At 72.4% G+C, this 112,179-nt stretch carries 102 protein-coding genes (2 of these 102 only partly in view); 48 read left to right on the top strand and 54 right to left on the bottom strand.

All coding sequences use genetic code 11. The features are described 5' to 3' along the window. The 3 genes from dhbC to ACFYXU_RS22985 form a co-directional block, all read left to right on the top strand. A protein-coding gene (gene dhbC, locus ACFYXU_RS22995; protein WP_389407052.1) for an isochorismate synthase DhbC crosses the window boundary here: on the top strand, window positions 1-325 show its end. 821 nt of this gene lie to the left of the window's left edge; the window shows 325 of its 1,146 coding nt (coding positions 822-1,146); its start codon lies beyond the left edge, outside the window; it ends in the stop codon at window positions 323-325. 269 nt (window positions 326-594) lie between these two features. Beyond that, window positions 595-2,277, top strand: coding sequence for a (2,3-dihydroxybenzoyl)adenylate synthase (locus tag ACFYXU_RS22990; protein WP_389407051.1), 1,683 nt, complete (start codon window positions 595-597; stop codon window positions 2,275-2,277). Window positions 2,278-2,336: 59 nt separating this feature from the next. Continuing rightward, the gene (locus tag ACFYXU_RS22985) at window positions 2,337-2,960 is read left to right on the top strand and encodes an isochorismatase family protein (protein ID WP_389407007.1); all 624 of its coding nucleotides are present in this window, start codon (window positions 2,337-2,339) and stop codon (window positions 2,958-2,960) included. Between the two features lie 58 nt (window positions 2,961-3,018). On the opposite strand, the gene ACFYXU_RS22980 is transcribed toward ACFYXU_RS22985, so the two are convergent. Continuing rightward, window positions 3,019-3,546: a ferredoxin gene (locus ACFYXU_RS22980; protein WP_389407006.1), complete on the bottom strand. Its 528-nt coding sequence runs from the start codon at window positions 3,544-3,546 to the stop codon at window positions 3,019-3,021. Window positions 3,547-3,632: 86 nt separating this feature from the next. Here ACFYXU_RS22980 and ACFYXU_RS22975 point away from each other — a divergent pair, with 86 nt between their 5' ends. The 5 genes from ACFYXU_RS22975 (at window position 3,633) to ACFYXU_RS22955 (ending at window position 8,339) form a co-directional block, all read left to right on the top strand. Further along, entirely contained in the window at window positions 3,633-4,961 is a 1,329-nt protein-coding gene (locus ACFYXU_RS22975; RefSeq protein WP_389459585.1) for a phosphatidylserine/phosphatidylglycerophosphate/cardiolipin synthase family protein, read from the top strand. A 79-nt stretch (window positions 4,962-5,040) separates the two neighbouring features. Next, window positions 5,041-5,433, top strand: coding sequence for a DUF4440 domain-containing protein (locus ACFYXU_RS22970; RefSeq protein WP_389407004.1), 393 nt, complete (start codon window positions 5,041-5,043; stop codon window positions 5,431-5,433). Window positions 5,434-5,556: 123 nt separating this feature from the next. After that, window positions 5,557-6,942 carry a TerD family protein gene (locus ACFYXU_RS22965; RefSeq protein WP_389459686.1) on the top strand — a complete coding sequence of 462 codons (1,386 nt, stop codon included), beginning with the start codon at window positions 5,557-5,559 and terminating at the stop codon, window positions 6,940-6,942. Window positions 6,943-7,095: 153 nt separating this feature from the next. Then, window positions 7,096-7,389: a hypothetical protein gene (locus ACFYXU_RS22960; RefSeq protein WP_389407003.1), complete on the top strand. Its 294-nt coding sequence runs from the start codon at window positions 7,096-7,098 to the stop codon at window positions 7,387-7,389. Then, a complete protein-coding gene (locus ACFYXU_RS22955) occupies window positions 7,386-8,339 on the top strand; it encodes a zeta toxin family protein (protein ID WP_389407002.1) in 954 nt (317 codons plus the stop codon). Before ACFYXU_RS22960 ends, ACFYXU_RS22955 begins: the two co-directional genes overlap by 4 nt. On the opposite strand, the gene ACFYXU_RS22950 is transcribed toward ACFYXU_RS22955, so the two are convergent. From ACFYXU_RS22950 to ACFYXU_RS22930, 5 genes are all read right to left on the bottom strand, one after another. Then, window positions 8,336-9,031: a hypothetical protein gene (locus ACFYXU_RS22950; RefSeq protein WP_389407001.1), complete on the bottom strand. Its 696-nt coding sequence runs from the start codon at window positions 9,029-9,031 to the stop codon at window positions 8,336-8,338. The two genes, ACFYXU_RS22955 and ACFYXU_RS22950, sit on opposite strands and share 4 nt — an antisense overlap. 185 nt (window positions 9,032-9,216) lie before the next feature. Then, window positions 9,217-9,720 carry an N-acetyltransferase gene (locus ACFYXU_RS22945; RefSeq protein WP_376510131.1) on the bottom strand — a complete coding sequence of 168 codons (504 nt, stop codon included), beginning with the start codon at window positions 9,718-9,720 and terminating at the stop codon, window positions 9,217-9,219. 197 nt (window positions 9,721-9,917) lie between these two features. Continuing rightward, window positions 9,918-10,568, bottom strand: a complete 651-nt coding sequence (locus ACFYXU_RS22940) for a hypothetical protein (RefSeq protein ID WP_389407000.1) — start codon at window positions 10,566-10,568, stop codon at window positions 9,918-9,920. A gap of 281 nt (window positions 10,569-10,849) precedes the next feature. Beyond that, on the bottom strand, window positions 10,850-11,227 hold the full coding sequence (locus tag ACFYXU_RS22935; protein ID WP_329858663.1) for a fic family toxin-antitoxin system, toxin component: 378 nt from the start codon (window positions 11,225-11,227) through the stop codon (window positions 10,850-10,852). Next, complete coding sequence (locus ACFYXU_RS22930) at window positions 11,227-11,466, bottom strand: hypothetical protein (protein ID WP_329857973.1); 240 nt, start codon at window positions 11,464-11,466, stop codon at window positions 11,227-11,229. Before ACFYXU_RS22930 ends, ACFYXU_RS22935 begins: the two co-directional genes overlap by 1 nt. A gap of 127 nt (window positions 11,467-11,593) precedes the next feature. On the opposite strand from ACFYXU_RS22930, the gene ACFYXU_RS22925 reads away from it, so the two are divergent. Then, on the top strand, window positions 11,594-12,172 hold the full coding sequence (locus ACFYXU_RS22925) for a hypothetical protein (RefSeq protein WP_389406999.1): 579 nt from the start codon (window positions 11,594-11,596) through the stop codon (window positions 12,170-12,172). A 205-nt stretch (window positions 12,173-12,377) separates the two neighbouring features. Here the strand turns inward: ACFYXU_RS22925 and ACFYXU_RS22920 are convergent, their stop codons facing one another. Next, entirely contained in the window at window positions 12,378-15,728 is a 3,351-nt protein-coding gene (locus ACFYXU_RS22920) for a LamG-like jellyroll fold domain-containing protein (RefSeq protein WP_389406998.1), read from the bottom strand. Between the two features lie 629 nt (window positions 15,729-16,357). Here ACFYXU_RS22920 and ACFYXU_RS22915 point away from each other — a divergent pair. The 8 genes from ACFYXU_RS22915 (at window position 16,358) to ACFYXU_RS22880 (ending at window position 25,691) form a co-directional block, all read left to right on the top strand. After that, window positions 16,358-17,443 (top strand): ABC transporter substrate-binding protein, encoded by a 1,086-nt coding sequence (locus ACFYXU_RS22915; RefSeq protein WP_389406997.1) that lies wholly within the window; start codon window positions 16,358-16,360, stop codon window positions 17,441-17,443. 645 nt (window positions 17,444-18,088) lie between these two features. Further along, window positions 18,089-19,831 carry a sugar ABC transporter ATP-binding protein gene (locus tag ACFYXU_RS22910; RefSeq protein ID WP_389406996.1) on the top strand — a complete coding sequence of 581 codons (1,743 nt, stop codon included), beginning with the start codon at window positions 18,089-18,091 and terminating at the stop codon, window positions 19,829-19,831. After that, window positions 19,828-20,802, top strand: a complete 975-nt coding sequence (locus tag ACFYXU_RS22905) for an ABC transporter permease (protein ID WP_389406995.1) — start codon at window positions 19,828-19,830, stop codon at window positions 20,800-20,802. The genes ACFYXU_RS22910 and ACFYXU_RS22905 overlap by 4 nt, the downstream gene beginning before the upstream one ends. Then, window positions 20,799-21,851 (top strand): ABC transporter permease, encoded by a 1,053-nt coding sequence (locus tag ACFYXU_RS22900; protein WP_389406994.1) that lies wholly within the window; start codon window positions 20,799-20,801, stop codon window positions 21,849-21,851. Before ACFYXU_RS22905 ends, ACFYXU_RS22900 begins: the two co-directional genes overlap by 4 nt. A gap of 127 nt (window positions 21,852-21,978) precedes the next feature. Then, window positions 21,979-23,034 (top strand): LacI family DNA-binding transcriptional regulator, encoded by a 1,056-nt coding sequence (locus tag ACFYXU_RS22895; RefSeq protein ID WP_389406993.1) that lies wholly within the window; start codon window positions 21,979-21,981, stop codon window positions 23,032-23,034. Window positions 23,035-23,131: 97 nt separating this feature from the next. Then, entirely contained in the window at window positions 23,132-24,223 is a 1,092-nt protein-coding gene (locus ACFYXU_RS22890; protein ID WP_389406992.1) for an aldose epimerase family protein, read from the top strand. A gap of 153 nt (window positions 24,224-24,376) precedes the next feature. Continuing rightward, window positions 24,377-25,141, top strand: a complete 765-nt coding sequence (locus ACFYXU_RS22885) for a maleylpyruvate isomerase family mycothiol-dependent enzyme (RefSeq protein ID WP_389406991.1) — start codon at window positions 24,377-24,379, stop codon at window positions 25,139-25,141. A 154-nt stretch (window positions 25,142-25,295) separates the two neighbouring features. Further along, window positions 25,296-25,691, top strand: a complete 396-nt coding sequence (locus ACFYXU_RS22880) for a hypothetical protein (protein ID WP_389406990.1) — start codon at window positions 25,296-25,298, stop codon at window positions 25,689-25,691. 164 nt (window positions 25,692-25,855) lie between these two features. Here ACFYXU_RS22880 and ACFYXU_RS22875 read toward each other — a convergent pair whose 3' ends face one another. Then, on the bottom strand, window positions 25,856-26,047 hold the full coding sequence (locus ACFYXU_RS22875) for a hypothetical protein (RefSeq protein ID WP_361399217.1): 192 nt from the start codon (window positions 26,045-26,047) through the stop codon (window positions 25,856-25,858). Window positions 26,048-26,121: 74 nt separating this feature from the next. Then, window positions 26,122-26,355 carry a hypothetical protein gene (locus tag ACFYXU_RS22870; protein ID WP_389406989.1) on the bottom strand — a complete coding sequence of 78 codons (234 nt, stop codon included), beginning with the start codon at window positions 26,353-26,355 and terminating at the stop codon, window positions 26,122-26,124. 634 nt (window positions 26,356-26,989) lie between these two features. Between ACFYXU_RS22870 and ACFYXU_RS22865 the strand changes: the two genes are divergently transcribed. Continuing rightward, window positions 26,990-27,874: a MurR/RpiR family transcriptional regulator gene (locus ACFYXU_RS22865; protein ID WP_389406988.1), complete on the top strand. Its 885-nt coding sequence runs from the start codon at window positions 26,990-26,992 to the stop codon at window positions 27,872-27,874. A gap of 14 nt (window positions 27,875-27,888) precedes the next feature. On the opposite strand, the gene ACFYXU_RS22860 is transcribed toward ACFYXU_RS22865, so the two are convergent. The 6 genes from ACFYXU_RS22860 to ACFYXU_RS22835 form a co-directional block, all read right to left on the bottom strand. After that, window positions 27,889-28,842, bottom strand: coding sequence for an ABC transporter substrate-binding protein (locus tag ACFYXU_RS22860; RefSeq protein ID WP_389406987.1), 954 nt, complete (start codon window positions 28,840-28,842; stop codon window positions 27,889-27,891). A 188-nt stretch (window positions 28,843-29,030) separates the two neighbouring features. Continuing rightward, window positions 29,031-30,323, bottom strand: coding sequence for a cyanophycinase (locus tag ACFYXU_RS22855; protein ID WP_389406986.1), 1,293 nt, complete (start codon window positions 30,321-30,323; stop codon window positions 29,031-29,033). Window positions 30,324-30,576: 253 nt separating this feature from the next. Next, window positions 30,577-31,782: a M20 family metallopeptidase gene (locus ACFYXU_RS22850; protein WP_389406985.1), complete on the bottom strand. Its 1,206-nt coding sequence runs from the start codon at window positions 31,780-31,782 to the stop codon at window positions 30,577-30,579. Then, window positions 31,779-32,531, bottom strand: coding sequence for an amino acid ABC transporter ATP-binding protein (locus ACFYXU_RS22845; RefSeq protein ID WP_376510177.1), 753 nt, complete (start codon window positions 32,529-32,531; stop codon window positions 31,779-31,781). The genes ACFYXU_RS22850 and ACFYXU_RS22845 overlap by 4 nt, the downstream gene beginning before the upstream one ends. Window positions 32,532-32,539: 8 nt before the next feature. Beyond that, complete coding sequence (locus tag ACFYXU_RS22840; protein WP_389406984.1) at window positions 32,540-33,502, bottom strand: amino acid ABC transporter permease; 963 nt, start codon at window positions 33,500-33,502, stop codon at window positions 32,540-32,542. A 2-nt stretch (window positions 33,503-33,504) separates the two neighbouring features. After that, on the bottom strand, window positions 33,505-34,452 hold the full coding sequence (locus tag ACFYXU_RS22835) for an ABC transporter substrate-binding protein (RefSeq protein WP_389406983.1): 948 nt from the start codon (window positions 34,450-34,452) through the stop codon (window positions 33,505-33,507). Between the two features lie 319 nt (window positions 34,453-34,771). Between ACFYXU_RS22835 and ACFYXU_RS22830 the strand changes: the two genes are divergently transcribed. Continuing rightward, window positions 34,772-36,199: a pre-peptidase C-terminal domain-containing protein gene (locus ACFYXU_RS22830; RefSeq protein WP_389459583.1), complete on the top strand. Its 1,428-nt coding sequence runs from the start codon at window positions 34,772-34,774 to the stop codon at window positions 36,197-36,199. 69 nt (window positions 36,200-36,268) lie between these two features. On the opposite strand, the gene ACFYXU_RS22825 is transcribed toward ACFYXU_RS22830, so the two are convergent. Beyond that, window positions 36,269-36,775 carry a TspO/MBR family protein gene (locus ACFYXU_RS22825; RefSeq protein WP_389406981.1) on the bottom strand — a complete coding sequence of 169 codons (507 nt, stop codon included), beginning with the start codon at window positions 36,773-36,775 and terminating at the stop codon, window positions 36,269-36,271. Window positions 36,776-36,895: 120 nt separating this feature from the next. After that, the gene (locus tag ACFYXU_RS22820) at window positions 36,896-37,612 is read right to left on the bottom strand and encodes a nitroreductase family protein (protein ID WP_376510086.1); all 717 of its coding nucleotides are present in this window, start codon (window positions 37,610-37,612) and stop codon (window positions 36,896-36,898) included. 123 nt (window positions 37,613-37,735) lie between these two features. Here ACFYXU_RS22820 and ACFYXU_RS22815 point away from each other — a divergent pair, with 123 nt between their 5' ends. Continuing rightward, window positions 37,736-39,202 carry an MFS transporter gene (locus ACFYXU_RS22815; RefSeq protein WP_389459580.1) on the top strand — a complete coding sequence of 489 codons (1,467 nt, stop codon included), beginning with the start codon at window positions 37,736-37,738 and terminating at the stop codon, window positions 39,200-39,202. Window positions 39,203-39,285: 83 nt separating this feature from the next. Here ACFYXU_RS22815 and sbnA read toward each other — a convergent pair whose 3' ends face one another. From sbnA to ACFYXU_RS22790, 5 genes are read right to left on the bottom strand one after another with little or no spacing between them, the layout of a single operon-like run. Beyond that, window positions 39,286-40,293 (bottom strand): 2,3-diaminopropionate biosynthesis protein SbnA, encoded by a 1,008-nt coding sequence (gene sbnA / locus ACFYXU_RS22810; protein WP_389406980.1) that lies wholly within the window; start codon window positions 40,291-40,293, stop codon window positions 39,286-39,288. Window positions 40,294-40,344: 51 nt separating this feature from the next. Beyond that, the gene (gene sbnB / locus ACFYXU_RS22805) at window positions 40,345-41,415 is read right to left on the bottom strand and encodes a 2,3-diaminopropionate biosynthesis protein SbnB (protein ID WP_389459578.1); all 1,071 of its coding nucleotides are present in this window, start codon (window positions 41,413-41,415) and stop codon (window positions 40,345-40,347) included. Then, window positions 41,412-42,413, bottom strand: coding sequence for a TauD/TfdA family dioxygenase (locus tag ACFYXU_RS22800; RefSeq protein ID WP_389406979.1), 1,002 nt, complete (start codon window positions 42,411-42,413; stop codon window positions 41,412-41,414). Before ACFYXU_RS22800 ends, sbnB begins: the two co-directional genes overlap by 4 nt. Then, window positions 42,410-44,938: an amino acid adenylation domain-containing protein gene (locus ACFYXU_RS22795; RefSeq protein ID WP_389459576.1), complete on the bottom strand. Its 2,529-nt coding sequence runs from the start codon at window positions 44,936-44,938 to the stop codon at window positions 42,410-42,412. The genes ACFYXU_RS22800 and ACFYXU_RS22795 overlap by 4 nt, the downstream gene beginning before the upstream one ends. Next, window positions 44,935-47,493: a Pls/PosA family non-ribosomal peptide synthetase gene (locus ACFYXU_RS22790; RefSeq protein WP_389459574.1), complete on the bottom strand. Its 2,559-nt coding sequence runs from the start codon at window positions 47,491-47,493 to the stop codon at window positions 44,935-44,937. The genes ACFYXU_RS22795 and ACFYXU_RS22790 overlap by 4 nt, the downstream gene beginning before the upstream one ends. 308 nt (window positions 47,494-47,801) lie before the next feature. Between ACFYXU_RS22790 and ACFYXU_RS22785 the strand changes: the two genes are divergently transcribed. Then, window positions 47,802-49,310, top strand: coding sequence for a glutamate synthase subunit beta (locus ACFYXU_RS22785; RefSeq protein WP_389459572.1), 1,509 nt, complete (start codon window positions 47,802-47,804; stop codon window positions 49,308-49,310). 119 nt (window positions 49,311-49,429) lie between these two features. Here the strand turns inward: ACFYXU_RS22785 and ACFYXU_RS22780 are convergent, their stop codons facing one another. Next, the gene (locus tag ACFYXU_RS22780; protein ID WP_376510070.1) at window positions 49,430-49,816 is read right to left on the bottom strand and encodes a hypothetical protein; all 387 of its coding nucleotides are present in this window, start codon (window positions 49,814-49,816) and stop codon (window positions 49,430-49,432) included. Between the two features lie 287 nt (window positions 49,817-50,103). Between ACFYXU_RS22780 and ACFYXU_RS22775 the strand changes: the two genes are divergently transcribed. From ACFYXU_RS22775 to ACFYXU_RS22765, 3 genes are all read left to right on the top strand, one after another. Continuing rightward, a complete protein-coding gene (locus tag ACFYXU_RS22775) occupies window positions 50,104-50,637 on the top strand; it encodes an ATP-binding protein (protein WP_389459569.1) in 534 nt (177 codons plus the stop codon). Window positions 50,638-50,726: 89 nt separating this feature from the next. Continuing rightward, window positions 50,727-51,293 (top strand): ECF RNA polymerase sigma factor SigK, encoded by a 567-nt coding sequence (sigK, locus tag ACFYXU_RS22770; protein ID WP_384561382.1) that lies wholly within the window; start codon window positions 50,727-50,729, stop codon window positions 51,291-51,293. Further along, window positions 51,290-52,036, top strand: coding sequence for an anti-sigma factor domain-containing protein (locus ACFYXU_RS22765; protein ID WP_389459565.1), 747 nt, complete (start codon window positions 51,290-51,292; stop codon window positions 52,034-52,036). The genes sigK (ACFYXU_RS22770) and ACFYXU_RS22765 overlap by 4 nt, the downstream gene beginning before the upstream one ends. Before the next feature lie 199 nt (window positions 52,037-52,235). On the opposite strand, the gene ACFYXU_RS22760 is transcribed toward ACFYXU_RS22765, so the two are convergent. Further along, the gene (locus tag ACFYXU_RS22760; protein ID WP_389459563.1) at window positions 52,236-52,883 is read right to left on the bottom strand and encodes a fasciclin domain-containing protein; all 648 of its coding nucleotides are present in this window, start codon (window positions 52,881-52,883) and stop codon (window positions 52,236-52,238) included. Window positions 52,884-52,969: 86 nt separating this feature from the next. Further along, a complete protein-coding gene (locus ACFYXU_RS22755; protein WP_389459560.1) occupies window positions 52,970-54,544 on the bottom strand; it encodes a molybdopterin-dependent oxidoreductase in 1,575 nt (524 codons plus the stop codon). 257 nt (window positions 54,545-54,801) lie between these two features. Here ACFYXU_RS22755 and ACFYXU_RS22750 point away from each other — a divergent pair, with 257 nt between their 5' ends. Beyond that, window positions 54,802-55,212, top strand: coding sequence for an ATP-binding protein (locus ACFYXU_RS22750; RefSeq protein ID WP_376510059.1), 411 nt, complete (start codon window positions 54,802-54,804; stop codon window positions 55,210-55,212). 173 nt (window positions 55,213-55,385) lie between these two features. Here the strand turns inward: ACFYXU_RS22750 and ACFYXU_RS22745 are convergent, their stop codons facing one another. Continuing rightward, a complete protein-coding gene (locus tag ACFYXU_RS22745; protein ID WP_376516792.1) occupies window positions 55,386-55,625 on the bottom strand; it encodes a chaplin in 240 nt (79 codons plus the stop codon). 370 nt (window positions 55,626-55,995) lie between these two features. On the opposite strand from ACFYXU_RS22745, the gene sigK (ACFYXU_RS22740) reads away from it, so the two are divergent. From sigK (ACFYXU_RS22740) to ACFYXU_RS22715, 6 genes are all read left to right on the top strand, one after another. Continuing rightward, on the top strand, window positions 55,996-56,586 hold the full coding sequence (gene sigK, locus ACFYXU_RS22740) for an ECF RNA polymerase sigma factor SigK (RefSeq protein ID WP_376516796.1): 591 nt from the start codon (window positions 55,996-55,998) through the stop codon (window positions 56,584-56,586). Then, the gene (locus tag ACFYXU_RS22735) at window positions 56,583-57,332 is read left to right on the top strand and encodes an anti-sigma factor domain-containing protein (protein ID WP_389406975.1); all 750 of its coding nucleotides are present in this window, start codon (window positions 56,583-56,585) and stop codon (window positions 57,330-57,332) included. Before sigK (ACFYXU_RS22740) ends, ACFYXU_RS22735 begins: the two co-directional genes overlap by 4 nt. A gap of 122 nt (window positions 57,333-57,454) precedes the next feature. Then, a complete protein-coding gene (locus tag ACFYXU_RS22730) occupies window positions 57,455-58,717 on the top strand; it encodes an NAD(P)/FAD-dependent oxidoreductase (protein ID WP_376516788.1) in 1,263 nt (420 codons plus the stop codon). Between the two features lie 47 nt (window positions 58,718-58,764). Then, window positions 58,765-59,496 carry a DUF1365 domain-containing protein gene (locus ACFYXU_RS22725; protein ID WP_389459556.1) on the top strand — a complete coding sequence of 244 codons (732 nt, stop codon included), beginning with the start codon at window positions 58,765-58,767 and terminating at the stop codon, window positions 59,494-59,496. Continuing rightward, a complete protein-coding gene (locus tag ACFYXU_RS22720; protein ID WP_389459553.1) occupies window positions 59,493-60,821 on the top strand; it encodes a class I SAM-dependent methyltransferase in 1,329 nt (442 codons plus the stop codon). The genes ACFYXU_RS22725 and ACFYXU_RS22720 overlap by 4 nt, the downstream gene beginning before the upstream one ends. Continuing rightward, complete coding sequence (locus tag ACFYXU_RS22715) at window positions 60,818-62,104, top strand: class I SAM-dependent methyltransferase (protein ID WP_389459550.1); 1,287 nt, start codon at window positions 60,818-60,820, stop codon at window positions 62,102-62,104. Before ACFYXU_RS22720 ends, ACFYXU_RS22715 begins: the two co-directional genes overlap by 4 nt. A gap of 66 nt (window positions 62,105-62,170) precedes the next feature. On the opposite strand, the gene ACFYXU_RS22710 is transcribed toward ACFYXU_RS22715, so the two are convergent. The 5 genes from ACFYXU_RS22710 to ACFYXU_RS22690 form a co-directional block, all read right to left on the bottom strand. After that, on the bottom strand, window positions 62,171-63,058 hold the full coding sequence (locus tag ACFYXU_RS22710) for a DUF4394 domain-containing protein (protein WP_389459547.1): 888 nt from the start codon (window positions 63,056-63,058) through the stop codon (window positions 62,171-62,173). Window positions 63,059-63,577: 519 nt separating this feature from the next. Next, window positions 63,578-65,362: a cytochrome c biogenesis protein DipZ gene (locus ACFYXU_RS22705; protein ID WP_376516778.1), complete on the bottom strand. Its 1,785-nt coding sequence runs from the start codon at window positions 65,360-65,362 to the stop codon at window positions 63,578-63,580. Between the two features lie 175 nt (window positions 65,363-65,537). Next, window positions 65,538-66,068, bottom strand: a complete 531-nt coding sequence (locus ACFYXU_RS22700; protein WP_389459543.1) for a hypothetical protein — start codon at window positions 66,066-66,068, stop codon at window positions 65,538-65,540. After that, complete coding sequence (locus ACFYXU_RS22695; RefSeq protein ID WP_389459682.1) at window positions 66,065-67,324, bottom strand: molybdopterin-dependent oxidoreductase; 1,260 nt, start codon at window positions 67,322-67,324, stop codon at window positions 66,065-66,067. Before ACFYXU_RS22695 ends, ACFYXU_RS22700 begins: the two co-directional genes overlap by 4 nt. A 62-nt stretch (window positions 67,325-67,386) precedes the next feature. Continuing rightward, window positions 67,387-67,686: a putative quinol monooxygenase gene (locus tag ACFYXU_RS22690; RefSeq protein WP_376516774.1), complete on the bottom strand. Its 300-nt coding sequence runs from the start codon at window positions 67,684-67,686 to the stop codon at window positions 67,387-67,389. Between the two features lie 426 nt (window positions 67,687-68,112). Between ACFYXU_RS22690 and ACFYXU_RS22685 the strand changes: the two genes are divergently transcribed. After that, window positions 68,113-69,177, top strand: a complete 1,065-nt coding sequence (locus ACFYXU_RS22685; protein ID WP_389459538.1) for an NAD-dependent epimerase/dehydratase family protein — start codon at window positions 68,113-68,115, stop codon at window positions 69,175-69,177. Between the two features lie 96 nt (window positions 69,178-69,273). On the opposite strand, the gene ACFYXU_RS22680 is transcribed toward ACFYXU_RS22685, so the two are convergent. Both ACFYXU_RS22680 and ACFYXU_RS22675 read right to left on the bottom strand, forming a co-directional pair. After that, the gene (locus ACFYXU_RS22680; protein WP_389459534.1) at window positions 69,274-70,383 is read right to left on the bottom strand and encodes a sensor histidine kinase; all 1,110 of its coding nucleotides are present in this window, start codon (window positions 70,381-70,383) and stop codon (window positions 69,274-69,276) included. After that, a complete protein-coding gene (locus tag ACFYXU_RS22675; RefSeq protein ID WP_389459532.1) occupies window positions 70,376-71,242 on the bottom strand; it encodes a response regulator transcription factor in 867 nt (288 codons plus the stop codon). Before ACFYXU_RS22675 ends, ACFYXU_RS22680 begins: the two co-directional genes overlap by 8 nt. 114 nt (window positions 71,243-71,356) lie before the next feature. Here ACFYXU_RS22675 and ACFYXU_RS22670 point away from each other — a divergent pair, with 114 nt between their 5' ends. Genes ACFYXU_RS22670 through ACFYXU_RS22660 form a run of 3 tightly spaced genes read left to right on the top strand, consistent with a single transcriptional unit; the run spans window position 71,357 to window position 73,352 of the window. Further along, window positions 71,357-72,079 carry a glycosyltransferase family 2 protein gene (locus ACFYXU_RS22670; protein WP_389459530.1) on the top strand — a complete coding sequence of 241 codons (723 nt, stop codon included), beginning with the start codon at window positions 71,357-71,359 and terminating at the stop codon, window positions 72,077-72,079. Beyond that, complete coding sequence (locus ACFYXU_RS22665) at window positions 72,076-72,696, top strand: DUF2064 domain-containing protein (protein ID WP_389459528.1); 621 nt, start codon at window positions 72,076-72,078, stop codon at window positions 72,694-72,696. Before ACFYXU_RS22670 ends, ACFYXU_RS22665 begins: the two co-directional genes overlap by 4 nt. After that, on the top strand, window positions 72,678-73,352 hold the full coding sequence (locus tag ACFYXU_RS22660) for a methyltransferase domain-containing protein (RefSeq protein ID WP_389459526.1): 675 nt from the start codon (window positions 72,678-72,680) through the stop codon (window positions 73,350-73,352). Before ACFYXU_RS22665 ends, ACFYXU_RS22660 begins: the two co-directional genes overlap by 19 nt. A gap of 145 nt (window positions 73,353-73,497) precedes the next feature. On the opposite strand, the gene ACFYXU_RS22655 is transcribed toward ACFYXU_RS22660, so the two are convergent. Both ACFYXU_RS22655 and ACFYXU_RS22650 read right to left on the bottom strand, forming a co-directional pair. Further along, entirely contained in the window at window positions 73,498-73,956 is a 459-nt protein-coding gene (locus ACFYXU_RS22655; protein ID WP_389459524.1) for a hypothetical protein, read from the bottom strand. Continuing rightward, window positions 73,953-75,095, bottom strand: coding sequence for a molybdopterin-dependent oxidoreductase (locus tag ACFYXU_RS22650; protein WP_389459522.1), 1,143 nt, complete (start codon window positions 75,093-75,095; stop codon window positions 73,953-73,955). The genes ACFYXU_RS22655 and ACFYXU_RS22650 overlap by 4 nt, the downstream gene beginning before the upstream one ends. Window positions 75,096-75,185: 90 nt before the next feature. On the opposite strand from ACFYXU_RS22650, the gene ACFYXU_RS22645 reads away from it, so the two are divergent. Together ACFYXU_RS22645 and ACFYXU_RS22640 are read left to right on the top strand one after the other, a co-directional pair. Next, window positions 75,186-76,667: a glycosyltransferase 87 family protein gene (locus ACFYXU_RS22645; protein WP_389459520.1), complete on the top strand. Its 1,482-nt coding sequence runs from the start codon at window positions 75,186-75,188 to the stop codon at window positions 76,665-76,667. A 44-nt stretch (window positions 76,668-76,711) separates the two neighbouring features. Further along, complete coding sequence (locus ACFYXU_RS22640; protein WP_389459518.1) at window positions 76,712-77,221, top strand: DUF427 domain-containing protein; 510 nt, start codon at window positions 76,712-76,714, stop codon at window positions 77,219-77,221. 77 nt (window positions 77,222-77,298) lie between these two features. On the opposite strand, the gene ACFYXU_RS22635 is transcribed toward ACFYXU_RS22640, so the two are convergent. The 4 genes from ACFYXU_RS22635 to ACFYXU_RS22620 form a co-directional block, all read right to left on the bottom strand. Further along, a complete protein-coding gene (locus ACFYXU_RS22635) occupies window positions 77,299-78,210 on the bottom strand; it encodes an SDR family oxidoreductase (RefSeq protein ID WP_376517335.1) in 912 nt (303 codons plus the stop codon). A 157-nt stretch (window positions 78,211-78,367) separates the two neighbouring features. Beyond that, window positions 78,368-79,999: a hypothetical protein gene (locus ACFYXU_RS22630; protein WP_389459515.1), complete on the bottom strand. Its 1,632-nt coding sequence runs from the start codon at window positions 79,997-79,999 to the stop codon at window positions 78,368-78,370. A gap of 110 nt (window positions 80,000-80,109) precedes the next feature. Further along, a complete protein-coding gene (locus ACFYXU_RS22625; protein WP_376517330.1) occupies window positions 80,110-80,703 on the bottom strand; it encodes a DUF4383 domain-containing protein in 594 nt (197 codons plus the stop codon). Between the two features lie 56 nt (window positions 80,704-80,759). Further along, window positions 80,760-82,868, bottom strand: coding sequence for a glycosyltransferase (locus ACFYXU_RS22620; protein WP_389459512.1), 2,109 nt, complete (start codon window positions 82,866-82,868; stop codon window positions 80,760-80,762). Between the two features lie 251 nt (window positions 82,869-83,119). On the opposite strand from ACFYXU_RS22620, the gene ACFYXU_RS22615 reads away from it, so the two are divergent. From ACFYXU_RS22615 to ACFYXU_RS22605, 3 genes are all read left to right on the top strand, one after another. After that, window positions 83,120-84,457, top strand: a complete 1,338-nt coding sequence (locus ACFYXU_RS22615; protein ID WP_389459510.1) for a glycosyltransferase — start codon at window positions 83,120-83,122, stop codon at window positions 84,455-84,457. A gap of 238 nt (window positions 84,458-84,695) precedes the next feature. Further along, entirely contained in the window at window positions 84,696-84,881 is a 186-nt protein-coding gene (locus ACFYXU_RS22610) for a DUF6480 family protein (RefSeq protein WP_329858041.1), read from the top strand. A gap of 195 nt (window positions 84,882-85,076) precedes the next feature. Continuing rightward, window positions 85,077-85,460 carry a DUF6479 family protein gene (locus ACFYXU_RS22605; protein WP_376517324.1) on the top strand — a complete coding sequence of 128 codons (384 nt, stop codon included), beginning with the start codon at window positions 85,077-85,079 and terminating at the stop codon, window positions 85,458-85,460. Between the two features lie 131 nt (window positions 85,461-85,591). Here the strand turns inward: ACFYXU_RS22605 and ACFYXU_RS22600 are convergent, their stop codons facing one another. Beyond that, window positions 85,592-86,098, bottom strand: a complete 507-nt coding sequence (locus ACFYXU_RS22600) for a hemerythrin domain-containing protein (protein ID WP_376511842.1) — start codon at window positions 86,096-86,098, stop codon at window positions 85,592-85,594. 44 nt (window positions 86,099-86,142) lie between these two features. Beyond that, a complete protein-coding gene (locus tag ACFYXU_RS22595) occupies window positions 86,143-86,379 on the bottom strand; it encodes a DUF6479 family protein (RefSeq protein ID WP_376511843.1) in 237 nt (78 codons plus the stop codon). A gap of 183 nt (window positions 86,380-86,562) precedes the next feature. Between ACFYXU_RS22595 and ACFYXU_RS22590 the strand changes: the two genes are divergently transcribed. Further along, window positions 86,563-88,002, top strand: coding sequence for a carotenoid oxygenase family protein (locus ACFYXU_RS22590; protein WP_389459507.1), 1,440 nt, complete (start codon window positions 86,563-86,565; stop codon window positions 88,000-88,002). A gap of 46 nt (window positions 88,003-88,048) precedes the next feature. Here ACFYXU_RS22590 and ACFYXU_RS22585 read toward each other — a convergent pair whose 3' ends face one another. The 3 genes from ACFYXU_RS22585 to ACFYXU_RS22575 all read right to left on the bottom strand — a co-directional run bounded on the left by ACFYXU_RS22585 (window position 88,049) and on the right by ACFYXU_RS22575 (window position 92,058). Then, window positions 88,049-89,545 carry an APC family permease gene (locus ACFYXU_RS22585; protein WP_389459505.1) on the bottom strand — a complete coding sequence of 499 codons (1,497 nt, stop codon included), beginning with the start codon at window positions 89,543-89,545 and terminating at the stop codon, window positions 88,049-88,051. A gap of 272 nt (window positions 89,546-89,817) precedes the next feature. Beyond that, on the bottom strand, window positions 89,818-91,224 hold the full coding sequence (locus ACFYXU_RS22580) for a mycothione reductase (protein ID WP_389459503.1): 1,407 nt from the start codon (window positions 91,222-91,224) through the stop codon (window positions 89,818-89,820). 186 nt (window positions 91,225-91,410) lie between these two features. Continuing rightward, window positions 91,411-92,058, bottom strand: a complete 648-nt coding sequence (locus ACFYXU_RS22575) for a TetR/AcrR family transcriptional regulator (RefSeq protein WP_376511957.1) — start codon at window positions 92,056-92,058, stop codon at window positions 91,411-91,413. Between the two features lie 156 nt (window positions 92,059-92,214). On the opposite strand from ACFYXU_RS22575, the gene ACFYXU_RS22570 reads away from it, so the two are divergent. Continuing rightward, on the top strand, window positions 92,215-93,684 hold the full coding sequence (locus ACFYXU_RS22570; RefSeq protein ID WP_389459501.1) for an MFS transporter: 1,470 nt from the start codon (window positions 92,215-92,217) through the stop codon (window positions 93,682-93,684). A gap of 142 nt (window positions 93,685-93,826) precedes the next feature. Beyond that, window positions 93,827-94,255: an NAD(+)--rifampin ADP-ribosyltransferase gene (gene arr / locus ACFYXU_RS22565; RefSeq protein WP_361399379.1), complete on the top strand. Its 429-nt coding sequence runs from the start codon at window positions 93,827-93,829 to the stop codon at window positions 94,253-94,255. Window positions 94,256-94,282: 27 nt separating this feature from the next. Here arr and ACFYXU_RS22560 read toward each other — a convergent pair whose 3' ends face one another. The 3 genes from ACFYXU_RS22560 to ACFYXU_RS22550 are packed head-to-tail and all read right to left on the bottom strand — an operon-like array spanning window position 94,283 to window position 97,953. After that, complete coding sequence (locus tag ACFYXU_RS22560; protein WP_389406950.1) at window positions 94,283-95,089, bottom strand: phosphatase PAP2 family protein; 807 nt, start codon at window positions 95,087-95,089, stop codon at window positions 94,283-94,285. Between the two features lie 49 nt (window positions 95,090-95,138). Beyond that, window positions 95,139-96,116: a YihY/virulence factor BrkB family protein gene (locus ACFYXU_RS22555; protein ID WP_384567851.1), complete on the bottom strand. Its 978-nt coding sequence runs from the start codon at window positions 96,114-96,116 to the stop codon at window positions 95,139-95,141. Continuing rightward, a complete protein-coding gene (locus tag ACFYXU_RS22550; protein WP_389459499.1) occupies window positions 96,082-97,953 on the bottom strand; it encodes a diacylglycerol kinase family protein in 1,872 nt (623 codons plus the stop codon). Before ACFYXU_RS22550 ends, ACFYXU_RS22555 begins: the two co-directional genes overlap by 35 nt. A gap of 156 nt (window positions 97,954-98,109) precedes the next feature. Between ACFYXU_RS22550 and ACFYXU_RS22545 the strand changes: the two genes are divergently transcribed. Continuing rightward, on the top strand, window positions 98,110-99,030 hold the full coding sequence (locus ACFYXU_RS22545) for a YihY/virulence factor BrkB family protein (RefSeq protein WP_389406948.1): 921 nt from the start codon (window positions 98,110-98,112) through the stop codon (window positions 99,028-99,030). Here the strand turns inward: ACFYXU_RS22545 and ACFYXU_RS22540 are convergent. Next, window positions 99,021-100,238, bottom strand: a complete 1,218-nt coding sequence (locus tag ACFYXU_RS22540) for a phosphatidylserine/phosphatidylglycerophosphate/cardiolipin synthase family protein (RefSeq protein ID WP_389459497.1) — start codon at window positions 100,236-100,238, stop codon at window positions 99,021-99,023. The genes ACFYXU_RS22545 and ACFYXU_RS22540 overlap by 10 nt on opposite strands. Before the next feature lie 195 nt (window positions 100,239-100,433). Beyond that, a complete protein-coding gene (locus ACFYXU_RS22535) occupies window positions 100,434-100,850 on the bottom strand; it encodes a hypothetical protein (protein ID WP_389406947.1) in 417 nt (138 codons plus the stop codon). 337 nt (window positions 100,851-101,187) lie between these two features. Between ACFYXU_RS22535 and ACFYXU_RS22530 the strand changes: the two genes are divergently transcribed. Beyond that, the gene (locus ACFYXU_RS22530; RefSeq protein WP_389459680.1) at window positions 101,188-101,502 is read left to right on the top strand and encodes a TraR/DksA family transcriptional regulator; all 315 of its coding nucleotides are present in this window, start codon (window positions 101,188-101,190) and stop codon (window positions 101,500-101,502) included. Between the two features lie 57 nt (window positions 101,503-101,559). On the opposite strand, the gene ACFYXU_RS22525 is transcribed toward ACFYXU_RS22530, so the two are convergent. After that, complete coding sequence (locus tag ACFYXU_RS22525) at window positions 101,560-102,177, bottom strand: TetR/AcrR family transcriptional regulator (RefSeq protein ID WP_376511868.1); 618 nt, start codon at window positions 102,175-102,177, stop codon at window positions 101,560-101,562. A 101-nt stretch (window positions 102,178-102,278) separates the two neighbouring features. Here ACFYXU_RS22525 and ACFYXU_RS22520 point away from each other — a divergent pair, with 101 nt between their 5' ends. Both ACFYXU_RS22520 and ACFYXU_RS22515 read left to right on the top strand, forming a co-directional pair. Next, the gene (locus ACFYXU_RS22520; protein WP_376511870.1) at window positions 102,279-103,838 is read left to right on the top strand and encodes an MFS transporter; all 1,560 of its coding nucleotides are present in this window, start codon (window positions 102,279-102,281) and stop codon (window positions 103,836-103,838) included. A gap of 252 nt (window positions 103,839-104,090) precedes the next feature. Beyond that, a complete protein-coding gene (locus tag ACFYXU_RS22515; protein WP_389459678.1) occupies window positions 104,091-106,373 on the top strand; it encodes an ATP-binding protein in 2,283 nt (760 codons plus the stop codon). A gap of 185 nt (window positions 106,374-106,558) precedes the next feature. Here the strand turns inward: ACFYXU_RS22515 and ACFYXU_RS22510 are convergent, their stop codons facing one another. The 4 genes from ACFYXU_RS22510 to ACFYXU_RS22495 form a co-directional block, all read right to left on the bottom strand. Next, a complete protein-coding gene (locus ACFYXU_RS22510; protein WP_389407046.1) occupies window positions 106,559-107,002 on the bottom strand; it encodes a response regulator in 444 nt (147 codons plus the stop codon). A gap of 65 nt (window positions 107,003-107,067) precedes the next feature. Next, window positions 107,068-108,858 (bottom strand): PP2C family protein-serine/threonine phosphatase, encoded by a 1,791-nt coding sequence (locus ACFYXU_RS22505; RefSeq protein ID WP_376511872.1) that lies wholly within the window; start codon window positions 108,856-108,858, stop codon window positions 107,068-107,070. Between the two features lie 254 nt (window positions 108,859-109,112). Next, window positions 109,113-110,363, bottom strand: a complete 1,251-nt coding sequence (locus ACFYXU_RS22500; protein WP_389459494.1) for a hypothetical protein — start codon at window positions 110,361-110,363, stop codon at window positions 109,113-109,115. Window positions 110,364-110,927: 564 nt separating this feature from the next. After that, on the bottom strand, window positions 110,928-111,485 hold the full coding sequence (locus ACFYXU_RS22495; protein WP_389459492.1) for a TetR/AcrR family transcriptional regulator: 558 nt from the start codon (window positions 111,483-111,485) through the stop codon (window positions 110,928-110,930). Window positions 111,486-111,556: 71 nt separating this feature from the next. Between ACFYXU_RS22495 and ACFYXU_RS22490 the strand changes: the two genes are divergently transcribed. Continuing rightward, window positions 111,557-112,179, top strand: partial view of an FAD-dependent monooxygenase gene (locus tag ACFYXU_RS22490; protein WP_389459490.1) — the 5' portion only. Its footprint extends 535 nt past the window's final position; the window shows 623 of its 1,158 coding nt (coding positions 1-623); it begins with the start codon at window positions 111,557-111,559; the stop codon falls past the right edge of the window.

Raw genomic sequence — 112,179 nt, 5'->3', positions numbered from 1 at the left:
CCACCCCGAGGTGTCGGCCCTGGAGGTCGCCTCCTCCCTGCATCCGACCCCGGCGGTCTGCGGCACGCCGACCGCGCTGGCCCGCGAGGTCATCCGGGAGACCGAGCCCTTCGACCGCGGCTTCTTCACCGGCATGGTCGGCTGGGGGGACGCGGACGGCAACGGCGAATGGGTCGTCACCATCCGCTGCGCCGAAGCCGACTCCCGCACCCTGCGCCTCTACGCGGGAGCGGGCGTCGTCGCCGCGTCCGTACCGGCGGACGAGACCGCCGAGACCGGCGCCAAGTTCCGCACCTTCCTCCACGCGGTGGGAGCCGACCTGTGAGCGCGCTGTCGCGTCCGGCGACGTCCCGTCCCGCGCCGGAGCCGGTGGCGGTGGTCGGTTCCGCGCCGGAGCCGGTGGCGGTGGTCGGGTCCGCGCCGGAGCCGGTGGCGGTGGTCGGTTCCGCGCCGGAGCCGGTGGCGGTGGTCGGGTCCGCGCCGGAGCCGGTGGCGGTGGTCGGGTCCGCGCCGGAGCCGGTGGCGGTGGTCGGGTCCGCTGCGGAACCGGTGGTCTCGCCCTCGCCCGAGCGGGAGGCCCTGCCCGGATTCCCCCTGTCGCCACGGCCCGCTGAGGCGTCGGGTACCGCTCCCGCCTGGCCGGCCGACTTCGCCGAGCGGTACCGGAACGCCGGCTGGTGGGAGGGCATCACCTTCGGCACCCTGCTCCGCACACGGGCCGCGGCACACCCCGACCGCGTCGCCGTCGTCGATCACGCCGGCCCCGGCGGCACGCGGCGGGCCTGGACCTACGCCGACCTCGACGTGCGCGCCGACCGTCTCGCGGCGGGTCTCTCCGCCCGAGGGATCGGCGCCGGCGACAAGGTCGTCGTCCAGCTGCCCAACGTCGCGGAGTTCCTCGAAGTGATCTTCGCGCTCTTCCGCCTCGGCGCGCTCCCCGTCTTCGCCCTTCCCGCGCACCGCGAGTCGGAGATCGCGTACTTCTGCGACTTCACCGGTGCCGCCGCCTATGTCGTGCCCGACCGTCACGACGGCTTCGACCACCGCGCGCTGGCGGCCACGGTCCTCGCCCGCTCCCCCGAGCTGCGGCACGTGTTCGTCGTGGGTGAGGACGCCGGCCCCTTCGAGGCGCTCGCCGACCTCCCCGCAGAGCCCGTCGATCTGCCGGACCCCGATCCGTCGTCCACTGCCTTCCTCCAGCTCTCCGGCGGCAGCACCGGCGTGCCCAAGCTCATCCCCCGCACGCACGACGACTACATCTACTCGCTGCGCGGCTCGGCGGAGATCTGCGCGCTCGACGAGGACAGCGTGTACCTGTGCGTGCTGCCCGCAGCGCACAACTTCCCGCTCTCCTCGCCCGGTTCGCTGGGAACGCTGTACGCGGGCGGACGGGTCGTCATGTGCCCGCGCCCCGCGCCCGACACGGCCTTCCCGCTGATCCAGGACGAGCGGGTGACGATCACCGGCCTCGTGCCGCCGCTCGCCCTCGTCTGGACCGACGCCGCCACCGTCACCGCGTACGACCTCTCCAGCCTGGACGTGCTCCTGGTGGGCGGCGCGAAGCTCGCCGAGGAGGCGGCGCGCCGGGTGCGACCCGCTCTGGGCTGCACCCTGCAACAGGTCTTCGGGATGGCCGAGGGGCTGGTCTGCTACACGCGGCTCGACGACGACCCGGAGACGGTCGCCACCACCCAGGGCCGGCCGATCTCCCCGGACGACGAGATCAGGGTCGTGGACGACGAGGACGAGGACCTGCCGGTCGGCACGACGGGCCACCTGCTCACGCGGGGCCCGTACACGATCCGTGGCTACTGGAACGCCCCGGACCACAACGCCCGCGCGTTCACCGAGGACGGCTTCTACCGCACCGGCGACCTGGTGCGTCTGACCCCGAGCGGTCATCTGGTCGTCGAGGGCCGCGCCAAGGACCAGATCAACCGGGGCGGCGAGAAGATCGCGGCCGAGGAGGTCGAGAACCATCTCCTGGCGCACCCGTCGGTGCACGACGCCAACGTGGTGGCCGAGCCCGATCCGTACCTCGGGGAGCGGAGCTGCGCGTACGTGATCCGGCGGGGCGGGACGGAGGCGGTCACGGCGGCGGCCCTGCGGCGGTTCGTCCGGGAGCGCGGGCTGGCCGGCTACAAGGTGCCCGACCGGATCGCGTTCGTCGACGCCTTCCCGACGACGGGCGTGGGGAAGATCTCCAAGAAGGACCTCAGGATCCTCGGGCCGGAGAAATCGGAGAGCCCCGAGAGCCCCGAGAGCCCCGAAGTCTGACGCTCACACGGACCACGCCCCGCCCACCCACTCACCCTCACCCCTCGGATCGGAACGCCATGAGCCTGCCCGCAGTACCGCCCTACCCCATGCCCCGCCCCGACGACCTGCCGGCCAACCGGGTGGACTGGACCGTCGACCCGGACCGTGCCGTCCTCCTCGTCCACGACCTCCAGAACTACTTCCTGGCGCCGTTCGACAGCGGGGCGGAGCCGCTGACCGCGCTGTTCGCCAACCTGGACCGGCTCCGCAAGGAGGCCGCCCGGCTGGGCGTGCCCGTCGTCTACACCGCCCAGCCCGGCGGTCAGACGCCCGAACAGCGCGGTCTCCAGCAGGACTTCTGGGGTCCCGGCATCCCGGACGACCCGCACGCCGCGGCCATCGCGGACGCGGCGGCACCCGAGCCGGGCGATGTCCTCCTCACCAAATGGAAGTACAGCGCCTTCGTCCGCACCGACCTCCTGGAGCGCCTGCGCGAGCAGGGACGCGACCAGATCGTGATCACGGGGGTGTACGCGCACATCGGAGTGCTGATGACGGCGTGCGACGCCTGGATGAGCGACATCCAGGCCTTCGTCGTCGCGGACGCCACCGCCGACTTCTCGGAGCGGGAGCACCGGACGGCCCTGGAATGGGCGGCGGGCCGATGCGCGGTCGTCACGACGGCCGACCGCGTCTTCTGACGGGCCGGAGGAGCCGGGGCCACGGCCCCGGCGCAGGACGTGCGCTCCGGCACCACCGTCAGAGCCGCGGCAGTCGGTCCTCGCCCGCTGGAGGACGGCGCTCCTCGAGCCAGAACAGATAGGCGCGCAGGTGGGCGGCCAACTCCCCGTCGATGTAGCCGGCGTACGCCACGGCCGCGGCCGCCACTCCTTGCCCGGCCTTCGCGTCGTCGGCCTCCCAGTCGGCCAGCCGGTTCGCCAGGTACTCCTGGACGCGCCCTCGGTCACGCCACCATTCCCGCACCGTTTCCGAGGTCCAGTGCGTGTCACCGTCACAGCCGTAGCCGGAGAACGCCTCGGCTTCCGCCGCGTCGACCAGATGCCGCAGTTCCTCGCGGGTCCGGGGCTGCCGGTACACGTACTCGGTGAAGTGGTCGGCCTCGTAGAGGACGAGCCCGGGGGCATGGATGCGGCCGGTGCCGCAGTTGTCGGTATCGGCCCCGTAGAACGGCCCCGGGACGTTGAGCCACTTCCGATCCGACCACCGTCCCTGAAACGCGCCGTGCGCGTCACGGAGCAGAGGCACAGGATCGAAGTAGAGGTCCACGGCTCAAGGTTAGCGATGCTTCGCGCACCGCAGGCGCATGAGGGCGCACGGGATTCTCCGGCTCCGCGTGGGTGACAATACGTCCCGTGAAGATCATCAAGAGCAAGTTCGGAACAACCCTGGCGGCGCTGTCCGTTGGCGCGGCCCTGACCGTCGCCCCGGCGGCGTCGGCCGCTCCGGTGGGGGTGCCGACCGTCATCACCGGCGCGATATTCAACAACCCGACGGGAGTCGCCGCCGGAACTCCTCAGGACACCCCCAACGACCCCGTACGGCTCGCCGAGACCCGCATCAAGCGGCATCTGCTGGACCTCGTCAACGGTGCGGCGGAGGGTTCCTCCATCCAGATCTCCGTCTACCTCGACTGGGACGGGGACGTGACCAAGGCGTTGGTCGCGGCCCACAAGAGGGGCGTCAACGTCCAGGTGATCGCCGGCGACGACCGCTACTCCGCGGTGGCCGGCCTCAAGACCGAACTCGTGAAGCCCGGTGCCCCGAACTCCTGGTTCCGTGCCTGCCGGACGACCGTTCAGCCCGACGCCACCGTCGTCCACGACGCCTGCCTCGCGAAGGACGCCACCGCTCCGCGCGACAACGTCAACCACCAGAAGTTCTTCCTGTTCTCCCGTACCAAGGGGAACGGGGACGAGTACGTCGACAACGTGGTGGTGCAGTCGTCCGGCAACCTCACCGAGGCCGACTACACGAGGTGGTGGAACGACGCCCTGACGGTCGTCGGCAACAGCGCCCTGTTCGGCGCGTACCAGACGTACTTCGAGGCCCAGGCGGCGGCCGCGGCGGGCGGACCGCAGACCAGCAACTACGCCACCGACACCGCGGCGGGCAAGGCCAAGGTCTACTTCTTCCCGAAGTCGGGTGACGACACGATCGTCAACGTCCTCAAGACGGTGATCCCCGCCGGCACGCAGACCCCGTGCGCGGGCAACACATCCGTGGGCACCAAGGACGGCCGGACGAAGATCCGCATCGCGCAGGGACACACCACCCGACCCGAGGTGGCCAAGCAGCTGTGGGAGCTCGCCCAGGCCGGCTGCCACATCGAGGTCGTGTACCGCTCGCTGGAGAACTGGGACACGGCGGGGAACCCGTACTCGCAGGTGTCCCCCTGGCTCACCAGGCCGACCACGGGGAAGGGCCGCATCATCCTCCACGACCTCGGGAACGACGAGCGTGACGGCACCGACACCCACACCAAGTACCTGCTGATCGAGGGCACGTACTACAACGGACCCGACAAGAAGATCGTCTTCACCGGCAGCCACACGTACACGGAGAACGCCCTCCGGTACAACGACGAAGCGCTCCTCAAGTACGAGGACCCGGCCGTCTTCGCCGCGTACCTCCAGAACTTCGAGGACCAGCGCGCGGCCTCCCTCGCGGAGCGCGAACTGTAGGGACTCCGCTCGCGTGGGCTGGAGCGCTCCCCGGCGCCGGACTTGACAGTGCGCCCTCCGGGAACGGGAGGATGCGTCCATGATCGACACGACTGCGCACCCCGACGAGCAGGAGGCCGTCGCCGCGGCGACGGACGGTGAACTGCGCCTCCACGACCCCGCCGTGCGGGACTCGGCGGACGGCGTCCGGCTGCTCGACCCCGAGTTCGTCGAGGTCGGTGCTTCCGGGCGACGCTGGACGTACGCGGACATGGTCGCGGCCCTGCCCACCCTGCACGGAGGCGCCGACGGCCCGCGCATCGAGGTCTCCGGCCTGCGCGGAGTGCTCCTCGCCCCCGACCTGGTACACCTGACGTACGAGAGCGTCATCGCCGGCCGCCGGGCGCGCCGCAGCTCCCTGTGGCGGCGCGGCGAGGGGAAGACCGGATGGCGGCTGTACTACCACCAGGGCACGCCCGTCCCCGAGGGCTGAGTTCCTCGCGCCGCGGGACGGGGCTCGTCCCCGCGATGGACCTTCCTTGACCTTGCGTAGGCCTTCCGTACCCTTCCGTGGACCTTTCCCGGAGGAACGTGCCAGCATGACGTGGTGACACGGATGGTCAAGGGGGAGAACCTGCCGGTCCCCGGGCAGGCGTGGCGGGTCGAAGTCGCCCGGAGGACGGTCGGTCCCGGCCTGCCCGAGGAGGCGGTGACGGCCCGCGCCGTGTTCCTCGACGCCTCCGGTGAGGTGGTCGGGCAGGTGCCCTTCGCACCCGGCGGAGTCGCGGACGGGTGTGCCACGGACTGCCTGGAGCTCGATCCCGGACACGTCCCGGCGCACGTCGGACGCGTCGTGATCGTCGCCGTGGCCCAGGGCCGGACGTTCGGTCAGGTCCAAGGCCTCACCCTGCGCACGCTGAGCGTGACGACCGGGGAGCCACTGGCTCAGTACGAGATCGCCGACGCCGACGGCGAGACGGTCTTGGTCCTCGGTGAGTACGAGCGGTGGGACGGCGGTTGGAGGTTCCTTGCGGGGGGCGCGGCGTTCGAAGCGGGGCTCGACGCGCTGGCGAAGGACTTCGGGATCTCGGTGTCGGGACCCACAGCGTCGGGTCCTGTGGAACTTCCGCACCCGGCGGTGGGCAAGTCGGCGGCCCCTGTCGGGACGGCGCCACTGGAGCTTCCCCGGGACGCCGTCGGCAAGACCTCCGGGTCGGGCGCCCACGCTCCCGCCCGGGACCCGCACGGCGCGGGCGGGGAGCACGACGCCTCGCCCGTGGCTCCGTTCCCGGGGCCTGGGGTGATCCCGGTGGTCGCCTCCGCACCTCCGTCTCCCGAGGTGCTCGCCGCCGCAGGGATGCTCGGCGGGGAGTTCGACGACATCGTGTACAGCGGAAGGGGCCGCGCCCGGTTCGCCATGGCCGCGACCCCGCCGCCCGGCTACGTCCTGGTCGACTTCGCCCGGACCGGCACCGGCTCCTTCGACCTGGACTCCATCGACTGGGACGGCAGAGAAGCCGTCGACCTGGGCGACTCGTACACCTCCCGCCGGTTCGAGCGGCGGGCGATGTGGTGCGACAACCTCTATCCGCTGCGGTTCCGCGTCGACTGCGACTCCCATGACGCGTGGACGATCGTGATCCGCCCCGTCAGTGCGGCGCGCCCGCTCGGCGAGGGGGCCAGCGGCCGTGGCTCCGACGTCCTGCTGCACGCCGGTCCCGTCGGCGAGCTGGTCTCCCACCTCCGTCCGGCGCAGTCGACCACGTCGTTGCGCGTCGAAGGGCACAAGCCTCGGCGCCCCAACAGCCCGGCCCCATACCCGGACGTGCTGGCGAGCGAGTACGGCCGGAACCTGAAGGACGCGCGTGTCCTGCCGGAGGGGCCACTGCTGGTCGCGGTCGTCCGGGGGGAGGGTGACTGGTCGCTGGAGGTGCACCCCGCCAGGACTGCCCCGTCCCGGGAGAAGCGCTCCGGCTTCTGGCAGCGCCTCCGCAGGGGCTAGGGCGGCTTTCCCGCACGTACATCCGTATCAGGTGACGAAGAGGCGATCATGAAGGACGAGACGGTCGAGACCCTCCAGGTGGGCGCCGTCTCGCGTGCCGCCAGGTGGGCGATCGCCACGGTCCGCGGGTGACGACTGGGACAGGGGAGCACCATGACGGAGCAGAACGCCCTACTGGCCGGGATGGGGGCGGCCTCCTGGTCGGCCGAGGAGGGCACCGCGTACGAGGTGGCCCTCGAAGGGATCAGCCACGTGGTGGGGGCCTACTCCCGGCTGATCGCCCGCGCCGAGAAGGCGGGGGACTCCGCGCGGGCCGGTGAGCTGGTCGCCGAGCAGGGCGCGTGGGCCGCGCGGCGCAAGAGCCTCACGCCGCCGGACCAGGACGCGGTGGCCGCGGTCACCGCCGAGTCCGCCTGCACGCTGGCGCGGCTGAGGAGCGAGCGGTGACGGAGGTCGACCGGAGCCGCTACGTCCTGTCCGAGGCGGAGAACGAGCGGATCTTCCGCGAGCGGATCGTGCCGCAGCAGCTGGCCGGGACCCCGCAGGAGCAGCCGATCGCCGTGATCGTGTCCGGGCAGACCGGGGCGGGCAAGACCGCGATCGCCGCGCTGGTGACCACCGCCCTGGCGGTGCGCGGCGAGTCGGTCACGCTCAACCTCGACACCTGCAAGCCGCACCACCCGATGTTCGACGAGCTGATGGCGGCCGACGACACGACCGCCGGCGCGTACACGAGCATCGACGGCCACAAGTGGCTGGAGAAGTCCGAGGCGTACGCCCTCGAGCAGGGCTTCGACCTCGTCATGGAGTCGGCGATGCGCGACCCGCGCGACTTCGAGGAGCCCGCCGCGCGGCTGCGGGCGGCGGGCTACCGGATCGAGATCCCGGTGGTCGCCGTCCACGCGTCCGAGAGCCGACTCGGCGCCTTGGACCGCTACCTCCGGCAGGTCGAGGCCTTCGGTCAGGGGCGGAAGATCGACCTGGCCATCCACGACGCCTGCTACGACGGCGTGCTGCGCGCGACCGGCCATCTGGACACCGGCCCCCTGGCGCACGCCGTCTTCGTCGTCCGCCGCGACGCGAGCGTCGTCCACCGCACGCACCTGGACTCCTCCGACCGCCGGCTCGACGCACCCGACACCCCGGGCGCAGTGGAGCGGGAACGCAACGCCCCCTGGCCCGAGCGGAGGTCCCGGGTGTTCGCCGACGCCACGGGCCGCGCGCTTCGGCGGATCGAGGCGCTGCCACCGGAGATGCGCGCCCCGGCCCGCCAGGAGCTCGCCGAAGTCGTCGAACTCGCGCGGCCGCTGGCGCACCCCGACGCGTACGCCGCGATGCGGAGCATGCTCGCCACACCGCAGGGACGACCAAGCGGACGTTCCCGGTCGCAGCGCTAGCCGGCCCAGGGCAGGCGGACGGCTTCGATCTCAGGGTCCGCGAGCAGCGCCTCGACGAGCGGGCGGGGGCCGCTGACCTTGGTGCCCCAGAGGTCGAAGTCGGTGTACACGACCCAGGAGCGATCCTCGGCCCACAGGTTGGAGGGGGTGTACAGGATGTCCGGGTTGTCGAAGAGGGCCTGGGCGTCCCCCAGCCGGCCGGAGCGGACATGCGAGAGCTCGAAGTTCCGCACGGTGATCGGGTTGTAGTACGCGAAGCAGGGTGTGTCCGCTCCCTGGGGGCTGTGCTCGGTGAGGAAGCGGATCAGCTGGTCCCATGTCGGCCTGTCGAGACTGCCCTCGGCGGGCCACTCGATGGAGCCGGACCGGACGACTGGCTCTCTCGCGGAGGGCAAGCAGCCGGGTCCGGGGTACTTGCCCTCCGGTACGACCGGATCACCGATCCGCGCGGCCAGGTCGGCCCAGCGCAGCCGCTGCCAACCGGGGCCAGGGTGCTCGTCGCGGCTCTGGCCGTCGTTGACGGAATCCTCTGCGGTTGCTCCGCGCTCGTACAGGCCACCGAGCACCCAGGCAGCATCAGGTCGCCCGGGCACCTCGTAGCCGGTGAGGCCGTCGTCCTGGGAGAGCTCGGCGAGCCAGTCCGTCTCGGAGCCGGGGGCGAGGGGCCACAGGGCAAGGATGTCGTCAGGCATCCGGCCAGGCTACGGGCCTGGTCATGAGCAGCTGCGGCCGCCCCGGGGGAACTTCCCGGTCACGGGCAGCTCCGGCCGCCCCAGGGAGACTTCCCGGTCACAGGCCCACCGCCCACCCTGGCCTCGTGCTCTTCACTCGGCCGGGACGAGCGACAGCGTTCGCGATCAGCACGAGCGACGGGCAGTCACGCGCCGGGGTGCTCCGGCAGGGCGAGCCAGTCCGGCCAGGAGATCTCCCGGCCGAGGAAGCGCGGCTGCTCGAACGGCCAGTCGGCGGCGATCCACTGCGGCACCAGGGCGTCGAAGGCCTGCTCGACCTCGCTTCCCACCAGTTCGTCGACCACCCACCAGGCGATCTCACCGTCCGCGCCGGCCTTCTCAGGAGGGTCGACGTACACACAGCCGAGCAGAGCCGTCTCCGCCGCGTCGAACAGCCCGTAGTTGAAGGACTGGTGTGCGGCGATCTCCTTCTCGTGCCGCAGCAGATCGGCCTGGTCGGCCTCGTAGGTCATGGTGGCCGCGGGCCAGCCCCAGGCCGGACCGAAGATCGTCCACAGCCGCTCCCGCGAACCCATCACGGCCGGATGGTCGAGCGGGGCGTCCGCCTCCCGGATCGGCCGCAGGTGATGCCCACCCCCAGGCAGCGGTACGACAAGGGGATGAACGAAATCATCGGGAAGCCAGCTCATAGCGCCTGACCGTAGCAGCACATGATCATCCACCCGCCCATGGTTCTTTCCTCTACCGAGCCAGGCGCGTCGGGGCGTCGTTCACGTGGGAGAGCCCTCCCGGCCCGCGCAGGGAGCAGACCGACGGGTCTCACGGAGAAGACGGTGGCCCAGGCCGGGCGAGGGGGTGGGGGACGGACGTCCCACCGTTGCTCCCTCTACGTCACGGCTGTGGACTCACCGGACCAAGTGAAGCGGACCCAGCGGCAGCTCCAGTCGTCGTCCGCGTAGGTCCGCGCAGGCCCGTTGATCTCTTCCTCGGACATGTACCGGCCCCGCGTTCCGTCGTGCCATCCGCAGGTGACGCGATACGTGCCGGGCTTGACCCACAGCACCGTGCCGAGGCTCCGCTGGTCGTCGAGGTTGAGCTGGACCGGTGGATGGAGCCGAGCCAGGGCCTGGATCGAGGCTTCCCTTTCCTGCGGTGTCGCGTACGAGCCGGTCCCGTCCGCGTTCACCGCCGTCCCGACGACGACGGCCCGGCCGCTGCGAAGCGTCAGCCGCCCCGCGTCCTGCTCCTCGCCCACCGCCCGAGCGGCGTACCGACGCGGCGCGTCCGTCCTGTTCGTGGGGATCCACGAACGCACGATCAGAAAGCTGTCGTCGTCACCAGCAGGGGCCTGCGAGCTCCGGCCGAACGCGATCTCCGCGGTGCCGTCGCCGTCCGTGTCCCAGACGAGACCGGCATGCTCCTGATCGCTGCCGAAGCGCACCGACGCAGCTTCGAGGTCATCGTCGTCCGGGTGCAGTGCCGACCAGGCGCGGGCATGGTCACAGGCGGGATCCAGCTCGAAGTCGCGGTCGTACACGGCACCGCCCCACTCGGAGAAGGCCCCGATGTCGCAGACGAGCAGCCCTCCGCCGAGGGAACCGACCCTCACGGACTCCCATCTGTACGGGGACTGCGACCTGGAATTCTCGGTGCTCACGGAAGCTGCTGCCGATCGTTGACGGGTACGGGACACGGACGGCTACCAGTGTGGGTCACCACAGCGACCACTTGCGTCAGTGGAATCACGTCATCGCCTACGCAGGACGGCGGCCGGGACCCGTCGGCATACGGAACGTGCGAGCGGCGCAGCTGTGCTTCTCAGGTGGCGGTGGGCCAGGTGCGCAGGAGGGCGGCGATTCGTCCGCAGGTGCAGGTGGGATCGAGGAGCAGGTCCTTGAGCGCGATGGCGTCCGCCCGTGTGGGCTTGACGGAGATGCCGGCGGCGTCGAGGTACATCACGCCCGTTGCGGCAGCCACGGCCAGGTTGGAGCGCTCCAGCCACCGGCACCGGCCCAGCGTGTGCACCAGAGCCGCGGCCTTCGCATAGGCACCGTCGTAGACGGGCTGCTCGAAGAGTTCGGCACGGTGACGGGCGACGGCGGACACCGGGACGCCGTAGTCGTCAGGGGCCGGGTCATCCGCTCCCGCCGCCTCGGCGACCTGCAGAATCCAGGGCACGTCGATGTGCAGCTCCATCATGCGGCGCGCGTCCCCCGAAGCGTCTGCTGGTCCCGCTCGGCCTCGTCGAAGACGCCCTGGTGCTCGGCCAGGAACCGGGCTGCCGCGTCCACCGCCCGGGCACGGAGGCCACTGGCGTCGTCCTGCACCAGCCGGGCGAGGTAGTCCCCCACGCTCAGCCCGAGATCGGCAGCACGCTTCCTCGCGAGCTCCGCGACGTCCTCATCCACCCGGGCACCCAGCTGTGTCTTCGCCATACGATGCATGGTAACAGTCGTTACCAGACTTGCCGAGTCCTGGCCACCGCCGGCCACCGCGCATGGTTTGGGGACTGTTTCGAGGGACCGTGGCCCGTTGTCAGTGGTGGCCGGTACGTTGGCGATCATGGGTCTCTATCTGGTGAGTGTCGCCGCGCAGGACTGGTCGCGGCCCGGCGAGGACGGCTACGGAGATGTCGCGACGGCGCTGAGCGTCGAGCTGGAGAGGCGCGGGCTGCCCCCGTATGCGCTGCCCAAGGCCGCCCAGAAGGCACAGGGGTGGTTCGAGGAGAAGGTCAGCCCGTCCATGGACGGCTTCGAGCAGTTGTGCCGTTCGCTCCTGACCGATACCGAGCTGTCCGTCCTTCTCGATTGGAGCGTGCTGGTGCCGTTCGCTCTGGAGGAGCAGATCCTGCTCCCCGTCGGTACCGCGTACTCCGGCGACGAGACGACGGTCTCCGGGGCTCCCCAGGTGCTTGCCCTGGCCGAGCGGCTGGCCGAGGCTGTCGGGCTGCCCACGGACTCGATACCGGTGGGCGAGAACCTCACGCTCAGCCTGTGGTTCCTGGAGGGCGCGGCCGAGCAGACCGCCCGCGTGCGGCCGGGGCCGTGGGTCAAGGACCGCGACGCGGCCTTCTACGTGGCGCTCTACCTGCGCGCCGCGCAGTACTCCCTGCGGCACGGCTGCCCGATGACCTATTCCTGAGAGGCCTCGGCGGTCGGTCGGCCGGAGTGTCCTGACTCGGGTCCGTCGCTCGAGGCCGGTCGGTCGAGCCGCCCTGATCCGAGCCCGGCCGACCCCGTGCGGACCCGTCGGGCGCCCGGGCTCGTCGTGAGTCCTGGACCGCGCGACTGGCTTCGGGATCCCGGGGGCCGCGCGGTCCTCCTGCGCGGCCCCCGGGGCGTCGCCCCTACGGCTTCTCGGCTGTGTGCAGTGCGGTCACCTCCTCGGAGGAGAGTGCCTTGTCGAAGGCGTGGACCCCGTCGACCGAGCCCTTCCAGAAGTCGACGTTCCCGCCGCCCCACTTGGCGCGGCCCACCGTGAACGGACCCGTGCTCACATCGGCCGGACCCGCGGCCGCCGTGGCGGCGAGGACCCCGTCCACGTACAGTCGGATCTCGTTCTTCGTGGCATCCCGGACGCCCACCAGGTGGTACCAGCGGCCGAGCTCGGGGGTCGTCACGTAGCGGGCCCGGTTGCCGCCCGGTGCGCTGAAGGCGAACGCGCCCTGGCCGTACTGGAGGTAGAAGGGGTTCTCCTGACGGCGGCCGTCCTGGCTGACGACGGTCGCGTAGTTCCCGGGCAGGGAGTCCAGCGTCGCCCACGCCGACACGGAGTAGCTCGTCGTGGTGTCGATGACGGGGCCGTCCGTCTGGGCGAAGTGGCCCTGGCCGTCGAACGTCAGCGCGCTTCCGCCGACTCCGGTGCCCCAGCCCGTGCCCGCGTTGAGCGTGAGCGTCCGTCCGCCGGGGCCGGAGTCACGGGCCGTCGTGCCGGTCCCCTCGTCCAGATTCCAGGAGGCGCCGCCCTTCAGCGGGCCGTGCTGCCCGGCGGCCGCGCCGGCCGCGATGACCTTCAGGTTGATCGCGCGGACCCGGGCCGGGTCGACCTTGATCTCCCGACGGTCGTACGTGTACAGGCCGTTCAGCTCGTTCTCCAGGTCGGAGATCTGGGTGTAGACGGACCCGGACAGTTCGGCGCCCGCCGCCTCCAGGTAGAACTTCTCGGTGTTCTCGACGTACTTGCGGGTCAGGGCCTCCTTGTCGGCCACGCCGCTGTAGATCACCGTCGGGGCTCCCGGCCACATGTGGCCCGGGGCGCGCAGGGTGAAGCCGCCGTGCTCGCCGTCCAGCGCCGCCCGGTGGTCGGGATAGGCCGGATCGGTGTTGTTGTAGTCGTGGTGGTCGACGATGTCGCCCTTGCCGGAGTCACCCTTCGAGTTGCAGCAGTTGACCCCGCTGTGGGCGTTGACGATGCGGGACGGGTCGGCCGCCTTGACCGCCTCGGCGATCCGGCCGGTCTCCTCCCGGTCCCACTCGCCCCAGCCCTCGTTGAAGACCGTCCAGCCGATGACCGACGGGGAGTCGTGGTGGCGGCGCATCATCTCGCGGCCCTGGTCGACGAACGCCTGGCGTCCGGCGTCGTCCTTGAGGTCGCCCGACACGAAGTCCTGCCAGACGAGCAGCCCCAGCCGGTCCGCGTGGTAGAACCAGCGGTCCGACTCCACCTTGATGTGCTTGCGCACGGCGTTGAAGCCGAGCTTCTTGTGCGCCTCGAGGTCGAAGGCGAGCGCCTTGTCGCTCGGCTGGGTGTAGAGGCCGTCCGGCCAGAAGCCCTGGTCCAGCGTGGCCAGCGAGAAGATCGGCTTCCCGTTGAGGACCAGCTTCTGGAAGCCGCCCACCTTCTGGATCGCGATCTTCCGCATGCCGAAGTAGCCGTCGACGCGATCGGCGGAGCGGCCGTCGGTCAGGCGTACCTCCAGGTCGTAGAGGTACGGGTCGTCCGGGCTCCACAGGTGCTGCCGCGCGACCGGGAGGCGCAGGGTCCCGGACGCCGGGCCGGAGACCCGGCCGACGACCTTGCCCCGGGCGTCACGGGCGACGGCCTCCACGCGCGCGCCGGCCGAGGCGCGGGCGGACTCGACCTTCACGGCCAGAGTGCCCGTGTCGATGTCGGGGGTCGTGACGAGGTCGTCGACGGCCACCGGGGCCACGGGCTCCATCCACACCGTCTGCCAGATGCCCGACGACTGGGTGTAGAAGATGCCGCCCGGGTGGGTGGACTGCTTGCCCGTCGGCTGGTTCGGGCCTCCGGTGTCGGTGACCGCGACCACCACCTCCTGGGGGCCCTTCGCCTTGAGGGCGTCGGTGACGTCGGCGCTGAAGGCGTTGTAGCCGCCGGTGTGCTCGGCCACCCGCTTGCCGTTCACCCAGACGGTCGCCTGGTAGTCGACGGCGCCGAAGTTGAGCATCAGCCGGTTGTCCTTGCCGGCCTTGCCGACCTTCCAGTCCTTGGGCACGTCCACCAGGCGGCGGTAGAACATGTGGTCCTCGTGCCGCTCGATCCCGGACAGCTGGGACTCGACGGGGAAGGGCACGACGATCTTCTCGCCGAGGTCCTTGCCGAAGACCGGCTGCTCGCCGGCGTCCGCGGCCGCGAACTGCCAGGGACCGTTGAGGTTTTTCCACCGGGAGCGCACCTGCTGCGGGCGCGGGTACTCCGGCAGCGGGTTCGTGCGGTCCAGGGTGTCGCCCCACGCGGTGGTCAGCCGGTGCGTGGAGGAGTTGGCCGCCGAGCGGAGGATGCGGGGGACGGTCTCGTTCCCGTTCTTCAGGCCGCCGGCGCCGTCGTAGTCGACGCGTACCTGCTGGCCCTTCTGGATGGGCTCGGCCAGCTCGACGACCGCTGTCCTCGGGTCGTCCTTGGCCGCGGACACCGAGCGGATCGGCAGGGGCGTGGTGTCCGCCTCCACCGTGAGGTGCTCGGCCACCGACGCCAGGCCGCCGACCGGGTGGTCGAAGCGCAGACGCAGCTGCCGTCCGCTCGCCGTGACGGTCGGCTCCACCGGGTAGACCTGGAAGTCGGTGGGCGGGGTGAAGGCCGACTCGGGGACGAGCTGCTTGGCCAGGGTCGGAGTCGACCAGCGCAGGAACATGTTGGCGCCGCCGACGTCCTGGAACATCTCCAGCCGGAAGTCGTGCTTCTCGCCCGCCGTCAGCCGGACCGGGGCGCTGGTCTGCTCCCGGTCCCAGTCGGGCACCCAGTGGTCGATCACCGGCTTGCCGTCGACGTACAGACGGAAGCCGTTGTCGCCGATGCCGTAGAAGGTGTAGTCGCCGGTGACCGGAGCCTCGATCCGCCCGGTCCAGCGGGCGGTGGTGTGCTCGGTCCGGCCGGTCAGCGACTGGAAGGTGCCGGTGAGGCCCGAGAAGTTGATCTGCGGGTCGAGAGCGGTGCCGCCCAGCTTGTCGAAGTCCCGTGCGCCGGGCGCCGACATGCTGAAGTACTCGCCCTTGAGGCCGTGCACTTCGATGGCCGCGTCCCGTGCGGAGACCGCAGGAGTGGCTGGGGCAGCTGCGGCGAGTGACGTGGATGAGGTGGCCGAGGCGATGGTGCCGCCCGGCTGGACTGCCGGGGAGGCGATGCCGTCCGGCTGGGCGGCCGAGGCGGTCGGGGTCAGGGAGCCGACGGGCAGTACCAGGGCGGCGGCGGTGAGCAGCGCCCGTATTCCGTTTCGGGAGCGGGTGGTTCGTCGTGTCATCGAGTCTTCCTCTTGGAGAGGGGATCGGAGCGGCCGGACCGGACCCGGGGAACGCATGTCGGCGGAAGTGTCCTCGCGAGAGGCCGTGTTCCCCTCGCGAGCGCGGGTGCCTCTCGGGGGCGCGGACTCCCCTTGGGACCCGGGGCCCGGCGGTTGTCGCACCGTCACGCCGGCAGGCGAGGGCCGGCGTCGGACGGGCCGCCCGGACATCACCACGGCGGTGCCGTGGTGGGCGGGGGCGGATATTCCAACGTTGGAAAACTGTGTGCAGCGGAATGACAGCACGCGCCACGAGGGCTGTCCAGACCCCGCGCAGCTTCCTTCCGACCGGTCGTCAACTCCCCTGCCGTTACCGGGGAACCGATCGGCGGAAGCATTCCGGAAACGTCGCCCCGGGCTCTTGCAGAGGCCACCGAGGCGCGGTTATAACGTTGTAAAGCCGGAGTCGCCGACCCCTCGGAAGGCTGCTCCGAGCCCGTGTCCGCCCAGCTCATGGGCGTGACCCGGGCTGCACGAGGCTGCGCACCACGGTCCCGCCGTTCCCGCACGGCGAACCGGCTCCGCTTTCCTGCTCTGAGCGACCGCACGCCACTCGGCGGTGCTGTCCCCCGCCAAGGAGTGTCCTCACGATGACCCTTCCGCAGAGATACCGCACGCTCTCCGTCGCGTGCGTCGTCGCCGCCACCGCCACGCTCGCCCTCTCCGGCTGCGCCAAGTCGGAGACCACGGACCAGGCGGGCGGCGACAGCGGCCAGGCGGCCCAGACCGTGCAGACGCCCACCGCGTCCGCCGGCCCGGGCTGCACCCTCACCACCTACGGCGCACCCAAGCTCGACCTCAAGAACGCGATCGTCGGCTTCTCGCAGTCGGAGAAGGAGGCCAACCCGTTCCGGATCGCCGAGACGCAGTCCATCAAGGACGAGGCCGCCAAGATCGGCGTCAAGAAGCTCCTCACCACCAACGCCCAGTCGCAACTGCCCAAGCAGATCAGCGACATCCAGGACATGCTCGCCCAGGGCGCGCAGTTCCTCATCATCGCCCCGCTCAACTCCGACGGCCTCGAACCCGCCTTCCAGGCCGCCGCGGCGAAGAAGGTCCCCGTCCTCACCATCGACCGCAAGGTCAACGCCACCGCCTGCAAGGACTACCTGGCCTTCCTCGGCTCCGACTTCGTCGAGCAGGGAAAGCGGGCGGCCGACGCGATGATCAAGGCCACCGGAGGCAAGGGCAAGGTCGCCATCCTGCTCGGCTCCTCCGGCAACAGCGTCACCACGGACCGGACCAAGGGCTTCGTCGACCAGGTCAAGGCGGCCGCCCCCGGCCTGGAGATCGTCGCCCAGCAGACCGGCGAGTTCGCCCGCGACAAGGGCCAGCAGGTCATGGAGCAGCTGATCCAGTCCAAGCCGGACATCACCGCGGTCTACGCCGAGAACGACGAGATGGCGCTCGGCGCCGTCACCGCGCTCAAGGCGGCCGGCAAGGCCCCCGGCAAGGACGTCAAGATCGTGTCGATCGACGGCACGCGCAACGCCGTTCAGGCGCTGTCCAACGGCGAGTTGAACGCCGTCATCGAGTCCAACCCGCGTTTCGGGCCGCTCGCCTTCGCCACCGCGCAGAAGTTCTACGGCGGCGAGGGCATCCCCGAGGACGTCATCATCTCGGACCGCTCCTACGACCCCTCCAACGCCAAGTCCTCGCTGGGCGGGGCGTACTGACCCACGACCGACCCCGTCCGGCTCGGTCCGGCTCCGTCGGGAGCCACGGGATCGGCGGGTTCGACCGCCCGGGCCTGAAGGGTCGGCGCGGAAGTGGTCACGACAGACCCGGAGCACGACAGACCGGGCACGACGGTTCGGGCACCACAGACCGGCCGGGGCAGGACCGGTCACCCAGCAGGACCGGTTCCCGTACGGCCGGGATCGGTACGAGGCGCACGGCGCACCCGTACGGCTCCGATCGGTACGGGGGCGGCGCACGGCAGGCTCGTACGGCTCCGATCCGTACGAGCCGGTCCGCCAGGCCCGTACGGCCGCGACCGTTACGAGTCGGCCGGCCCGGCCCGTACGGCTCCATCGGTCGTCCGGGCCCGCTCCCGGCGCGGACGACCCCGGCCGGTGGTCCGGCCCGGTCCCGATCGGTACGGAACCGGGCGCGCGGCACGCTCCTCGCGCCCGAGTGCCGTCCGGGTTCCGCACCGGCCGCGGGTGGCTCCGTACGGCGTCCGGCCGGGTGTCGCCCCGGCCCCAAGCCCGGCCGATGCGGGGCCGCCCCGCCGGGAGCCCCGGCAGGGCGCGGACTACGGGGCGTCCACCCCTCCCCACTCGCCTCTCTCCACGTTCCTCCTCCGGAAGGCCACGTTCATGGCTCCCCCCGAAGCAGCGCCGCCCGAAGCCGCGCCGACCGCGACGAGCGGTACCGCGCCCTCGGCCGTACCGACGGTGCTCGAGGCACGCGGCGTCGGGAAACGCTTTCCCGGCGTGGTCGCGCTCGACGACGTCTCGTTCACCCTGCGCGCCGGCGAGACCCACGCGCTCGTCGGTGAGAACGGCGCGGGCAAGTCCACCCTCATCAAGGTCCTCACCGGCGTGCACCGCCCGGACAGCGGCGAACTGCTGCTGTCGGGCCGGCCGGTGCGGTTCGCCCGTCCCTCCGAGGCGCAGACCGCCGGAATCTCCACGATCTATCAGGAGGTGAATCTGGTCCCGTTGATGAGCGTGGCCCGGAACATCTTCCTCGGCCGCGAGCCCCGGAACCGCTTCGGGCTCATCGACTTCCCCCGGATGCACGCCGAGGCCGCGGCCCTCCTCGGCGGCTTCGGGGTGACCGTCGACCCCCGCCGGGCCCTGGGCACCCTCGGCATCGGCAGCCAGCAGATGGTCGCCCTCGCGCGGGCCGTCTCCGTCGAGGCCCATGTCGTCGTGATGGACGAGCCCACCTCGTCCCTCGAACCGCGCGAGGTGGAGACGCTGTTCCGGGTCATCGAGGACCTCCGCCGACGGAACATCGCGGTCGTCTACGTGAGCCACCGCATGGACGAGCTCTACCGGATCTGCGACCGGGTCACCGTGCTCCGCGACGGCGGGCACATCCACACCGGCCCGCTCGCCGGACTCGACCGCATGAGCCTCGTGTCCATGATGCTGGGCCGCGAGATCTCCGAGGTCCGCCGGCACGGCCTGACCAGCTTCGGCTCCGCCGGGCACGACGTCGCCCGCGAACCCGTCCTGACCGCCACCGGTCTGGTCCGGCGCCACCAGCTGGACGACGTCTCGCTGGAGCTGTACCCCGGTGAGGTGCTCGGCCTCGGCGGCCTGCTCGGCTCAGGCCGCAGCGAGACCGCCAAGGCGCTCGCCGGCGCCCTCTCCCTGGACTCGGGGGAGGTCACCGTCGGCGGCGCCCCGCTGGGGCGCTCGTCCTCGGCCGCCGCCATCCGCGCCGGCATCAGCCTGCTTCCCGAGGACCGCAAGGCCGAGGGGATCGTCCCGGGCCTCTCGGTCCGCGAGAACATCGTCCTGGCCGCCCTTCCCCGGCTCTCCCGCGCGGGCATCGTGTCCCGCGCACGGCAGGACCGCGTCGTCGACGTCTTCATGAAGCGACTGCGCATCAAGGCGTCGAGTCCGGAACAGAAGGTCGGCGAACTCTCCGGCGGCAACCAGCAGAAGGTCCTCCTCGCCCGCTGGCTCTGCCTCGAACCCAAGGTCCTCCTGCTCGACGAACCGACCCGTGGCATCGACGTCGGGGCCAAGGCCGAGGTCCAGGCACTCATCGACGAGCTCGCCCAGGAGGGCCTGGCGGTCCTGCTCATCTCCTCCGACATCGAGGAGCTCGTCGAGGGCGCCGATCGGATCGTCGTCCTCAGGAGCGGCGCCACCGCGGGCGAACTCGTCGGCGAGAACGTCTCCGAGGACGCCCTCCTCGCGGCCCTGGCCGACCACACCGGGGCCCCCGGCACCCCGGCAACCCCCGCCGTCTCCGCGTCCGGCGCCCCCGGATCCGTACCCCTGACCAAGTCCGCCGGGCCCGGCTCCCCACCGGACGCGGCGCACACGAAGCACAAGGCGCACCGGGCTCCGGGCCCTGCCGCCGAGGAGGACCCCCGATGACCACCCAGGCCGCCGCGGCGCCCGTCCGTGGCTCCGTGAACCGGCGGAACACGACCGCGTGGTTGCAGGAGTACGGCGTCTACGCCGCCGTGGCCGCGCTGCTGCTCTTCAACGCCTTCTTCACCGAACACTTCCTCACCGTCGACAACCTCCGGACCCAGCTGATCCAGGTCGCCCCGATCGTCATTGTGGCCCTCGGCATGGCCTTGGTGATCGGGACCGAGGGCGTCGACCTGTCCGTGGGCTCCGCCATGGCACTCGCCACGGCCCTGCTGCCGCTCTACCTGGGCTACGGCCTCGTGCCCGCCCTGCTCGTCGCCCTCCTCGCCGGAGCCGTCGTCGGCCTCGTCAACGGCTCCCTGGTCTCGGTGGTGGGGCTGCAACCCATCGTCGCGACCCTGGCCCTGTTCGTCGGCGGCCGCGGCATCGCGCTCGTCCTGGCCGACGGGCAGCTCAAGCAGATCGTCAACCCCGACCTGCTGGCCCTGGGCACCGGAAGCTTCCTGGGCGTTCCCCTCGTCGTGCTGATCGCCGGGATCCTGGCGCTCGCCGTCGCCTTCCTCGTCCACCGCACCACCTTCGGGCGGCAGGTCGTCGCCATCGGCGGCAACCGCAAGGCCGCTGCCCTCGCCGGGCTGCCGGTGAAGCGGGTGCTCATCGGCGTGTACGTCCTCTGCGGCGTGCTCGCCGCCCTCGCCGGCGTCCTCGCCACCGCGCGCCTCACCGCCAGCGACCCCTCCTCCCTCGGCACCCTGATGGAGCTCTCCGCCATCACCGCCGTCGTGGTGGGCGGCACTCCGCTGAGCGGCGGTTCGTTCCGCGTGCTCGGCACCCTGGCCGGCGCCCTCCTCATGCAGCTGCTGCGCGCCACGCTGGTCAAGCACGACCTGCCCGACTCCACCGCCCAGATCGCCCAGGCGGCCATCATCATCGCCGCCGTCTACGTCGCACGGGAGCGCCGATCCCGATGAACCCCCTCTCCTCCCTCACGGCCCCGGGGTCCGGCGTCCGGGGCTCCGGACCCGTCGGCAAGACGGACGCGGACCGCCCCGCGAGCGGCCTCACCAGGGCCGAACGCCTCCTCTCCCTGGTCCAGCGCCAAGGCGTGCTGGCGGTCCTGCTGCTCGTCGTGGTCATCGCCTCCTTCGCGTACCCGACCTTCGCGACCCTCGACAACTCCCGCGGTGTCCTCGTCCAGGCGTCGTTCCTCGCCGTCGTCGCCCTCGGGATGACCCTGGTGATCATCACCGGCGGAATCGACCTGTCCGTCGGCTCCGTCTTCGCCCTCGGGGGCGTCCTCGCCGCCTGGGCCTCGCAGTGGGGCCTGCTCCCCGCGCTGCTGGTGCCGCTGCTCGTCTGCGGGGCGATCGGGACGCTGAACGGTCTGCTGATCGCCCGGGCCGGCATGGCACCCTTCATCGTCACCCTGGCCTCGCTGCTCGGGGCGCGCGGGCTGCTGCTCGCCTTCACCGACGAGGGCGCGACGACCTACCTCGTACCGAAGGGCTCGGCCTTCGGCGAGCTCGGCCAGGGCACCGTCGGAGGCTTCGGCCACCCGATCCTCGTGGCCCTCGCCCTCTTCGGCCTCGGCGGTCTGGTCCTACAGCGCACCTCCTTCGGCCAGACGCTCTTCGCCGTCGGCGGCAGCGCCGACGCCGCCACCCTCATGGGACTGCCAGTGGCCCGCGCCAAGGTGACGGTCTACGTCCTCAGCGGCCTCCTGGCCGGCTTCGCGGGAGCGCTCAACGCCGCACGGCTCTCCTCCGGCGTCACCATCATCGGCACCGGCATGGAGCTCGACGCCATCGCCGCCGTCGTCATCGGCGGGACCCTGCTGGTCGGCGGCGCCGGCTCGGTCAGCGGCACCCTCTGGGGCGTCCTGCTGCTCGCGGTCATCCAGAACCTGATCAATCAGATCGGCTCGCTGAACTCCTCGTACCAATCGGTGGTCAGCGGTGGATTCCTGATCCTCGTCGTGGTGGCGCAGAGGTACGTTTCACGCAGCAGAAGGACGCTCTGACGCCGGAACCATCCCCACCGGCCCCCGTCACCCGGGGCCAGGAGCGCGCCCGCACCCCACCGGGGGCGGGTCGCACCGGCCCCGGACCCGGCGGGCCGACCGTGCAGAGCCGAACCAGAGGAGTTCCGTGGGCGTCAGCCTCAAGGACGTCGCGCAGCGGGCCGGCGTCTCGATCAAGACCGTGTCCAACGTGGTCAACAACTACCAGCACGTCACCCCGCAGATGCGGGCCAAGGTGCAGCAGGCCATCGACGAGCTCGGCTACCGCCCGAACCTCACCGCCCGGCACCTCCGCAAGGGACGCACCGGGATCATCGCCTTCGCCGTGCCCGAACTCGGCAACCCCTACTTCGCGGAACTCGCCGGCGCCGTCATCGACGCCGCCGCCCAGCACGACTACACCGTGCTCGTCGATCACACGGCGGGGCTCCGGGAGCGCGAGCTGCTCGTGTGCCAGGAGTTCCGCTCGCACGTCATCGACGGGCTGATCCTCAGTCCGATCCACCTGGAGAACGACGACCTCCTCGCCCGGCAGGAGACCTCGCCGCTCGTCCTGCTCGGGGAGCGCGAGTACGAGGCGCCGTACGACCAGATCGCCATCGACAACGTGGCGGCCGCCCGCACGGCGGTCCGTCACCTCCTCGACCTCGGGCGCCGGCGCATCGCCTTCCTCGGATCCCGCACCGGGCGCGAACGCCAGCCCGCCCACCTCCGACTGCGCGGCTGGCGAGAAGAACTCACCGCGGCGGGCGTCACGCCCGACGAGTCCCTGGTCGTCGCCACCGACGGCTACGGCAGGGGCGACGGCGCCGCCGCCATGACCGCCCTCCTCGACCGGGGCATCGTCCCCGACGCCGTCTTCGCCTACAACGACCTGATCGCCCTGGGCGCCCTCCGCACCCTCACCGAACGCGGCCTCCGGGTGCCCGAGGACATCGCCGTCGTGGGCTTCGACGACATCGAGGAGAGCCGGTACGGCGCCATCACGCTGACCACGGTCGCCCCGGACAAGCCGGCCATCGCCCGGCACGCCGTCGACCGCCTCGTCGCACGCCTCGCGGGCGGGCAGGTCGCCGAACCCCGACGCATCAGACCCGGCTACCGGCTGGTCGTACGCGAGTCGACGGGTGCGGCGGCGCCTGGGCTTCGGGAGGGGCAGCCTGCGTCGGAGGCCGAGGGCTGACGGAGGGCTGGACAGCATTTCGCGCCGAGTCCCCTCCCGTCGGCCGCACCTCTCGCCCTCCCCCTCCCTCCTCCCCCACTCGTGACGAGGACGCCCCATGCCCCGAGCCACCATCCACGCCAGGCCGTTCGGCACCACCCCGACCGGGGAGGAGGTCGCGCTCTGGCGACTCGCATCGCCCTCCGGCGCCTACGCGGAGATCCTCACGTACGGGGGGATCCTCCACGCCCTCGGTGTACCCGACGCCGGCGGCCGCACCGAGAACGTCGTCCTGTCCCTGTCGTCGCTCGACCAGTACGCGGAGAAGAGCCCGTACCTCGGCGCCCTGATCGGCCGTTACGCCAATCGCATCGCGTACGGGCGCTTCACCCTCGACGGCACCACCCACGCCGTACCGGCCAACGACCGAGGCCACGCGCTTCACGGCGGCCCCGCCGGCTTCGACTCCCGTGTGTGGGAGGCGACCCCGCACGCCGAGGGCGGCACCGCCGAGCTCCGGCTCCATCTCCACAGCCCCCACGGCGACATGGGATTCCCCGGGGCGCTCGATGTCACGGCCATCTACTCGCTCGACGCCGACGGCACCCTCGCCCTCGACTGCACCGCCACGACCGACCGCGCCACCGTCGTCAGCCTCAGCAACCATGCCTACTTCAACCTGGTGGCGGACGGCGGGGACGTCCTCGATCACACCCTCGAGGTCGACGGCGACGCCTACCTCCCCGTCGACGCGACCGGCATCCCGCTGGGCCCGATCATCCCCGTGACCGGCACCCCCTTCGACCTCACCGGCGCTCGCACTCTGCGCACTGGCGTCCTCTCCGACGACGGCCAGACCCGTGACGCCCAGGGCTACGACCACTGCTGGGTCCTGGCCACCCGCGAATCCGAGGCACCGCGCCGGGCCGCCCGTCTGTCGACCCCGGACGGCGCCCGGACCATGGAGGTCTGGACGACCGCCCCGGGCCTCCAGGTCTACACGGCCAACCATCTCGACGGGACGCTCACGGACCCAAGCGGTCGCCCGCTGCGCCGACACGGCGCCGTCTGCCTGGAGACCCAGCACCTTCCCGACGCCCCGAACCGCCCCGCCTACCCGAGTCCCGTCCTCCGCCCCGGGACGACCGGCCACCGCCGCACGGAGTTCCGCTTCCCCCGTGCCGCGTCCCCGTCGCCGACGGCCGGCTGAATCGGGCTCTTGACTTCCGTGTCGGGGTGCGAGTGCCGAGGCAAGGATCATTTCTGCGCGCGGGGGCCTGTAAGAGCGCGCGGGAGTAGGTGTGTTGGGGTTGATCGTGTTAATCGAATGCGAGAGCGCGGGTCCCGGTGGTACAAGATCTGCGTGCCTGAACAACTCTCCTTCCCCACGCTGCTGCGGATGATCGACGAGCGATCCGCCGCGTTCCGCGCCACCATCGCCGCGGCCCCGAGCCTCGACGCCGATGTCCCGTCCTGCCCGGGCTGGACGCTGTACGACCTGGCCAACCACCTCAGTGAGGGGGACCGCTTCTGGGCCCACATCGTGCTGAACACCGCGCCGGGCGACGAGCGGCCGAGCAAGGACGGGCTGGCGGCGCCCAGGGAGCGCAACGCCCTCATATCCTGGCTCGCCGACTCGACGGAGCAGCTGCTTACGGCGCTGCGCGAAGCCGGCCCGGACCGGGGCTGCTGGGCCTGGTGGCAGCCGCTGGCCTCGCCGCACACGGTGGCCGCCGTGGCCCGCCGTCGTGTCCCGGAGTCGCTGATCCACACCTACGACGCCCAGTTGGCGTCCGGTGCTCCGCAGGATCTCCCGACGACCGAGGCGAGCGACGCCATCGAGGAGTTCCTCGCCACCGTCTGCACCGGTACGGTCCCGTGGCCGGGCGAGCCCGCCACCATGGACTACCACGCGGCCGAGGCCGGCTCCTGGCGCCAGACGGTGGACGGCGACGGTTCCCGCTTCACCCGCCTGACCGCGGAGGAGGCCGCCGAGACGAAGCCCACCGCCGCCGTCTACGGCACGGCGAGCGAGATGGCCCTGCTCATGTACATGCGCATCCCGGTCGGCTCGCTGCGGAGGGAGGGCGACGCCGACCTGCTGCGGCAGTTGCAGGACTGGGGCTGAGAGGTCGTCCCGCTTGGCTCGACGCGCTGGGCTCGCACGGTCGGGCGGCTGCGGCCGCACGCACCGCCGCTCAGAATCCAAGGCCAAGCGTTTCCTGACCGTCACCCCCATCGCCGTCTGACGAGCAACATCCACAGGTAGGACGATCCACCACGTGATCGGATGGATGCACCACGCGCCGCGCTGGGCAGTCGCATCGGCCTGCGGCATCGCGGCCGTCCTGCTTTTCGTCGGCGCTCTCTCGCACGTCAGCGACCTCCTCAGCCACGGGCTGCACCCCTACGACTGGGCCCCGGGCTGGCTCAACCTCTACTGGTCGTCCCTTGCTCTGTTCGACACGCTCGCCGCCGTGCTCCTGCTCGGGGGCAAACGCCGGGGAATCGACATCGCCTGCGCCATCATGACGACCGACCTCGCCGCCAACTGGTACGCCGTCCACGGCATCCAGCACAGCACCCTCGCCGCTCAGCCCGGCCTTCAACGCCTCGGCATCTTCGCCGCACTGGTCCTGGGAACGGCACCCTTCATCCGACGGCACCTCACCGATTGAGTTCACCTTTGAGACCGACGGGCAAAGAAGTCACTTGAGGCGCCGGGTGGCGGGAGGCCGTCGCAGCGGTAGCTCGGGGTCGCGCGGGGACGAGAGTTACGGATGAGTCGTTCCGACTCGACGGCGGTGATCTCGGCTGCTGCCAGCCGGGCCCGCTCGCCTCGTCACTCATCGGGGCCCTGAAGCGCTCCACTCTTCACCGTCTTGACCGCGAGCACCGGGTTGAGAGTCTCCACGAGCTCCAAGGTGGCAACGGCCAGTAGCCGCGCGGGCGCGTCACCGACCAACAGCGCGCCCACGTATTCAAGGGCCTCCGCAGGCGAGAGCATCGGCAGCCTTTGGCGCAGCGTCCGCACGGGTCGGCGACTTCCCTCAATGTGTCGTGAAGGTCGTCTACGGCAGTGGCCGCACGTTCGACTGAACGTGCAAGTTATGCGTCAGGCTGCGCCGTCTCGTCTCGTTCGTAGTTGGCGAGGGCGAGGCCCAAGGCGAAGAAGGTCGGTGCCCATTCTCCGACGAATATGCCCCATCGGTCAGCGCGCTCCAGGCTTTCGCGCTGGCTGGAAGCCAGCCACGAGGACAAGGACAGACCGATGGATCCCACCGCTGCAAGGTAGGCATGCTCGCTGCGGAGCCCCGCTTCGTGGAGCTTCTTGATGATCATGATGGATCCTTCCCCAAGGGAGGCAGGGGGTTGGCGAGTGCGTGGGGACCTCCGTATCGGGTCCTCTCACGCGAGGCATGCCGTGACGGCATCTATGGTGTGACGCCGTGGACGCTTGCCCTGATTCTCGACTCTTTGCCCCTTCTTCGCTCAGTCGCGGAGAGATGGATGCATCAGCTCACATCAATCAGCGCAGCCGCCGTAGCCTTGCGGCGCCGACGGAACAGGGCGCGAGCAGTCCGGTGCGGTACAGCCCCAGTGCAGGCACCCTGGGCGTTCCGAGTGGAGCCGTTCCTGGGACGGAGTCGCCGTCCCAGGACGACGCGCGGGTCACATCCCCGCTGCCCCTCCGAGCACAGCCACGCCCCACGCCTGATCGTCGTGGTCGGTCGCCCACTCGCTGGACGCCGCAACGGCTGCGAGGCATGGGGCGCCGAGGGCTCATCGGGCTTCACCAGCGCACGTAACGTACGGTACATTTGGAGGCAAGAAGAGCCTCTTCTGTACCGATGGGTGGCCGGGCCAGCCAGGGGTCGGTAGCGCAAGCGTCCTGTCGGGACGGTGGGTGGGCCGGGTGGTCGCTCACCACGGAAGCCTCGCCGGAGTCCGGCGTAGCGTGTGGGAAGGACCGTATATGGGCGGCACTCTGGCCGACGAGATCCGCAGTCGACTCGGAGAGCTCAGTCCTGCCGAGCGGAAGGTCGCGCGGGTTCTGCTCGCCGGATATCCCGCCGCGATCTTCGAGACGGTCGCCACGATCGCCGAGCGCGCTTCGGTGTCCGCCCCCACGGTGCTGCGCTGTGCCTCTCGGCTCGGCTACCGCGGCTTTCCCGACCTGCAAGCGGCTCTGCGTGCCGAGCTGGAGGCTCGTCACGCCTCGCCGATCACCCTCTACGAGAGCACCGGGTCGGCGCGGAGCCAGGAACCGTCCGACGGTCGGGAGGACGCGGACGCCCATCCGGTCGCCGGGCGACCCCTGGCCCTCGTGCAGCAGGCTTTGTCCCAGACCTTCACCGAGGTCTCTCCCCACGAGTTCGACCATGCGGTCAAGCTGCTGAGCGACGCCCGTCGTCGCGTCCATCTCATCGGCGGGCGCTTCACCCACCTGCTCGCGGAGTATCTGGGGCTCCACCTGATGCAGTTCCGCGATCAGGTCGCCTTCGTCCCGGACCGGGACGTCGAGCGGGCGGCGTTCCTGACCCAGCTGACGCGTCGCGACGTGACGGTCATCTTCGACTACCGGCGGTACGAGGACGACAAGGCGGTCATCGCCGAGCTCGCACGGGAGCGCGGGGGCAAGGTCATCGTCTTCACCGATCCGTGGCTGTCCCCGAGCGCGAGCCACGCCGACGTCGTCCTCACCAGTCAGGTGCACTCCGACTCCCCCTACGACAGCCTCACGCCCACCTTCGCTCTCATCGAGGCCGTCGTCGCCTCGACACTGGGCGAGCTCGGCGCCGACGCGCACCAGCGGATGAAGGACGCCGAGGCCGTCGCCAGACGCGCCGGCCTGCTGTGAGGCGTCACCGGAACTCAGTCGAGTGCTCCGTTGACGGTCGCCTTCGGGATCGCGATGTTCGGGACCTCGTACTTGTTCAGGATCTTCGCGTAGGAGCCGTCGTCCATCAGCGACTGAAGGGCGGCCCGCACGGCTTCCTTCAGGCCGACGTGGTCCTTCGCCAGGCCGATCCCCATGGGTGAGGCGCTGTACTCGCCGACCGCGGCACGGCCCGTGACCGTGGAGAACGCCTTGCCTCCGTCGGCCGTCGAGGCGACGTAGGCGGCCGTCACCTCGTCCAGGTAGTCGGCGACGACCTTTCCGCTGCGCAGGGCGAGTTGCGCCTCGGAGTCCTTCGAGAAGGTGAGGATCTCGATCGGCGGGAGGCCCTTGGCCTTACAGAGCTGCTGGCGCTGCCGCAGAAGCTTCTGGTGGTTCGTTCCGGTCTGCACGCCGACCGGCTTCCCGCACGCGTCGGTGACCACGGTGATCCCGGCCGGGTTCCCCTTGGCGACGAGCCAGCCGGGTCCCGCGTTCAGGTAGTCGACGAAGTCGACGGACTCCTGCCGTGCCTTCTTGTCCGTCATCGCGGACATGACGGCGTCGAACTTGCCCGCCTGGACGGCGGGGAGGATGCCGTCGAACTTCTGGGCCTTGAAGTCGAACCGCACCCCGAGCCGGGCGCCGACGGCCTGCCCGAGGTCGAAGTCGATGCCGGTGATCTGTCGGCTGGCCTCGTCCTCGTACATCTCGAAGGGCGGGTACGGGATGTCCGTCGCCACGCGTACGGTCCTCGTGGCCCGGATGGCCTCGGGCAGCATGGCGTGGAGCTTCGGGTCGGGCTCGACCGTGAGGTCGGGGAGGACCGCGACGGGACCGGCCGTCGGTGGTGCGCTGGCCGCCGTCGTACCGGTCTCGGTGGTGCAGCCGGACACGAGCAGGGCAGCGACGGCGATGAGGACCGCTGTCGGGGTGAGGTGCGCGCGCATGAGGGACCTTCCTCGGGTGACTGGCCGGGTGGAGGCCTGGCGGGGCTCCACCCGACTCGGGCTGAAGCGGAGCGGATCTCTGCGGCGCGTTGTCTCCTCGCTCTGCGCGCCGCGAACGCAGACGCGCACGGTGTACGCGGCGGGGGCCCGGAGCGGTCCGTCCGGGTCGCCGGGGCCCCTCCTCGGTGTCACCTGGGGGCTATGCCGATCCGCATGCCGATCAGGGTCTGCGGGTTCACTCCGTCGTTCGTCCAGGCGGAGAAGCCGCCGGTCTTGCTGAAGGTGACGTCGAAGCGCGGCCCGGACTCGAACGTGCCGGCGGTCGCCGTGTTCTGTGCGCGCGTGGCGGCGAGGGTGCGGGCCGTGGTGCGGAAGGAGTAGGGGGTGCCGTCCGGGTTGGCCGGTGAATAGAAGACGTCTGGGTTGGCCGGCACCGGGGCCGTGCTCGTGGGCCTCATCGGCCGCTTGTCCGCCGCGGGCCGGACGGCCCAGGTCCGCGCGTCGTACTGGTCCCGGTCGGTGAGGTAGGTGTAGCGGGCGCCGTCCAGGGACCAGCCGGCGGTGGTCGTGCGGGTACGGGCGTCACGCAGGTCGAGCACGGCCACTCCGTTGGGTCCCAGCACGGTGATGTGCTCCCTGTTCGTGCCGGGACGGTCGACGACCAGGGCCGTGTTCTCCTCCAGGGCGTAGACACGGTCGTGTCGGGTGTCCGCGGCGAGGCGGAGGGCGCGGCCCTCCCGGCCGTATGTGCCGGTGTGGGTGTCGATGAGTCCGGACCGCAGGAATCCGAAGCCGCCTTCGGGGATGTAGGCCAGGCGGGTCGGGTCTTCGAAGTAGCCGGGGGCGCTGCCGTCGCGGAGGCCTTCGTAGGATTCTCCGCCGCTGACCATGTCCCGGCCGGATGCGATCTGGGCGCCGGCGGAGGATCCGGCGACGACGGCTCCGTGGGCGAGCTTGGCGCGGATGGCGGCGAGGACCTTGGAGTCCGTGTGCCGGGAGCCGTGCAGGAGGGTGGTGAGGTAGCGGTACTGGTCTCCGCCGCCGAAGAAGAAGCCGCTCATGGAGTTGATCTGGGCGACGACGGCATCCGAGTCTGCGTTGGCGACGTGGTCGATGTCGAGCGGGATCCACTGCGCGTCGCCGGCACCGTGCCGTTTGAACAGTCCGGCGTAGTAGGCCCCGTTGCAGGCGGAGTTGCTGCACCGGTCGGGGTCGTTCGCGTCGGGGTCCTGGCTCTCGGGCACGGAGGCCGCCGTGATCACGCCGATGCGTGCGGTGGGACCGCCGGCGCGCTTGATGATCTCGCCGTAGACCTGGGTGTTGTCGTCCTTCAGCCCGCCCCCGACGAGGACGAGCGATCCGCCGGGGACGTGCTGGCCGGACGGAATCGCCTGGGCGGCGGGGGCCGCGCCGGTCAGCAGGACGAGGGCGATGCCGACGGCGAGAAGGGTACGGCGGGTGGAGCCGGGGTGGGTGCGCATGGTGCCTCCGACGTCTTCTGGATGGGTGGGGACGGGGCCGCCGCCCGCCGCTCGCGTCGCGCGCGGCGGCGGCATCGGCCTGGTTCGACGGCGGGGCCGGGAAGTCCGCCGACTGGGCCTGGTTGTCGGGCGGAGAGGCCGGAACGTCTCCCGACGGGGCCTGGCCTGAGTGTCTGCCGGAGAGTGGGGGACGTCTGCCGGAGAGGCCCGGATGTCTGCCGGCGAGCGGCGGCGATGACCGTGGCGGTGTGTATTACGCCTGGCCGAGTGAGGCGATGAGGGCGGCCAGGACCGCGATGCGCTGCGGCACGCTCGTGACGTCCAGCCACTCCTGCGGGGTGTGGTCGGCGCCTCCGATGGGTCCCAGGCCGTCGAGGGTGGGCACTCCCATGCCGGCGATGAGGTTCGCGTCGCCGACTCCCCCGGTGGCCGCGGCGCCCAGTTCGATGCCGAGGGCTCCTGCCGCTGCCCGGGCCGCGGCGAACATGCGCCGGGACGCCGGGGTGTCCTCCATGGGCGGGCACAGGTCGAGCTGCTCGACCGTGACGGTGGTCCCGGCCACCGCGGGGTGGTCCGCCGCGTCCTGGAGGGCTTCGCGGACGCGCCGCACATCCGCGGTGGTCGCCGCGCGGACCTCGACGCGCAGTTCGGCCTCCGGGCAGACGATGTTGGGGCGGGTCCCGGCGCGTATGACGCCCACGTTGACGGTGACGTCGTCCCAGTGCCCGTTGAGCGCCTGGAGCCGCACGATCAGGTGCGCGGCGGCCAGTGCCGCGTTGGCGCCGCGTTCCGGCTCGATGCCGGCGTGGGCGGCGCGTCCGGTGACGGTCAGGCGGAAGTCGGCCACGCCCTTGCGGGCGATGACGAGGTCGCCGTTCTCCCGGGCGCATTCGAGGCCGAGGCCGTAGTGCACGTCGGCGGCGGTGTGCTCGATGACGCCGCGGCCGGCCGGGGAGCCGATCTCCTCGTCCGGGGTGGCGAGGAAGACCAGTTCGGCGTACGCGTCGATGCCGTGTTCGTCGAGGATCTCCAGGGCGGTGAGGCCGGCGAGCAGGCCTCCCTTGTCGTCGCTGACGCCGGGGCCGACGGCGATGGAGCCGTGCAGGCCGAAGGGGCGCTCGGCCGCCGTACCGTCGTCGAAGACGGTGTCCATGTGTCCGGCGAGCAGGACCTTGCGGCCTCCGTCGGCCTCGGCCAGGCGGCCCTTCTTGCGGGCGACGAGGGCATCGCCCGCCCGGTGGCCGTCCTGCGGGGGGAACGGGACGCGCTCGACGGAGAAGCCCAGGCGGGCCAGCCGGTTCTGGACCCAGTCGGCGACGCGGTTGACGCCGTCGGGCGAGTAGGAGCCGGAGTCGATGGAGACGAGCGTTTCGAGGTCCTCGAGGTACTGGGCATGTCGGGTGCGGGCCAGGTCGAGCAGTTCCGCGGCCAGCTGCTGCTGGCGGACCGGCGCGCTCACAGGACCTTCGACAGGAACGCGCGGGTGCGCTCGTGCTCCGGGTCGACGAGGACCCTGCGGGGGTCGCCGGCCTCGACGACGATTCCCTCGTCCATGAAGACGGCGGTGTCGCCCACCTCGCGCGCGAAGCCGATCTCATGGGTGACGACGACCATGGTCATGCCGTCGGCGGCGAGCCGGCGCATGACGTCCAGGACGTCACCGACGAGCTCGGGGTCGAGGGCTGAGGTCGGCTCGTCGAAGAGCATCAGCTTGGGCTTCATGGCCAGGGCGCGGGCGATGGCGACGCGCTGCTGCTGTCCGCCGGACAACTGGGCCGGATAGTGACCGGCCCGGTCGCCGAGACCGACCTGCCGCAGCAGCAGGTGCGCCTGCTCGCGGGCGTCCGCCTTGGACACGGCGCCGACCTTCACCGGTGCCTCGGTGATGTTCTCCAATGCCGTCATGTGCGGGAAGAGGTTGAACCGCTGGAAGACCATGCCGATGTCCCGGCGGCGCGCGGCGACTTCTCGCTCGCGCAGTTCGTGGAGCTTGTCGCCGCGCCGGCTGTAGCCGACGAGCTGTCCGTCGACGGCGAGCCTGCCGCCGTCGACCTTCTCCAGGTGGTTGATGCACCGTAGGAAGGTGGACTTGCCGGAACCGGAGGGACCGAGGAGGCAGCAGACCTGCCCGCGGTCGACCGTGAGGTCGATGCCCTTGAGGACCTCGAGTCTCCCGAAGTGCTTGCGGACGCCTTCAGCCCGCACCATGGAAGCGCTCATCGCCCTTCCTCCTTGTTGTTCCTGCCGACCAGGCCGGCCGCGCCGCCGAGCATGCGGCGCAGGGGGGAGGCGTGACCGGGTCGGGCGGTGCCGCGGCCGTAGCGTCGTTCGAGCCAGGCCTGGGGGACGCTGAGCAGCGTGACCAGGGCGAGGTACCAGAGGCTGGCGACCACGAGCATGGGGATGACCTGGTAGTTCTGGGCGTACACGTCCTGGATGTTCGACATCAGGTCGTGAGCCGAGATGACGGAGACCAAGGCGGTCATCTTCAGCATGTTGATGGTCTCGTTGCCCATCGGCGGGATGATCACCCGCATGGCCTGGGGCAGGACGATCCGGCGCATGGTGAGCGCGGGGCGCATCCCGAGCGAGTGGGCCGCCTCGGCCTGTCCGGGGTCGACGGACTGGATGCCGGCGCGGACGATCTCGGAGGCGTAGGCGGCCTCGTTCAGTCCGAGCGCGAGGAGTGCGGCGATCGCGGGGGTGAGCAGGGTGTTGGTCTCGGCCTGGAAGAAGGTGATGTCGGTGAAGGGGATCCCGATCTTCACGTAGTGGTACAGCGCGGCGGCGTATCCCCAGAAGATGATCTGTACGAGCAGCGGGGTGCCTCGGAAGACCCAGACGAAGCCGGTGGCCAGGCCGTGGAGGACCGGGCTGGTGGAGAGGCGCATCACCGCGATGAGCGTGCCCAGGCCCAGGCCGAGTGCCATGGCGGCGGCGGTCAGCCAGAGCGTGGTGCCCAGTCCGTCGAAGATGAGGTCCGCGAAGAGGTACTTCCCGACGACGTCCCAGTGCAGGTTGTCGTTCTTCGCGAGGGAGCCTACGAGGCCGACCAGCGCCAGCAGCGAGGCTGCCGCCGCGATCCACCGGCCGTAGTTGCGGACCGGGACGATGTCCAGGTCACCGGTGCTGTCGCCGACCGTGGCGGGGGGCACGGCGGGTGCCTTGATGTCGGTCATCTCTAGTCCACCGCCGCGTTCTTGGTCGCTTCCTCGACCGCGATGGAGGGGACGCCGTACTTGTCGTAGATCCGCAGGAGGGTGCCGTCGTCGATCAGGGATTGCAGCGCCTTCTGGATGGCGTGCGTCAGCTCGGGCTGCTTCTTGCTGACGGCGATGCCGTTGGGCGAGGCGTTGTAGCCGCCGGGCGCGGCGGGGTCCTCGGCGAGGTCAAAGGCCTTGCCGCCGTCCGCGGTCTTGGCGACCCATCCGGCCGCGGGCTTGGTGAGGACCTGGGCGACGACCTTGCCGGACCGGAGGGCGAGCTGCGCGTCGGAGTCCTTGGGGAAGGTCTGGATGTCGATCTGTCCCTTCCCGGCCTTGGCGCAGACCGTCTGGTGCTTCTTGAGCAGGTCGAGCTGGTTGGTCGCGGCCTGGACCGCGGCCTTCTTCCCGCACAGGTCGTCCAGCGTGGTGATGTCGCCGGGGTTGCCGTCGGCGACGAGGATTCCGGAGCCGGACCGGGAGTAGTCGACGAAGTCGACGACCTGCTGGCGCTCCTTGTTGTCGGTCATGGCCGACATGGCGGCGTCGAACCTGCCCGCCTGGATGGCCGGGACGATCCCGTCGAACTTCTGCGGCGTGAAGGCGAAGGTGACGCCGAGCTTGCCTCCGAGCGCCTGGCCCAGGTCGTGGTCCAGGCCGGTGAGGGTGCTCGCGCCCTCCTTCACGAACATCTCGAAGGGCGGGTAGGGCACGTCGGTGGCCACGCGGACCTTTCCGGCCTTCTTGATCTGCTCCGGAAGCATGTCGTGGAGGCTCTGGTCCTTCTTGATCTCCACACCGGCGACCGAGACGTCTGCGCCGGTGGCGACGGCGGGCGGATCGCTGACGCCGCAGGCGGCGAGCGTCGCAAGAGCACAGACAGCCGTCACGGACGTCAGCGCGCGGCGGGCGGGACGAGTGTTCATCGCGGTGGAACCTCTCGAGGGGACTCTGCCGACGCTTTCGAGCCGTCGGCGCACACCAGGGAAGTTACAGATCAATCGAAAGATTGACTAGCTGTACTTCACGTTACGTTCGCGTAACGCGGCGAGTTCTGGCATAAGGAGTGACCCTGAGCTGCATCTTTCGGTGCCGGACAGCTCCGGCGCGTACGAAATTCGGCTTACATCTTCCCGAACAGGGTGGTGTCTTGTAAGTTCCGCTACCAACCTCGCCGGCTCATACGCAGCGTCGCTTTCAGCCGACCGCTGAGGCCTCCCCCACTCCCTCCACCGAGGAGTCCAGATGGCGTCACGACTCTCCCTCAGCTCCGCCGCCGCGGCCGTCGCGCTGATATCGGTCGCTCTCACGCTCACCTCCCAGCCCGAAGCACACGCCAACGCGAGCAGGATCCGCCTGGGCAGCGCCTCGGACGTCAGCCGGGCGTCCTGGAACGGGCCGGCCTTCACCATGAACGGCTCCGGCGCGGTCGTTCCCGCGTCCATGAGCCGGGCCATCACCGACATCAGTGGCGGCACCGGATCCATCGACGTGGTCGTCCTCGCCGGTTCGGCTCCGACATCGGGCAGCGCGACGCCCGAATGCGACGCCGTCATGAGCCTGACCGGCGTCAACTCCTGCACCACCTGGACGCTCACCGTCGCCGCCGACGGCAACAACAGCCAGGTCAACGCCGACGTGCGCAACGCGGAGTTCGTCTACTTCGCGGGGGGCGACCAGTGCCGGTACGCCGGGTGGAAGGGCACCGCCCTGGAGGCGTCCGTCGAGTCCGTCGTCGCCAAGGGCGGAGGTTCCGGTGGCGGCAGCGCGGGCCACCACATCAACAGCCCCATCGTCTACGACGCCTGCAACGGCAGCGTCACCAGCGCCGAGGCCCTCGCCAACCCGTACGACCGCTACGTCACCTTCACCACGGGCATGTTCCAGTGGCCCCACTACGCCGGCGTCATCAACGACTCCCACTTCGTCACCCGGGACCGCATGGGCCGCACCATGGCCTTCCTCGCCCGCGCCGTGAAGGACGGTCTGGCGCCCGGCGGGGCCGCCTGGGGTGTCGGCGTCGAGGAGGGCGGCTCGCTCTACCTCGACCGCGACGGCACGGCGACCCAGTACGGCAAGGACGCGTACGCCGTCCTCGCCGACCACCAGCCCGAGCAGGCCGTGGACCGCAAGCCACTGACGTACTCCGGGTTCAAGATCTGGCGCCTGACCCCCGGCTCGACCTTCGACTTCAAGAACCGTCCGAGCTGCGGCTACTACCTGCGCAGCGTCGACAACGGCGTCGCCGACTCCAGCCTCTACAGCGGCGCCCCGCAGACGAACTGCGGGAGTCAGACCGGCGGCGGCACGCTGGCGGAGAGCGAGCCGAACGACACCCGTGACACCGCCGACGACGCCACCCCCCTGGCCGCGCAGGCCACGGTCACCGGCAGCATGAAGTCCACGACCGACCGCGACTACTTCAGGGTCGGCCTGAACGCAGGCCAGAGCATCCAGGTCGACTGCGCCGTCCCGAACGCCTACGACGCCGACCTGTACTGGCTGGACTCGACCGGGAGCACGCTGGCGCGCTCCGTCAACAACGGTACCGGGGCCGACGAGTCGCTCGGATTCACCCGGACCGCATCCGGCACGGGCACCTACTACCTCGAGCTGGAGGCCTACAGCGGCTCGGGCTCCTCGGCCTACACCTGCACCACGACCAAGAGCTGACCCGCCCGGGCCCCCTGGACGGCAGGCTGCCGTCCAGCGGGCCGCACCAGCCTCGGAGCGCGGCCCCCGTCAGGTGTTCCGGCGCACGATCGCGGCGTTCAGTCCGGTGGCGAAGGCGCTCCAGGCCGCGTACGGCAGCAGCGTGTACGCGGTCGTGGCGTCGACGCGTGCGGTCCGGCGGATCAGTTCGGCGTTGCTGAGGTCGAGCAACGCGCAGCCGACGAGGCCGGCACGAGGGCTGCGCAGCCGGAAGAAGAGCCAGTTCCATCCGGCGTTGAGGGCGAGGTTGCACGCGACACTCGCGAGGAGCCGACGCCGCCGCGCTCCCTCCGTGATGCCCAGCGCATGTCCGGAGGCGTACGCGAGGGTCGCGTAGAGCGGTGTCCACACGGCTCCGAAGGCCCACGGGGGCGGCTGCCACGACGGCTTGCGCAGCGAGCGGTACCAGGAGCTGCGGGGATCCACCGCCATCCCGCCCGCCACCGCGGTGGCCGCCACGCCCGCCGCGGCAAGCCCGTACCAGAGCGCGCGCTCGTCGCGCGCGGGGGTCTTCGCGTTTCTGCTCTCGGTGTCCACGAGGCACGGGTTCCCCGCGCGAGGTGTTTTCTCACGCGGGCGCACCGTCGACATGCCGTGCCTGGTCGCGTCGCGCGGCTCGGACGCGGCGTGCTTCCTCCAGGTCACGGCTCGTGAGAGCTACCAGCCGTTGAGGTGTACGACTTCCGACACCGGGCGGCGGCGGACGGGGCCGAAGTTGCCCATCGGCCGGCCGACGGGTATCGCGGCGAAGGTGCGCATGTCCTCCGGGATGCCGAGGGCCTGCTTCCACTCCTCTTCCAGCATCAGGTGCCAGATCGTGATGTTCGCGGCGAGACCGAGGCCCCGGGCGGCGAGCAGCAGATTCTGGACACCCGGATAGACGCAGGATCCTTCCGCCAGAGCCATGAAACGTTCCTGCGTCTCCATCATGCGCTGGGTCGCCACGGGACCCAGGGCCTGCGCGGAGGCGACGTACCCCTCCTCCGTCACCCTCGGCGCGGGGAACTGATAGCAGGGGATGACCAGCGCGGGGGTGTCGGCGAAGTGGTCCCGCTGGTACTCGATCGCGGCGACCATCCGGCCGTACGCGGCCTCGTCCATCCCCTCGGGAGCCAGCGCGCCCGTCGTGGCGAGGTAGGCGTCGACGCAGCGCTCCCACAGGGGGGCGAGCCGGGCCATGACGTCCCGGTCGGTGACGACGACGTACTCGAAGCGCTGCATGTTGCCACCGCTGGGGCCCCAGACCGCGGCCTGGACGAGTCGCTCGACGAGGGCCTCGGAGAGCGGTTCGGGCTTCAGGCGGCGCATGGCGCGCATGGTGGACATGGTGTCGAAGAGCCGCGGGTCGGCGCCCGCGTCGATGAAGTCGTTCATGATCGCGGAGTGTAGACCTCACACGTCCCCGGGCAGAGGGGGCCGGGGAAGTCCGCGTCCTGTGTGCGCTCCGCGGGGTCCGGGCGCATTCTGAGAAAGGGAGACACGGACGGGAGAGCCCCGATGGGAGCGAGCACGGACGGATCGCCGGTCGGGCGGGTGTTCTCCCGGCGGGACAAGGCGGTCATCGCGGCGGCGTCGCTCTCGATGCTGCTCGTGCAGATGGACTGGTTCGCGCTCAATCTGATGCTGCCGGTGATCGCGCGTGACTTCGGCGAACCCTCGACCGACCTTCAGTGGCTGGTCAGCGGATACATGCTCGCCCTGGGCGCCCTGATGATCATCGGAGGGCGCGTGGCCGACGTCCACGGCCGACGCACGGTTCTCGTGGTGGGTCTGAGCGGGTTCGCCGCGGTGTCCGTCCTGTGCAGCGCCGCTCAGAACGCGGGCTGGCTCGTCGCCGGCCGGGTGGCACAGGGAGCGAGTGCCGCGTTGATCTTCCCGGTGGCCGTCGCGGTCGTCACCGCCTACTTCCGTGACGGGCGACAGGCACGGGCGGTCGGCACCGTGCTGGCGTTCAGTGCCGTGGGCACGGCCCTCGGCCCCTTCGTGGGAGGTGTGTTCGCCGAGCACGTCAGCTGGCGGGCGGTCTTCCTGCTCAACGTGCCCCTGTGCGCCGTCGCCGTGTTCCTGATGCTGCGCCACGTCGACGACACGCGTGACCCCCATGCGAGTCGGCGACTGGACGTCCCGGGGGCCCTGACCATCGCGGGCGGGCTCACCGCGCTCATGCTCGCCGTCGACCAGGGTGCCCGGTGGGGGTGGGGCTCGCCGGCCACCGTCACCGTGTTCCTCGTGGGGATCGCCCTCCTCGTCGGCTTCCTCGTCATCGAACGACGGGCGTCGGAACCGCTCCTTGATCTGTCCCTGCTGCGCAACCGCCCCTTCGTGACGGTCATGCTCGCCGGCTCCGTGTCGAACATCGTGTACTGCCTGGTCGCGGTCCTGTCCGCGCTCTACCTCCAGCAGGCTCGCGGCCTCTCGCCCCTGGACGCGGGGCTCATCTTCCTGGCGCTGTCCGTCGGCGCCGGCGGCGCGAGCTACTGGTCCGGGCACCTCGCCGAACGGTGGCGTCCTGAAGCCCTCATGGCCGCCGGAATGGTGCTCAGCGGAGGGAGCCTGCTGGTCCTCACCTGGTCGGACCCCCTCGTCCTCTACACGGCGGTCTTCGTCGTGGTGGGCATCGGGCTGGGGCTCGGGTGGGCGCTGACCAACACCGCGACCCAGTCGTACGTGCCCGCCGGACGGCTCGCGGCCGCCTCGGGTCTCGTCCTGACCTCCCTGGTCCTGCTCGGCGGGGTCGCGGTGGCCGTCGCCGCGACCGTTCTCGAGGCGATCAGCGGATCGGCGCAGTCGGCCGCGTCGGACGGGCCCGCCCTCCGGACGGTGCTGCGGGCGGCGGCGGTTCTGGCCCTGCTGGGTGCCGTCCCCCTGGTGCCCCTGGCCCGCGGCGGAGTCCGCGGGGAGCCCACCCAGGACCGACGCCCCCGGACGAACTCGGGCCGCGTCCGCCCCCGTACGTCCGACTGACGTCGGGCACGACGAGGGCCGGGAGGCCCCGGTGCGGTGATCCGCTCGGCCGCGGCCGACGGACCAGCCGTCCGTCGTGGGTCTCAGGCAGCCGGCCCGCCGCTCGTGCTCCGGGCGGGTGCGGGCCGTAGCACGGGATCGGTGTCCAGGGCGTCGGCGCCGTAGAGGGCTTGTACCCAGTTCGACTGGTAGACGGTGTCGAGATAGCGCTCGCCGAGGTCCGGGGAGATCGCCACGCAGGTGAGGTCCTCCTCGTGGTGGGCGTCGAGCCAGTCCGTCGCGCCGCTGACGACCGTTCCGGTGGATCCTCCGAAGAGGAATCCGCGACTGGCCATGGCCCGGCACGTACGGATCGTGTCGGACTCCTCGACCCGGACCACTTCGTCCACGTAGCCCTGGTCGAGCAGAGGTGGTCTCATGCTCATGCCGAGCCCCGGAATCATCCGGCGCCCCGGGCGGTCGCCGAAGATGGCGGATCCGACGGTGTCCACGGCGACGATGCGCACCGGCCGGTTCCAGGTCCGGAAGTACCGCGCGCAGCCCATCAGGGTGCCCGCGGTGCCGACACCGACGAACAGGACGTCGATCCGGGGGAAGGCCCGCGCGATCGCGGGTGCCGTCCTACGGTAGTGGGCCTTCCAGTTGTCCGGATTCGCGTACTGACTCAGCCACGTGTAGCGGGGGTCAGCGGCGCAGAGGCCGCGGACGGTGTTCAGCCGGGCGGCCAACAGGCTGCTGTCGCCCGCCTCCGACATGACGATCACGTGGGCGCCGAGTGCCTCCATCATCAGGCGCGTCGTGAGGTTGCACCGTGTGTCGGTGACACAGACGAACGCGTAGCCCTTGCTCGCGGCGACGACGCTGAGTGCCACGCCCAGGTTGCCGGAGGAGGACTCGACCAGGATGGAGTCCGCGTCGAGCACGCCCCTCCGCTCGGCCGATTCGACCATCTCGACGGCGGCCTTGATCTTGATGGAGCCCGCGAAGTTGAAGCCTTCGCACTTCAGGAAGAGCGGCCGGCCGAGCGCCGGCATCAGGTCGACGTAGAGATCGTCCTCGTTGAAGTCGTGAGGTGCGGTGATGACGGGCACGGTGCTCTCCTCTGGGGTTCGAAGGCCGGTCGGCGGGGTCGCGGCGCTTGTTCATCCGTACCGGCTCAGCTCGTCGAAGAAGTCGTCGACGACGGCGAGTTCGCCGGAGCCTGCCAGCCGGTCGTAGACGTACTTGCCCACGGCGAGGTCGAGGACGCCGAGACCGAACGGCGAGAAGATCGCGGTCCTGTCCGACGGCACGGAGACCCGGCCGGACATCACGTCGGCGAGCGTCCCGTGGACGAAGTCCCTGTTGCCGGTCAGTCTCTCGGTGAGATGGGGGGACGTCTGGGCGCGCAGGCAGTGGTCCGGGTCGTCGACGATGTTCGTGCCGGACAGCAGGATCTCGGGGGCGAGATCGCGCAGGGATATGTGCAGGACCACCGGATGGTGCGCGAACCACGACGGCTCGGTGATGTGCGGGGTGGCCGCCACGGTGGCGAAGACCACCAGGTCGCTGGCCCGGACGAGTTGCCGGGGGTCGCTGTGCACGGTGATCCGCCCGTCGGCGCCGGACTGCTCCAGGTAGGTCCGGAAGCCCGCTGCGCTCTCGGCGGAGCGGTCGTGGACGCCGATGTCGGTGAAGGACCAGCCGGTGCCCCGGAGGTACGTGTGGATGTAGCGGGCGATGAGGCCCGTGCCGATGAAGCCCACGCGCGTGGCCCGCGGCCTCCCCCGGCTGAGCCAGTCGGCGGCGGACGCGGCGGAGGCCGCCGTCCGCACGGCGCTGATGACGGAGCTCTCCATGCAGGCGAAGGGGTATCCGGTCACCGGGTCGTTGAGGATGAGGACGGCGGACGCCCGCGGGATCCCCGACCGGACGTTCGCCGGGAAGCTGGAGATCCACTTGAGTCCGTCGACGCCGGACGTCCCGGAGAGGGAGGCCGGGAGGGCGATGATGCGCGCGGTCGTCCGGTCGGGGAAGCGGAGGAAGGTCGAAGCGGGGTTCACCGTCCGGCCATCGGCGTGCAGGCGGTAGGCCGATTCGACGATGTCCTTCACGGTCGGCTCCTGGCCTTCGAGGACCTGCTTCACCTGGCGCCCCGGGACGACGGCGAAGGGGGGGACCGAGACCTCCGTCGGGGGCGCGGCCGGTGCGGGCAGGGGATGTACGGCGTTCATGTCACTGCGCTCCCGGTCCGCCCCTCGGGCGTCGTCTGCCGTTTCGGGTCCGCCATCGCGACCACGACCCGGCGGGGGCCCTCGTAGGGTTCCCGGCTGTGCGCGGTCCGGACGTTGTCGACGAGCATCAGGTCGCCGTCCCGCCACGGCCTGCGGACGGTGTGGGCCTCGTACGCCCTGTTGATGAGCTCGACGGTGTCGGCCGGGACGGGGTCGCCGTTGCCGTAGCGGGTGTCGAACGGCAGTCCGTCGGGGCCGTACTCGTCGACGAGGAACTGGCGCACCTCCGGGTCCATCGTCCACTGGTTGAGGAAGGCGATCTGGTTGAACCAGCAGCGCCGGCCGGTGTCCGGGTGACGCACGACGGCCCTGCGGTGCTGCCGGGTGCGCAGCGATCCGTCGGGGCGCCAGTCCGCGTCGATGCCGTTGGCGCGGCAGTACGCGCCGATCGCGGCGGGGTCGTCGGTCCCGAAGGCCTGGGAAAGGGAGGCGCCGATCTCCTCGTGGTAGGCCCGGGTGAGGATCCATCCCTCCGCTTCGAAGCGTTCCACCTCGTCCTCGGGCAGGGCGTCCAGGACGGCGGCGGCGTCGGCCAGGCCGGTCGCTCCGCCCGCGGTGGGGGCCTCCAGGCATGCGAAGCACAGCAGGCCGGGGAACTGTCCGGCGTAGCTCAGCTCGTGGTGCATGCACATGGGGCGCTGGGGCGGCCAGGCGGCCGACGAGTAGACACCGTCCGCGTACGGGGTACGGGGCGCGAAGCCCTCGGTCTCCCGGACCGGGCTCAGGTCCAGCTCCGTGAGGACGGCGACGACGTCGGAGACGGTGCGCAGACCGAGGCCCGTCACGACGGCCGCTCCGTGTGCGGCGACGAGGCCGAGCACGTCGGCGTGGTGTTCCGCCGCCCATCCGGCCGGTTCCACGGCTCCTGACGAGCCGTCGATCTCCGGTGGGGCCGACGGCACGGGTGCGCGGTGCCCTCGGAACAGTGAGGTCCTCATGTCGCCCTCCTAGGTCGTGTCGTGCCTTCGGGTGCTCGTCGGCTCGATGCGGCCGCCGGTGGATCGGTCACCCCTGTACGCGTGTCGATGAGTTCGGCCAGGGCCGCCAGGTTCGGTGAGGCCGTGAGTTCGCGCAGGGACACGACCCTGTCCAGCGTCACGGCGAGCCGCACGACGGTGAGGGACGTCCCGCCGAGGTCGGCGAACGCGTCGCCGCGCCGGATCGTGGAGGCGTCCCTGCCGAGGACCGCCGCCCAGGCCTCCGCCAGCCGCTCCTCGGTCCCCGGGCGGGGGGCGTCACCGTGCGTGTCACCGCGTACGAAGGTCTCGGCGAGGGTGGTGAGCGCCTTGCGGTCGGTCTTTCCGTTGGGAGTGAGCGGGAGCTCGTCCTGCCGGTGGAACAGGGTCGGGAGCATGAAGGCGGGCAGCATCTCGGCCAGCTGTCGGCGGAGGTGGTCGGAGTCGAGCGCGGGGTCGCCGGTGTGGAACGCGACGAGGTGGCGTCCGTGTCCTTCCGTGCCGGTGACGACGACCGCGCCGTCGCGTACGCCGGGCACGCGCAGCAGCGCGGCCTCGACGTCGCCGATCTCCACCCGGAAGCCTCGGATCTTGACCTGGGAGTCGCGGCGTCCCAGGAATTCGAGTCGTCCGTCGGGCAGCCAGCGGCCGACGTCCCCTCCCAGGTAGAGGCGCTCTCCGGGGTGGAACGGGTCGGGTCGGTAGCAGGCGGCGGTGCGTTCCGGGTCGTTGACGTAGCCGCGGCCCACACAGAGACCGGAGAAGGCGATGGTGCCCGGGGCCCCGAGCGGGACGGGCATCAGGTGGTCGTCCAGGACGTGGACGCGCGCGTTGCGGATCGGCCGGCCCAGCGGGATCCGGTCCTCCCGGGGCGCCTCGCGCATGACTTCGTGGTTGGTGTCGTCGGACGTCTCGGTGAGGCCGTACGCGTTGACGAGGCTGCTGCCGGGCCGGACGTGGAACCACCGTCGCGCGAGTCCGGCCGGGAGGGCCTCGCCGGTGACCGAGACGCACTCCAGGTCGGGCAGGGCGCGGGGCGCGCGTTCGAGGGCCGAGATCAGGACGTCGAGGTAGGAGGGTACGACCTGGAGGACGCCGACCCGTTCCTCGGTGATCAGGTCGAGGAACCGGTGGACGTCAAGGACCGCCTCCTGTTCCACCAGGAGCGTCCGGCCGCCGACCAGGGGGGCGGCGAGCAGCTGCCACAGGGAGATGTCGAAGCACTGCGAGGCCGTCTGCGCCACCACGGATCCCGCGCCGACGCCGAGGTCCTCGGTCTTGGCCAGGAGGTGGTTGAGCATGCCGGCGTGCTCGACCATCGCGCCCTTCGGCTCGCCGGTCGACCCCGAGGTGAAAAAGACGTACGCGAGGGCGTCGGCCGGTACGCGGATGCCGAGGTCACCGCCGTCGCCTCCGCTCTCCGCGACGGAGGGGGCGTCGATCACGTCGGGCGCCGTCGGCGCGGCGAGCGCCCGGTCGAGGTGTCGGGCGCTGCCCGGCTCGGTGAGGACGACGCGGCACGCGGCGCGGCCCAGCATGGTGGCGACGCGTTCGGGCGGGTAGTCGGGGTCGACCGGCAGGTAGGTGCCGCCCGCCTTGAGGACGGCGAGGACGCAGGCCATCCAGTACAGGTCGCGCGGGAGCACCACGGCGACCGTGTCCTCGGGGCGCAGCCCCCGGGCCAGGAGGGTGCGCGCAAGGCGGTTGGCCCGTACGTTCAGGTCCTGATAGGTCCACCGGCGCCCGCGGTGCACGGCGACGGCCCGGTCCGGGTGCAGGCGAGCACCGTCCTCGAACAGTTCGTGGAACCTCCGGTCCGGGAGGGTCCTTCGCGGTCCGCTGAGTCCGTCGACCTGGAACCGGATCTCGGCGGGTGAGAGCAGGGACTGGTGGTCGTGGCGGGCGTCCGGGTCGGTCAGGAGGTGGCGGAGTGCCTGGAGGTGGTACGCGGCGATCCGCGCGCCGGCGTCGCCGTCCAGGGTGTCGGTCCGGAACCGCAGCCTCAGGACGGGACGTCCGGCGTCCGTCCCGACGGTGAGGCAGAGGGTCGCGTCGGTGGGCAGGTGCGGTCCGTGGCCGTCCGGATCGAAGGCGGCTCGGGGCCGGCTCCGGGGAGTCGGTCCGGGCAGGTCGTGGAGCCGGGATCCCTCCCCGTCGCCGTACGGCTGTTCCGCACGGGCGGCGGCCCCGACGAGGTCCCGCCACGTCCCCGGGGCGACGGGCACCCGACACGGTGCGTAGCGTCCGGGCGCCGTCATCCGGGCGAGGGTCACCACCGACTCTCCGGAGAGCGCCGCGAGGACCTTCGCGTGGGCCGCCAGGTACAGCGCGGAGGGCGGCACGCCCAGCTCGTCGGCACGTCGGCGCAGCAGGGCGGCGGCGCCGTCCGGGAGTTCGACGGTCCGGGTCGCCACGCCTGGGACGGGCGTCGTGGTCCAGCGCGGCACCGGGGTCCATCCGTGCGTGGTCGGCGCGTCCGCGGCCAGTGCGTCACGCGTGACGGTCATCGGAACGCGCCTCCCTCGTCCGGGTGGCCGGCCGGACGGGCGGGGTTGCCGCCCCATCGGCCGTCGTCGGGCACGGTCTCGCCCTTCATGAGGAAGGCGTCGGGCGCCAGGTGCGCACGCGCCCCGATCTCCACGCCGTAGTGGACGAACGCGCCGACACCCAGGGTGGTGTCCGGTCCCAGGCTGCTCGGCTCCGACTTGAAGGCCCCGTCCTCCTGCGAGTGGCACTGCACGACGCTGCCCGCGTTGAGCGTGCAGCGGTCGCCGAGGGTCACCATGGACCGCTCGGGGAGGCTGCACCCGTCGTCGAAGACTCCCTTGCCGACGCGGACGCCCAGCATCCGCCAGACGGCGCACTTGAACGGCGTGCCGTTCAGGACGCGGAAGTACGCCTCGGCGGGCACCTTCCAGTACCGCTCCCGCCGCCAGAACCGCACGTCGTAGATCGAGCAGAACAGCGGACCGAGCGGGCCGAACAGGGTGACGATCCGCTCGACCACCACGTAGTAGACGACGGTGCACGGGAGCAGGGCGGCGTTGGCCAGGGCGAACGCCCACACCCCCGCCTGCCCGTAGAGGTCCGCGGCGCCGGCGAAGAGCAGGGTCACGAGGAAGAGGTAGAGCCAGGTGGTGAGCAGGTACCAGGCCATCGTCGTGGCGTTGTGGCGGCTCTTCGCCGCGAGGCGGCGCGCCAGCTCGTCGCCGGTGCGGATCTCGTCGAACGAGTGGTCGCGGAGCACGGAACGGGGGATCTCGAAGCTGGGGGATCCCAGCAGTCCGACGTTCTCCCGGACCGGCCCGTCCACGGGCACCATGACCTTGGTGGCGAGGAGGCAGTTGTCTCCCGTCCTGGCGCGCGCGGGGTAGGCGATCAGGTTGCCGAGGAAGCTGTGGGCGCCGACGCGGGTGGGCGACACGCGGAACGAGGTGCTCGAGTAGTCCGCGTTCATGAGGGAGAGGCCGTCGGCGATCATCGTCCCGCTGCCGATGTGGCTCATCAGGGGGCTCTCGTGCTTCACGACGGTCCCGAAGTTGGATCCGGTCTGCTCGACGTGGGAGAGGTGGTACCCGATCCAGCGCAGGTAGTGCACGACGGCGGCGCTGTCCCCGAAGAGGCGGTTCAGGCTCCGCCGGTTGGTCAGGACCGTCGACAGGCGGTGGACCGTGTGGTGGAGACCGTAGAGCGGGTACACGCGCCCGGGGACGACGATCCTGCCGGCCAGCCGCGACACCGCGGCCAGGAGCAGCAGGGCGACCGGTATCCCGCCGAAGAAGACGAGGGCGGTGAAGGCCAGCAGGTCCCCGTAGAAGCCCGGGTCGGAGAGGGCGGCAGGCCCGGGTTCCAGTACGGCCGCCAGTTGTGGGGTCCGGGAGAGCAGGACGTCCAGTCCTCCGACCGCGAGGGGCGCCAGGACGGCCACGGCGACGAGGACCTGTCCGATCCCGTGGACGGCCCGCCGCACGGTGCCGCAGGGGGCGGCCTCGACGGCCTGGTAGTCGCTGTCGGAGGGCTGGGCGGGCGACCCGTGCCAGTGCTCTCCGGCGGGGATGGCCTGCCCGGCGTGGAGTGAGGAGGCGTGACCGAGCTGGGAGCGGTCACCCATCGCGGTCCGGATGTCCAGGACCGTCGACTCGCTGACGACGACGGCTCGGCCGAGGGTGACGGGGCCGGTCTCGATCAGGGAGTCCCGGGCGCGGTAGCAGCTGATCTGGGCGTCCTTGCGGACGACCGTGTGCTCGCCGATGGACAGCAGGTCGGTGCAGACGGGCACGGTGCGGGTCAGGACGGTCACGCCGCGGCCCACGTGGGCGCCGAGCGCGCGCAGGTAGAGCGAGTACACGGGCGTACCTACGGTCAGCACCAGCGGATTCGCCCGGATCAGGGTCTTGACCAGCCAGAACCGCATGTAGCCGAAGCTCCAGATCCGGACACGTCCCGGCGTCCACCGCCCGACGAGCAGCCACTTCGCGAGGATGGGCAGGGCGCAGAGGATCAGGAGCACGGCGGCGCCGAAGAGCACGGACCGCAGGTAGTCGTCGAGCGGGCCGTCGCCCGCCGCGATCCACGCGTATCCCCCGGTGACGATGGCGGCGAGGAGCAGCGCGTAGCCGAGGTAGCTCAGGAGTTGCAGCAGGCCGCAGACGAACACACGGGGACGGCCGAGGGCGGAGGTCGGCTCCTCGCGCTCCTCGCCGCCCGGGTGGGCGCGGACCGCCTCGCGCGGCGCCGTCGCGGCGCCGGTCGCGGGTGCGGCGGCCGCTCCCGTGAGGGCGACGCTCAGGCTGCGGATGGTCGGATGCCGGTACACGTCCCGCATGGAGACGGGCGGCAGCCCGGTCTGCTTCCTCACCCGGGCGCAGAAGTGCGCCATGAGGAGCGAGTCGGCCCCCAGGTCACGGAAGAAGTCGCCGTCCGGTGGCACGGATTCCAGCTGGGCGACCTCGGCCAGCAGGCGGCCGAGGCGCTCCTCCACGGCGGCCGCGTCGATCCCGTCGGCACGTGCGGGGGCCAGGGCGACGGGGGGCGCCGCCGTCTCGAGCGGGTTGCCTCTCATGAGCGCTCTCCCTGCGGGGGGTGTGTCGTGCGCCGGAGTGCCCGGCGGACGTGGGCCGGTCTGACGTCCTCCGACCGTCGCGGTGGGGCTCGGGGTCGGTGGAGCGGGGGTCGGGGCCGGCGGCTCGTACAGGTGATTCGTGTCCGGGACCCGGCGGGATGTCCCGATCGCGGAATTCCTCCGAAGCCGTCGGGACGCGTGTCCCCGTCCTGCGGGGGCGGACGGCCCGCGCCGCGGGTCGGCCGGCGCCCGCGGACGTACGATGAGGAGCATCCCCACCGGTCCCCCAGAGCCCCGCAGAGGGCGCCATGACCGACCCCGCAGGCTTTCTTCGCATTCCGCGGCGACCCGCTCCCTCCAGACCTCCCGGCGAACGTGTCGGGGACTGGGACGAGGTGCACACGGGTCAGCCGCTGCTGCCGGTGGTGTCCGACCAGGCGCGACGCTGCATGGACTGCGGCGTGCCCTTCTGCCACGGCGGGTGCCCGCTCGGCAATCTGATCCCGGAGTGGAACGCGTACGCCGCCCACGGGGACTGGGCCACGGCGGCCGAGCGGCTGCACGCCACGAACAACTTCCCGGACTTCACCGGCCGGCTCTGTCCCGCGCCCTGCGAAGACGCCTGCGTCCTCGCGCCGACCGACGGTCCCGTGACGATCAAGAACGTCGAGCAGGCCGTCGCCGACCAGGCGTGGGCCCGTGGATACGTGCGTCCCCTCCGGCCCGCCAAGGCCTCCGGCCACTCCGTCGCGGTCGTGGGGTCCGGGCCCGCGGGGCTCGCCGCGGCCCAGCAGCTCACCCGAGCCGGGCACGCGGTCACGGTCCACGAGAGGGACGACAGGGTAGGCGGGCTCCTCCGCTACGGGATTCCCGACTTCAAGATGGCCAAGGAGCGGCTGGACGCCCGGATCGCGCAGATGGAGCAGGAGGGCACGCGGTTCCGCACCGGCTCCGACGTCGGCGGCTCCGTGGACGCGGCCGCGCTACGAGCCGAGTTCGGCGCGGTGGTGGTCGCCACCGGAGCGACCGTGCCGAGGGACCTGCGGGGGCAGGGGCGCGAGTTGGGCGGGATCCATCACGCCATGGAATACCTCACGACGGCGAACCGCTCCACGCCCTCCTGCCCCGTGCCTCCGCCGCTCTCCGCCCGGGGCAAGGACGTCGTCGTCATCGGCGGCGGGGACACGGGATCGGACTGCCTCGGGACCGCGCTGCGCCAGGACGCGAGGTCCGTCGTCCAGCTGGACGTCCGTCCGCGCCCGGGCGACGACCGTCCCTCCGACGAGCCGTGGCCCCTCGTGCACCCTCGGATCTTCCGCATGTCCCACGCCCATGAGGAGGCCTGGGACCGTGCCGGCGGCGATCCCCGGACCTTCTCGGCCGTCGCGGTCCGCTTCCTGGGCGGCCCGTCGGGGCAGGTCGAGGCCCTGGTGCTCGCCGAGGTGGAACCCGGCGGGAGGAGCCCCCGGCCGGGCACGACGCGCGAGCTCCCCGCTCAGCTCGTGCTGCTGGCACTCGGCTTCCGGGGCCCGGAGCAGGCTCCCGGTCTGGTCTGCCCTCTCGGTCTGTCGGTCGACGCCGGGGGCGCCTTCGCCCGGACTCCCGGCTTCGCGGCACTGTCTCCGGCCTCGACCGCCCGGGATGACGAGGCCGTGTCCACGGGCGTCTTCGTCGCGGGTGACGCCGGGCGCGGCCCCTCCCTGGTGGTGTGGGCGATAGCGGAGGGCAGGGCGGCCGCCGCCGCGGCGGACCGCTATCTGCGCGGGGGGACCGACCTGCCCGCGCCGATCAGGGCCACGGATCGGCCACTCGTCTGACGCGTACGGACGTCCGGGGCCGAGGCCGGTAGGCGGCATCCTGACATGGCCGCCGCGTGAGACGTGCGGGAGCGGGGACCGCCGACACCGCGTCGCCGGTCCCCGCCCGTGGTCCGCCGTCACCAGGGGCGGCAGTCCCAGTGGCCCTTCACCCAGACGTGCTCCCAGTGACCGGGGACGTACACCCACTTGTAGTGGTCGCCCTGGTCCCAGTAGCCCTGGTGCCACTTCCCGTGATCGTCGTCGTATGCCCTGTGCCAGCTCTTCTGGTGGACTTCCTTCTTCTCCCAGTGGCCCTTGATCCACTTGTTCTGCCAGTGCCCCTGCTTCCACTCGCACCGGTCGTGGTGGTCTCGGTGGTCACCCGTCACGACGGTCGTGGCGACCGACGACGCGGCGGGAGCCGCTGTCGCCGTGCCGGACAGACCGAACGCGACGCCGCCCGCCAGGAGACCGGACGCCGCTGCGCCCGCCACCAGGCGGCGGACTCGCACGAACGTGGCCATGGGTACACCTCCTTCGTTCTCATGGACGTGGACGCGCGTCCTGCGGCGGGGAGGATCCGCCTCGGGTGACGCTCTTCCCTCGGTCACCTTCCGCCGTGCGCGTCGTAGGGGGTTCGCGGCCACGGACGCCGTGGATGAACCCGGGTCACGGAAATTTCGGCGGCCGTGCGGCCGACGTCTCTCCCCGCGCACGGCGACCCTGCCCTCACGCGGAGGTCATCCGGCCGGGACGCGGCTCCGAACACTCAGAAAGGCCACAACGAGCACGAGCCGTCCAGGGGGCGGTCATGACCATTACCACCGTTTCGGTCTCACCCACGACACGTCACAGCATCGCGCTGCCCTTCGACTGGAGGGCTCCCGCGACCGCCCGCCACAGCGCCGCGCACTGGCTGGAGGCCTCACCGGGTCTGCCAGGGCGCACCGAGGATGCCCTGCTGATCGTCTCGGAGCTGGTCACCAACGCCGTCCGCCACACCCGGGGACCCAGCGTGCTGACGCTGACGCGCCACGGAACGGTCGTGGACATCGCCGTCGCGGACGAGAGCGAAGAGCTGCCTCAGACGGCCTGGGACGCTCCGCTCGACGAGCCCGGCGGCCTCGGATTCCCCTTGATCCGGGGTCTGGGCGGCCGGATCAAGGTCGTTCCCGCCCTCGGGGGCAAGACCGTCCACGTCGCGTTCGATCTCGGTCCCGGAGTGGGTGCCGAACGCGTCCCGGGTGCGTACGGGACGGACGGAGCCGACGGGGGCAGGGTCCCGGCCCCGGTCGGCTCCGTGCTCACCCGATTGCCACCGCGGTCCGGCACGCGCGCGCGATGACGGGCAGAGTCGGGCGGAGGAGCACTCAGGAAACCAGGTCCACGCTTCGGGCTCGGCGTACGACGGACGCAGAGGACGGTGAGCAGCGGTTGCCCCAGGGACACGCGGACGACAGGGCCGTCGGGGAGCTGCTGGTCCGTTCGGCCCGCGGAGATCACGAGGCCTTCACCGGCGTCTACGACGCGCTCGCCGACTCGGTGATGGGTCTGGCTTTCCGGATCCTGCGGAATGCCGCGCAGGCGGAGGAGGTGACTCAGGACGTCATGGTCGAGATCTGGCGGACGGCGTACCGCTACGAGCCGGAGCGGGGCACGGCCCGGGCCTGGGTGCTCACGGTGGCCCACCGTAGGGCCGTGGACCGGGTGCGGACCGCGCAGGCCGGTGCCGAGCGTGAGCGGCGCGCGGCGATGCTGTCCGAGGGACGGCCCTTCGACGAGGTGGCCGAGGCCGTGGAGGGGCAGGACGAGCGCCGGCGGGTCTTCAGCTGTCTGGGTCGCCTCGGACGCGACCACCGGGTACCCCTCGTCCTCGCCTACTACGAGGGCCTGACCTACCTGGAGGTGGCCCAGTCCCTGTCGACTCCGCCGGGCACGGTGAAGTCGAGGATACGCACGGCTCTGCGAAAGCTCCGTGCCTGTCTGGAGGGCGGATCATGACATCTGCCGAGAACCCGCACGACGCCGTCGGCGCCTATGTCCTGCACGCTCTTCCTCCCGCGGAGGAGGCGGCGTTCGAGAACCACCTGGCGGCCTGCGAGGCGTGTCGCCGGGAGGTCGACGAGCTCCGGGGGGCGACGGCCCGGCTGGGCGGCGTCATGAGCGCCACCGCGCCCGCCGAGCTGCGGCGGCGCACCCTCGACCAGGTCAGGGCGACCCGGCAGGAGCAGACCCGGCCCCTGCCGAGGCGGGGCCGTCGCCTGGCTCGGATGGCCCTGGCCGCGTCCCTCGCCTCGGCCGTCGCCCTCGGCGGCGTCGCCGTGTGGCAGCACCGTGAGGCCGGGGACTCCCGCGCCAGGGCCGTACAGGCCGAGGAGCGGGCGCGGGACAGCGTCGCGGCCGTCGGCGACGTGCTCACGGCGACGGACGCCACCCTGCACTCGGAGCGGCTGGCCGGCGGGGCGAGCGCCGCCGTGGTCGTCTCACGGAGCCAGGACCGTGCGGTGTTCACGGCCCGGCACCTGCCGGACCTCGGCGGCGCCCGGGTGTACGAGCTCTGGTACGCGGCCGGGAGCGGCGATCTGCGCCCCGCCGGGCTGCTGCCCGGCACCGGAGTCCGGGACACCCGCCTGATGGAGGGTCCCCTCGACGACGCGGTGGCGGTCGGCATCACCGTCGAACCGGCCGGCGGCTCCTCGCAGCCGACCAGCGAGCCCCTCGGCATCATTCCCCTGACCGCGTGATCCGCGAGCGGGGTCCCCGTGCCGTCCGGTCGCGCGGACGAGCCGGTGGCCCCGCCCCCTCCGGCGAGGAAGGGAGCGGGGCCACCGGCGGTTCCGGTGCCTCGGGGGGAGGCGTCACTTCGGCGTCAGGACGGCGTCCAAGGTCTCGGAGAGGCGTTGCTCCGGCATCGGACCGGCGTCCATGGGCCTCGGGGAGGAACTACTTCGGCATCAGGACGGTGTCGATGATGTAGACGTTGGCGTTGGCCGTCTTGACGTTGCCGCAGACCACGCTCGCGGTGCCGTTGACCTTGTAGGACTCGCCCGAGCCGGCCGTGGTGATCTTGCCCTTCTCCAGGGTCTCGAAGGAGCCGTTCTCCAGCTGCTTCGGGGTCAGCTTCTGACCCACGACGTGGTACGTGAGGATCTTGGTCAGCGTCGCCTTGTCGGCCAGGACCTTGTCCAGGTCCGCCTTCGGGATCTTCGCGAAGGCGTCGTTGGTCGGCGCGAAGACCGTGATGTCCTTCGCGTTGTTCAGCGTGTCCACCAGACCGGCCTTCTTCACGGCGGTGACGAGCGTCGACAGGGCCGGGTTGTTCGAAGCGGCGGTGGCCACGGGGTCCTTGGCCATGCCGTCGAACGAGCCGGCGCCGTCCTTGGGAACCCCGGCACAGGCCGGGCCGAAGGGCTGGTCGTCGGTCATCGAGTCGGCCGGCGGGGTGCTCGCGTCCGTCTTCGCCTGGTCCCCGGCGGCCGCCGGAGGAGCCGCCTTGGTGTCGCCGGAGTCGGAGCACGCGGCCAGGGCGAAGGGCAGCAGGGCCGCGGCGGCGGCGGCGATCGCGGTACGGCGGATCTTCGAGCTGTTCATCTTCTTCTACTCCTTGAGAACTGCGGTTCGGAAAAGGGTGGTGCGGTGGTGCTGCCGGGGGCGGCCCCTGGGCCGTCCCCGGGGGTCTAGGGGACGGTGACGAAGACGCTGTGCCAGCCGCTCGCTCCGTCGGGGATGGTCCGGGCGCGCTGTTCGGTCTGCACCTGTCCGGTGCCGTCGGTGGCGCGGACGGTGATCGTGTGTCCGCCGGGCGCGGGCTGCCAGCGGTAGGACCACTGGCGCCAGGTGTCGAGCGTGTCCTGTGCGGCGAGGTCGGTGTCCTGCCACGGTCCGTCGTCGACGCGGATCTCGACCCGGTCGATGCCCCGGTGCTGGGCCCAGGCGACGCCCGCGACGGTCACGGTTCCGGCGGCCGGGCGGGCGAAGGGCTTCGGGGTGTCGATGCGCGCCTGCGTCTTGATCGGCGCACGACGGGCCCACTTTCGCTTGACCCAGTAGGGGTCGTACGTGTCGAAGGTGGTGAGTTCGAGGGACTCGATCCACTTGCAGGCGGAGACGTAGCCGTACAGGCCGGGGACGAGCATGCGGACCGGGAATCCGTGGTCGAAGGGAAGGGGTTCGCCGTTCATGCCGACGGCGAGCATCGCGTCGCGTCCGTCCATCACGTCCTCGACGGGTGAGCCGAGCGTCATGCCGTCCACCGAGCGGGCCACGAGCTGATCGGCCGTGCCTCCGCCGGACGGGGGCCGGACGCCGGCTTCCCGGAGCAGGTCGCGCAGGGGGACGCCGAGCCAGCGCGCGTTCCCGACGTACGGGCCGCCGACCTCGTTCGAGACGCAGGTGAGGGTGATGTCGCGTTCGATGAGGGGGCGGGCCAGGAGCTCGGCGAGGGTGTACGTGACCGGGCGGGCGACGCCCTTGCCGTGGATCCGCAGCCGCCAGGTCCCCGCGTCCACCTTGGGCACGGTGAGGGCGGTGTCGACGCGGTAGAAGTCCCGGTTCGGGGTGGTGAAGGGGCTGATCCCGGCGGCCTTCAGCCGTGCGCCGGCCGGAATGGCGGGGGCGGGTGAGGCCGGTGCGGGCAGGACGAGCTTCTCGCGTGAGGCGATGGCGCCCTCGCCCTGCCGCCCGGACAGGTACCGCCCGAGCACGCCCGCCGAGGTCGCCCCGACGGCGGTCACGCCGGCCGCGGTCAGGAACCCCCGCCTGCTCCACCCGTCGGATCCTCCCTCGGCGGCCGGGCGGGCCGCCTTGGACGTCAGGACGTAGAGGGTGACGGCGCCCGCGAGAGCTCCGACGATCGAGGGGAGCACGTCACCGATGCCCGTGGAGTCCGGGCGGCTGAGGGCCGCGGCGGCGCCGACGACGCCGAACAGCAGCACGCCGGCGGCGCCGAGCATCCGATACCGCAGGGCGATCAGGCCCAGAGCGATGGCGATGAGGGCGAGGACGGCGAGGATGCCCAGCTGGAGCACGGTCTTGTCGTTCTGGCCGAACTGCCGGATCGCGAAGTCCTTCACCGCGGCCGGCGTCCGGTCGATCACCGCGCCGCCCACCACGGTCACCGGTCCCGCCGCGGGACGCACGAGCCCGGCGACCAGCTCGGCCACGGCGAGCGCCGTGAAGGCGGCCAGAAGTCCGGCCAGGGCGGCCGGTACGGCGCGGGAGAGGGTGTTGCGGAAGCTGGTCACAGTCGGCATTCGGCGACCCCCGCCCGGCGGATTGGTATGACCCTCGAACGAGTGAACTTGCGTACTGCCGTTCCCTTGTGAGTCACGCCCGCTCCTCTCGACGGAACGGTCGACGCCCTCGCGGGTCGCGGGCCATCCGCCCGACGCGTCGCGGCGAATCACTTCTGGAAGATGTCGCGGGCGAGGGGGCGCACCTGCCGACCTACCAGCCGCGGTCGTCCGTCGGGCTCAGAGCCACGGAGGGCCGCCGACACTGAGGGGCAGTCATGAGCACAGCCACCACGACGCGAACGGGCCCGGCGACGGTGCACGTCCCTCTTCCGTCGGACGCTCGGGCGGCGGTACGGGCCCGGGCGGCAGCGGCGCTGCTTCTGGAACGGGAGGAGGGCTGGTGTCCGCCCCGCGTCACGGAGGATCTCGTCCTCATCGTCTCGGAGCTGGTCACCAACGCGGTCCTGCACGCCGACGGCCCCTACGCGCTGACCCTCGGTCTGGAGCCGGGGCGGGCGGGCGTCGCCGTCAGCGACGGCTCGGCGGTCCGGGCCGGTCCGCGCGGCGCGTGCGGCCGCGTCGATCCGGGAGGGCGCGGTCTGCGCATCGTCCGGGCCCTCGGGGCGGACCTCTTCGTCAGTCCCTCGCGCCGCGGCAAGCAGGTCATCGCCGTACTCACCTGGTAGGCGATGGCCGCGGGTGGCTGTGTCGGCAGCCACCCGCGGCCGACCCGCCCGGCGCACCGTCCCTGCGGGCATCCGGCTTCCCCGGAACAGCCGTGTGCCCACGCCGGGCCGGGTCACCGGTCCGCGGCCGCCTCGTCATGCGCCCGCGGACCGGGGCTTCTTCGGAGCGTGCGTCAGGCGTTGACGCAGGTGTTGCCGAAGGTCGGGTTCAGCAGCCCGATGACGCTGACGGTGTTGCCGCAGACGTTGACCGGGATGTGGACGGGCACCTGGACGACGTTGCCCGAGCCCACTCCCGGGGAGTACGCGGCCACGCCCTGGGCCCCGGCGTCGGCCGAAGCCATCGCCGCGCCGCCCATCACGACGGCGCCGGCCGCCACCGCCACCGCGAGACCACGTCGTGCACGGATCATCTCGACTACCTCCTGGGAACGTCGGAGACCGGGCGGCGGATCCGCTCGGCCTGCGGGAAGTCGCGGAACCTCCGGCGACTCCCCCACACGTGCCTTCGCCGCGCTCCGCCCGTCGGCTGGGCCGGTTCGTCCCGGTTCCCTCGAACGGGTCAGAAGTCGGGAGCGAGGGTGACGCATCCGGCCCATCCGCAGGCCCGTCCGCTACGAAGCACCGCTGACACGCCCCCCTCCAGAGGTGGCGGAACGTCCCGAAAGGGCCGTGCCGCCGTCCGAGCGAACAGTCAAGGACAGACATGCGATGGACGCTCCGCCCCCCGACGACCGCACCCGGCCGTCCCTTCGCCTCCTCGGCACGGCCGGAGCGGCGCCGGTGACCCGACCGTTCCCCCTCGGCACCGGGCCCGCCGCCTCGGACCGTACCGACCTGGCCGATGTCATGCGGCGGGTCGCACACGGGGACAAACAGGCCTTCTCCGTCCTCTACGACGGCCTCGCGCCCCTGGTGTTCGGGATCGTGGTCAAGGTCGTGCGGGACCGGGCCCAGTCCGAGGAGGTCGCGCAGGAGGTGATGATCGACCTGTGGCGGCAGGCCGCGCGCTACCGGCCCGAGGCCGGCTCCGTGACCACCTGGGCGGCGACGATCGCCCACCGGAGGGCCGTGGACCGCGTCAGGTCCGCCCAGGCCGCCTCCGACCGCGAGCAGGCCCAGGCCGCCCGCGAGCACGCCACCGCCTTCGACGAGGTCGCCGAACAGGTCGAGATCCGGCTGGAGTCCGAGCAGGTCCGACGGTGCGTCCGGGGCCTGACGGAGCTGCAACGTCAGGCGGTGACCCTCGCCTATTACCAGGGGCTGACGTACCGAGAGGTCGCCGAGACCCTGCGAACGCCTCTTCCGACCATCAAGACACGCATGCGCGACGGGCTGATCCGGCTGCGCGACTGCATGGGGGTGACCACATGAAACAGCACGTGACCGACGCCCACACGCTCTCCGCGGCCTATGCCCTGGGGGCTCTCGACTCCGCCGAAAGCGCGGGCTTCGAGGAGCACCTGCGGACGTGCGAGTCCTGCCGGGAGGAGGCCTCGGAGTTCCGGGCGACCGCCGCGCGTCTGGCGGCGGCCGTCGCCCAGGCACCGCCCGTGGCGGCCAAGACCCGGGTCATGTCCGCCGTCGACGGTGTGCGCCAGCTTCCGCCCCGTCTTCCGGCTCCCGCCGCCGTGCCCGCGCTCGGCGGCGCGCTGCGCCGCCGGGCCCTGTCACTGGCCCTGGCCGCCAGTGTGGTCGCGGCCGTGCTCGGCGGCACCGCGGTGTGGCAGTCCCAGCACGCGCAGGACTTCGAGCAGCAGGCCCGCCGGTCCCAGCGGCAGCTCGACGCCGTCAGTGCCGTACTGGCCGCCTCCGACGCGCGCACGGTCCACGGACGGGCCGCCAACGGGGCGTTCACCACCGTCGTCGCCTCCGCCCGGCAGAACGCGGCCGTCTTCAGCGTCACCGGCCTGCCCGCGCCCGCCGCGGGCCGGACGTACCAGCTGTGGCTCGACCACGACGGCACGATGCGCCCGGCCGGATTCGTCGACCGCGACGGGACCGTCGTGCTCACCGGAGACCCGGCCGACGCGGGGGCGGTCGGTCTCACCCTCGAACCCGCCGGCGGTTCGACCGCGCCCACCACCGCTCCCCTGCTCCTGATGGCCCTGCCCGCCTGACGGTTCGGACGGGAAGGATCCCCGCACGCCGTCGGTGGATCACTCCAATCCGGCTGCCCGACCGCTGCGAAGTACGGGTGAAAGGCAGTGGCCGGGCTGCGTGTCGAGTGGCGGGAGCGCTTGTGGAGCAATACCGGAAGGTGGCGGTCGTCGGTGCGGGGGTGGCGGGTCTGTCCGCCGCCCACGTCCTGTCGGCCTCGTGCCGGGTCACCCTGTACGAGGCGGACGGGCGGCTCGGCGGGCACGCCCACACCCGCGAACTGGCCGCGCCCGGCGGCCGGGCGGTCGCGGTGGACTCGGGATTCATCGTGCACAACGAGCGCACCTATCCCACGCTGCTGCGGTTGTTCCGGGAGCTGGGGATCGGCACGCAGGACGCCGAGATGAGCATGTCGGTGCGGTGCGACGGCTGCGGCCTGGAGTACGCGGGCGCCCGGGGCGCGGCGGGGCTCTTCGCGTCCAGGGCCTCGCTGCGGGGCCGCTACCTGCGGCTGCTCGCCGAGGTCCCCGTCTTCCACCGGGGTGCCCGCCGTCTGCTCGCCCGCGGGGGCCCCGCGGGTCTCACGTTCGGGGAGTTCCTGCGCCGGGGCGGGTTCTCCCCCTACTTCGTCAGCCACTTCGCGCTTCCCCTCGTGGCCGCGGTGTGGTCCTGCCCCGCGCGCACGGCCCTGTCCTATCCGGCCGTCTACCTGTTCAGGTTCCTGGACCACCACGGCCTGCTGTCCGTGACGGGCTCCCCGCAGTGGAAGACCGTCACCGGCGGGTCCTCCGCCTATGTCGAGGCCGCCGCCAAGCGGATCGAGCGCGTCCTGACCGGCAGTCCCGTCGAGACCGTCCGGCGCACCGGGGACAGCGCGGTGGTCACGACCCGCGACGGCGACGCCGAGACCTACGACGCCGTGGTCATCGCCACCCACCCCGACCAGGCGCTGCGCCTGCTCGCCGACCCCACCGCCGACGAGAGCCGGCTCCTGGGTGCCTTCCGGTACTCGCGGAACCCCACCGTGCTGCACCGCGACACCTCGGTCCTGCCCCGCTCTCGGCGCGCCCGCGCCAGCTGGAACTACCGCATGGCGGGCTGCACCCCCTCGGTCGACCCCGTCCACGTCAGCTACGACATGGAGCGGCTCCAACGGCTGCCCGTCGGTTCCGGCTACGTCGTCACCCTGGGCGGCGAGGACGGCATCGCCGCGGACCGGGTCGTCGAGCGGATGGTCTACGAGCACCCGGTGTACACACCGGCCTCGGTGGCGGCACAGACCGAACTCCCCCGCCTCAACACGGGTGTGACCGCGTACGCCGGAGCCTGGCACGGCTGGGGGTTCCACGAGGACGGCTGCCGCTCCGGTGTGGAGGCGGCGCGCTCCCTGGGGGTGGACTGGTGACGTCGGTCGGACGAAGCGTCATATCACCGGCCTCCCCGGGCGGCGGGGTGACGTCCGCCGCGCTGTACGAGTGCGTCATCACGCACGTCCGGCGCACGCCGCTGCGTCATACCCTGCGGCACCGCACCTATCTGTGGTGCGTGGACCCCGACCGGCCGCCGGTGCTGCCCCGGCCGCTCCGGCCGCTCGCCCGCTTCGACCCCCGGGACCACTTCGGCGGCACCTCGGGATCCATCCGTGCCGGGCTCGACGCCTACCTCGCCGCCCACGGCGTCGACCTGAGGGGCGGGCGCGTGGTCATGCTGGCACACGCCAGGGTGTTCGGGTACGTCTTCAACCCGTTGACCGTGTACTGGTGTCACGACCCGTCCGGCGCCCTCGTGTGCGTCGTGGCCGAAGTCCACAACACCTACGGCGAACGCCACTGCTACCTGCTGCGGACGGACGAGACCGACGAGGCCGAGGTCGAGAAGGAGTTCTACGTCTCGCCGTTCTTCGCGGTCGAGGGACGCTACCGGATGCGCCTGCCGCTGCCCGGCGAACGCCTGAACCTGACCGTCCACCTGGAGAACGCGGACGGCCGCGCGTTCACCGCCGTCGTCCGGGGCCGCCGCCGGCCCGCCACGACGTCCTCCCTGCTGTCGGCCGCCGCACGCAGGCCCTGGTCCACGGCCGCCGTGTGGGCCGGCATCCGCCGCCACGGCATCCACCTGCTGATGCGTGGACTGCCCGTACAGCCCCGTCCCCGCCACACCCCGCAGAAAGGCATGCTGCCGTGACCCGACCCACGCTCACCTCCCGGAGCCTCCCGCGGCCCGAACACGCCGTCGGCGTCCCCTCGCAGGCGCGTCCGGCCCCCGGGCCCACGGCTCCCGCGCCCTCCGTCCCCGGCGCGGGCGTCGACGCCGACCGCTGGCCCGACGTGGCCCGGCCGCCGTCGGCGAGCAGGCTGCGGACGTCCGTGTCCCGCCTCCTCGTCGGCCGGGCCCTGGAACGGCTGTCGCTGACCGGGAGCGCCGACGGTCCCGCCACCGGCCCCGTACTGACGGTCCACGACGAAGAGGCCTTCCACCGGCGCATCGGCCGCGACGGACTGATCGGCTTCGGCGAGTCGTACATGGCCGGGGAATGGGACAGCGACGACCTGGCCGGAGTCCTGACCGTCCTCGCCCAGCACGTCGACGACCTGGTGCCCGCCCCGCTGCGCACCCTGCGCTCCCTGTGGGTGTCCGCCCGCCCCTCCGGCGACCGGAACACCCGCGCCGGGGCCCGCGACAACATCGGGCGGCACTACGACCTGTCCAACGACCTGTTCGCGGCGTTCCTCGACCCCACGCTCACCTACTCCGCCGCCCTGTTCAGCACGCTTCCCGCCCGGTTCGACGCGCTGGAACGCGCCCAGCACCGCAAGATCGACCGGCTCCTGGACCTCGCCCGGGTCGGGGAGGGCACGCGGCTCCTGGAGATCGGCACCGGCTGGGGCGAGCTCGCGCTGCGCGCCGCCGCGCGCGGCGCGCGAGTGACCACCCTGACCCTCTCCTCGGAACAGGCCGCCCTGGCCCGCGCGCGCATCGCGGACGCCGGGCTCGCCGACCGGGTCGAGGTCCAGCTCCGCGACTACCGCGACATCGAAGGACGCCACGACGCCGTGGTCAGCGTCGAGATGATCGAAGCGGTCGGTGCCGAGTACTGGCCCGCCTACTTCACCGCGCTGCGCCGCGCGCTCGCCCCCGGCGGCCGGATCGCCCTCCAGGCCATCACCATGGGCCACCGGCAGATGCTCCACACCGCGGCCACCCACACGTGGATCAGCAAGTACGTCTTCCCCGGCGGCCTGATCCCCTCCCGCCGGGCCATCGCCGAACACTCGGCCCACGCCGGCCTGACCACGGTCGCGGACAGCGGCCACGGCGAGCACTACGCGGAGACCCTCCGCCTGTGGCGGGAGAGGTTCACCAGCAGGCGCCCCGCCGTCGCCGCCCTCGGCTTCGACGACGTCTTCCCCCGCATGTGGGAGTTCTACCTCGCCTACTCCGAGGCGGGGTTCCGCTCCGGCTATCTCGACGTCCGCCAGCTCCTCCTCACCGAAGGGACCGTTCGATGACGTCCACCGCCGACCGTCTCGCCCAGCTCATCGGCCACTTCCTCCCCGGCCCGCTCCCGGTCCGGCTGCGCGCCTGGGACGGCAGCCACGCGGGGCCGCAGGACGCGCCCCTGGTCGTGCTCCGCTCCCCCGACGCCCTGCGGCGCCTGCTCTGGCAGCCGGGCGAACTCGGGCTCGCCGAGGCCTACGTCGCCGGCGACCTCGACGTCGACGGCGACCTCGCCGAGGCCCTGTCCCGGGCCGGCCGCACCGTCCGCGACCGGCAGGCGGCGCGCCCCGGACCGGCCGCGCTCGCGGCGGCCGCCGCCCTCGCCGTACGACTCGGCGCGGCGGGCCCGCCCCCGCGCCGACCGGACGGGCGGGCGCGCCTGACCGGCAGCCTGCACAGCGCCTCGCGGGACCGGGCCGCGATCAGCCACCACTACGACCTCTCCAACGACTTCTACGAACTGCTCCTCGACGAGTCGATGGCGTACTCCTGCGCCTACTGGACGCGCCCCGACGACCCGGCGTACACGCTGGCGGACGCCCAGCGCGACAAGCTCGAACTGATCTGCCGGAAACTCGGCCTGCGCCCCGGCGACCGCCTGCTCGACGTCGGCTGCGGCTGGGGTTCCCTGACCTTGCACGCCGCCAGGGAGCACAAGGCGAGGGTCACCGCCGTCACCCTCTCCGCCGCCCAGCACGCCTTCGTCACCGCGCGCGCCGCGCGCGAGGGAGTGGCGGACCTCGTGGACGTGCAGCTGCGGCACTGGCGGCACATCGACGGCGGGGGCTACGACGCGGCGGCGGCCGTCGAGATGGGCGAGCACGTCGGCGACGCCGAGTACCCCGCCTTCGCCACCCGGCTGCACGACGTGCTGCGGCCCGAGGGCCGGGTCCTGATCCAGCAGATGTCCCGCGGCGCCCTGGCGCCGGGCGGGGGCGCCTTCATCGAGACGTACATCGCCCCCGACATGCACATGCGTCCCGTCGGCCGGACGCTGGACGTCCTGGAGGCCACCGGGCTGGAGGCCCGTTCCGTGGAGTCGCTCCGCGAGCACTACACGACCACGATCGACGCGTGGCGCTCCCGCCTCGACGAGGGTGCGGACGCCTTCGAGAAGCTCGTCGGGACGGCCACCACCCGGGTGTGGCGCCTCTATCTGGCGGGCGCGGCGATCGCGTTCGGCGAGGGCCGCATGGGCGTCGACCAGATCCTCTGCGTCCGTCCCACCCGGGACGGCACGTCGGCGATGCCCGCGACGCCCGCCGCCTGGTACGCGCAGGCCCCTGCGGAGTGAACGGCACCGTCCGTGGGCGGTCGCGGGGATGCGGCCGCCCACGGACGAGGGTCGGGCGGCGGAGGACTACTTCTGGCCGATGGGCAGGGCGAGGTCGGTGACCTGGTAGTTCCTCGGGAAGGCGCCCTTGTCGGTGGCCTTGCCCGCCAGCAGGTTCACGGAGTAGAGGCGGTAGGCGCCGCCCGTACCGATGGCGGCGAAGCCGTGGTTCATGCCGGCCGCCGCGTCGAAGTAGATGTCGAATCCGGCGTCCGGGTCGGCGTTGACGCCGAGGTTGCCGGTGGGGGCGAGGGTGCCGGCGTTGGCGGGCGACTGGAGGGAGATCCGGTCCGCCATCGTGTCGAGGCCGAACAGGGTCGTCGCGGTCGCCGTGTTCAGGTCGTTGTTGGTGTAGGCGGCGCCGGTCACCCCCATGGCGGTCGAGGGCGGCGTGGTGGGGTTGGTGAGCATGCCGTCGACGGTGGTGGTCCGGGGGGCCGCCGCGTCGTCGATGTTGTGGCGCAGGTTCTGTCCGGTGTTCGAGATGACGCGAAGCCGGTTCGCGGCGGGGTTGAAGTCCACGCCGAACGTCGTCCCGGAGAGCGCGACGGTCAGCTGGGACACCTTCATGGCGCGGGCGTTCGTGGTGTTCAGGGTGTAGACGCCGCCCCTGTTTCCGACGCCGTACAGCTTCTCGTTCTGGACGCGGAAGTCGATGCCGACGAGCTTGGTGTCACCGGAGAGACCCGCGACCTTGCCCAGCGACCAGGTCCGGGAGGGCCTGTTCACATCGAACTGGACCAGCCGCTGGTCACGGGTCAGGCCGACCGCGCTCAGGCCGCCCCTGTGGTCCGTCGCGGCCTGCGCCGTCGCGGACTGCGTCCTCGGGCTGTCGTCAGGCGTGGCGAGCGCGGGCGCCGCGCAGAGGGCGGCGAGCACCACGGCGGTCGCGGCGGTGATGGTGCGGTTTCGCATGTGCACTCCTGAATCGGATCCCCCCGGCCGGAGCGGCCGGCGGCTCATCGGGGCTTCGTGGTCACGGACGTCCCGGATGTGCGGACGCGGTGGACGCCACCCGCCTGGCGCAAGAGGCGGCGTCCGGGCTGGTCCGGTCGGGTGGAATCGTCGCCGTCCGGGGCAGGCGCGGCGTGGCGGGGCGATCTCGGACCCGACGGTGTCCCCATGGCTGCGGACAGGGGATGGCGTGCGACGGACTGTGCCGGGCTCGAGATCCGCCGCGACGAGACCGCCGTGCGGGGACTGCGTCTTCTGGGCTGGGCGGAGGTCCTGCCCCGCTCGCTGGCGGCCGTGCTGAGCCTTCCGGCGGAGGACGTACGGGCCTTCCCGGTGGAAGCCGGACGGGTCCTTCCGGTGGAAGCCGGACCGGTCCTTCCGGCAGAGGCGGGACGGGCCTTCCCCGCCTCCGGTGGAGGAGGCGGGGAAGGCCCGTCCGATGGAGCGGAGGGCGCCGGTCTCCGGCGGCCCCGGGCCGGTTTACCCGAAGGTGAAGACGAAGGCCTGGAGTCCTGGGGTGAAGCGGAGTTCGAGATGGGCCTCGCGGGCGGTCCCGTCGTCGGTGAGGCGGTAGAGCGTGGGTGAGCCGTGCACCTTGAGGGTCGTGGTCTGCTTGCCGTCGACCAGCACGGTCAGGGTGCCTTCTCCGGCGAGGACGATGTTGGCGTTCTTCCCCCGGTAGGTGAGGGCGAGGCGGGCGTCGGGCCCGGCGGTGAACTCGTCGTAGGTCGTCTTCCACGTCCCGGCGAGGGCGAGCTGGTTCAGGCGGAGGCCGTCGGCGGGATAGGCGTAGTCGGTCGTCCGGTCCTTCACGAGCGCGGGAGTGCCCGCGTAGCCGTTGATGCGGCCGGTGCCGAGGTAGGTCTCCGGGGTGCGCCCGGACGTGAGGTCGTCGTTCTTCTGACCGGTGGCGGGCGGGAGACGGACTCCGGGGTCGGCCTGGGTCAGGAGGTCGCGGATGAGGTTCTCGGTCTGGGCGTACCGGCCCTCGCCGAAGGTGAAGTAGCGGACGGTTCCCCGGGCGTCGATGAGGTACTTGGCGGGCCAGAACCTGTTGCGGTAGTTGTCCCAGGTGTCGAGCTTGTTGTCGAGGGCCACGGGGTAGGTGACGCCGAGCTTGCGGGCCTGGTCGGCGACGTTGCCCGCGTTCTTCTCGAAGGCGAACTCGGGCGAGTGGACGCCGATGACGGTCAGTCCCTTGTCCCGGTAGGCGCGGTCCCAGGCTTCGACATGGGGCAGGCTGCGCTGGCAGTTGATGCAGGAGTAGGTCCAGAAGTCGATCAGGACCACGCGGCCGCGCAGGGCGGCGAGGTCGACGGGACGGCCGCCGGGCGTGTTCAGCCACTTGGCGATGCCGGCGATCTGCGGGGCGGCCCCGCAGGAGCGGAGCTGGTCGATTCCGTCCTCGCAGCGGGCGAGGTCCTTGTTGGAGTTGTCGTAGAGGCCGGAGAGCTGCTGCCGGGCCGTGTCGTTGTCCTCGACCGCCTTCTGTGCCGAGGCCGTGTAGTCGGGCAGCGCCTTCTGCAGGGCGGTGGTGACGTCGAAGGCGAGGGCGAACGCCAGCCCGATCATGAGGGCACCGGCCACGATCCGGAGCTTTCGGGCGCGGGTCCTGAAGGCCGCGACGCGCTCCGCCACGCGGCGGCCGGCGAGGGCGAACACGAGGAGGGGGATCGCGGTGCCGACGGCGAAGGAGAGGGTGAGCGCGACGATGTCGGCGTTGATCTCGCCGCGTGCTCCGGCGACGGTGATCGCGGCGAGGACGGGTCCGGCGCAGGGGACGTAGAGGAGACCGAGGCCCAGGCCGAGGACGAAGGCGCTGCCCTCCTTGTTGACCTGGCGTTGCGGAATCCGGGCGAAGGGCTTCTCCAGGATCCGCTCGACGGCGGGGAAGATCAGCCCGAGGCCGATGAGGATCAGGAGGGAGAGGCCTATGTAGCGCAGGATGTCCTGGGGCAGCCCGAGCGCCGAGATGATCGTGACTCCGAGCAGGGTGAAGAAGCCGAAGCTGAGCACGAGCCCGGCGACGACGGCGTACGGCCTGCGGTTGCGAGAGGGCCGGGAGGCCTCCTTCGGCGGTGCGTCGAGCCGTACACCACCCGCCGCCCGCGCCTCGGACGGATCCGGTGGCGTGGGCCCGTTCGACTTCGGCGCCTCCGTGCCAGGGCCGCCGGCCAGGAACACCACGGGCAGGACCGGCAGGATGCACGGCGAGACCGCTGTGATCAGGCCGCCGAGCAGACCGATCAGAACCAGGGTGATCATGGGAGCCGCCTTCGTACGGGAACGTTCGGCACGTCCACTCGGTGGCTATTCGGACCCGCCGGGGCCACGGATGGGCGGGGGCGCTCGGGGCACGGCGCTCTGGCCCCGCTGCCATGGCTCACGCCCGGGCCCCGGAGGTGGTGTCCAGGCCGGGGCGGTCAGCCCCGGTGGAGCGTCAGCGCGTGGCCCTCCGGGCCCGGGCCCGCGCGCGGCGCTCCTTGCGCTGCGGGCGCAGCCGCAGCCAGGTCCGGACGACGAGGAGGAGGGCCGAGGCGAGGAACAGGCCGGCCGTGATGAGGAGCCAGCGGGGCAGGAACACGTCGGTGGACAGGCCGGTGGCGGCGGTGTAGTGGCCGCCCTGCTGGAGGATGAGCGGCCACCAGACGAGGAAGAGGACGCCGGCGACGAAGGCGGGGACGCGGAAGTAGTTGACGCTCGGCCGCGGCGTACCGCCCTCGGTGGCGCCCGCGCGCCACAGGCGCTGCGCGGCGCGGTCGGTCACCGAGTACAGCGGAAGCAGGACCAGGTCGTGGAGGAGCGCGGCGCCGACGAACCAGATCGCCACTCCCACGGTGTCGCCTCTGAGCAGCCGGATCCCGGCGTACACGGTCAGGGCGAAGGAGGCCAGGACGAGGAGCAGGTGCAGCGGCGAGGCGCCGTAGCGCCGGCGGAACGCCCAGGACCGGGAGCGGGCGGTACGGCTCATGCGGGTGCTCCGAAGGTGAGGCGGCCCACCCACTTGGTGTTGTGGACACCGGGCGCGCCCGGGACGATCACCCGGGCCGGATAGCCGTGGTCCGCGGAGAGGTCGGCTCCGTTGACCCGCATCGCGAGCAGGGACCGCGTGTCGCGGGCCTGGTTGGGGGCCAGGACGACGGTTGAGAACGCTCCGCCGCGCTGGACGGACTCGACCAGGACCTGCGGGGTGTCGGTGCCGAGGCCGACGAGGGCGGCGAGGTCGGTGAGGCGGATCCCGGACCAGTCCTGGTCGGGGGTCGACCAGCCCTCCACACACGCGATGGGCAGGGCGGAGACGGTCTGGGGCAGGGCGAGCAGCATCGCGCGGGTGAGCACGACCTGCCGTCCGCCTCCTCGGACGGTCAGCCGCCAGTCGGGGCCGATGTCGCTGGGCCGGATTCCGCTGGACGCGGCGGTCTTGTTGATCTGGAATCCGTTGGGCCCGGTCCCGGGGTCCCGCCCGTGCGGAGCCAGTACCGCGGTCCGGCGCCACCAGCCGCCGACGCTCTGCCCGGCGGTCACGAGGAACAGGGCGAGCGAGCCGGCACCGACCAGGGCGACCGCGCCCCGGCGCGAGATGGTCGGCGGAGCGGGGTTCGGCGACACGAGACCGGCGGCCTCCTCCGTACCGGACTCGGGCTGGTGGTCCCGGCCGGCCCGCACGGCGCGGACGGCGCGGGGCAGCCGGAAGGCGACGTGGACGACGAAGGCGCCCATGAAGATCCAGGCGCCGTAGAAGTGCAGGACGTAGAAGGAGCCGGGGAAGATGTAGTTCAGCTGGATGTTGAGGATGCCGGTGACGAAGGTGAAGCCGGCGCCGCCGACGAGCAGGAGCACCGAGAGCCGTTCCAGGGCGTGGGCCGCCGAGCGCAACGGCGGCCATGCGAACAGCTTGGGGATCACCGACCACAGCTTCGCCAGCAGGACCGGGACCAGGACCAGACCGAGGACGGTGTGGGTGCCCTGGGTCAGCCGGTAGAGCCAGTACGGGGACGTGGGCCAGGTGAACAGGTAGAAGCCGAGCCAGCCCTTGTCCGGAGTCTGGTCGTTGAGCGGGGCCAGATCAGGGTTGTAGGCGGCGTACGACAGCAGGCCCGTCACGAACAGCACCGTGACACCGACCAGCAGGAGGAGCCCGAACACCCCTGTCAGCCACGGTCCCCGCAGCGGGCTGCGCCAGAACCCCGGGCGGGCCGGGCCGGGCGGTGGGCCCGTCGCGAGCAGCGCCTGGGCACGGCTTCTGATCCGCTGCGGGAGAGTGGGAGTCCGAGGAGTCGGTGGCGGGGTCACGGGAGCTTCGCGGCCAGGACGTCGACGTGCTGGATGTCGGGGGCGCCGGCGAGGAGGGTGGGCGCGATGTCCATCAGGGCGGCCGCGATGGGGCCGTTCAGGTGGGCTTGGCGTCCCGCTTCGTCGTCGAAGGTGTCGAAGACGCCGAAGGTGGTCGGTCCGAGCTTGAACGAGTACCAGGTGACGGTCTGCGTCTCGCCTCGGGCGAGCTCCAGGGCGTTCTCCAGGAGTTCCTGGACCTGCGCGGCGTGTTCGGGCTTGGCCTCGATGCGGGCGAGGAGACCGGGGTGGGTCACGGGAACCTCCGTGGTGTCGGGTCGGCGACGGTGTCCGGGGCTCGGTGTGCTGCTCCCGGTCCGTGCGAAGCCGTCGTTCCCGATCAGAGTGGCAAGCGAGATCGCCCCCGTTCCGGTGTTCCGGGCCGGGTGGATCGGCCGCGTCCCGGAATGTCATTCCGATGGCGCAGCGCGTGCGCGGGGACGGGACTCGGGGGTGGTCGTCGACCGTGCTCGGGCTGAACGGCCAGGAGCGAATTCGTCGGTCCCGGCCCTGCCCCTTCCGCGATCCGGGTGGACGTGGGGCGACGAGGAGTCCTCGACGTCCTGACCCGGACCCCCTCCTGCTCGCTGGAGCCGGTGTCTCCGGCCGTCGCGTATGACGGAACTCTTACGTGCGGGCGTGGGACACCGCACCGCCGCCCCGCGCTGCGTAGCGTCCGGAGCATGCGCGTACTCGTCACCGGAGGAGCCGGGTTCATCGGCTCCCACATCGTCACCGCCCTCCAGGACCGGGGGCACGACCCCGTCGTCCTCGACGCCCTGCTGCCCGCCGCCCATCCCGGTCCACCCTCGCTGCCGGACGCCGAGTTCGTCCGAGCCGACGTACGGGACGGCGGCGCGGTCCGCGCGGCGCTGCGCGGGGTGGACGCGGTGTGCCACCAGGCGGCGATGGTCGGGCTCGGGAAGGACTTCGCGGATGCCCCCGACTACGTCGGCTGCAACGATCTCGGCACGGCGGTGCTGCTGGCGGAGATGGCGGCCGCCGGGGTCCGGAGGCTCGTGCTCGCCGGGTCGATGGTGGTGTACGGCGAGGGCCGCTACACCTGCGGGGCACACGGCACGGTCCGTCCCGGGCCTCGGCTGACGGAGGAACTGGAGGCCGGCTTCTTCGAGCCCCGCTGCCCCGACTGCGGGGCGGAACTCGCCCCGGGCCTGGTCCGCGAGGACGCGCCGACGGATCCCCGGAACGTCTACGCGACGACGAAGCTGGCCCAGGAGCACCTGTCGGCGTCGTGGGCCCGCTGTGTGGGAGGGCGTGCCGTCTCGCTGCGCTACCACAACGTGTACGGACCGGGGATGCCGCGCGACACCCCCTACGCGGGGGTGGCCTCCTTCTTCCGGTCCGCGCTGGCCCGGGGCGAGGCTCCCCGGGTCTTCGAGGACGGCGCACAGCGGCGGGACTTCGTCCACGTCGCGGACGTGGCCTCGGCGAACGTCGTGGCTCTGGAGGCCGTCGGCGGTACGGCCGCCGGGGTGCTGACCGCGTACAACACGGGCAGCGGGGATCCGCACACGGTCGGCGAGATGGCATCGGCGCTCGCCCGCGCGTACGGCGGGCCCCCGCCCGTGGTGACCGGCGAGTTCCGCCTGGGCGACGTCCGGCACATCACCGCCGACTCCGCCCGGCTGCGTGACGAGCTGGGCTGGCGTGCGGAGGTCGGGTTCGCCGACGGAATGGCCGAGTTCGCCCGGGCGGGGCAGCGGGCCTCGGCGGGTGTCGTCGGCTGAGGTCCCTCCGGGTGCCGGTGGGGCGATTCGGTGCGGGCGCCGGACCGGGGCGTGGCTCGGCGATCGGACACGCGGAAGGGTGCCTCGTCCTGGCATTCACGCGGGGGTCGGGAGGGTCAGTTCGAAGCGGCAGCCGCCGGGTACGTTGTGGACGTCGGCGTGCCCGGCGTGCGCTTCGACGATGCCCCGGACGATCGCCAGCCCCAGCCCCGCGCCCGAGGGAGGCGTGCGGGCCCGGCTCCCCCGCCAGCCGGTGTCGAAGACGCGGGGCAGGTCCTCCTCGGGGATGCCGCCGCAGGCGTCCGTGACGGACAGGACCACCGCGTTCGCCCGGCGTTCGGCGGCGATGGCGACGGTGCCGTCGGCCGGGGTGTGGCGGATGGCGTTGACCAGGAGGTTCGACAGGACCCGGGTCATCTCCTTTCCGTCGACCTCGACGGGCAACGGATCCACGGAACCGCCCGCGAGACGTACACCGTGCTGACGGGCCAGGGCGTCCGCGCCCGCCAGGGCGTCGCCCACGAGGTCGTAGAGGGAGATGCGGGTCGGGCTGAGCGACAGCGCCCCGGCATGGATGCGGGACAGTTCGAAGAGGTCGGTGACCATGGAGTTGAGGCGCTCCACTTCCGCGCGCATCTGCTGGTGGTAGCGGTCCGGATCGGGCACCACACCGTCCTCCAGCGCCTCCGACATGGCGCGCAGCCCGGCCAGCGGCGTCCGCAGGTCGTGCGAGATCCAGGCGACGAGCTCGCGCCTTGACGTCTCCAGGGCCCGTTCGCGTTCGCGCGAGGCGGCCAGACGGCGGCTGGTCAGGGCCAGTTCACGGCTCAGTGCCGTGAGCTCGGCGGGGGCCGGCGCGGCCGGAGCCGTGAAGGTGCCTTCCTCACCGAAATCGCGTGCCGCGCCGAGCAGCTCGCGGCAGCGCAGGACGACCCTCCGGCCCAGCAGCAGTGCGGTGCCGAGCGACACGACGGCCGCCATCGCGACGACGGTGGTCACCACGGTGAGGTCGTGGGAGGAGAGGAACATGGCCCAGGCCACGGACAGGGTCCCCGCGAGCATCGCGGACACGGCGACCGCCGCGACGACGGCCAGGGAGGCGGCCACGCTGCGCCGACGCAGTATCCGCAGCGCGACGGCGCCGAGCAGTCCGGCGGCCGCCGCGCCGAGGAGCGCGTAGAGGGCGATGAGCAGCACATCACGCATGGGCGGCGTCCGTCCCCGTCCCGGTCCCTGGCCGCGTCCCCGTCCCCGTCGCCGCACCGGGCCCGACGGGCGGGCGTGCCTCGAAGCGGTATCCGGCGCCCCATACCGTCCTGATCAGCTGCGGGTCTGCGGGATCCTCCTCGATCTTCGCCCGGAGTCTGCGGACGTGGACGGTGACGGTGGAGAGGTCACCGAAGTCCCAGCCCCAGACGTCGCGCATCAGCCTCTCCCGGTCGCAGACCTGTCCGGCGTGCCGGAGGAAGTACGCGAGGAGGTCGAACTCCCTCAGGGTGAGGGCCAGTTCCACTCCGTCCTTCGTCGCGCGACGCGCCGCGGGGTCCACGGCCAGTCCGCCCGCCGCCAGTTCCGGCTGGTCCGCCGGGGCGAGGGAGGACGCCCTGCGCAGGACCGACATCACGCGCAGGACCAGCTCGCGCGGGCTGAACGGCTTGGTGACGTAGTCGTCGGCGCCGACCTCCAGGCCCAGGATGCGGTCCTCCTCGTCACCCCGCGCGGTCAGCATCACGACGGGCAGCGTGCGCGTCCCGGGTCCGTTCGCGCGGAGGCGCCGGCAGACCTCCAGACCGTCCATGCCGGGCAGCATCAGGTCGAGGACGACCAGGTCCGGCCGGTGACGGGCGGCGGCCTCCAGCGCGGCCGGGCCGTCACCGGCCCGGTGCACGGTGAGGCCGGCGCGCTCCAGATACCCCGCCACGACCTCCGAGACGGTCGGGTCGTCGTCCACGACCAGGACGCGTCCGGCGACGCCACCGGGGGCGACCCGCGGATCGGGCCCGGATTCGGGGTCGGGGCCGCGACCGGGATCGGGGCCGGGGCCGGTTTCCGTGCTGATTGCCATGCCCACAGGGTGGCATCGCGCGGCCGCGTTCGAGGCCGCGCATACCGCCGAGCGGCGCGGTGTCCGCGTTTCGTAAGGTCTCATGACGCCTTTCTCCGCCTTCCGGTTCCTACGGTGGGGAGGGTGACCCCTTCTCCTTGTCCGCCCCTCGCGGACCTCGTACTTCCCTGCCTCGACGAAGCCGAGGCACTGCCCTGGGTGCTGGCGCGCGTACCGGCGGGCTGGCGGGCCATCGTCGTCGACAACGGCTCGACCGACGGTTCCGCCGACCTCGCCCGCTCCCTCGGCGCCACGGTCGTGCACGAGTCCCGGCGCGGCTTCGGCGCCGCCTGTCACGCCGGGCTGCTGGCCGCACGCGCCGAGTTCGTCTGCTTCTGCGACTGCGACGCGTCCATGGACCCGGGTCTCCTCGCCCCCATGGCCGCGCGGCTCGCCGCCGGTGAGGCGGACCTGCTGCTCGGCCGCCGCCGTCCTCAGGGCAGCGGCGCCTGGCCCGCCCACGCCCGGGCCGGGAACATCGCCCTGGCGCGGATGCTGCGCCGCCGTACGGGACTGCGCCTGCACGACCTCGGCCCGATGCGGGTGGCGCGCCGTGACGCCCTGCTCGGCCTGGATCTGACCGACCGGCGCAGCGGCTATCCCCTACAGATGGTCGTACGGGCTGCCGACGCGGGCTGGCGGGTGGCCGAGACGGACGTCCCCTACCTGCCCCGGGCCGGTAAGTCCAAGGTCACGGGGACCTGGCGGGGCACCTGGCACGCCGTCCGTGACATGCGCGGAGTCCTGGCCGAGCCAAAGGTGGCACGGCCCGCACGGACCGAGGGAGTCTCGGCATGAGCACCCTGCTCGTCATCGCCAAGGCCCCCGTGCCGGGGCGGGTGAAGACCCGGCTGACCCCGAGGTTCAGCATGCGGCAGGCCGCGGACCTGGCGCGCGCCGCGCTGGAGGACACCCTCGCGGCGGTCCTGGACACCCCGGCCCGGCGGCGCGTCCTGGTCCTCGACGGACGGCCGGGGCCCTGGGTCCCGGCCGGCATCGAGGTCGTCGCGCAGTCCGCGGGCGGCCTGGACGTCCGGCTGGCCGCCGCCTTCGCCCTCGCCGAAGGACCGACGCTGCTGATCGGCATGGACACACCGCAGGTCACCCCCGGGCTCCTCGCGCTCGGACTCGACTTCACGGAGACGGGTGCCTGGTTCGGGCCCGCCGAGGACGGCGGCTTCTGGGCCCTGGGCCTGGCTGCCCCCGACCCGGCGCTCCTGCTCGGCGTCCCCATGTCCGAGGCGCACACCGGTGAGGTCCAGCGGCGGCGCCTGACGGACGCGGGGCTGGCGGTACGCGACCTGCCCGCGCTGGTCGACGTGGACTCCCCCGCCGACGCGGAACGGGTCGCCTCCGGCGCACCGTGGACCCGCTTCGCCGCCCTGCACTCCGGCCTGTGCGCGCTGACGCGGTGACCGCCCAGCTGACCGCGTCGGCCGCGCGGGCCTGGCAGGCCGACCCGTACGCCGACGCCCTGCGCGCCGGACAGGGCCCGCTCTACCTCCGGCGCCGCGACGGCCGGTTGCTGCCCCTCGACGTCGAGCGGTGGTGCGCCGAGCCCGACGCGGCCGACGCCACGGTGCTCTCCCGCTGCACCGGCCCCGTCCTCGACATCGGGTGCGGGCCGGGCCGCCTGGTCGCCGCCCTCGCCGGACTCGGACACGCCGCTCTCGGTGTGGACGTGACCCCCGAGGCGGTGGCCCGTACGGTCCGGGCCGGCGGCAGCGCCCTGTGCCGGTCCGTCTTCGACCCCCTTCCCCGCGAGGGCGGGTGGGGCACGGTCCTGCTCATCGACGGCAACATCGGGATCGGCGGCGACCCGGCCGCCCTGCTGCGTCGGTCGGCCGCCCTGGCCGCGCCCGGCGGATCGCTGCTCGTCGAGGTGGCGCCCGCCGATGTCGACGAGCGCGTCGAGGTCCACGTCGAGGACGGCAGCGGCGGGCGCGGAACGCCCTTCTGGTGGGCCCGACTCGGCACCCGCGCCCTGTGCGCCGCGGCACGGGCGGCGGGCTGGACCCCGTACGACACGTGGGAGACGACGGACCGGCACTTCGTACACCTGACCAGCTGACGGGAGCACCGGGCTCCGTGCACCGGCCCCTCTGACCGCCGCACCCCGGCGCAGCGCCCGGGTGGAGTCCGTACGGGAACGGACTCCACCCGGGCGGCTCCTCGCCGCGAGGCGCCGCGCCGGCTCCGCGTCGCGCGCCCTCGCGTCAGGCCTCGTGGTCGGAGCTGCCACCGGCCTGGGGCGCGGAACGTCGGCCGGAGCGGCCGCCGCCGGAGCGGTGTCTCAGGGCACGCCCGGCCGCGTGGGCGAGCGTGAACAGCGCGACGGCCGCCATCGCCAGCAGCCAGTTGCGCGGGTAGTCGAGCGGCAGCACCGTCGGGTTGGCCGCGACGCCGGGGCGCAGTAACGGGGGAAGGGCGATGGCCGTCAGGGAGCCCGTGACGATCAGCGCCGCGCGCGGCACCCCGCGCAGGCGCACTCCGGCCGCGGCGGCGAGCGCCCCGACGGCGAACACGAGCGGCGCGACGAACCCGTCGTGCACCACCACCGCTCCCCCGAGCCACACGGCGATCCGCCACGGCTCCGGCTGCCGGAGCAGCAGCCATCCGCCCCAGGCCGCGCACACCAGCCCCAGCCCACCCGTCACGTACCGGAAGCCCTTCACACGACCTCCAGCCGGCCGACCCACTTGGTCTGGAGCACCCCGGGCCGGTTCGGGGCGATGATCCGCGCCGGGAAGCCGTGGTCCAGGGACAGCTCCTCACCGTTCAGACGCAGGGCCAGGAGGGTGAGCGGGTCCTGTGCGGAGAGCCGGCCCATCTCCATCACGCGGTAGGCGCCGGCCGCTTCGAGCGAGACCACCCGGGCCCGCGCGTGCGAGCCGCCGCCGGCCCGGTCCAGGAGGTCACGTACCCGTACGCCGGTCCAGCGCGCGGACTTGCTCCAGCCCTCGACGCAGGCGAGGGGCAGCGTCACCTCGTGCTGGGGCAGCGCGCGCAGTTGGTCCAGCGTCAGCGTGTACGGCCGGGGACCCGCCACGGTGAGCCGCCAGTCGGCCAGGGAGGCGCGGGTGACCCGCGCCGCGGCGGCCGTCCGGTTCACGGGGAGCCCTTGCGGCCCGTGTGTGGGGCTCCGGGGAGCGAACAGGTCCAGCGGGCCGAGGGCGGTGACGGACTGTCCGGCGGTGGTCAGCGTCACGGCACCGACGGCGGCCGTGACGCCGAGGAGGAACTGGCGACGGTCGGGTGCGTCCGCCGCGGGGAGGGCGCGGGTTCCGGGCGAGCTTCGGGTGAAGTGGGCCCGGATCCGGGGGCCTTGCACGGCGACGTGCAGGAGCAGCGACCCGAGCAGCAGCCAGGCCACCGCGTAGTGCACGGGGACGAAGCCGAAGGGCCACGGGTACCACTGGAAGGTGTTCAGGAGCCCGGTGAACACCTCCAGGAGAGCGGCGGCGACGAGGACGGCCACGGAGATCCGCTCCAGGGCGTGCCTCGGGGACCGCACCGGCGGCCACGCGAACAGCCGTGGGTAGACCACCCACAGCTTCGCAAGGAGCAGCGGGACCGCCGCGATGCCGGACGCCACGTGCAGACCCTGGGTGACCCGATAGCCCCCGGACGGGTGGCTCGGCAGCCGGTCGGCCAGCCATACCGGCGGGTGCTGGAGGGAGTGGCTCACCACGCCGGTCGCGAAGCAGACGAGGACGGCCGGACCGAGGAGGCGGCCGATCACGGTCGCGGTCCGGGCGTCGTGCAGACGCGCCGTGAAGGTGACGGGCGGGTCCGGAGAGAGGGTGGGTCGCATGCTCCCATCACACCCCCGGCGGACCTCGCGGAGGCCGCCGGAACACCTTACGAAACACGGACGCCCGTGGCGTCGCCGGGCACCGGAGGCGTGGCTCCTGGCACGCTGCTCCAGGTGAAAGCCCTCCCGGCGCGCTCCGCGTCCGCTGCCACCGTCCTCACCCTCGCCGCTCTCGCCGCCCTCACGGCGGTCCTCGCCCTCACCGTCCGCGACGGGGACCGGCTCGGCGACGACCCCGTCGGCCTGTTCTGGTGGTACGCGGCGTCCTGGGCGCTCTTCGCCGCTGCCGTCGCGGCGGCGCGCCGGATCCCGGGCCGTCGGGTCGTGTGGCTGGTCGTGGCGGGGGCCGTCGCCGTCGCCGTGACCGGGCTGCTGGGTCCTCCGCGGACGAGCACCGACTCGTACCGTTACGCCTGGGACGGCCGCGTCCAGGCGGCCGGCATCTCCCCGTACGACCACACGCCGCAGGACCCGGCGCTCACCCGGCTGCGGGATCCCTGGCTCTTCCCCACCGGGGCCGTCTGCCGGACGCCCGGCCTGGCCCCGATCGCCCCCGCCGGGGCCGCGTCCCCGTGCACGCGCATCAACAGGCCGGGCGTCCACACCGTCTACCCGCCCGTCGCCGAGGCGTACTTCCTCGCCGTCGACCGCCTCTCCCCCGTCGGCGCACGGCACAAGCCGCTCCAGATCGGGGCGGCCCTCACCTCGCTCGGCGTGACGGGAGCGCTCCTCCTCGTCCTCCGCCGGCGGGGCGACGACCTCCGCAAGGCCGCGTACTGGGCCTGGTGCCCGGCCGTCCCCCTGGAAGCCGTCAACAACGCGCACATCGACGTGCTGGGCGTGCTCTTCGCGGTGGCCGGGCTCGGCGCCGTCGCCTGCCGGGCTCCGGCCCGCCGGGCGGTGGGCGGTGTGCTGATCGGTGCCGCCGTCGCCACCAAGCTGATGCCGGCCGTCGTCCTGCCCGGCGCGCTGTCCGGGGTCCGGCGGTTCCGCGACGCCGCCGCCGTCCTGCTTCCGGCCGCGGCCCTCGTCGTCCTCTCGTACCTCCCGTACGTCCTCCTCTCGCGGGGCTCGGTCTTCGGCTACCTCGGCGGCTACGTCGAGGAGGAGGGCTACGACGCGTCCTCGGCCGGTTCCAGGTACGCGCTGCTGCGGCTGCTGCTGCCCGACTCCTGGGCGCTGCCCGTGCTGGTCCTCGCCGTCGCGGGCGTGACCCTGTACGTCATGCGGCGCGGCGATCCCCTGCGTCCCTGGAGCGGCGCCCTCCTGGTCACCGGCTGGTCGTTCGTCCTCCTGACGCCGGGCTACTCCTGGTACGCCCTGCTCCTGGTCGCGCTGGTCGCCCTGGACGGGCGCTGGGAGTGGCTCGGTGTCGCGCTCGCGGGCGCCGCCGTCTACCTCCTGGGCCCGGCCTTCGGTTTCCAGCAGGCCCTGACCAACCTCGCGTACGGTTCCGCGGCCGTCCTCGTGCTGGTGATGACCGGCATCCGACGGCGTCCCGCCCCGGCCGGGAGGTGGGGAGATCCGGTGCCCCGCCTCGCATCTGCGGAGCCCGCTCCGGAAGAACGATAGCCAGAGGAATTGTCGGGAACGGTCAGGGACAGTGAGGTCGGTACATGAACCATGAGGACGGCGAGTCGGTCCGTGGCCCGGCGCACGCCCGGCCCACGGAGTCGGTGTGGGACTACCCCCGGCCTCCGGAGCTGGTGCGTGACGACCGCCTCGTGACGGTGACGGTCGGCTCCCAGGTCGTGGCGCGGACCTCCGCGAGCCTGCGCGTTCTGGAGACCAGTCATCCGCCGGTCTTCTACCTGCCCCGGAGCGACGTGCGCGCGGAGCTGCTGCGGCCGCGGTCGGGGGGAACCCACTGCGAGTGGAAGGGGCAGGCGTCCTACTGGGACATCGTCGTGGACGGGCTCGTGATCCACCGGGCCGCCTGGAGCTACGAGCAGCCGCTCGCTCCGTACGAGGCCCTCCGGAGCCATCTGGCCTTCTATCCGTCGTCTGTGCGCTGCGCGGTAGACGGCGAGGCGGTGACCGCTCAGGAGGGCGACTTCTACGGTGGGTGGATCACGCACGAGATCGAGGGCCCTTTCAAGGGCGGTCCCGGCACGTGGGGCTGGTGAGGCCTGGGGCTGGTGGGGCCCCTCCGCCGTGGAGGCCCCCTGTCGGTGAGTGGATCTCGTCCCGGGAAGGGGCGAACTCATCCGAGTGGTTCTGACGCGTCGCTCGGTCGCCCCCGGCCGATGGACTCCTCTTCGATACGTCCTCCCGCACCGAGCAGCCCCGTCTGTTCGAGCGAGTCCTCGCCCGTGAGCTGCGGCAGGGTCCGGCGGGACAGCAGGGAGACGGCCGCGGGGTAGACCGGACGGGCCAGTTGGGCGAGCCGGAGCCACGGCGGTGCGTAGATGGACGCGGCCCGTCGGTCGATGCCACGCGCGATCCACGAGGAGACCTGAGCGACGGGGTAGACCTTCCGGGCGGGTGCGGGCATGTGCTGGCGGAGTTCGCGCAGGACCGTGTGCCGTTCCACGTCGCGGATCATGTCCGTGTCCGTCCAGTGGAGGTAGGCGATCCCCACCGCGACGTTCCGGTGTGCCAGTTCCGCTCTGATGGAGCGGGCGAACGACTCCGCCCCGGCTTTGGATGCGCAGTACGCGCTCATCATCGGAGCCGCTCCGAAGGCCGCCGTGGAGGCCACCTGGAGAAAGTACCCGTGGGTCTCCAGGAGGTGGGGCACGAAGGTGCGTGCCGTGACGGCGCTGCCGATCAGGTTCACCTCGACGACGCGTCTCCAGGTGGACGGATCGGAGCTGGTGAACGGTCCTCCCTCCGCGACGCCGGCATTGGCGACGACGACGCTCGGGCGACCCAGATCGCATTCGATCCGTGCCGCGACTGCCATCATTCCGGAGTCGTCCGTGACGTCCACCTCGTACACGCCGGCTTCCGTGGGCAGCCGGGAGGCCACGGACCGGAGCGTGGCGGCCTCACGTCCGAGCAGGGCGACCCGCATGCCGCGCGCCGCGAGCTCGCGGGCGATTCCGGCGCCGAGACCGCGCGCCGCTCCGGTCACCACCGCTGTACGTCCCTGGAGTGCTACCGAGTAGTTCACAGGTCCTCCGGTCGAGGAGTCGTTTCCTGGTTCCCCCTTCTCCTCTGCTTGTGCGTTCGCCCGCCCCTCGGATGCAGGACTCGCTCCACGGACACTCGAGTGGAGGAGTCCGGGCCTCCGCTCCTCGTGCGCGGGGTCGCTCGCGTCGGGGCCGCCGTCAGGCGCGGCAGGCGTATGCCGCCACCACCTCCGCCAGGCCCTCCGTGCCGAAGTCGGCGCCCTCTCCCTCACGCGCGAGCAGCAGCACCCGGGCCGGCACGCCGGCGGCCGCGTACGCCGCCAGTCGGTGGTGTCCGTCCAGTACCGCTCCCACCAGCCACCGCTCCTCGTGCTCGGCCCGCACGTAGCGGTCGTCGATCCAGCCGAGGACGACGGCGGCGGGCCGCTTCCCCGCCGCGATCGCGGACGCGTGCCGGGCGACGGTCGCCGGGTCGAGCGCCTCCGGCGGCTGCGAGGGCAGGAGGGCGCCGTACGTGCGGGGCAGCCGGCCGCCGGGGACGGGCGCGGTGAGCTGCAGATGCGCGACGCCCGGCCAGGAGTCCTCGACGGGGCTCCCCGCGTACGCGGTCTCGTCGCCGTCCTCCTCCGCCCGGGCCGCCGCGCGGCGGTGCCACCAAGAGCGGGCGGGTTCGGACACCTCCTCCAGCGGAAGGTCGAGCAGGACGGCACGGTAGTGGCCGGTCTCCAGCTCGCCGAGGACGGGGGTGCACTCCGCGAGCAGCGCGGTGTCGAGCCGGTCCAGGTCGGCCAGCCGCCCGCGCATCCGGGCCGCGATCCGGGCCGCCGCCTCGTCCGGCCAGTCCAGCAGCGTCAGCCCCAGCTCGCACGTGTCGCAGAACGAGCCGACACCGTACAGGGGCTTTCCGTCGAAGGTCAGGGACCGGTTCCAGCGCGGCCAGGTGGAGCTGGGCGACGGCGGGTCGAAGACGATCCTGATGCGGCCCGCGCCCTCGTCGACGGAGAACCGCGCCAGCGCGTCGGACTCGACCACCAGGTCCCGCACCACCGCCGGCGCGCGCTCGGTGCGGCCCTCGGCCCAGACGGCGCGCACGGCCGAGGCGTACGCCGCGCCCCTCGCTCCCTCGGGGAGGAGCGGGTCGCGTCCGGTGAGGCGTACGAGCGCGAGGTGCACGTCGTGGACGCGTTCCTCGCCGCTCTCGGCCAGCCGGCGGAGGAGGTACGGAACGGCGACGGGATCGTCCAGGAGTTCCAGGGCGACGACGAACGCGGTGTGCTCGATCCCGGTCACGGCGGACAGCCTGGAGGCGATGGGCGCCGTCCACTCACGGGCTCCGAGGCGGCCCAGCGCGAGCGCGGCGCGGCGGCGCACGGCGGGGTCGTCGAGGAGGGCGCCGAGGCGCGGGGCGAACGACGGGTCCCCGGAGAGTCCCATCGCATCGATGAGGGTGGGGGCGAGCGGGCTGTGGCCGCTCGTCTCGTTCCCGCCGGGTGCCGGGGTCTGTTCCGCGTACGAGCGCAGGAGCGCGGCGGGCAGTCGGAGCCGGCGCACGACGGTGGCCCACAGCAGGTCCTGGCGGTCTCGGGGGGTGGACGCGGCATCGGCGAGCAGGCGGACCAGCACGTCGTCCCCCGCCTCGCCGAGGTCCTGGAGCAGCGAGGCGAGGTAGGGGCGGAAGGCGTCCCGGTCGGGGTCCGACCGGTACAGCTCCTCGGCCGCCGCGGCCAGAGCGGCGGGCCGGTCGGTGTTCAGCGAGTACAGCGCGGTCCACGGGTCGGCGGCGCACAGAGCGGCGCGCAGTTGTCCCTGAAGGGTGTCGTGATCCGGCATGGGAGCAGTATCGGCGATGGACGGACGACGAGACGGAGGGGGTCCCGACGGCGGGAAAGCGTCAGGGAGGCGGTGCCGTTGTCAGCCGGGTACGTGAGCCCGCTCGGGCGTCAGCGCCGGCGCCGCCCGGTGAGTCGACGCGGCGCGGGTGCTTCGGGCACCTCCCGCGCTTTCGGCGCTTCGGAGACGGCCGTGGGTTCGGGGGCTTCCGCTCGGTGCCCGTCGTGTGAAGCGTCGGCGGCGGCCTCGGGGTGACGCCGCTGCCAGTAGGGGTTGTCGTGCGGGAGCCTGCCGGAGACCCGCCCGTACATCCCGAAGGTGAGAATCACCAGACCCATGACGAAGCTGAAGATGACGTTGGTCATGCCGAAGTCCAGGAAATTCGCCGACCGGTCCAGGACGAAGAGGTGCCAGAAGCCGCTGAGGAGGAACAGGGAACCCACCGTCATGTTCAGGGACGAGGCGAAATTCCCTCCCACCACCGCTCCGCCCAGGAGGGCCACACCGAACACGATCGAAAGGGCGCTGAGAGCGCTGTTGGAGGTCATGCCGGCGATCTTGTCGCCCGAGGTGCTGAACGGGCTCAGGAAGTCCGCGAATCCCAGACAGCCGAAGCACAGGAGGATCAGCCCGCAGAGGGCCGAGCCGATGCGGTAGACCCGGGCCAGGTGGTGGTCGACGGGCAGCTCGTCCTTCAACTTCATGTTCTCTCCCGGAGAGGGTCGGGCGGACGGGAGTCAGGTTTTCTTCGCTTTTCTCTTCAGCTTCGGATTCGAATGCGGTGAGACGCGATCGGGCCTCGGGGTATTCGCCGGACCAGCGAACTCCGGCCCTCCATGGCGAGGTATTCACCGGAAAGACTTCGCGCCATCGCCTCGACCGAGTAGGACCCGCGGACGAGTTCCTTCGCGCGTCGGGCCATTTCGGCGGCCCTGTCGTCATCGATGTGCAGGAGACGCCTGAGGCCGGTTCCGAGGGATTGGGTGGAGGACGTGTCGAGCAGCAGACCGTTGTCGAGGTCCGTGAGGTAGTGGCGGACACCGCCGCGCAGGGGAGCCGCGACCAGCATTCCGGCGTCCATCGCCTCCAGGACGGCCAGTCCGAATTCCTCCTTCGCGCTCGGACAGACGTAGCGGGCCCGGATTCCGCTCGCGGTGTCGGCCAGCGTGCGCTCCAGAAGTCTCACGTCGGCGTTCGACAGGGCGGGGAGGAGCAGGAGGCGGTTCCTGGCGGCCGGGCAGGATTCCAGCGCTCGCTCGATGCCGTCGCGTACCGGTGTCTCCATGGGGCCGGGCCGTTCGGGGCTGCCGCCCACGATGACGAGCAGGGAGTCGCGGTAGCAGCCCGACGCGATCCAGGCGCGGACGAGGACGTCCTGCTGTTTGACCGGGTGCAGGCGGCCGACGCTCAGGAGCACGGTCGGCGCGGACAGCCCGGAGGCCGCGACGGCCGCGGTGACCGGTTCGGCCAGGCTGTGGCTCCGGACGGGTGCGTCGGGGCCCGGCCGGTACGGAGCGATGCCCTCGGGCACCGCGGTGATGCGCGCGCTCCCCCGCTCGTCCTCCAGCTGCGGGAAGTGGGTGAGGAGCTCTCCCACTCCCCCGCCCTGTCCGGCGATTCCCACGACGCGGTCGGCGCGGGCGACGAGCCAGTCGGCGAGGAAGACCCGGTGCAGGTCGTGCCGGACGGCCGCCGGATCGGCTTCCGGCGTGTCGTGGCGTTCCGTCATCTGCCGGTGCGGGTCGGGTGTGGCGGTGAAGACCACGCGCGCGCCGATCCTGCGGGCGGCCTCGGCCATCGCGGCGGAACCGTCGTCGGAGTAGCGCACGTGGACCACGTCGACGGCCGGTCGCAGTGCGCCGAGGAGCCTCGCGGACCACCACGACAGCTCCTCGCGGTGGCGTCCCATGTCCTCCGGCCGCAGGGGCCGATCGCTGTCGACGGGGAGCCGTAGGACCCAGTGGCCCGCCGTTCGACGGCGCAGCAGCACCGGGTCGGCAGCGAGTTCCGGCCGGCATGCGGTCACCACCGTGATGACGCCCGCGATCCTCTCGGTCTCGGCGAGGGCGTCGCCGAGTGCGCCCAGGAGCACGCCGAGCCCGCCGCTGAGGCCCTCTCCGGGCCGTTCGAGATCTCCCAGCAGCATGGTCTGGGCGACGAGAAGGCCAGGTCGTTCGGGCCTCGTCTCCCAGGGGCCGACCTTCCTCGGACGAAGGGCGTCGAGAAGCAGGCGCTCGTAGGCGTCGCGCTCTCCGACGGCGGCCACCAGGTCGAATTCCCCGGGGCCCGACCAGGCCAGATGGCGCCAGGCCGCGTGCCGCAGACCCCGGTCCGTCGCGCCTGCCAGGCGGGCCGCCTCGACGTGCCGCAGGGCCGGGAGCCTCCCGGCGGTGGCCAGATCCAGCAGAAACGCCGTGGTGTCGGGGTCCCGGTCGGCGAGGAGTCCGTTGCGGAGGGCGGAGACCGCCCCTCCGACCCCGTGGTCGCGCAGGCTGTACGGCCATATGGCGGCGACGGTGGCCCGTGCGAGGGGGCCTTTCTCCAGGAGCCGTACGCATTCCTCGGGCGACGGGATCCTGTCGGCCCGGATCCCGCCGCGCACCTGGGCGAGCTCGAGGTCGAGGGCGGTGGCCAGGGCCGGACGCTCGCCCGACCGCTCGGCCCGGACGTCGCCGTACTCCGCGTCGACCAGCTCGGCCAGCAGCGTGCCGCGCCGGGGCCGTCGCGTGCCCGGGTAGGTCTCCGACGCCGTGCGCCGGTGCTGCCAGTAGCGCCGGCGGGCTTCGGCGAAAGCGTCGTGCCGGCCGTCGTCGGGGACGTCGCACAGGGTCACCGCCCGGCCACGAGCGTCCGGACCTGGGTGTTCCATGGGGGCTCCTCGGGACAGATGGTCGGCTGATCTGGTTCGGCCGGTCCGCCGCGCTTGGATGCGTGACCTCGTCCGGATGCGTGACCTCGTCGCTTCCGGGAGCTTCCATGGCGGCCACCGGGCGGTACGAGGCTTCCGGCGCGCCACGGGTGGCGGCCCAGGCCGTGGACCCCGTGCATCCACGGAGCGGGGGTCGGGCGAAGGGAGGCACAGCAGAGGCCCCGGCAGGGGCCCGTCCCGCAGGAGGTCGCATGACGCGTGTCGTCGTCGTCAGTCCCCCGTTCCACTCGCACGCCCAGCCGATGTCGGTCCTGGCGGGCTCCCTCGCGCGGGCGGGCGTCGACACGTACCTCGCCTGCGCGGAACCCTTCGCCGACATGGCGCGGGCGGCCGGTGTCGGGTTCGCCCCGCTCACCGTGACGCGGAACGCGAACACCGGAGTCGCACGGAGGACCGCGCAGGACGCGCGGGAGGCGGCGCGCCTGGACGAGTTCCTGAGTTCGACCCGCGAGGGTGCCGTCGCGGCCCTCCTCACGCAGTCCCGTCACCGCGGGGAGGACATGCTGGCCGACCCCGATCGCGTCCTGGCCGAGATGCGGGCGCTGCACGAGCGGCTGGCCCCGGACTGGTACGTGGTCGACCAGCTGAGTTTTCCGGTGACTCTGGCCCTGCACTGCCTGGGCCTGCCGTTCGCCACGTTCTGCCCCGGGCATCCGTCCTATCTGCCGCACGAGCCGCAGGCGCTGTTCGGAGTGCCGTACGCGTGGCCCTCGGCCATCCGCCCGGCCGAGGAGGACCTGACCCGGCTGCGTCTGGCCGCACGGGCCAACGACGTCGCCTTCACGCAGCAGTTCGCGCGGGTCGCGCGCCATCACGTGTCCAAGGGCGGAACGCCCGGCCGGGCCTTCGCCCTCGCGTCCCGCCGGGCGGTCGTCTTCAACTATCCGCCCTTCCCGTGGCTGCCCGTCCGTCGCGCCACCGGACCTCGGTACGTCTACGGAGGACACTGCGTGCCGGAGGAGACGCGGAGCCCCGGCGGTGGATGGGAGTCGATCCTCGCGGGGCTGAGGGCCGAGGCCCGTCACGTCGTTCTGATCGCTCTCGGTACGTTCCTGTCGGCGCGCGACGACGTCCTGGCGGTGCTGGTGCGGGGCATTCTCTCCGCCGTCCCGAACGCGGCCGTGGTGGTCGCGGCCGGTGACCGGGTGTCCCGTCTGTCACGACTCGCCGGGCCGCGCGTGCACGTCGCCGCGACCGTGCCCCAGCGGTGGTTGCTGAGGCACGTCGACGCGATGGTGCACCACGGCGGCAACAACTCGTTCACCGAATGCGTGGCCTCCGGGGTCCCCGCGCTGGTGCTGCCCTTCTCCAGCGACCAGTTCTCCATCGCCCACGACGCCGAGAAGGCTCAGCTGGGCGTGTGCCTGGACCCGGCGCGGCTCACCGAGGCCCAGGCGGGGGCCGCTGTGCGCGAGCTGCTCGACCGGACGCCTCCGGGGCTGTCCCGCTGGACCGGCGACCTGTCCGGCAGGGGCCCTGACTGGACGGCGGAACGGCTCCTGGACGCGATGCGGGAGCAGGCGCGGTGAGCGGGCGCCGCACGGGCGAGGCGCTGGGCGCGGCGGTTACCTGAGGTCGACGGGGCGGCCCGGCGCACGGGGTCGGCGGGGCGCACGGCGCACAAGGTCGGCGCGGCACCCCGGCGCACTCCATGGCACCGGCCCGCGTTTCGATGCAGGATCAATGCGAGTGGAAATGCGGCATTTGTTGCGAGACTCTGACTATGGGAAATGCGGCTGCTCTGCCGCTCGACCAACGGGAGGCGTCATGGCCGCCGAGAAGTCCGTACCGCCGCAGGAAACTCCGCCCGCCGAAGGTTCCACCTCTTCGGCCCATCCCGAGCGCCCCGACGGCGGCATCTGGGAGCACCCCATGGTGTGGCTCTCCCTGATCGTCATCGGTTCGCTCGCGATCGCACTGTTCTTCGGCCTCCGCATAGCCGACCTCGTGTGACCGACACCCCGTCGCCCGGACCCCCGGCGCGGCTGCCGCGCCCCTCCGACGGGGCTCGGGAACACTGCGACATCCGATGCCGTACGCACCTCCTCCGGCCTCCGGTACGAGTCCGGGAGAGAGGCCGTGGCGTCGCCCACGGTGCCGTCCTGGATTACGTTCGCCAGGACAGGCCCTCACAGACGGGATCTCTCCATGCACACACACGTCCTCGGCGCCACGGAGCTCGCGGCCGGCGTCTGGCAGTCCGGTCTCGCCCAGGTGCTCGGCGGTCTGATCGTGGTCGCCGTTCTCATCGGCGCCTTCGTCTTCGGCATCCGGGTCAAGAACAAGGAGCTGCCGCCCCCGGACCCGGAGTCGCAGCCGCACCGGCCGGACACCGGCCAGCTTCCGGGCGAGGCCACGGGGTACCGGAAGTCCACCGAGGTGCCGCAGACCGACGGCGAGCACCGGCTCATGCCGTACAACCTGAAGAGCTCCGGCGAGCCCGACACCGAGCCGCCGAGCGAGGAGAAGCGGAAGTGGCGCGGCATCTCCAGCGGCGGCTTCGGGAGCGGCGGGACCGGCCACGGCGACTGATCGCCGCCCGGTGCGTACGACACGCGGAGCGGCCCGCCGGTGCGGGTCGCCGCACGAAGAGGGCGGGGCGGCCAAGGCCGCCCCGCCCTCTTCCTCAGCCGTCGGATCCCAGGGGCATCACGGCTCGGGGATCAGCGGCGTACGAGCTCCCGTACGTTCTCCAGGCGGCCGCAGTCCGCTTCCAGCTGCTTCGCCCGCGCCCCCTGGAAGGCGTCGCCCAGTTCGGCCCTGCGCTCGTCGGGGACGTTCTCCCGGGCCCCGTTGAGGATCGTCCGCTCCTCCTCGTCGACGTGGTGGCTCACGGCCTTGACCAGGTCCTCCAGCCGTTCGTCCCACTCGTCCGAGCCCACGTCCTCCACCTCGAGCAGCGCGAGGAGCGCCTCGTTCCCTTCGGCGTGTTCCTCCGAGCCGTGGTCGACCTCGTCGTCGTCGACACCCCTGAACCGCTTGAGCGCTCCGTAGACCTCGGTCTCCTCGGCCTCGCCGTGCGCGACGAGCAGCGCGGCGAACTCCTTCAGGGCGGCGGCGCGGTCGGCCTCGACGCTGCGCATCCGGCGGAACAGTTCCTCCATCCTGCGGTGGTCCTCCAGGATCACCGCCACGACGTCCTGCCCCTTGCGGATCTCGGCCTTCACCATCGTCCCTCTCCTTCTCTCACGTGCGTACGTTCTCGTTGCGCTCTTCAGCGTTCAGGGCGTTCGTCAGGGGTCTCCCACGAGTCCCGCCGCGATGCGGCGGCGGGTGGCTGGGCGGCGACACCGGCGCCGGCGCGTCGGCGCGCGGCCCGCCGGGAGCCCCACCAAAAGGCGGCGACCAGCAGGACGGCCACGACCACTCCGACCAGGATCAGGAACAGGGCGGGCGAGCCATCGGCGGCGAGGGCTCCGGCGGAGACGCCGGAAACGCTGGAGATGGACATGGGGGCGTCCTTCCTGTGGAGAGCGGATCAAACCGTCTGGTTTCCGCTGCTACCCCCCAACTCCGCGACCATTCACTCTCCCCGTCGCCGCCTGGCGACGGGGACTGCCGCGCGTTTGAATGGACGGGAGCGGCGCCGTGCGCCGACGCGCGGGCGACGCCGGTGACCCTGCCTGGAGGTCCCGTGAGCACCCACGCACCGACCCGCTTCGACCCCACCCGCGTTCCGCATCTGCTCGGTACGTTCGCGCCCGTCACCGAGGAGGTGGACGTGGCCGAGCTGCGGGTGATCGGCACCCTGCCCTCCTCCCTGGACGGGATGTACGTGCGCAACGGCCCGAATCCCCGGTTCACTCCGATCGGCTCCTACCTGTATCCCCTGGACGGGGACGGAATGCTGCACGCCGTGCGGGTGTCCGGCGGGCGGGCCCGCTACCACAACCGCTTCGTGCGCACACCGGCGCTCGTCGCCGAGGAGAAGGCCGGGCGCGCGCTGTGGGGCGGCCTGGAATCGCTGATCCTGCCGAGTGCCGACGAGGTGGGTCCGGAGCTCGCCGACGACTTCAAGGACCTTCCCGACATCAATGTCGTCCGCCACGCAGGCCGCCTGCTCGCGCTGGCCGAGTCAGCCTGTCCGTACCGTTTCGACGCGGACCTGGCGACCCTCGGACGGGAGGACTTCGGCGGCCGGCTCACCGCCGGCATCACCGCGCATCCCAAGATCGACCCGGTCACCGGCGAGATGGTCGTGTTCTGCTACGCCCTGGAACCGCCGTATCTGACGTGGTCCGTCATCGGTCCCGACGGCGTGGTGACGCGGGGGCCGACGCCCGTGGACGGCGTGGTCGAGCCCGTGATGATCCACGACATGGCCCTGACCGCCCGCTACGTGGTCCTCGTCGTGGCCCCGGCCCTCATCGACCTGGAGGCGGCCATGTCCGGCGGCTCCTTCCTGGCCTGGCGGCCCGAGCTCGGGACCCGCGTGGCCCTCGTTCCGCGCGACGGCGGGGCCCCGGTCTGGGCCTCCGACGACGCCTTCTGGATGTGGCACTCGGTCAACGCCTACGACGACGGCCCCGAGCCGGCGGCGCCCGTCGTCCTCGACTACGTCGAGTGGAACCGGCTCACCGTCGGCCCCGCTCCCGAGGGAGCGGGTCCGGCCGCCGCGCGACTGGTCCGCGCCCGGATCGATCCGTCGGCCGAGCACATGACCCGTACCGTCCTGGACGACGCCAGGGTCGAGTTCCCCCGGATCGACGACCGTCGCATCGGCAGGCGCCACCGCCGTGCGGCCCTGGCCACCGGCACCGGCCGTGCCGATCTGCTGGCCGGGGAGTACGACGCCATCCGCTGGGTCGACGTCGAGACCGGCGCCGGCCAGGTCTGGGAAGCGGGTGATCTCTCCGTCGGCGAGCCCGTCTTCGCCCCCGAACCCGGGCCGGACGCGTCCTCGGAGGATCACGGCTACTGGATGACCTTCGCCACCGATCGCACGGACGGCGCGAGCTGGTTCCTCGTCTTCCCCGCCGCCGACCCCGCCTCGGGCCCGCTCGCGCGCGTCTCCCTGCCCGTCAGGGTCCCCCTCGGCCTCCACGGCGCGTGGCTTCCCACCGAGGAACCGTGACACCCGCGCGCGCCGTGCGGGGCGCGCGGGCGCGCGCGTAGGGTCCTCAGTCGCGGAACACCTCGCCGAGCGTCCCCGGTTCGGTCTCCAGTGCCTCGCGGTCGGTGATCAGCATGACGAGGAAGAACAGCCCGCCGGCCAGGAGCAGACCGCCGACGATCACGACGGACACGAAGGCCTCCTTCGGGGAGACCAGGACGAACAGGGCCACGAGCGTCCACACCAGCGCACAGATCGCTACGGGCAGCTCGAAGCGCCCCAGGTCGAACGCGCCCTTCCTGCGGCTCAGCCGCCCCCGCACCGCCAGGTAGAGGACGATCGTCGCCCCGTAGATGAGCGCCGGGAGGATCGTCGACGCCGTGATCAGCTCCAGCAGGGCGGCGCCCGGCAGCGCGACCATCAGGACCACGCCGAGGGCGAAGATCAGGAGGGTCGCCGGGACCGGGGTCCGCGTCCGCCGACCGACCCGCCGCATCAGACGACCGGCCGGGAACCGGCCGTCCCGCGCCATGGCGAAGACCAGGCGCGCGCACGCCGCCATCGACACCACCCCGGCGCCGAAGAACGCGAAGGTGATCGCGACCAGCAGCACCCGCTCCATCACCGGACCGAGCTGGTCCCGCATGATCGCCGCGACGGGTGAGGCGTCGGCGGAGACACGCGGGACATCCGTGATCGCGACCGTGAGCGCGATCAGGAACAGCATGCCCAGGACCGAGGCCGCCACCACCGATCCCACGATCGCTCGCGGGACCGTGCGGTGGGGGTCCTTGGCCTCCTCCGCCAGGTTCGCGGCGGAGTCGAAGCCGACCAGGGTGGCCAGCCCCATGATCATCGCGAGCATCAGTCCGCCGCCGACGGCGAAGTAGCCGGGGGCGTGCGCGGTGATGCCGCGCGACGTGAGGGTGGCCGCGGCGCCGTCGCCCGTGGCCAGGACGGCGACGGCCAGCGCGATCGACACCACCACGACCAGGGCCACCTCGATGCCGACGGCCGCCGTGTTGATGGCGCTGACGATGCGGGTGGAGGCGATGGCCAGCACCGTCTGCACGAACAGCACCACGAGCGTGATCACCCGGGCGGCGTCCTCGCCGGGCTCCATGCCGACGAGCGGCATGAACGCCTGGCTCGCCAGCGCGTTGTCGACCGCGACCACGGCGACCGCCAGAAAGCAGAAGGACAGCCAGCCGAAACCCCAGCCCACCTTGGGGTTCGCCAGTCGTGAGGCCCACTGGTACGAGGAGCCGCTCAGCGGAATGCGGGCGGCGAACTGCGCGATCACCAGAGCCACCAGGATCTGCCCCGCACCGGCGATCGGCCACAACCAGATCCCGACCGGGCCGGCGGTCCTCAGCACGTCGTCGTACGTCCCGAAGATGCCGACCGCGACCGAGATGAAGGCGAACGAGATCGCGAACACCTGGAACGAGCCGAGCGTCCGCTTCAACTCCTGCCGGTAGCCGCCCAGCTCGACGGCGTCCGAGCCGTCCCGGCCGTCCTGATCGTCCTGCGGATCCGCCGGAGCCTGCGCCACGTCGGCCACGTCCCCTCTCCTGGGCCGCTTCGGTCAGGTCCTGAAGAGCGGCGGGCTCCCTCAGTGTCCTCGCGCCGGTCGCCCCTCGGGGCTTCGGCCACGGCTTCGACCACCGACGCGCGCGAGCGACCGCCCGAATGGCCGCCTCCTGTCCGTGCCCGGGCCGGTCGACGCGCCGGGAGCCGCCCGTCCACCCGGTGCAGCCGACTCCCCTCATGCGCCGAAGTGCCCCCGCGGGACGGGGGCACTTCGGTGGGGCGCCGGACCGACGGGTGGCCGGGTCAGTCGAGGGGGAGGGCGAGCAGGGTGTTCTCGACGAGTTCGGGCATGGCGGGGTGGATCCAGTACTGGCCCGTGGCCATGGCGCGGGCGTCCAGGCCGAAGGCCATGGCCTGGACGAGCGGCTGGATCAGCGTCGGGGCCTCGGGGCCGATGATGTGCGCGCCCAGGATCTCGCCCGTGGCCGGGTCGGCCAGGACCTTGGCGAAGCCGGTGGTGTCCTCCATCGCCCAGCCGTACGCGATGCCGCCGTACTCCCGCGTCGCCGTCACGTACGCGCGGCCGGACTCCCGGGCCTCCTGCTCGGTCAGGCCGACCGAGGCGATCTTCGGCGAGGAGAAGACGGCGTGCGGGACGTGGCGGTGGTCGGTGGCGCGGGGGGCGTCGGGGTGGAGCAGGTTGTGCTGGACGACGCGGGCCTCGTGGTTGGCGACGTGCTTGAGCTGCCAGGGCGAGGAGACGTCGCCGAGTGCCCACACCCCCGGCACCGAGGTGGCCTGGTGGGCGTCCACGACGATCCGGCCGTCGGCGTGGAGGTCGAGCCCGCCGGCGGCGGCGTCCACGAGGTCGGAGTTGGGCCGGCGGCCGATGGCCACGAGCAGCTCGTCGGTCTCGACGGTCTCCGCTCCCTGGGGACCTTCCAGGTCGAGACGGAGCGTGCCGTCCTGGGTCCTGTCGGCGCGGACCAGCTTGCGGTTGAGCCGGACGTCCCACTGGTCCCGGGCGAGTTCGGTGAAGCGGCGGGCGACATCGGTGTCCTCGTGCCGCAGCAGGAGGTCTCCTCGGGCGATCAGGGTGATCTGGACGCCGAGGGAGGCGAAGACGTGGGCGAGTTCGGTGGCGACGAAGCCGGAGCCGAGGATCGTCATGCGGCGCGGCAGCTCCTCCAGGCGCATGACGCTGTCGCTGGTGTGGAAGCCGAGCGACTCGTCGAGGCCGGGCACGTCCGGGACGACGGGGCGGCTGCCGGTCGCGACGACGATGCGGTCGGCCGTGAGCGTGACGGGCCCGTCGGCGGTGGCGACGGTCAGCCGGCGTTCACCGGTGAACCGGGCGGTGCCCCGGTAGAGGGTGACTTTGTCATGTCCGGTCGCGCGGTAGCGTTCGCCGCCCTGCGCGATCGAGTCGATGCGGCCGAAGATCCGGTCCCGTACGGCGGGCCAGTCCACGCCGTTCAAGGTCAGGTCGACGCCGAGGGGCGCGCCGTGCTCGGGCGCACGGGCGGTGTCGGCGGTGTGGACGAACATCTTGGTGGGGATGCAGCCGACGTTCAGGCAGGTGCCGCCGTAGCTGTCCAGCGGGCCGATGCCCTTCTCCACGAAGGCGACCTTCTTGTCCGCGAACCGCTCGTCGACGATCGAGTTCCCGGAACCCGAGCCGATGATGACAAGATCGAAATGGTGCTCCACGAAAGGTCTCCTTATCGGATCGCCGTGACGGCGCTGTCAGGAAGGTCCGTGCCGATACCGACCATGATGGCGCGCGCGGCGCGCTCCCCCCGCCGCGGGTGCTCCAGCGACGAGCCCGGCCTCCTCGGCCGCCGTGCCCGCTGACACTCGCGGACGGGTGCCGACGCGGAACACCGCGTACGGATGTCAGAGCCCGGCCTGGAGGCGGAGCCCCGCCAGGGTGAGGTCCAGGGCGGAGCGGAACTGGTCGACGTCGTCGTGGCCGTCGAACTCGTCGACGATCTCGTGGACGAAGGGGAACTCCTCCGGGGCGAGCTCCCGCCAGGCCCGGGCGAACCGGCCGAGGAACTGGTCGCGGTCCACCGCACCGTCGAGGACCTCCTCGGGCGGCTCCTGGCCCATGTCGACGGCCGAGCCGACGACGACGCCGACGACGGCGGAGACGGCGTGGAAGCGCTGGCGGGCGGTGAGGTCCAGGCGCAGGGTCTGGCGGCCGAGCATCTCGTAGATGCGCAGGGAGTTGCTCTGCACGTCGGTGTTGCGCATGAAGTACGCGCCGAGCCACGGCCGGCGGACGACGGCGTCGAAGAGCGTGACGGCCATCGCGCGGAGGTCGTCGATGGCGTCCGGGCCGGCCGGGAGCTTCTCGATGTCGGCGAGCACGCCGGCCATGACGTGGTCCGTGGCGAGGTCCAGCAGCTCGTCCTTGTTCGCGACGTACCAGTAGATGCTGGCGACGCCTCCGCCCAGGCGCTGGGCCAGGGCCCGGAAGGTCAGGGCCGGGGCTCCCGCCTCGTCGAGCAGGGCGACGGCCTCGCCGAGGACCGAGTCCATCGAGTGCGAAGCGCGTCGGCGCCCCGCGCCCTGGCGGGTCTGCTGGCGTGCCATGGCGTCCACCTCTCACCTTTACATCGCATCGAACGTTGTTCTATCGTACCGGATGGAACACCGTTCGATAACCGAATCTCGTTCGATCGAGAGGAGTGCGCCATGACCACCGCCACGCTCACCCACCCGTCCCGCGCCTACCCGTCGCTGCGCGCGGCGTGGATTCCCCTGGCCGCGCTCTGCCTGGCCTTCTTCGTCGAGATGGTCGACAACACCCTGCTGTCCATCGCCCTGCCCACCATCGGCCGCGACCTGGGCGCGGGCACGACCGCGCTCCAGTGGGTGACGGGCGCCTACTCGCTCACCTTCGGCGGGCTGCTGCTCACCGCCGGGTCCATCGCGGACCGGTTCGGGCGCCGCCGCGTCCTCCTGATCGGGCTCGCGGTCTTCGGCACGCTCAGCCTCGGCGTGCTCCTCGTCCACTCCGCCGGCGGGCTCATCGCCTTGCGCGCGGGCCTCGGCATCGCGGCGGCCGCCATGGCGCCGATCACCAACTCCCTGGTCTTCCGGCTCTTCGACGACAAGGCGCTCCGCATGCGCGCCATGACCGTGATGATCATCGTGGGCATGTCCGGATTCGTCCTCGGCCCGTTGCTCGGCGGCACGGCCCTGGCGCACGTGTCCTGGGAATGGCTGCTCCTCGTGAACGCCCCCATCGCGGTGATCGCCTGCCTCGGCGTCCGCCTCGGGGTCCCGGCCGACCGTCCGGAGGACCTGACCAAGGACACCCTCGACGTGCCCGGCGCCGTCCTGAGCGTCGCCGCCATCGGCCTCGCCTGCTACTCCCTGACCAGCGGCGTCGAGCACGGCTGGCTCTCCGCGCCCACGCTCGCGTCGGTCCTCGGCGCCCTCGCGGCCGCCGTCTGGTTCGTCCGGCACGAGCGCCGCACCGCCGCGCCCATGCTCGACCTGCGCCTCTTCTCGCGCGGTACGGTCCGGGGCGCCGCGATCGCTCAGGTCGGCACGTCCATCGCCATGGCCAGCGTGATGTTCGGCCTGATCCTGCACTTCCAGTACGCCTACGGCTGGAGCCCCGTCCGGGCCGGCCTGGCCAACCTGCCGATCATCCTGACGATGCTCCTCGCGACCCCGCTGTCGGAGGGGCTCGCGCAGCGCTTCGGGCACCGCGTGGCCTGCCTGGTCGGCGCCGGATTCCTCGCGGGCTCGCTGGCCGGGCTCGCCTGGGGCGTCGAGCACGGCTACGCCGCCATCGCGGTGTGCATGGTGCTGATGACCATCGGCCTGCGTACCGTCATGACGATCTGCGCGGTCGCCCTCGTCGACGCCATGCCGAGCAACCGCACCTCTCTCGGCACCGCGCTCAACGACACCGCCCAGGAGGTCGGCTCCAGCGTCGGCACGGCCGTCGTCGGCACCCTGATCGCCGTCCTGGTCACCGCGCAGCTCCCGGCCGGCGCCTGGGGCGGCGACCTGATCGCGTCCTTCTTCCACGGCGAGCGCATCACCTACGCCGTTCTCGCGGCCGTCGTCGGCCTGCTCGCCGTCGGCGGGGCCCTGAGCCTCACCGACTCCCGCTCCGTGGAGGAGCACGCGATGGAGGAGGCCGCCTGATCGGGGCCCCCATCGCTGCGGCGACAGGCCGGGGGCCGAGACCGGCTGGGGTGCCTCGACCGGCCCCAGGCCGCGACTCTGTCACGCGGCCGCCACCGTTGTGATTGTCTGTGGGGCCAGCGCCCGGTCGAAGGAGAAGCCGATGAGCAGTACCCCCGTTCCCTTTGAGGTGTACGAGGCGGGCACGTACCTGCACGGCACGAAGGCGGACCTCGCCGCCGGGGATCTGCTGGTTCCCGGCCACGCGTCCAACTACGAGGAGGGGCGCGTCTCCCGGAACGTGTACTTCTCCGAGACCCTGGACGCCGCCGCCTGGGGAGCCGAGCTCGCCGCCGGTGACGGCGAGGGGCGGATCTACGTCGTGGAACCGACCGGTCACGTCGAGGACGACCCCAACGTCACCGACAAGAAGCTCCCCGGCAACCCGACCCGCTCCTACCGCACGAGCGATCCCGTACGGATCGTGGCGGAGCTCCAGGACTGGACCGGGCACTCCCCCGAACAGATCCAGGCCATGCGCGACGGGCTGGACGATCTTCGGCGCCGAGGCGCCGCCACGATCCTGGACTGACGTCCGGCCGAGGCGTGCGACACCGCGTCATCGGCCGCCGGGCCGGCTCGCCGGCTCCGGGGTCTCCGTCGTGATCTCGGGCTCCAGGCCCTCGGCCGGGGTGGTGAGGCGGCGGCCGGTGTCGCCGCGCCAGGCCTCGAAGGCCAGCGTCGTCGCCGCCACCACCGCCAGTCCCAGCAGCCAGCCCCCGACCACGTCGCTCACCCAGTGCACCCCGAGCGCGACGCGCGTGTAGCCGACGCCGATCACCGAAACCGCCGCCACGATCCACGGCAGCGGCCGCCACCGACGGGGGACGAGGGGAAGCAGGACCAGCAGCAGGACGGCGCAGGAGGTGGTGGCCGTCATGGCGTGCCCCGAGGGGAAGGAGTAGCCGGGCGCGGCGGAGACGGCGTCCGGCAGGTGGGGGCGGGCCCGCTCGACCACGTTCTTGACCAGCAGCCCCACCAGCCCCCCGGCCGTCGCGGTGAAGGCCGCCCAGGCGGCGAGACGGTACGCCCGGCGCCGCAGGAGCCACACCACCACGCCCGCCACCAGGAGCCGCATCGTCAGCGGCCCCCACGCCACGTGCGTGAGGAACTCCAGCAGCCGCACCACGTTCGGGCTGGCGAGTGCGGAGCGGTGCAGCCGCTCGGCCACGTCCTGGTCGAAGCGGTACAGCGGGGCCCAGTGCGACTCCACCAGCACCAGGGCGAGGGAGAACGGCACGGCCGCCAGGGCGGTGAGGGCCGTGCCCACGGCCAGCCGCGCGCCGAACCTCGTGTCGGGTCCGCCGTGGCCGGTGACGAGCCGTCCGAGACGGTGCCGCCAGGTCCGGGGGGAACGCTCGGTCATGGTCGGTACGGTTCCTTTCCGTCGGGGGGACATCGGTGGGCCGGTCGCCTCAGACCCCGGGGTCCTCGGTGATCGGGGCCGCCACCCCCGCGCGCACGGCCTCCAGCTGGGCGGCGAACGAGAGGCCCAGGAAGAGCGCGAGCGAGGTGAGGTACGACCACATCAGCAGGGCCACGAACGCGCTCAGGGGCCCGTACACCGTGGCGAACGAGCCGACGGAGCCGACGTACAGGCTCAGGGCCCAGGTGGCGCCCAGCCAGAGCACGAGGTGGACGGTGGCGCCGAAGGCCAGCCAGGTGTAGCCCGGTTGGGCCCGCCGGGGCGAGCGCCGGAAGATGACGCTGGTGGCGATCACCGCCAGCAGGATCCCGACGGGCCAGCGCAGCACGTTCCAGGCGCGGGACGTCGCCGGCTCCAGGTGATAGACCTCGATCAGTGCCAGGTTGAGGTCGGATCCGAGGACGGTCACGCAGAAGGTCACTCCCAGCGGGATGCCGGCCAGCACCGCCATCGCCAGCCCCCGGCCGTACTTGCGGAGGAACGGCCGGTCGCGCTCCACACCGTAGATGCGGTTCGCGCCGCGCTCGACCTGGCACATGCCCGTGGTGACGTTCCCGACGGAGAAGACCAGAACGAGCCAGAAGGCCGTCGCACCGCCCTCGCCGGCGTGCCGTCGGCTCTCCCGCAGGGCGTCGTCCACGACGCCCTCGCTCGGGCCGCTGATCCGGCGGATCGTCAGCTCGGCTATCCGCGCCAGGTCCTCGGTGTGCAGCACCCCGGACAGTCCGATGACGGCGATGGCCAGCGGGACGATCGCCAGGACGGTCTGTAGGGCGAGGGCGCGCGAGTGGCTGAAGCCGTCGGCGTAGCGGAAGCGTACGAACGAGTCCCGTACGAGGGCCCAGCCTCCGTAGTGGCGGAGCGCCGCCCACGCCTCCTCGCCCGACAGGGTGTCCCCGCGCAGGCGCAGTTCGGCCTCGACGGCGTCGACCTCACTGCGCTGCGGTACGCGCGTCGCGGTTCCCACGGGTCCCTCCTTCCGCTCCGGTGCGGGCCGGGACGGAGTTCCGCGGCGGTGTCACGGCGCGGCTCCTTGCATCCGTTCGGGCCAAGGCCTCTTCGCGGGCGGGGTCCTCGTCCATCGCCGGTTCGTCTTCCCGGACCGGGAGCGCGGCTTCCGTCAGGGTGCCGGTCGGGGTGGCCGTTTCCGGCGGGTTCGGCAGGGCCGGCTCCGACGGCCGGGCGGGCAGGTACACGCGGAGCGCTCCCGGCTCGACCTCGGCGGTCATCCGGAGGCCCGGCGCGAGGACATCACCGTCGACTTCGCGCGGCTGGGGCCGGGTGAACTCGACGTCGATCCGGGCGGCGCCGAAGTACTCGAGCGCCCCGCGCGCCGGGCGCCGCTCCCCCGCCCCGTCGGCGTGCCGGCGCGCGCTCGGGATGCGCGAGGCGATGAATCCGGCGGCGGCGAGCCAGCCGGTGACCCCTCGGGGGTCGAGCAGCACGACCTCCAGCCTGCCGCTGTCGGGCCGCGCCTCCGGAAGCAGCGGCAGGCCGCCCTGGAGCGTTCCGACGTTGCCGATGACGACCATGCGGGCCCACCGCTCCAGCGGCGGGCCCTCGTCGAGCCGGATCGACAGCCGCATGCGGGTGTCCCCCAGGTGCTTCAGGGCCGAGACCGCGTACGCGGCCCAGCCCAGGCGCTCCTTGAGCCGCGGCGAGGCGTCCTGGACCATGGCGGCGTCGAAGCCCGCCCCCGCCATGACCGCGAACCGGGTCGGAGCGATGCCGTCGCCCTGGATCCGCGCGACGTCGAGCGCGGCGACCTGTCCGTTCAGGGCCTCCCTGAGGGCGGCCGCGGGGTCGGTGGGCATGCGCAGGTTGCGGGCGAAGAGGTTGCCGGTGCCGCAGGGAACGATCGCCAGGGGGACCCCGGTTCCGGCCAGGACGTCCGCGCAGGCGCGTACGGTGCCGTCCCCGCCGCAGACCACGACCGCATCCGGGTCGGACTCGGCGAGGCACGAGGCGAGGCCGCCGGAGGCGTCGTCGGCGGTCGTCTCCGCCCACCGCTGCTCCGTGTACCCGTGGTCGCGCAGGAGGTGCCGCACCTGTGCGGCCGTCGTGTCGTCGCAGCCGTGCGGATGGCGCACGACGACGGCCCGCCGGGCGCGGTGGGAGGACGGGGAGGGGGCGGGCTTCGCCGACTCCGTACGGGGCTGTGGCAGCAGGGCGGCCTTGACGAGGGCCAGCGTGCACGCGCCGTTGAGCATCCCCCCGACCACGTCGGAGGGATGGTGCATGCCTCGGTAGACCCGGGCGAACGCCACGAGCAGCGGGATCGCGAGGAGCAGCGTCACCACGACGCGGCGCCACCCGCCGTGCAGCCGCCGGGAGGCGAGGACGGCGAGCCCTCCGAAGAGGGCGACGGAGGCCCCGACGTGACCGGAGGGAAAACTGGACGTGGGCGGCGCGGGATCCAGGTGGCGTACGTCCGGACGCTCGCGTTCCACGACGAGGGTGACGAGCAGGAAGACGGCGGACTGCCCTGCGACCCCGAGCGCGAGGAACCCCGCGTCCCGCCATCGGGGCGCGTGGGGCAGGAGGAGCAGCGCGGCCACGCACAGGGCGGTGATCGTGATCACACTGCCCGTGCTGGCCAGCAGTGACGCCCCGTCGGTGAGCGCGGTGACGAGGGGCGTGCGACGGGCGGCGAGGGCGCGGTTGACGCCGTCCTCGGCGGACAGCGGCCAGATGTGTGCCAGGGGGCCCGTCACCAGCAGCCCGAGCGCGGCGACGGCGGCTGCCTGGACGGGCAGCAGCAGGAGCGGGCGGCCGGGTCTGACCGCCTCGTGCGGGATCGTCATTCGCGCCGTGTTACCTGACGAGAGCCGGTCAAACGCGCCGGGGGCGTCGCGACCGTCACACAGGCGGCGGGCGGAGTCGTGGACGAGCGCGGGAGGGGTGAACCGTAGCCCGAGGCCGGAAGGGGTGGGAGCGGTCGCGCAGGGCAGGAGACTCCCGTGACATCGAACATTCTCCGCGCCCGTCGGAGCACTCCCGGAAACCGGTCCGCCGAGCTGCTCAGACGCACGCGCACCCAGCTGTGGAAGACCGCCGTGCGTCTCTGGGACGACAACGTCGCGGACTCCGCCGCGGCCCTGACCTATTACGCGGTGCTGGCGCTGATGCCGGCCCTGCTCGTCTCGGTCTCCCTGGTGGGACTGGCGGGGAGCGATACGCGCGAACGCCTGATCCGCGACCTCACCTCGTACGCTCCGCCCCAGTCGGCCCAGGTGCTCCGGGAGGCCCTGGAGGGCATCACCTCCTCGCCCACCTCCCTGTGGCCGCTGCTCGTCAGCGGCGTCCTGAGCGCCCTGTGGTCGGCCTCCAGCTACCTGTCGGTGTTCCGGCGCGCGCTCCACGCGATGCACCGTCTGCCCGACACGCGACGGCCGCTGCGCGCCGCCCACGTCCTCGTCGTCACCTCGGGCGCGCTGCTCGCCCTGCTCGTCACGGGCGCCGCGAGCCTGGTCGCCACCGGCCCCGTGGCCCGGCGGCTCGCGGCGGCGGCCGGCCGGCCGGGCATGGACGCCATGGCCATGCTCCGGTGGCCGGTGCTGCTGGTCATCGTCACGGCGCTGATCCTGATCCTCTACCGGACGGGCCCCGTCCAGGGCCGTGGCCTGCGCCGGGGGTTCGCCGGTGGGGCCCTCGCGGCCTGCCTGTGGCTCGGGGCGTCGGCGCTGTTCACGCTCTACACGCAGTTCGGGACGTACAGCCGCCTCTACGGTTCCCTGGCGGGCATCGTCGTCTTCCTCGTGTGGCTGTGGTTCGGCAATCTGGCCCTGCTCGCCGGCGCGCAGTTCAACGCGGTGCGCGCACGGCCGGCGGAACAGGGCGACGACGCGCCGCGGGACGCCGAGGCCGCCGCCTACAGGTAGCGGCGGATGGGCAGTACCGCGGTCTCGCGGGCGCGCTGGAGGAGCGACCGCCGCTTCCACCGGCCGGGTCGGATCTGTTCGCTGACCTTGAGGTCCTCGTCGTAGTGACCGTCGAGGGTGGCGGTGAACTCCCCGTCCATGACGGCGAGCATGACCTCTTCGTCGTGGTCGAGGGAGCGGCGGTTGAAGTTCGTGGAGCCGATCAGCGACACGACGCCGTCCATGGTGATGACCTTCGCGTGCATCATGGTCGGCTGGTAGTGGTGGATGCGCACCCCGGCGGTGGTCAGCGCCTCGTAGTGGTGCTGCCCGGCCAGCTGGCACACCCGCTTGTCGGTGTGGGGGCCGGGCAGCAGGATCTCGACCTCCACGCCTCGGCGGGCCGTGGCGCAGAGCAGGTCGATGAAGTAGTCGTCCGGGGCGAAGTAGGCGGTCGCCAGACGGATCCGCTCCTCCGCCGATTCGAGGATCACGCGGATCAGGGTCTGCATGTCCTGCCAGCCGACGCTGGCCGAGCCGCGGACGACCTGGACGATGGCGCTGCCCGTCGGGGGGTGGCTCACGAACCGGTCGCGCTCGTCGAAGAGGTCCGCGTGGCATTCGGCCCAGTTCTGGGCGAAGGCGGCGGCGATGCCGTCCACGGCGGGGCCCTGGACCTCGACGTGGGTGTCCCGCCACTCGGCGGGGTTGCGCGCGTCGCCGCACCATTCCTCGGCGATGCCGACGCCTCCGGTGAACGCGGTCAGCTCGTCGACGACGAGGACCTTGCGGTGGCAGCGGTGGTTCTGCTTGAGCGGCGAGAGGTAGAGAGGCTTGCGGAACCAGGCGACCTCGACTCCGGCGGCGCTCATCCGGTCCAGCAGGTCCCTCTCGATCAGGCGGCTGCCGAACCCGTCGAGGAGCAGCCGCACCCTCACTCCCGCGCGGGCCCGGTCGGTGAGCGCGTCGGCGAACCGCCGCGCGATGTCGCCCCGCCAGTAGACGAAGGTCATCATGTCGACGGTGTGCCGCGCGCCGGCGATCGCGTCCAGCATCGCGGTGAAGATCTGGTCCCCGTTGCGCAGGGGGCGCAGGGTGTTGCCCTCGGTCGCCGCGACGCCGATGAGGCGCTCCAGGCGCCGGCGTATGCGGTGGATCCGCTCCTCCGCGGTGCCTCTGTCGGCGGGCACGGTCGTCGTGCCGCCGTGCGTGTACTCTCTGTCGGACATCCCAGTCCCCTCGGTCGGGCCATCGGCGACCAGGACCATATCCGACGGCGCCCGGGGCGGGGACAGGCACGTCTGCGCCCGGGGGCCGAAAGGCGCCGGTGGCCGCACCGGCGCCGTTCCCTCCCGCCGGACCTCCGCTTCCGTCCCGGTCGGCGGGGTGAGGGACCCCCGGCCCCTCGGACGACCCCGGCGGTGTTACGGGAAGCTCACCCCGTACCGCTGCCAGGCGTTCCACGTCCCGCTGGGCTGGCGGTACTTCGACCACCAGTTGCCGTCGGTGCCGACGATTCCGATGAGGATGGAGTCCTGCGTGAAGTGCTGCTTGACCTTCACGCCGGACCGGGCCTCTCCGCCCATCGACTCCCAGCTGGACCAGTTGGTCCGCTGCGGGTTGGTCCAGCGGGTCCACACCGCGGAGTCCGTGCCGATGACGAACTGCTGGAGTGCGCCGTTGCTGAAGCCGTACTCGGTGACCGGGTAGTCGCAGTTGATGGTGACGCCGCCGAACTTGCAGTTCGAGGCCTCCGCCGGGGCCGTCGCCACCGCCAGGGTCGCGGCGGCGACCACCGCCATGACGCCGGCCTTGAGCTTCCGGTACTTCTGGAACTTCACCACGTTCTCCCATGATCAGAAGGGTCCGGCCCGGCGACGCCGTCCTCGCCCTGAGGCAGCCCTCATCGTGTCCGGCGCCGCTTGCGTCCCACTAACGGATCGCTCACGACGGGAAGCGGGGGTGGCGCGGGATCCTCGGGCGGCGTGCAGGTCCGGAGGCCGGAGCGGCCGGAGTGCGGCGGGAATGGCCGGGCCACGCGATGCGGTTGTCGTACGCATGAGCAGCACCGGTCGGCGCGCGCCCGGCCCTGCCGAGAACCCTGCCGAGCGCGGCCCGTCCGGACCGGTCGCCGCCCGTGAGCGGCTGGCGGCCGACCGCGCCGACACGCTGGCGCGGATGACAGCGCTCGGCCGGGACTTCGACGGGATCGTCGCGGCGAACGCCCTGGTGGCGGTGGACGACGAGCACGACCCCGAGGGAGGCACCACCGCCTTCGAGCGCGCCCATGTGGCCTCCCTGATGCAGCAGGCACGCGAACACCTCGGCGACCTGGACCTGGCCCTCCAGCGGGTCGAGCTCGGGACCTACGGGCGGTGCGAGGCCTGTGGCGGGACGATCCCGCCCGAGCGGCTGGAGATCCGACCGGCGGCGACGACGTGCGTGTCGTGCGCCGAGCCCAGCCCCCGTCGGCCGCGACGGGCCGCGCACTGACCGGCGGCGGGCCGCCCGGGAGCCGAGTGCGCCCCAGGTGGTGCTCTTCGAGGCCTGTCACAGCCCCCGGCTGACGACCGAGAGCGTCGTGCTCAGGGCCAGCTGGACCTCCTCCTCCGGCAGGTCGCGAAGCGGCCCGTCGATGAGCAGATGGCTCAGACCGTGCACCGCGGACCACGCGGCGTACTCCGATCCGTGGCGCCGCTCGGCCGGGACCGCCCCCGTCGCGGTGAGGTCGTCGAGGCACCGTACGAGAAGGAGGAACGGGTGCGGAGCGGCGTCGGACTCCTGCGGCGGAACCGGCGCGTGCGAGGCGGTCGCGGCGAAGGCGGTCCGGAACCACCCCGGCTCGGTGCGGGCGAACTCCACGTACGCGGCACCCAGGGCGTCGAGGCGCGCCCACGCCCATGCCCGGGACCCTTCGGGGCGCTCCGGCACGGCGGACAGCCTCCGGCTCATGAGACCGCCGAGCTCGTCCATGCAGCGCCGGGACACCGCCGCCAACAGCGCCTCGCGGTCCTCGAAGTGGCGATAGGCGGCGTTGTGGGAGACCCCGGCCTCGCGGCTCGCCGCCCTGAGGACGACGGACCCCGGCCCCCCGGTGCGGGCGAGGGACAGGCCGGCTTCGACCAGGGCGTGGCGCAGGTTCCCGTGGTGGTACCCCCGCTTCTCCATCGCGTCTCCTTCCCCTCATGTTGACGATGTCACCATTCGGTGAAATTATCACGTCATGTCCATGTAGCCGTTGTCAACATACGGCTGGACCGGAGGTAACGATGTCTTCCCTCCCCGCTTCACGGCAGAAGATCGTTCTCGGCACGGTCTGCCTGGCCGCTCTGGCCATCACCCTGGACACGACGATCGTCAACGTCGCCCTCCCCCAGATCAGCCGCCGGCTGGATGCCTCGACGCGCGACCTCCAGTGGATCGTCGACGCCTACAACCTGTCCTTCGCGGCCCTGGTGCTCACGGCCGGCTCGATCGGGGACCGGTTCGGCCGACGGCCCGCCCTGCTGGCGGGCCTGGCCGGCTTCGCCCTGACGAGCTTCCTGGGCGGTCTGACGGACTCCGCGGGCGCGCTGATCCTGATCCGCTTCCTCATGGGAGCGAGTGCGGCGGTGATCTTCCCGACCACGCTGTCCATCATCGCCAACACCTTCCCCGACCGTCGGGAACGCGCGAAGGCCATCGGCGTCTGGGGAGCCGTGACGGGGCTCGGGGTCGCGCTCGGACCGGTGGTCGGCGGCGTTCTCCTGGCGCACTTCAGCTGGTCGTCGGTCTTCTTCGCACTCGTACCGGTCGCCGTCCTCGCCCTCGTCGCGACATGGCTCCGGGTGCCCGAATCCAGCGCCCCCGGCCAGGCGCGCATCGACGTCCCGGGACTCGTGCTGTCCACGGCCGCCATCGGCCTGCTCGTGTACACGATCATCGAAGGACCCGAGAGAGGCTGGACCGCTCCCGGCACCCTCGCCGGATTCCTGGCGTCCGGAGCACTCGTCGTGCTGTTCGTCGCCGTGGAGAAGCGACGGGAGACCCCGATGATCGACGTGTCGCTGTTCCGGACTCCGGCCTTCTCGGCCGCCAGCGGATCGGTCACCGTCGCCTTCTTCGCGCTGTTCGGATTCATCTTCCTGGTGACCCAGTACTTCCAGCTGATCCGCGGCTACGGAACCCTGTCGACCGGTGTGCGGATCCTGCCCGTGGCGCTGACCATCGCCATCGGCTCCGTCGGCGGAGCGGCGCTGGCGGTGCGAGCGGGGACCCGGTCGACGGTCATGGCCGGTCTGACGCTCCTCGCCTCGGCCTTCGGCTGGATCGCCCTCTCCCCGGCCTCCATGCCCTACGGCGCGATCGTGGGGCAGATGGTGCTCATGGGCCTCGGCCTCGGCCTGACCACCACACCGGCCACCGAGTCGATCCTCAGCGTCCTGCCCCCGGCGAAGGCGGGCATCGGTTCAGCGGTCAACGACGCGACGCGCGAGACGGGAGGGACGCTGGGCGTCGCCGTCCTGGGCAGCGTCTTCACCTCGCTGTACGCCCATCACCTGCCGGGCACGGCGTTCGGCACGCTGCCCCCACCCGCCCTGCACGCGGGGCAGGAGTCCGTCGCCTCGGCGCTGTCCCTGGCGGTCACCCCGCCCGCGGGCGGGCCGCGGCTGGTCGACGCCGTCCAGGAGAGCTTCATGTGGGGCTTCCACATCGCCTGCGCCGTGGCGGCCGCGATCTGCCTGCTCGGCGTGCTGGGCGCGGCCCGTCTGCCCGGCCCGCCCCAGGGTCCGGGCGCCCGCCCGTCCGGAAGGGCCGCCGTCCCGGGCGAGGCGGCCCGCACCCTCTGAGGCGTACGCGGGAGGGCCCGCCGTCCCGGGCGAGGCGCCCGCACCCCCTGAGGCGGTGCGCGGGACGGGGCGCCGGCAGGGTCGGTGCGCGGTTCCGCGAGGCCTCGCGCACCGGCGGTCCGGACCGCCGGTGCGACTCCGTGCGCGTCGGGTGACAGGATGGGGCGGTTGCGGGGCACGTTCGACTTCAGGAGGCGATCACGGGTGTCGGAGGACTGGCTGTCGCCGAGGGCGCGGGACGCCGAGTCGGCGATGCCGGGCGGATTCGATCTGTCCGAGTGCGTGCGCGAGCCCATCCACCTGCTGGGGGGCGTCCAGTCGCACGGGACGCTGCTCGCCGTGGCGGCCGACGGCGGCGTGGTGGACACCGCCGCCGCCAACACGCTCGACGTGCTCGGAGTCCCGGCGGCGGAGCTGGTCGGCGCGCACGTCACCCGGGTGCTGGCCGTGGAGGACTGGGCGGAGGCGTGCCAGAGCGTCGGGGAGGACGGCGAGGCCTGCGCCCTACAGGTGGAGGCGGGGCCCGAGGACGGGCGGCGCGCCTTCGACCTGTCCGTGCACCGGTCCGGAGCGCTGGTCGTCCTGGAGTTCGAGCCGCGCGAGGCGGGCCAGGAGTTCCGCTTCAGCGGCTTCTACCAGGGGATCCGGCGCGCCCTGGCCCGCCTGCGGTCGACGGTCGACGTCCTGGACAGCTGCCGGGCCGCCGTGCGCGAGATCCGGGCCCTGACCGGGTACGACAGGGTCGTCGCCTACCGCTTCGACGGCCCCGACGGGCCGGGCGAGGTCCTCGCCGAGGACGTGACGGACACCTGGGAGTCCTGGCTGGGCCTCTGGTTCCCGGCGACCGACATCCCCCCGCAGGCCAGGCGCCTGTACGAGGAGAACTGGATCCGGGTCATCGGGGACGTCGACGACCCCACCGTCGGCCTGGTGCCCCCCGTACGGGTCGCCACGGGCCTGCCGCTCGACCTCTCGGGAGCCGCGCTGCGCACGGTGTCCGGGTTCCACCTGGAGTACCTGCGCAACATCGGCGTCCGTTCGTCGATGTCCGTCTCCGTGATGCGCGAGGGCCGCCTGTGGGGCCTCATCGCCTGCCACGGCTCCGGGCCCGTCCGGCCCGCGCCCGAGGTGCGGTCCGCCTGCGAACTGTTCGCGGCGGCGTTCTCGCTCCAGCTCGCCGCCATCGAGGAGCGCGAGCGCGCCGACGCGCTGGCCGGGGCCGCCGCGAGTGCGGCATCGGTGGCGGAACTCCTCGACGCCGACGTGGAGATGTCGCTGCCCGCGCACGGACCCGCCGTCCGGGCCCTGGTCGGCGCGGACTCGGCCGTCCTCGTCCGCGGTGACCGGTCGGTCACCACCGGCGTCCCCGTCCCCGCCGCGCTCGTGGCGCAGCTGCGGGAGCGGGCCGCCGGCATGGACTCCGGGGCCGTGTGGGCCACGGACCGGCTGGGTGAGTGCCTGGCGGACGAGCAGGTGAGCGTACCGGGGATCGAAGAGGGTCCCGCGGGTGTCCTGCTGGTGCGGCTGACGTCGCCGGGCGACTTCCTCGCCTGGTTCCGCGCGGAGCGCCCGATGCCCCGGAAGTGGGCCACCGACCCCGCGACACCGGTGCGGGTCGGGCCGCGTGGCGAGCGCCTGACCCCGCGCGGTTCGGGAGAGGTCTTCCGCTCCGTCATGCGCGGCCGCTCGCTGCCCTGGAAGCCGCGCGAGCAGGCGGCCGCCGTGGAGCTGGGCCGGATGCTGACCCGGCTGGTGCTCCGGCACGCGGAGGAGCTCGCGGTCCTCAACGAGGAGCTCCGCATGAGCAACACGGACCTCGACTCCTTCGCCCATGCCGCCGCCCACGACCTGAAGGAGCCGCTCCGGGGCATCTCCAACGCGGCCACCTTCACCATGGAGGACGCCGGCGGGGACCTGGATCCCACGAGCGTCCGCCGGCTCCAGTCCATCCAGCGGCTGGCGGGCCGGATGGACGAGCTCCTGAACTCGCTCCTGCACTACGCGCGTCTCGGTCAGGCCGGCCTGCGGCGGGTCGAGGTCGACCTCGACGAGTCGGTGGACGCGGCCCTGGACGTCGCGGGACCCCGGCTCGCCGAGGAACGCGTCCGCGTCGTGCGGGACGCTCCGCTCCCCCGCGTCACCGCCGACCCGACCCGCCTGTACGAGATCCTGGTGAACCTGCTGGTCAACGCGGCGAAGTACGCCGCCGACCGCCCCGACCGCATGGTCCGCATCAGCGTGGAGGACGTCCCGGCCCAGGGCGGCACGGAGGCGGACGCCGGGAAGACGGAGCGGGCGGTCGTCGTCCGGGACAACGGCATCGGCATCCGTCCGGAACTACAGTCCGACGTGTTCGACCTGTTCCGCCGCCTCCACGGACCGACCGAGCACGGCGGCGGTACGGGGGTGGGCCTGGCGGTCGTCAAGCGCATCGTCGAACGCCACGGCGGACGCCTGTGGCTGGAGAGCGAACCGGGCTCCGGCACCGCCTTCTTCTTCACCCTCGGCGAGGCACCGGCGGAGCCCGGCGACTAGGCCGAGGCCGTGCGTCGACAGCTTGATGCTGGTTCTGGCTGCTCTGACGGCATGCGCTGGCCCGTATCGGGACTACGAGGGAACAGGCGATGATGCACCAGAGGTCAGCCATGCCCCCATCGCCCCTCGGCGCGGCCCGGTGTGGGGGCCGTCAGCTGACGCCCCGGGCCGGACGTCGCTCAGGGTCAGGCTCCGCCCGCCGCGGACCCGCCGCGGCCCGGGGACTCCTGCCAGAAGTCCACGGCGCCCTTCAGGACCGTACGGAACAGCTCGAAGTTCACCGGCTTGTAGACGTAGCTGTCCGCTCCCGCCGCATAGCAGGCGTCCTCCTCGGCGGGTGCCGTCGAGGACGTGAAGACGACCACCGTCACCGCGGACAGCGCCGGGCAGGCGCGGATCGACGCCAGCGCGCTGTGACCGCTCACCCCGGGCATGTTCAGATCCAGAAGGATCATGCCCGGGAGCAGGGAGCCGCTGGTGAGGCGCTCCACGAGGCCGTCCGCGCGGTGGGTGAACTCCAGGACGAGATGCGGGTGGGTGCGGTTGAGGGCCCGCTCTATGGCCTCGGCGTCCTCCTGGGAGTCCTCGACGACCAGGACGCGACGACGGTCGATCACCTGGCTGTTCACCTGCCCGTCGGCAGGTTCCGTCTCGACTGCGGGTCCGGTCCCCGACCCGGGGGCGTGCGTCTGCGTCACGATCGTCTTTCCTCTGCCGTCGCTACGAGAAGGGCGGTGTCGTCGTCGCCCGAGTGCCGGAAGGCCGATGCCGCGGCCGCCAGGCGCCCCGCCGGGTCGGGGCCGCCATCCACGCAGCGGGCGACCGCGTCGGGGAGGCGCGTCTCGAAGAAGGCTCCGTCGGCGCCCCTCGCCTCGGTCAGCCCGTCCGTGAACATCACGAGGGACGCCCCCGGCTCCAGGACCATCCGTACGGACCGGTAGTGGGTGCCGGGGAACGTGCCCAGCAGCACTCCCGCGCCCTCCACCTCCTCCGTCCGTCCCCCGGCTCGGCGCACCAGGGGCCGCGGATGCCCGGCCACCGCGATCTCGACGTCCCAGCCGCCCTCGTCGGCGGGCGTCAGCAGCGCGATCAGCGCGGTCACGAAGCGTGCCGTGCCCTCGGCGATGAGCGTCTCGTTGAGGCGGGTCAGGGCGATGCCGGGCGACGCGCCCTCCTGTAGGAGCGTGCGCAGGGTGTGCCGGGCCAGGCCGGTGACGGCGGCCGCCGCCGCGCCGCGCCCGCACACGTCGCCGATCAGCAGAGCCACCCCGTCACCGACGGCCACGGCGTCGTAGAAGTCGCCGCCCACGTCCAGGCTGGGGTCGGCGACCTCATAGGCGCTGCTCAGCCGCAGCCCGGGGACCTCCGGCAGCGCGCGGGGCAAGAGGTGGCGCTGGAGCACCTCCACGTCGGTGCGCCGCTTCTCGTACAGCAGGCTGGTGTCGATGGACAGCGCGGCCCGGCCCGCCAGGTCGGCCAGCAGCCGGGGTGTGGCGACCGGTGCGTCCGGCCGGTGGTGGAGGAAGGTGAGCGTGCCCAGGCTGCGGCCCCGGGCCCGCAGCGGAGTGACGCTGAGGTGGTGGACGGCGCCGACGTCGGGCACGGCGCTGAAGGGGCTGTCCCGCAGGTCGTCGGCGCCGACGTGAGTGGTGTCACGCCGCTCCGAGCTGACTCTGAGCAGCTTGACCAGCCAGTCGTCGTCACCGGCCAGGTCGCGCAGCCATCCCTGGGCGAACGCGGCCACGTGCGCCGACGCGACCGGTCGCAGCACCCCCGCCCGGTCGAAGAGGTGCACGAGGCACCCCTCCGCCACGGCGGGCACGGCGAGCCGGGCGATCCGTCGGAGGGTCTCCTCCACGTCGAGACTGGTGTCCATCTGGAGCGACGCCTCCGCCAGCAGCGCGTCCTCGACCTGCCGCCGCTCGTGCTCGCGGCGCGCGAGGAGCCGCGCGTCGCTCGTCGCGAGCACCTGCGCGACCTGCACCAGCTGGCCGCGCAGGGGGTCCCGCTCGCCCGGCGACCGGTCGAGCCCGACCCACAGCGTCGCCCAGTCCTCCCCCGCCAGGGGGAAGGCGCACTCCAGCGCGGCGACGGGCTCTCCCTCCGGTACGAGCCCGCCCGGCCAGAGGGCCTCGGCGACCGCCGGTCCCGTGTGCTCCAGGACCACCGGGCCGCCGCCCGCCTCGGCCGCGCCCGTCCCCGGCCGGACGACGGGCTCGGTCCAGTCCGTGAAGGGCGGACGCCGGGTCACTGCCATGGGGGCCCGTGCCGTCGCCGTGCGGAGGTACGTCAACCGGCGCCCGTTCCAACGGGTGCCGACCACCGACACCACACCGGGCCGTGACAGCAGCATCGCGTAGACGCTGTCCGCCAGTCCCGTGACGTCGTCCATGAGGTCCGCGGCGAGCCACAGGGCGTGCAGACGCCCGTCCCAGCCCTCGTCCGCGGGGGAGTCCGTCGCCCCCCGCCCAGCGGATCCATCCATGTACCCCACCTCTCGACCGCTGCCCGGCCCGCGCGCTCGACCGGCCATTCGACCGACAAGCCCCGGAACGAACCGTACGCCACGCCGCACCCCTGGTACGGACCACTCCCCCTCCCACCAGGCCTTCAGGCGGCACGCCATCGCGCCGGCCGCACGCGTCCACGACCGGAGGAACCGAACGGAGCGGCACCTGCCCCCATACCCCGCCCAGCCCCCGGACACGCAGCACACGCGCACGGCACGGCTCACAGCGATCACGGCTCCGCGTCGGGAGGCGCCACGGGAAGCGTCCGCCGTCCCCCGCCGTCGTGGGCGGCCGCGAGGACGCCGAGGAGCGCTCGGACGAGCAGGACGCAGACCAGCACGACCACCACGACGGCGGGAGTGGGGTAGCTCCAGAGCAGAAGGGTCAGGACTCCGGCCGCGGCCACCACGACCGTGGTGAGGCGGCCGTGCGCGCGCAGCCACGCGCCGGCACCGCCGGTGTCCCCTCCCCTGCGGACGAGTGCGGCGCCGACGGCTCCCACGCCCCGGCCCGCGGCCGACCGCACGGCGACGGCACCCCGGCCGGGACCGTACAGGTAGCCGGCGAGCGCCACGACCACGGCGATCACGAGCGCGGTCCCCGTGGCTTGTCGCAGGAATCTGACGAGGGTGTCGTAGACGGCGGCCACGGCGGCGTGCGAGGTGACGGCCGGGGGCACCGCGTCCAGGCACAGCTGCCGCAGGACGGAGAGCCCGACGAGCAGACCGCACATCGTCACACCCGTACCGACGGCCGCGCCCATCAGCGCCCTCCGCCGCGACGGCGCGGCCCAGAGGCCGGTGCCGGCGAGGACGACGACCGTGGCCGGCAGCCACGGTCCGAGGACGCCGAGCCACCGGACCGTGTCCCGCACCTCGCTCACCCGGTCGTTGCGCAGGAGCACGAGGGAGGTGTCCGCTCCGGGGATCTGGTCGGCGTTCACGAGCACCGTTCCGATGACCTGTTGCTGCATCTCCTCCACGACGACCCCGACGTCCAGTTCCACCGCGTCGCCCTTGATCTCGATCGCACCGCCGCCGTCGCCCGTCAGGAGGTTCGCCGCGGCGGTGTGGGCCCCCCGATTGGCCAGGTTCCAGGCCTGTGCGAAGGCGTCGCTGGTCACGGCCTTGTCCACCACGTACCGCACGCCCGTCCTGAGGGCGCTCCTGAGCTGTCCGTCCGAGGACCGGGCCGCGTCCACGAGGAATCGGGGTGCGTCGCGATCGTCGAGGACCCGGGCGAGGTACGCGCTCAGCCGGTGCACGTCGACGCGCGCGACGACCTCATCGGTGACCCGGTTGGTGATCGCCTCCTGGACGGCGGGATCACGGGCCAGGGGCGCGACGGTCTGGGCGTAGCGGTCGACGTCGTTGATCTGAGAACTCGCCCAGGAGGCCGCCACGCCGACCGGGGCCAGGAGGACGGCCAGTGTCAGGAGCACCGCCGCCACGCACGTCCGCAGCCGGCGGTGCCGGATCACGGCGGCCGCTCGCGGTTCCCCGTCTCCCGCGCGCCGTGCGGCGTCCGGGGGCCGGCCACGCTTTTCGGGCGGCGGTTGCGGGGGGCCGGAGTCGGCGGGTGAATCCATCGGCCCTACCTCCTCCTCGGGCGCCTCGGCCCTGGTCTCGGACGGGGGCGGTACGCGCTCCCAGCGGGCGCCGGACCGGCCGCGGCGCTCGCGCTCTTCGTCCGGCACCCGGCCGTGTCGTCGTCGGGGCCGGGACGGCTCGGCCTCGGCGGGCGGAGCGGCGGGCTCGCGGCGCGCGGGCTCGGAGGAGCGCGGGCGCGTGGCCGATGCGTCGCTGCCGAGGAGCGCGCGGTCGTCGGGCCGACCGATGCGGGGTCGCCGTCGGCGGTGGCGTGGACCGCCGGGACGTGTTCGGCGTGGGTCCTCTAACGAACGGGCCGGGGCGACCGCATCCGCTCGTCGTTTCGCCTCTGCCCACGTTCGGGCCCGCCAACCGCAGCGACGGCGGCGCGTGGGCGTGGGGGCCGTGGAGCTGTCTCACCACCGATCACGGGGGGACCGGTGCAGGTCGCAGACCTATCGCAGCGCGGCGGTGACCAGTCCTTCGAGAGCCTCGCGCTGGACTTCGCCGCCGTTCACCAGCCGGTCGAAGACCAGGCCGTCCACGCAGGTCAACAGCGTGTGCGTGCGGTTCTCCACGTCTGCCACGCCGTGCTGGGCGAGGAACCGCCGGACGGCTTCGCGGCCGGCGTTCTCGCGGGGCACGAGGATCTCGCGCAGTTCTTCGTCCCGCACGCTCTCGATGGCGCAGGCGTGGCGGGCGAGGGAACGCCGACGGCCCTCTCCCGTGAGGCGCTGCCGGGTGAGCGCCGCCATGCCGTCGACCAGGTCCTCGACGGTGCGGAGGCGCGGAAGCGCGTCGGCCGCGTCGTGGAGCTCCGCCTGGTCGAGTTGGACGAGGCGGGCGACGAGTCCGGTCAGCAGCGCGGCGCGGGTGCGGTAGTAGGCCGAGGTGGTGCCGGGCGGCATGGCTGCCCTGCGGTCGACCGCGCGGTGGGTCAGGCCGCGCATCCCTTCGTCGGCGAGGACGTCGAGAGCCGCGTCTGCGAGGAGGGTGCGCCGTTCCGAAGCCATGCCCCCTTTCTACACCCGTAGAGACTCACGATAGAGTCGACTTCTACACCTGTAGAAAATGGGGCGCCGGCATGGGGAACACGGCAGTGGTGATCGGAGCGGGCATCGGCGGGCTGGCCGCCGCCATCGGCCTGCACCGCATCGGATGGGACGTGACGGTCCTCGAGCGTTCGTCCATGCCGGAGGACGCGGGGGCCGGCATCTCCTTGGCCGCCAACGGCCTGCGGGCCCTGGACGCACTCGGTGTCGGCGGGGCGGTCCGGGACGCGTCGCGCGGCCAGTACAGCGGCGGCACCCGTACGCCCCGGGGCGGCTGGCTGACCCGGATGGACGGCTCGGTGCTGGGGCGGGCGGTCGGCACGCCGATCCAGGGGGTCCCCCGCTCCGTCCTGCACCGGCTGCTGCGCGAGGCCGTGCCCGCCGGGTCCCTGGTGATCGGTTCCGAGGCGGCCACGGTCGAGCAGAACGGCTCGGGGACCGTGCAGGTCGTTTACGGCGCCAGCGTCCTCGAGGCCGATCTGGTGGTGGCGGCCGACGGCATCGGCAGCAAGGTGCGCGGCCGGCTTTTCCCGGACCACCCCGGCCCGGTCCACAGCGGCTCGGCGGTGCTGCGCGCGATCACCGAGCACGCGGTCGATCTGCGGACGGACTTCGAGCTGACATGGGGCCGGGGTGCGGAGTTCGGGCACATCGC

The organism is Streptomyces sp. NPDC002232 (assembly GCF_042890295.1).
Taxonomy (GTDB): domain Bacteria; phylum Actinomycetota; class Actinomycetes; order Streptomycetales; family Streptomycetaceae; genus Streptomyces.
This window is presented reverse-complemented; position numbering and strand designations above follow the sequence as displayed.

What these genes read in the sequence shown, in the direction of transcription:
- ACFYXU_RS22985 (WP_389407007.1), top strand. Translation starts at nt 2,337, where the DNA reads ATGAGCCTGCCCGCAGTACCGCCCTACCCCATGCCCCGCCCCGACGAC.
- ACFYXU_RS22970 (WP_389407004.1), top strand. Translation starts at nt 5,041, where the DNA reads ATGATCGACACGACTGCGCACCCCGACGAGCAGGAGGCCGTCGCCGCG.
- ACFYXU_RS22965 (WP_389459686.1), top strand. Translation starts at nt 5,557, where the DNA reads ATGGTCAAGGGGGAGAACCTGCCGGTCCCCGGGCAGGCGTGGCGGGTC.
- ACFYXU_RS22960 (WP_389407003.1), top strand. Translation starts at nt 7,096, where the DNA reads ATGACGGAGCAGAACGCCCTACTGGCCGGGATGGGGGCGGCCTCCTGG.
- ACFYXU_RS22950 (WP_389407001.1), bottom strand. Translation starts at nt 9,031, where the DNA reads ATGCCTGACGACATCCTTGCCCTGTGGCCCCTCGCCCCCGGCTCCGAG.
- ACFYXU_RS22945 (WP_376510131.1), bottom strand. Translation starts at nt 9,720, where the DNA reads ATGAGCTGGCTTCCCGATGATTTCGTTCATCCCCTTGTCGTACCGCTG.
- ACFYXU_RS22935 (WP_329858663.1), bottom strand. Translation starts at nt 11,227, where the DNA reads ATGGAGCTGCACATCGACGTGCCCTGGATTCTGCAGGTCGCCGAGGCG.
- ACFYXU_RS22930 (WP_329857973.1), bottom strand. Translation starts at nt 11,466, where the DNA reads ATGGCGAAGACACAGCTGGGTGCCCGGGTGGATGAGGACGTCGCGGAG.
- ACFYXU_RS22925 (WP_389406999.1), top strand. Translation starts at nt 11,594, where the DNA reads ATGGGTCTCTATCTGGTGAGTGTCGCCGCGCAGGACTGGTCGCGGCCC.
- ACFYXU_RS22920 (WP_389406998.1), bottom strand. Translation starts at nt 15,728, where the DNA reads ATGACACGACGAACCACCCGCTCCCGAAACGGAATACGGGCGCTGCTC.
- ACFYXU_RS22915 (WP_389406997.1), top strand. Translation starts at nt 16,358, where the DNA reads ATGACCCTTCCGCAGAGATACCGCACGCTCTCCGTCGCGTGCGTCGTC.
- ACFYXU_RS22910 (WP_389406996.1), top strand. Translation starts at nt 18,089, where the DNA reads ATGGCTCCCCCCGAAGCAGCGCCGCCCGAAGCCGCGCCGACCGCGACG.
- ACFYXU_RS22905 (WP_389406995.1), top strand. Translation starts at nt 19,828, where the DNA reads ATGACCACCCAGGCCGCCGCGGCGCCCGTCCGTGGCTCCGTGAACCGG.
- ACFYXU_RS22900 (WP_389406994.1), top strand. Translation starts at nt 20,799, where the DNA reads ATGAACCCCCTCTCCTCCCTCACGGCCCCGGGGTCCGGCGTCCGGGGC.
- ACFYXU_RS22890 (WP_389406992.1), top strand. Translation starts at nt 23,132, where the DNA reads ATGCCCCGAGCCACCATCCACGCCAGGCCGTTCGGCACCACCCCGACC.
- ACFYXU_RS22870 (WP_389406989.1), bottom strand. Translation starts at nt 26,355, where the DNA reads ATGATCATCAAGAAGCTCCACGAAGCGGGGCTCCGCAGCGAGCATGCC.
- ACFYXU_RS22865 (WP_389406988.1), top strand. Translation starts at nt 26,990, where the DNA reads ATGGGCGGCACTCTGGCCGACGAGATCCGCAGTCGACTCGGAGAGCTC.
- ACFYXU_RS22860 (WP_389406987.1), bottom strand. Translation starts at nt 28,842, where the DNA reads ATGCGCGCGCACCTCACCCCGACAGCGGTCCTCATCGCCGTCGCTGCC.
- ACFYXU_RS22855 (WP_389406986.1), bottom strand. Translation starts at nt 30,323, where the DNA reads ATGCGCACCCACCCCGGCTCCACCCGCCGTACCCTTCTCGCCGTCGGC.
- ACFYXU_RS22845 (WP_376510177.1), bottom strand. Translation starts at nt 32,531, where the DNA reads ATGGTGCGGGCTGAAGGCGTCCGCAAGCACTTCGGGAGACTCGAGGTC.
- ACFYXU_RS22840 (WP_389406984.1), bottom strand. Translation starts at nt 33,502, where the DNA reads ATGACCGACATCAAGGCACCCGCCGTGCCCCCCGCCACGGTCGGCGAC.
- ACFYXU_RS22835 (WP_389406983.1), bottom strand. Translation starts at nt 34,452, where the DNA reads ATGAACACTCGTCCCGCCCGCCGCGCGCTGACGTCCGTGACGGCTGTC.
- ACFYXU_RS22830 (WP_389459583.1), top strand. Translation starts at nt 34,772, where the DNA reads ATGGCGTCACGACTCTCCCTCAGCTCCGCCGCCGCGGCCGTCGCGCTG.
- ACFYXU_RS22820 (WP_376510086.1), bottom strand. Translation starts at nt 37,612, where the DNA reads ATGAACGACTTCATCGACGCGGGCGCCGACCCGCGGCTCTTCGACACC.
- ACFYXU_RS22815 (WP_389459580.1), top strand. Translation starts at nt 37,736, where the DNA reads ATGGGAGCGAGCACGGACGGATCGCCGGTCGGGCGGGTGTTCTCCCGG.
- sbnB (WP_389459578.1), bottom strand. Translation starts at nt 41,415, where the DNA reads ATGAACGCCGTACATCCCCTGCCCGCACCGGCCGCGCCCCCGACGGAG.
- ACFYXU_RS22800 (WP_389406979.1), bottom strand. Translation starts at nt 42,413, where the DNA reads ATGAGGACCTCACTGTTCCGAGGGCACCGCGCACCCGTGCCGTCGGCC.
- ACFYXU_RS22795 (WP_389459576.1), bottom strand. Translation starts at nt 44,938, where the DNA reads ATGACCGTCACGCGTGACGCACTGGCCGCGGACGCGCCGACCACGCAC.
- ACFYXU_RS22790 (WP_389459574.1), bottom strand. Translation starts at nt 47,493, where the DNA reads ATGAGAGGCAACCCGCTCGAGACGGCGGCGCCCCCCGTCGCCCTGGCC.
- ACFYXU_RS22785 (WP_389459572.1), top strand. Translation starts at nt 47,802, where the DNA reads ATGACCGACCCCGCAGGCTTTCTTCGCATTCCGCGGCGACCCGCTCCC.
- ACFYXU_RS22780 (WP_376510070.1), bottom strand. Translation starts at nt 49,816, where the DNA reads ATGGCCACGTTCGTGCGAGTCCGCCGCCTGGTGGCGGGCGCAGCGGCG.
- ACFYXU_RS22775 (WP_389459569.1), top strand. Translation starts at nt 50,104, where the DNA reads ATGACCATTACCACCGTTTCGGTCTCACCCACGACACGTCACAGCATC.
- ACFYXU_RS22765 (WP_389459565.1), top strand. Translation starts at nt 51,290, where the DNA reads ATGACATCTGCCGAGAACCCGCACGACGCCGTCGGCGCCTATGTCCTG.
- ACFYXU_RS22760 (WP_389459563.1), bottom strand. Translation starts at nt 52,883, where the DNA reads ATGAACAGCTCGAAGATCCGCCGTACCGCGATCGCCGCCGCCGCCGCG.
- ACFYXU_RS22755 (WP_389459560.1), bottom strand. Translation starts at nt 54,544, where the DNA reads ATGCCGACTGTGACCAGCTTCCGCAACACCCTCTCCCGCGCCGTACCG.
- ACFYXU_RS22750 (WP_376510059.1), top strand. Translation starts at nt 54,802, where the DNA reads ATGAGCACAGCCACCACGACGCGAACGGGCCCGGCGACGGTGCACGTC.
- ACFYXU_RS22745 (WP_376516792.1), bottom strand. Translation starts at nt 55,625, where the DNA reads ATGATCCGTGCACGACGTGGTCTCGCGGTGGCGGTGGCGGCCGGCGCC.
- ACFYXU_RS22735 (WP_389406975.1), top strand. Translation starts at nt 56,583, where the DNA reads ATGAAACAGCACGTGACCGACGCCCACACGCTCTCCGCGGCCTATGCC.
- ACFYXU_RS22715 (WP_389459550.1), top strand. Translation starts at nt 60,818, where the DNA reads ATGACGTCCACCGCCGACCGTCTCGCCCAGCTCATCGGCCACTTCCTC.
- ACFYXU_RS22710 (WP_389459547.1), bottom strand. Translation starts at nt 63,058, where the DNA reads ATGCGAAACCGCACCATCACCGCCGCGACCGCCGTGGTGCTCGCCGCC.
- ACFYXU_RS22705 (WP_376516778.1), bottom strand. Translation starts at nt 65,362, where the DNA reads ATGATCACCCTGGTTCTGATCGGTCTGCTCGGCGGCCTGATCACAGCG.
- ACFYXU_RS22700 (WP_389459543.1), bottom strand. Translation starts at nt 66,068, where the DNA reads ATGAGCCGTACCGCCCGCTCCCGGTCCTGGGCGTTCCGCCGGCGCTAC.
- ACFYXU_RS22685 (WP_389459538.1), top strand. Translation starts at nt 68,113, where the DNA reads ATGCGCGTACTCGTCACCGGAGGAGCCGGGTTCATCGGCTCCCACATC.
- ACFYXU_RS22680 (WP_389459534.1), bottom strand. Translation starts at nt 70,383, where the DNA reads ATGCGTGATGTGCTGCTCATCGCCCTCTACGCGCTCCTCGGCGCGGCG.
- ACFYXU_RS22675 (WP_389459532.1), bottom strand. Translation starts at nt 71,242, where the DNA reads ATGGCAATCAGCACGGAAACCGGCCCCGGCCCCGATCCCGGTCGCGGC.
- ACFYXU_RS22665 (WP_389459528.1), top strand. Translation starts at nt 72,076, where the DNA reads ATGAGCACCCTGCTCGTCATCGCCAAGGCCCCCGTGCCGGGGCGGGTG.
- ACFYXU_RS22650 (WP_389459522.1), bottom strand. Translation starts at nt 75,095, where the DNA reads ATGCGACCCACCCTCTCTCCGGACCCGCCCGTCACCTTCACGGCGCGT.
- ACFYXU_RS22640 (WP_389459518.1), top strand. Translation starts at nt 76,712, where the DNA reads ATGAACCATGAGGACGGCGAGTCGGTCCGTGGCCCGGCGCACGCCCGG.
- ACFYXU_RS22630 (WP_389459515.1), bottom strand. Translation starts at nt 79,999, where the DNA reads ATGCCGGATCACGACACCCTTCAGGGACAACTGCGCGCCGCTCTGTGC.
- ACFYXU_RS22625 (WP_376517330.1), bottom strand. Translation starts at nt 80,703, where the DNA reads ATGAAGTTGAAGGACGAGCTGCCCGTCGACCACCACCTGGCCCGGGTC.
- ACFYXU_RS22620 (WP_389459512.1), bottom strand. Translation starts at nt 82,868, where the DNA reads ATGGAACACCCAGGTCCGGACGCTCGTGGCCGGGCGGTGACCCTGTGC.
- ACFYXU_RS22615 (WP_389459510.1), top strand. Translation starts at nt 83,120, where the DNA reads ATGACGCGTGTCGTCGTCGTCAGTCCCCCGTTCCACTCGCACGCCCAG.
- ACFYXU_RS22610 (WP_329858041.1), top strand. Translation starts at nt 84,696, where the DNA reads ATGGCCGCCGAGAAGTCCGTACCGCCGCAGGAAACTCCGCCCGCCGAA.
- ACFYXU_RS22605 (WP_376517324.1), top strand. Translation starts at nt 85,077, where the DNA reads ATGCACACACACGTCCTCGGCGCCACGGAGCTCGCGGCCGGCGTCTGG.
- ACFYXU_RS22600 (WP_376511842.1), bottom strand. Translation starts at nt 86,098, where the DNA reads ATGGTGAAGGCCGAGATCCGCAAGGGGCAGGACGTCGTGGCGGTGATC.
- ACFYXU_RS22595 (WP_376511843.1), bottom strand. Translation starts at nt 86,379, where the DNA reads ATGTCCATCTCCAGCGTTTCCGGCGTCTCCGCCGGAGCCCTCGCCGCC.
- ACFYXU_RS22575 (WP_376511957.1), bottom strand. Translation starts at nt 92,058, where the DNA reads ATGGACTCGGTCCTCGGCGAGGCCGTCGCCCTGCTCGACGAGGCGGGA.
- ACFYXU_RS22570 (WP_389459501.1), top strand. Translation starts at nt 92,215, where the DNA reads ATGACCACCGCCACGCTCACCCACCCGTCCCGCGCCTACCCGTCGCTG.
- arr (WP_361399379.1), top strand. Translation starts at nt 93,827, where the DNA reads ATGAGCAGTACCCCCGTTCCCTTTGAGGTGTACGAGGCGGGCACGTAC.
- ACFYXU_RS22560 (WP_389406950.1), bottom strand. Translation starts at nt 95,089, where the DNA reads ATGACCGAGCGTTCCCCCCGGACCTGGCGGCACCGTCTCGGACGGCTC.
- ACFYXU_RS22550 (WP_389459499.1), bottom strand. Translation starts at nt 97,953, where the DNA reads ATGACGATCCCGCACGAGGCGGTCAGACCCGGCCGCCCGCTCCTGCTG.
- ACFYXU_RS22540 (WP_389459497.1), bottom strand. Translation starts at nt 100,238, where the DNA reads ATGTCCGACAGAGAGTACACGCACGGCGGCACGACGACCGTGCCCGCC.
- ACFYXU_RS22530 (WP_389459680.1), top strand. Translation starts at nt 101,188, where the DNA reads ATGACAGCGCTCGGCCGGGACTTCGACGGGATCGTCGCGGCGAACGCC.
- ACFYXU_RS22525 (WP_376511868.1), bottom strand. Translation starts at nt 102,177, where the DNA reads ATGGAGAAGCGGGGGTACCACCACGGGAACCTGCGCCACGCCCTGGTC.
- ACFYXU_RS22520 (WP_376511870.1), top strand. Translation starts at nt 102,279, where the DNA reads ATGTCTTCCCTCCCCGCTTCACGGCAGAAGATCGTTCTCGGCACGGTC.
- ACFYXU_RS22515 (WP_389459678.1), top strand. Translation starts at nt 104,091, where the DNA reads ATGCCGGGCGGATTCGATCTGTCCGAGTGCGTGCGCGAGCCCATCCAC.
- ACFYXU_RS22505 (WP_376511872.1), bottom strand. Translation starts at nt 108,858, where the DNA reads ATGGATGGATCCGCTGGGCGGGGGGCGACGGACTCCCCCGCGGACGAG.
- ACFYXU_RS22495 (WP_389459492.1), bottom strand. Translation starts at nt 111,485, where the DNA reads ATGGCTTCGGAACGGCGCACCCTCCTCGCAGACGCGGCTCTCGACGTC.